This is a genomic window from Clostridium sp. FP1 (genome assembly GCF_011065975.2).
Classification (GTDB): Bacteria; Bacillota; Clostridia; order Clostridiales; family Clostridiaceae; genus Clostridium_AD; species Clostridium_AD tagluense.
Genome location: NZ_JAAMNJ020000001.1, coordinates 947401 through 1062743 on the forward strand (window position 1 = coordinate 947401; position 115343 = coordinate 1062743).

Annotated in this window: 101 protein-coding genes, 3 pseudogenes and 2 riboswitches (2 of these 106 only partly in view); of the genes and pseudogenes, 77 read left to right on the plus strand and 27 right to left on the minus strand. The window is 32.2% G+C overall.

Annotated elements, in window-relative coordinates; genetic code table 11:
- Positions 1-596, minus strand: the 5' portion of a protein-coding gene (locus tag G9F70_RS04725) for a sigma-54 interaction domain-containing protein (RefSeq protein ID WP_411955991.1). Its footprint begins 1495 nt before the window's first position; 596 of the gene's 2091 nt are visible here — the first part of the coding sequence; it begins with the start codon at positions 594-596; its stop codon lies off the left edge, out of view.
- 238 nt (positions 597-834) lie between these two features.
- Between G9F70_RS04725 and G9F70_RS26880 the strand changes: the two genes are divergently transcribed.
- The 3 genes from G9F70_RS26880 to G9F70_RS04735 all read left to right on the plus strand — a co-directional run bounded on the left by G9F70_RS26880 (position 835) and on the right by G9F70_RS04735 (position 2464).
- Positions 835-963, plus strand: a complete 129-nt coding sequence (locus G9F70_RS26880) for a hypothetical protein (protein WP_263484243.1) — start codon at positions 835-837, stop codon at positions 961-963.
- A gap of 71 nt (positions 964-1034) precedes the next feature.
- On the plus strand, positions 1035-1415 hold the full coding sequence (locus G9F70_RS04730; RefSeq protein ID WP_164944764.1) for a RidA family protein: 381 nt from the start codon (positions 1035-1037) through the stop codon (positions 1413-1415).
- Positions 1416-1474: 59 nt separating this feature from the next.
- Positions 1475-2464: a D-cysteine desulfhydrase family protein gene (locus G9F70_RS04735; RefSeq protein ID WP_164944763.1), complete on the plus strand. Its 990-nt coding sequence runs from the start codon at positions 1475-1477 to the stop codon at positions 2462-2464.
- A 224-nt stretch (positions 2465-2688) separates the two neighbouring features.
- Here G9F70_RS04735 and G9F70_RS04740 read toward each other — a convergent pair whose 3' ends face one another.
- A complete protein-coding gene (locus G9F70_RS04740; RefSeq protein WP_164944762.1) occupies positions 2689-4167 on the minus strand; it encodes a sensor histidine kinase in 1479 nt (492 codons plus the stop codon).
- Between the two features lie 269 nt (positions 4168-4436).
- Here G9F70_RS04740 and G9F70_RS04745 point away from each other — a divergent pair, with 269 nt between their 5' ends.
- Both G9F70_RS04745 and preA read left to right on the plus strand, forming a co-directional pair.
- Positions 4437-5744 (plus strand): FAD-dependent oxidoreductase, encoded by a 1308-nt coding sequence (locus G9F70_RS04745; protein ID WP_164944761.1) that lies wholly within the window; start codon positions 4437-4439, stop codon positions 5742-5744.
- A 3-nt stretch (positions 5745-5747) separates the two neighbouring features.
- On the plus strand, positions 5748-6986 hold the full coding sequence (preA, locus tag G9F70_RS04750; RefSeq protein WP_164944760.1) for an NAD-dependent dihydropyrimidine dehydrogenase subunit PreA: 1239 nt from the start codon (positions 5748-5750) through the stop codon (positions 6984-6986).
- 19 nt (positions 6987-7005) lie between these two features.
- Positions 7006-7107, plus strand: a riboswitch (purine riboswitch).
- A gap of 35 nt (positions 7108-7142) precedes the next feature.
- Here the strand turns inward: preA and G9F70_RS04755 are convergent.
- Together G9F70_RS04755 and G9F70_RS04760 are read right to left on the minus strand one after the other, a co-directional pair.
- On the minus strand, positions 7143-8435 hold the full coding sequence (locus tag G9F70_RS04755; protein ID WP_187352975.1) for a nitrate/sulfonate/bicarbonate ABC transporter ATP-binding protein: 1293 nt from the start codon (positions 8433-8435) through the stop codon (positions 7143-7145).
- A 38-nt stretch (positions 8436-8473) separates the two neighbouring features.
- Positions 8474-9775, minus strand: a complete 1302-nt coding sequence (locus G9F70_RS04760; RefSeq protein WP_164944758.1) for an ABC transporter permease subunit — start codon at positions 9773-9775, stop codon at positions 8474-8476.
- Positions 9776-10328: 553 nt separating this feature from the next.
- Between G9F70_RS04760 and G9F70_RS04765 the strand changes: the two genes are divergently transcribed.
- From G9F70_RS04765 to G9F70_RS04825, 13 genes are all read left to right on the plus strand, one after another.
- Complete coding sequence (locus G9F70_RS04765) at positions 10329-11435, plus strand: VanZ family protein (RefSeq protein WP_164944757.1); 1107 nt, start codon at positions 10329-10331, stop codon at positions 11433-11435.
- Between the two features lie 188 nt (positions 11436-11623).
- A complete protein-coding gene (locus tag G9F70_RS04770; protein WP_164944756.1) occupies positions 11624-12277 on the plus strand; it encodes a pentapeptide repeat-containing protein in 654 nt (217 codons plus the stop codon).
- 63 nt (positions 12278-12340) lie between these two features.
- Complete coding sequence (locus tag G9F70_RS04775) at positions 12341-12940, plus strand: helix-turn-helix domain-containing protein (protein WP_164944755.1); 600 nt, start codon at positions 12341-12343, stop codon at positions 12938-12940.
- Between the two features lie 280 nt (positions 12941-13220).
- A complete protein-coding gene (locus tag G9F70_RS04780) occupies positions 13221-14207 on the plus strand; it encodes an ABC transporter permease (protein ID WP_411955992.1) in 987 nt (328 codons plus the stop codon).
- Complete coding sequence (locus tag G9F70_RS04785; RefSeq protein WP_164944754.1) at positions 14198-15103, plus strand: ABC transporter permease; 906 nt, start codon at positions 14198-14200, stop codon at positions 15101-15103. The genes G9F70_RS04780 and G9F70_RS04785 overlap by 10 nt, the downstream gene beginning before the upstream one ends.
- A 73-nt stretch (positions 15104-15176) precedes the next feature.
- A complete protein-coding gene (locus G9F70_RS04790; protein ID WP_164944753.1) occupies positions 15177-16721 on the plus strand; it encodes an ABC transporter substrate-binding protein in 1545 nt (514 codons plus the stop codon).
- A gap of 74 nt (positions 16722-16795) precedes the next feature.
- Entirely contained in the window at positions 16796-17824 is a 1029-nt protein-coding gene (locus G9F70_RS04795; protein WP_164944752.1) for an ABC transporter ATP-binding protein, read from the plus strand.
- Positions 17814-18710, plus strand: coding sequence for an ABC transporter ATP-binding protein (locus G9F70_RS04800; RefSeq protein WP_164944751.1), 897 nt, complete (start codon positions 17814-17816; stop codon positions 18708-18710). The genes G9F70_RS04795 and G9F70_RS04800 overlap by 11 nt, the downstream gene beginning before the upstream one ends.
- A gap of 232 nt (positions 18711-18942) precedes the next feature.
- Positions 18943-20616 carry an ABC transporter substrate-binding protein gene (locus tag G9F70_RS04805; RefSeq protein WP_164944750.1) on the plus strand — a complete coding sequence of 558 codons (1674 nt, stop codon included), beginning with the start codon at positions 18943-18945 and terminating at the stop codon, positions 20614-20616.
- A 108-nt stretch (positions 20617-20724) separates the two neighbouring features.
- A complete protein-coding gene (locus G9F70_RS04810; protein WP_164944749.1) occupies positions 20725-21693 on the plus strand; it encodes an ABC transporter permease in 969 nt (322 codons plus the stop codon).
- A gap of 68 nt (positions 21694-21761) precedes the next feature.
- Positions 21762-22607 (plus strand): oligopeptide ABC transporter permease, encoded by an 846-nt coding sequence (gene opp4C / locus G9F70_RS04815; protein WP_164944748.1) that lies wholly within the window; start codon positions 21762-21764, stop codon positions 22605-22607.
- An 8-nt stretch (positions 22608-22615) separates the two neighbouring features.
- Entirely contained in the window at positions 22616-23605 is a 990-nt protein-coding gene (locus G9F70_RS04820; protein ID WP_164944747.1) for an ABC transporter ATP-binding protein, read from the plus strand.
- On the plus strand, positions 23605-24609 hold the full coding sequence (locus tag G9F70_RS04825) for an ABC transporter ATP-binding protein (RefSeq protein WP_164944859.1): 1005 nt from the start codon (positions 23605-23607) through the stop codon (positions 24607-24609). The genes G9F70_RS04820 and G9F70_RS04825 overlap by 1 nt, the downstream gene beginning before the upstream one ends.
- A 208-nt stretch (positions 24610-24817) precedes the next feature.
- Here G9F70_RS04825 and G9F70_RS04830 read toward each other — a convergent pair whose 3' ends face one another.
- A complete protein-coding gene (locus tag G9F70_RS04830) occupies positions 24818-25318 on the minus strand; it encodes a hypothetical protein (RefSeq protein WP_164944746.1) in 501 nt (166 codons plus the stop codon).
- 42 nt (positions 25319-25360) lie between these two features.
- Positions 25361-25759 (minus strand): hypothetical protein, encoded by a 399-nt coding sequence (locus G9F70_RS04835; protein WP_224617419.1) that lies wholly within the window; start codon positions 25757-25759, stop codon positions 25361-25363.
- A gap of 263 nt (positions 25760-26022) precedes the next feature.
- Here G9F70_RS04835 and G9F70_RS04840 point away from each other — a divergent pair, with 263 nt between their 5' ends.
- From G9F70_RS04840 to G9F70_RS04870, 7 genes are all read left to right on the plus strand, one after another.
- Complete coding sequence (locus G9F70_RS04840) at positions 26023-26400, plus strand: hypothetical protein (protein WP_164944745.1); 378 nt, start codon at positions 26023-26025, stop codon at positions 26398-26400.
- Complete coding sequence (locus G9F70_RS04845) at positions 26372-26755, plus strand: 4-fold beta flower protein (RefSeq protein WP_164944744.1); 384 nt, start codon at positions 26372-26374, stop codon at positions 26753-26755. Before G9F70_RS04840 ends, G9F70_RS04845 begins: the two co-directional genes overlap by 29 nt.
- Positions 26756-26939: 184 nt before the next feature.
- Positions 26940-27278, plus strand: a complete 339-nt coding sequence (locus tag G9F70_RS04850) for a hypothetical protein (protein ID WP_164944743.1) — start codon at positions 26940-26942, stop codon at positions 27276-27278.
- A gap of 456 nt (positions 27279-27734) precedes the next feature.
- Positions 27735-28937 (plus strand): NupC/NupG family nucleoside CNT transporter, encoded by a 1203-nt coding sequence (locus G9F70_RS04855; RefSeq protein ID WP_164944742.1) that lies wholly within the window; start codon positions 27735-27737, stop codon positions 28935-28937.
- Between the two features lie 203 nt (positions 28938-29140).
- Positions 29141-29593: a hypothetical protein gene (locus G9F70_RS04860; protein WP_164944741.1), complete on the plus strand. Its 453-nt coding sequence runs from the start codon at positions 29141-29143 to the stop codon at positions 29591-29593.
- 143 nt (positions 29594-29736) lie between these two features.
- Complete coding sequence (locus G9F70_RS04865) at positions 29737-31143, plus strand: peptidoglycan binding domain-containing protein (RefSeq protein ID WP_164944740.1); 1407 nt, start codon at positions 29737-29739, stop codon at positions 31141-31143.
- Positions 31144-31615: 472 nt separating this feature from the next.
- The gene (locus tag G9F70_RS04870; protein WP_164944736.1) at positions 31616-31768 is read left to right on the plus strand and encodes a hypothetical protein; all 153 of its coding nucleotides are present in this window, start codon (positions 31616-31618) and stop codon (positions 31766-31768) included.
- A gap of 154 nt (positions 31769-31922) precedes the next feature.
- Here G9F70_RS04870 and G9F70_RS04875 read toward each other — a convergent pair whose 3' ends face one another.
- Positions 31923-33008, minus strand: a complete 1086-nt coding sequence (locus G9F70_RS04875; protein ID WP_164944739.1) for a hypothetical protein — start codon at positions 33006-33008, stop codon at positions 31923-31925.
- A 109-nt stretch (positions 33009-33117) separates the two neighbouring features.
- On the minus strand, positions 33118-34191 hold the full coding sequence (locus G9F70_RS04880; RefSeq protein ID WP_164944738.1) for a hypothetical protein: 1074 nt from the start codon (positions 34189-34191) through the stop codon (positions 33118-33120).
- Positions 34192-34670: 479 nt separating this feature from the next.
- Here G9F70_RS04880 and G9F70_RS04885 point away from each other — a divergent pair, with 479 nt between their 5' ends.
- The 6 genes from G9F70_RS04885 (at position 34671) to G9F70_RS04910 (ending at position 38248) form a co-directional block, all read left to right on the plus strand.
- Positions 34671-34811 (plus strand): hypothetical protein, encoded by a 141-nt coding sequence (locus G9F70_RS04885; protein ID WP_164944737.1) that lies wholly within the window; start codon positions 34671-34673, stop codon positions 34809-34811.
- Positions 34812-34829: 18 nt separating this feature from the next.
- Positions 34830-36053, plus strand: coding sequence for a transposase (locus tag G9F70_RS04890; protein WP_224617359.1), 1224 nt, complete (start codon positions 34830-34832; stop codon positions 36051-36053).
- Positions 36022-36276, plus strand: coding sequence for a hypothetical protein (locus G9F70_RS04895; RefSeq protein ID WP_224617360.1), 255 nt, complete (start codon positions 36022-36024; stop codon positions 36274-36276). Before G9F70_RS04890 ends, G9F70_RS04895 begins: the two co-directional genes overlap by 32 nt.
- A gap of 150 nt (positions 36277-36426) precedes the next feature.
- Entirely contained in the window at positions 36427-37650 is a 1224-nt protein-coding gene (locus G9F70_RS04900) for a transposase (RefSeq protein WP_224617359.1), read from the plus strand.
- Positions 37619-37873: a hypothetical protein gene (locus G9F70_RS04905; RefSeq protein ID WP_224617360.1), complete on the plus strand. Its 255-nt coding sequence runs from the start codon at positions 37619-37621 to the stop codon at positions 37871-37873. The genes G9F70_RS04900 and G9F70_RS04905 overlap by 32 nt, the downstream gene beginning before the upstream one ends.
- 51 nt (positions 37874-37924) lie before the next feature.
- Positions 37925-38248, plus strand: a complete 324-nt coding sequence (locus tag G9F70_RS04910; protein WP_224617420.1) for a hypothetical protein — start codon at positions 37925-37927, stop codon at positions 38246-38248.
- Between the two features lie 172 nt (positions 38249-38420).
- On the opposite strand, the gene G9F70_RS04915 is transcribed toward G9F70_RS04910, so the two are convergent.
- Both G9F70_RS04915 and G9F70_RS04920 read right to left on the minus strand, forming a co-directional pair.
- Complete coding sequence (locus tag G9F70_RS04915; protein WP_164948004.1) at positions 38421-38738, minus strand: hypothetical protein; 318 nt, start codon at positions 38736-38738, stop codon at positions 38421-38423.
- Between the two features lie 143 nt (positions 38739-38881).
- Positions 38882-40579, minus strand: coding sequence for a methyl-accepting chemotaxis protein (locus tag G9F70_RS04920; protein WP_164948005.1), 1698 nt, complete (start codon positions 40577-40579; stop codon positions 38882-38884).
- Positions 40580-40873: 294 nt separating this feature from the next.
- Between G9F70_RS04920 and G9F70_RS04925 the strand changes: the two genes are divergently transcribed.
- From G9F70_RS04925 to tnpA (G9F70_RS04940), 4 genes are all read left to right on the plus strand, one after another.
- Positions 40874-41320, plus strand: coding sequence for a MarR family winged helix-turn-helix transcriptional regulator (locus tag G9F70_RS04925; RefSeq protein ID WP_164948006.1), 447 nt, complete (start codon positions 40874-40876; stop codon positions 41318-41320).
- A 94-nt stretch (positions 41321-41414) separates the two neighbouring features.
- Positions 41415-42113, plus strand: a complete 699-nt coding sequence (locus G9F70_RS04930) for a pirin family protein (RefSeq protein WP_164948007.1) — start codon at positions 41415-41417, stop codon at positions 42111-42113.
- Between the two features lie 126 nt (positions 42114-42239).
- Positions 42240-42839, plus strand: coding sequence for a nitroreductase family protein (locus tag G9F70_RS04935; protein ID WP_164948008.1), 600 nt, complete (start codon positions 42240-42242; stop codon positions 42837-42839).
- A 425-nt stretch (positions 42840-43264) separates the two neighbouring features.
- Entirely contained in the window at positions 43265-43738 is a 474-nt protein-coding gene (gene tnpA / locus G9F70_RS04940; protein ID WP_224617364.1) for an IS200/IS605 family transposase, read from the plus strand.
- 332 nt (positions 43739-44070) lie between these two features.
- Here the strand turns inward: tnpA (G9F70_RS04940) and ftsH are convergent, their stop codons facing one another.
- Entirely contained in the window at positions 44071-45870 is a 1800-nt protein-coding gene (ftsH, locus tag G9F70_RS04945) for an ATP-dependent zinc metalloprotease FtsH (RefSeq protein WP_164947658.1), read from the minus strand.
- Positions 45871-46194: 324 nt separating this feature from the next.
- Between ftsH and G9F70_RS04950 the strand changes: the two genes are divergently transcribed.
- The 5 genes from G9F70_RS04950 (at position 46195) to G9F70_RS04970 (ending at position 52397) form a co-directional block, all read left to right on the plus strand.
- Positions 46195-46833: a TetR/AcrR family transcriptional regulator gene (locus G9F70_RS04950; protein WP_164947657.1), complete on the plus strand. Its 639-nt coding sequence runs from the start codon at positions 46195-46197 to the stop codon at positions 46831-46833.
- A gap of 497 nt (positions 46834-47330) precedes the next feature.
- The gene (locus G9F70_RS04955; RefSeq protein WP_224617421.1) at positions 47331-48749 is read left to right on the plus strand and encodes a peptidoglycan binding domain-containing protein; all 1419 of its coding nucleotides are present in this window, start codon (positions 47331-47333) and stop codon (positions 48747-48749) included.
- Between the two features lie 86 nt (positions 48750-48835).
- Positions 48836-50116: a D-alanyl-D-alanine carboxypeptidase family protein gene (locus G9F70_RS04960; RefSeq protein ID WP_224617422.1), complete on the plus strand. Its 1281-nt coding sequence runs from the start codon at positions 48836-48838 to the stop codon at positions 50114-50116.
- Between the two features lie 125 nt (positions 50117-50241).
- On the plus strand, positions 50242-51135 hold the full coding sequence (locus G9F70_RS04965; RefSeq protein ID WP_164947656.1) for an ABC transporter ATP-binding protein: 894 nt from the start codon (positions 50242-50244) through the stop codon (positions 51133-51135).
- Positions 51135-52397 carry an ABC transporter permease gene (locus G9F70_RS04970; protein WP_164947655.1) on the plus strand — a complete coding sequence of 421 codons (1263 nt, stop codon included), beginning with the start codon at positions 51135-51137 and terminating at the stop codon, positions 52395-52397. The genes G9F70_RS04965 and G9F70_RS04970 overlap by 1 nt, the downstream gene beginning before the upstream one ends.
- A gap of 148 nt (positions 52398-52545) precedes the next feature.
- Here G9F70_RS04970 and G9F70_RS04975 read toward each other — a convergent pair whose 3' ends face one another.
- Complete coding sequence (locus G9F70_RS04975; RefSeq protein WP_164947654.1) at positions 52546-55230, minus strand: FAD-dependent oxidoreductase; 2685 nt, start codon at positions 55228-55230, stop codon at positions 52546-52548.
- Positions 55231-55313: 83 nt separating this feature from the next.
- Positions 55314-55994 (minus strand): class I SAM-dependent methyltransferase, encoded by a 681-nt coding sequence (locus G9F70_RS04980; protein WP_164947653.1) that lies wholly within the window; start codon positions 55992-55994, stop codon positions 55314-55316.
- Between the two features lie 534 nt (positions 55995-56528).
- Between G9F70_RS04980 and brnQ the strand changes: the two genes are divergently transcribed.
- Both brnQ and G9F70_RS04990 read left to right on the plus strand, forming a co-directional pair.
- Positions 56529-57827, plus strand: coding sequence for a branched-chain amino acid transport system II carrier protein (brnQ, locus tag G9F70_RS04985; protein ID WP_318011010.1), 1299 nt, complete (start codon positions 56529-56531; stop codon positions 57825-57827).
- 215 nt (positions 57828-58042) lie between these two features.
- The gene (locus G9F70_RS04990) at positions 58043-59284 is read left to right on the plus strand and encodes an IS701 family transposase (protein WP_164947651.1); all 1242 of its coding nucleotides are present in this window, start codon (positions 58043-58045) and stop codon (positions 59282-59284) included.
- A gap of 411 nt (positions 59285-59695) precedes the next feature.
- Here the strand turns inward: G9F70_RS04990 and G9F70_RS04995 are convergent, their stop codons facing one another.
- A complete protein-coding gene (locus tag G9F70_RS04995; RefSeq protein WP_164947650.1) occupies positions 59696-59869 on the minus strand; it encodes a hypothetical protein in 174 nt (57 codons plus the stop codon).
- An 85-nt stretch (positions 59870-59954) separates the two neighbouring features.
- Positions 59955-60245: a hypothetical protein gene (locus G9F70_RS05000; protein ID WP_164947649.1), complete on the minus strand. Its 291-nt coding sequence runs from the start codon at positions 60243-60245 to the stop codon at positions 59955-59957.
- A gap of 433 nt (positions 60246-60678) precedes the next feature.
- On the opposite strand from G9F70_RS05000, the gene tnpA (G9F70_RS05005) reads away from it, so the two are divergent.
- The 3 genes from tnpA (G9F70_RS05005) (at position 60679) to tnpC (ending at position 62799) form a co-directional block, all read left to right on the plus strand.
- The gene (gene tnpA, locus G9F70_RS05005; RefSeq protein ID WP_164947648.1) at positions 60679-61005 is read left to right on the plus strand and encodes an IS66 family insertion sequence element accessory protein TnpA; all 327 of its coding nucleotides are present in this window, start codon (positions 60679-60681) and stop codon (positions 61003-61005) included.
- Positions 60999-61349, plus strand: a complete 351-nt coding sequence (gene tnpB / locus G9F70_RS05010) for an IS66 family insertion sequence element accessory protein TnpB (RefSeq protein ID WP_164947647.1) — start codon at positions 60999-61001, stop codon at positions 61347-61349. Before tnpA (G9F70_RS05005) ends, tnpB begins: the two co-directional genes overlap by 7 nt.
- A gap of 88 nt (positions 61350-61437) precedes the next feature.
- On the plus strand, positions 61438-62799 hold the full coding sequence (gene tnpC / locus G9F70_RS05015) for an IS66 family transposase (protein WP_164947646.1): 1362 nt from the start codon (positions 61438-61440) through the stop codon (positions 62797-62799).
- A 78-nt stretch (positions 62800-62877) separates the two neighbouring features.
- Here tnpC and G9F70_RS05020 read toward each other — a convergent pair whose 3' ends face one another.
- The 3 genes from G9F70_RS05020 to G9F70_RS05030 are packed head-to-tail and all read right to left on the minus strand — an operon-like array spanning position 62878 to position 66786.
- A complete protein-coding gene (locus tag G9F70_RS05020) occupies positions 62878-63903 on the minus strand; it encodes a tyrosine-type recombinase/integrase (RefSeq protein ID WP_164948056.1) in 1026 nt (341 codons plus the stop codon).
- Complete coding sequence (locus G9F70_RS05025; RefSeq protein WP_164948055.1) at positions 63893-64864, minus strand: tyrosine-type recombinase/integrase; 972 nt, start codon at positions 64862-64864, stop codon at positions 63893-63895. The genes G9F70_RS05020 and G9F70_RS05025 overlap by 11 nt, the downstream gene beginning before the upstream one ends.
- Complete coding sequence (locus tag G9F70_RS05030; protein ID WP_164948054.1) at positions 64861-66786, minus strand: tyrosine-type recombinase/integrase; 1926 nt, start codon at positions 66784-66786, stop codon at positions 64861-64863. The genes G9F70_RS05025 and G9F70_RS05030 overlap by 4 nt, the downstream gene beginning before the upstream one ends.
- Positions 66787-66955: 169 nt before the next feature.
- On the opposite strand from G9F70_RS05030, the pseudogene G9F70_RS05035 reads away from it, so the two are divergent.
- Positions 66956-67234 (plus strand): annotated as a pseudogene (locus G9F70_RS05035) (IS66 family transposase); the annotation flags it as partial.
- Between the two features lie 42 nt (positions 67235-67276).
- Here G9F70_RS05035 and G9F70_RS05040 read toward each other — a convergent pair.
- Together G9F70_RS05040 and G9F70_RS05045 are read right to left on the minus strand one after the other, a co-directional pair.
- Entirely contained in the window at positions 67277-67591 is a 315-nt protein-coding gene (locus tag G9F70_RS05040) for a hypothetical protein (protein WP_202882663.1), read from the minus strand.
- Positions 67592-67753: 162 nt separating this feature from the next.
- On the minus strand, positions 67754-68491 hold the full coding sequence (locus G9F70_RS05045; RefSeq protein ID WP_164947589.1) for an alpha/beta fold hydrolase: 738 nt from the start codon (positions 68489-68491) through the stop codon (positions 67754-67756).
- A gap of 359 nt (positions 68492-68850) precedes the next feature.
- On the opposite strand from G9F70_RS05045, the gene G9F70_RS05050 reads away from it, so the two are divergent.
- On the plus strand, positions 68851-69102 hold the full coding sequence (locus G9F70_RS05050) for a kinase to dihydroxyacetone kinase (protein WP_125005823.1): 252 nt from the start codon (positions 68851-68853) through the stop codon (positions 69100-69102).
- A 116-nt stretch (positions 69103-69218) separates the two neighbouring features.
- On the opposite strand, the gene G9F70_RS05055 is transcribed toward G9F70_RS05050, so the two are convergent.
- The gene (locus G9F70_RS05055) at positions 69219-69629 is read right to left on the minus strand and encodes an NUDIX hydrolase (RefSeq protein ID WP_224617791.1); all 411 of its coding nucleotides are present in this window, start codon (positions 69627-69629) and stop codon (positions 69219-69221) included.
- A 797-nt stretch (positions 69630-70426) separates the two neighbouring features.
- Here G9F70_RS05055 and abc-f point away from each other — a divergent pair.
- From abc-f to G9F70_RS05085, 6 genes are all read left to right on the plus strand, one after another.
- A complete protein-coding gene (gene abc-f, locus G9F70_RS05060) occupies positions 70427-72406 on the plus strand; it encodes a ribosomal protection-like ABC-F family protein (RefSeq protein WP_164947591.1) in 1980 nt (659 codons plus the stop codon).
- A gap of 540 nt (positions 72407-72946) precedes the next feature.
- Positions 72947-74041: an NlpC/P60 family protein gene (locus tag G9F70_RS05065; RefSeq protein WP_164947592.1), complete on the plus strand. Its 1095-nt coding sequence runs from the start codon at positions 72947-72949 to the stop codon at positions 74039-74041.
- Positions 74042-74318: 277 nt separating this feature from the next.
- The gene (locus G9F70_RS05070; protein WP_164947593.1) at positions 74319-75035 is read left to right on the plus strand and encodes a hypothetical protein; all 717 of its coding nucleotides are present in this window, start codon (positions 74319-74321) and stop codon (positions 75033-75035) included.
- 246 nt (positions 75036-75281) lie between these two features.
- Positions 75282-76757: a protein adenylyltransferase SelO gene (locus G9F70_RS05075; protein WP_164947594.1), complete on the plus strand. Its 1476-nt coding sequence runs from the start codon at positions 75282-75284 to the stop codon at positions 76755-76757.
- A 316-nt stretch (positions 76758-77073) separates the two neighbouring features.
- Positions 77074-78216 carry an aldo/keto reductase gene (locus tag G9F70_RS05080; RefSeq protein ID WP_164947595.1) on the plus strand — a complete coding sequence of 381 codons (1143 nt, stop codon included), beginning with the start codon at positions 77074-77076 and terminating at the stop codon, positions 78214-78216.
- A gap of 66 nt (positions 78217-78282) precedes the next feature.
- The gene (locus G9F70_RS05085) at positions 78283-78645 is read left to right on the plus strand and encodes a hypothetical protein (RefSeq protein ID WP_164947596.1); all 363 of its coding nucleotides are present in this window, start codon (positions 78283-78285) and stop codon (positions 78643-78645) included.
- Between the two features lie 269 nt (positions 78646-78914).
- Here G9F70_RS05085 and G9F70_RS05090 read toward each other — a convergent pair whose 3' ends face one another.
- Entirely contained in the window at positions 78915-79118 is a 204-nt protein-coding gene (locus tag G9F70_RS05090) for a hypothetical protein (protein WP_224617423.1), read from the minus strand.
- Between the two features lie 1431 nt (positions 79119-80549).
- Between G9F70_RS05090 and G9F70_RS05095 the strand changes: the two genes are divergently transcribed.
- The 4 genes from G9F70_RS05095 (at position 80550) to G9F70_RS05110 (ending at position 84228) form a co-directional block, all read left to right on the plus strand.
- Positions 80550-81299 (plus strand): TatD family hydrolase, encoded by a 750-nt coding sequence (locus tag G9F70_RS05095; RefSeq protein ID WP_164947597.1) that lies wholly within the window; start codon positions 80550-80552, stop codon positions 81297-81299.
- A gap of 160 nt (positions 81300-81459) precedes the next feature.
- Positions 81460-81640, plus strand: a riboswitch (Lysine riboswitch).
- A gap of 175 nt (positions 81641-81815) precedes the next feature.
- Positions 81816-82658, plus strand: a complete 843-nt coding sequence (locus tag G9F70_RS05100) for a transporter substrate-binding domain-containing protein (RefSeq protein ID WP_164947598.1) — start codon at positions 81816-81818, stop codon at positions 82656-82658.
- Positions 82659-82687: 29 nt separating this feature from the next.
- A complete protein-coding gene (locus G9F70_RS05105) occupies positions 82688-83470 on the plus strand; it encodes an amino acid ABC transporter permease (RefSeq protein WP_164947599.1) in 783 nt (260 codons plus the stop codon).
- A gap of 17 nt (positions 83471-83487) precedes the next feature.
- The gene (locus G9F70_RS05110) at positions 83488-84228 is read left to right on the plus strand and encodes an amino acid ABC transporter ATP-binding protein (protein WP_164947600.1); all 741 of its coding nucleotides are present in this window, start codon (positions 83488-83490) and stop codon (positions 84226-84228) included.
- 156 nt (positions 84229-84384) lie between these two features.
- On the opposite strand, the gene G9F70_RS05115 is transcribed toward G9F70_RS05110, so the two are convergent.
- Positions 84385-85188, minus strand: a complete 804-nt coding sequence (locus tag G9F70_RS05115) for an MBL fold metallo-hydrolase (RefSeq protein ID WP_164947601.1) — start codon at positions 85186-85188, stop codon at positions 84385-84387.
- Between the two features lie 252 nt (positions 85189-85440).
- On the opposite strand from G9F70_RS05115, the gene G9F70_RS05120 reads away from it, so the two are divergent.
- Complete coding sequence (locus tag G9F70_RS05120) at positions 85441-86502, plus strand: tRNA-dihydrouridine synthase (protein ID WP_164947602.1); 1062 nt, start codon at positions 85441-85443, stop codon at positions 86500-86502.
- Between the two features lie 365 nt (positions 86503-86867).
- Here G9F70_RS05120 and G9F70_RS05125 read toward each other — a convergent pair whose 3' ends face one another.
- Together G9F70_RS05125 and ltrA are read right to left on the minus strand one after the other, a co-directional pair.
- Positions 86868-87797, minus strand: a complete 930-nt coding sequence (locus G9F70_RS05125; protein ID WP_318011011.1) for an Rpn family recombination-promoting nuclease/putative transposase — start codon at positions 87795-87797, stop codon at positions 86868-86870.
- Between the two features lie 3 nt (positions 87798-87800).
- Complete coding sequence (ltrA, locus tag G9F70_RS05130) at positions 87801-89423, minus strand: group II intron reverse transcriptase/maturase (protein WP_224617424.1); 1623 nt, start codon at positions 89421-89423, stop codon at positions 87801-87803.
- Between the two features lie 945 nt (positions 89424-90368).
- On the opposite strand from ltrA, the gene G9F70_RS05135 reads away from it, so the two are divergent.
- The 11 genes and pseudogenes from G9F70_RS05135 to G9F70_RS05185 form a co-directional block, all read left to right on the plus strand.
- Positions 90369-90839 carry a GreA/GreB family elongation factor gene (locus G9F70_RS05135; protein ID WP_164947713.1) on the plus strand — a complete coding sequence of 157 codons (471 nt, stop codon included), beginning with the start codon at positions 90369-90371 and terminating at the stop codon, positions 90837-90839.
- 29 nt (positions 90840-90868) lie between these two features.
- On the plus strand, positions 90869-91270 hold the full coding sequence (gene rnk / locus G9F70_RS05140; protein ID WP_164947714.1) for a nucleoside diphosphate kinase regulator: 402 nt from the start codon (positions 90869-90871) through the stop codon (positions 91268-91270).
- 224 nt (positions 91271-91494) lie between these two features.
- Positions 91495-91878 carry a BlaI/MecI/CopY family transcriptional regulator gene (locus tag G9F70_RS05145; RefSeq protein ID WP_164947715.1) on the plus strand — a complete coding sequence of 128 codons (384 nt, stop codon included), beginning with the start codon at positions 91495-91497 and terminating at the stop codon, positions 91876-91878.
- Positions 91879-91895: 17 nt separating this feature from the next.
- Positions 91896-93491 carry a M56 family metallopeptidase gene (locus G9F70_RS05150; protein ID WP_164947716.1) on the plus strand — a complete coding sequence of 532 codons (1596 nt, stop codon included), beginning with the start codon at positions 91896-91898 and terminating at the stop codon, positions 93489-93491.
- Between the two features lie 427 nt (positions 93492-93918).
- A complete protein-coding gene (locus tag G9F70_RS05155) occupies positions 93919-95115 on the plus strand; it encodes a TerD family protein (protein ID WP_164947717.1) in 1197 nt (398 codons plus the stop codon).
- A gap of 282 nt (positions 95116-95397) precedes the next feature.
- On the plus strand, positions 95398-96807 hold the full coding sequence (locus G9F70_RS05160; protein WP_164947718.1) for a L,D-transpeptidase family protein: 1410 nt from the start codon (positions 95398-95400) through the stop codon (positions 96805-96807).
- Positions 96808-97183: 376 nt separating this feature from the next.
- A complete protein-coding gene (locus tag G9F70_RS05165) occupies positions 97184-97396 on the plus strand; it encodes a hypothetical protein (protein ID WP_187353025.1) in 213 nt (70 codons plus the stop codon).
- A gap of 424 nt (positions 97397-97820) precedes the next feature.
- On the plus strand, positions 97821-98324 hold the full coding sequence (locus tag G9F70_RS05170; RefSeq protein ID WP_164947720.1) for a hypothetical protein: 504 nt from the start codon (positions 97821-97823) through the stop codon (positions 98322-98324).
- A 20-nt stretch (positions 98325-98344) separates the two neighbouring features.
- A complete protein-coding gene (locus G9F70_RS05175) occupies positions 98345-99052 on the plus strand; it encodes a DNA alkylation repair protein (protein WP_164947721.1) in 708 nt (235 codons plus the stop codon).
- Positions 99053-99188: 136 nt separating this feature from the next.
- The gene (locus tag G9F70_RS05180) at positions 99189-101426 is read left to right on the plus strand and encodes an ATP-binding cassette domain-containing protein (protein WP_164947722.1); all 2238 of its coding nucleotides are present in this window, start codon (positions 99189-99191) and stop codon (positions 101424-101426) included.
- A 163-nt stretch (positions 101427-101589) separates the two neighbouring features.
- Positions 101590-101889 (plus strand): annotated as a pseudogene (locus tag G9F70_RS05185) (Rrf2 family transcriptional regulator); the annotation flags it as partial.
- A gap of 745 nt (positions 101890-102634) precedes the next feature.
- On the opposite strand, the gene G9F70_RS05190 reads toward G9F70_RS05185, so the two are convergent.
- On the minus strand, positions 102635-103453 hold the full coding sequence (locus G9F70_RS05190) for a MerR family transcriptional regulator (RefSeq protein WP_164947724.1): 819 nt from the start codon (positions 103451-103453) through the stop codon (positions 102635-102637).
- A 417-nt stretch (positions 103454-103870) separates the two neighbouring features.
- Between G9F70_RS05190 and G9F70_RS05195 the strand changes: the two genes are divergently transcribed.
- The 7 genes and pseudogenes from G9F70_RS05195 (at position 103871) to G9F70_RS05225 (ending at position 112257) form a co-directional block, all read left to right on the plus strand.
- The gene (locus tag G9F70_RS05195; protein WP_164947725.1) at positions 103871-105142 is read left to right on the plus strand and encodes a RidA family protein; all 1272 of its coding nucleotides are present in this window, start codon (positions 103871-103873) and stop codon (positions 105140-105142) included.
- Between the two features lie 733 nt (positions 105143-105875).
- Complete coding sequence (gene arcA / locus G9F70_RS05200) at positions 105876-107099, plus strand: arginine deiminase (protein ID WP_224617425.1); 1224 nt, start codon at positions 105876-105878, stop codon at positions 107097-107099.
- Positions 107100-107132: 33 nt separating this feature from the next.
- Positions 107133-108134, plus strand: coding sequence for an ornithine carbamoyltransferase (gene argF / locus G9F70_RS05205; RefSeq protein ID WP_224617794.1), 1002 nt, complete (start codon positions 107133-107135; stop codon positions 108132-108134).
- 102 nt (positions 108135-108236) lie between these two features.
- Positions 108237-109649: a basic amino acid/polyamine antiporter gene (locus G9F70_RS05210; RefSeq protein WP_164948039.1), complete on the plus strand. Its 1413-nt coding sequence runs from the start codon at positions 108237-108239 to the stop codon at positions 109647-109649.
- A gap of 84 nt (positions 109650-109733) precedes the next feature.
- Positions 109734-110684, plus strand: coding sequence for a carbamate kinase (gene arcC / locus G9F70_RS05215; RefSeq protein WP_224617426.1), 951 nt, complete (start codon positions 109734-109736; stop codon positions 110682-110684).
- 333 nt (positions 110685-111017) lie between these two features.
- Positions 111018-111698, plus strand: a pseudogene (locus tag G9F70_RS05220) (DUF4317 family protein); the annotation flags it as partial.
- A 148-nt stretch (positions 111699-111846) separates the two neighbouring features.
- A complete protein-coding gene (locus G9F70_RS05225) occupies positions 111847-112257 on the plus strand; it encodes a peptide deformylase (RefSeq protein WP_164948041.1) in 411 nt (136 codons plus the stop codon).
- A gap of 132 nt (positions 112258-112389) precedes the next feature.
- On the opposite strand, the gene fliB is transcribed toward G9F70_RS05225, so the two are convergent.
- The gene (gene fliB / locus G9F70_RS05230; protein WP_224617427.1) at positions 112390-113610 is read right to left on the minus strand and encodes a flagellin lysine-N-methylase; all 1221 of its coding nucleotides are present in this window, start codon (positions 113608-113610) and stop codon (positions 112390-112392) included.
- A 539-nt stretch (positions 113611-114149) separates the two neighbouring features.
- Here fliB and G9F70_RS05235 point away from each other — a divergent pair.
- On the plus strand, positions 114150-115343 hold the 5' portion of the coding sequence (locus G9F70_RS05235) for an ATP-dependent DNA helicase (RefSeq protein ID WP_224617428.1). 765 nt of this gene lie beyond the right edge of the window; 1194 of the gene's 1959 nt are visible here — the first part of the coding sequence; the start codon lies at positions 114150-114152; its stop codon lies off the right edge, out of view.

Here is a 115343-nt window from a genome sequence, read left to right on the forward strand (position 1 = left end):
GCCAGTGACCGAAAATATTCCTTGAATTTTTCCCTCTCTAATAGGTAATCAAATTTTAGCCGCAGTGCTATTTCTACCATGGTGCTGGAATCTAGCACACGTTGCCCAAGATCAATAATGGTATTTACGTCTTTTGGTACATAACGGGATTCACCTGGGGTAACTGCTAACTGGAAACCACAAGCGGGCCTAGCACCAGGATAATAGGGAGTGAAATTTATGTGATTAATGCCCAATTGACTGAGTCTAGTTATAGCCTCACGCACCATTTTTTCACTGAGATTGACAAATAAAGCTTTGCTTCCACTTGGAATGCCCCTTAAAGTATCAAGGGATTTATTGGTAAATGCTACTGCGATTTCTACTTTAGGAATATCAATAGGTATGCATTCCTGAAAATCCGTAATACTTTCAAAGGCGTCGGTTGAAACTACAAACAAATCAGCCTCTTTTATTTTCTTGACGGATCCATTTAATACATTATAAGCACATGTGGATACTAGCTCACCAAAGAGCTCTTTTATCTGATTTTCGTAAAATTTTGCAGCGGTATAATCAAGCGCTACAACAGCAATTCTTTTTTTTATAGGACTCACCCTCTTAAGTTTTAATTAGTATAATGTTAATTCTTTTTGAAAAACATGTCAAGGAAAGCCTCTAATTAACAAATTAAGTTGAAAAAAGCAAGGAAGAGTTATTTATTTTCAATAAAGTAAACGATACCGTGATTGTAAGGCATCATCAATAATCCATATTATTATTTATCCACAGGAGGTGCTGTAACATCTATGGTTGTTACTCGACTGGTGGAAGGTAAAGACTGGATGAAGAAGAATGTTCAAACACTATCATCCGCTATCAAAGGCTAATACCTTAAATATGGTTTCCAAAGGATATTCTAATGACATTGGCATAGTTATTGCTTATAAAATAAGTGTATTTGCAAATATACTTATTTTATAAGAGAAATTTACATCGGCTAATTTTTTAAAAATTAAAATTAAAATATAGTTTCATAAAGAAGGAGAATAATTATGATAAAAGAAATTATTTCAGCTAAAAAAGCACCAGCAGCCATTGGACCATATTCACAGGCGGTTAAGATAGGGAATTTATTATTTACATCTGGTCAACTTCCAATTGTCCCAGAAACCGGAGAAATTATAAACAGCGATGCAAGAAAGGCTACAGAAAGATCTATTGAAAATTTAAAAGCAATATTAGAAGAAGCGGGATCATCTCTTGATAAAGTTATAAAGACAGTAATTTTTCTTAGAGATATGAATGATTTTGCTATAGTAAATGAAGTATATGAAAAATATTTTACTTCAAACCAACCAGCACGTTCATGTGTTCAAGTAGCAAAACTGCCTAAGGATGGAATACTTGAAATAGAAGCTGTAGCGTTTGTATAAAAATTACAGAATAATTTGATTTCACTCAAATATATTAGTAAAAAAGGAGTGTTTATTTAATGATTAAAATTCCCGAAAAAATAATATTTGCAAACCTACCAACAAGGATAGAAAAATTAGAAAGATTGTCACAAAAACTTGGTGGCCCCAATATTTATATAAAAAGAGATGATCAAACAGGAACAGAAGTTTCCGGTAATAAAATAAGGAAACTTGAATTTTCTGTAAAGGAAGCTCTTAATCAAGGCTGTGATGTACTTATTACTTGTGGAGGAATTCAATCTAATCACTGCAGAGCTACGGCAGCAGTGGCTTCAAGGCTTGGAATGAAATCAGTCCTTGTTTTAAGAGGGGACTCAGAAACAGAATTAGATGGCAATTTGTTTATAGATAAGCTTTTGGGGGCGGAGATTCAATTTATTACTCCAGAACAATATAAAAATAGTAAAGCTGAAATTATGCAGCAAATCAAGGCGAAATTAGAGAAGCAGGGCTTTAAACCTTATATTATACCAGAAGGTGCTTCTAATGGAATTGGTGGATTTGGATACTATAATGCCATGGAGGAAATTGTTTGCCAGGAAAAAGAGATGGGTGTACATTTTGATAAAATTGTACTTGCAGTAGGATCTGGTGGAACTCATTCTGGACTATTACTAGCAAGTAAAATACTAGAGTATACTGGCGAAATCTATGGTATCAATGTTTGTGATGATGCCCAGCACTTCAAAAATGAGATTTATAAAATATTGCAGGAAAGTATGAAATACATTGATGTGAATTTACATATTTCAAAAGATGAAATTCATATTATAGATGGATATGTAGGAAGAGGATATGCGCTTAGCAGGCCAGAAGAGCTTAACTTTGTTCATGACTTTGCAAAACTAGAGGGAATAATTCTAGACCCTGTGTATACGGGTAAAGCCATGTATGGATTGGTAGAAGAAATTAAAAAAGGAAGCTTCAAAAATTGTGAAAATATCTTGTTTATTCATACTGGAGGAGCATTTGGATTGTTCCCCCAGAAACACTTATTTAAGCTTTAAAAATCTTTAAAAATAGTAAACTAGTATAAGAAAGTAGCCTTCGCATAAGGCTACTTTTTTTGAAGACCATCTGATTTAACGACATTTCAGAAGGAAAGTCTTCCATGTCTATAAGTGGGGGTCACATATTACAACAAAAATAAAACTTCAGTGGGAGTCTAAATCTCCTTCTGAAGTCGTTAATTACAGCGACCCAGGAGATGATTTAACAACATTAAGTGTGACTAAAAATATATATCTGAAAGTTCTAAATTAATTAATTCTAAATTTTTATTATTTTTAGATGCTTGAAGGTTTTCTGGATTAGGATTAACTGTTTCTACTTGCGCGTTAGGTAATTCGATTATAAATTCGCTACCATTTCCAATAGAAGTAATAAGGTCTATTTTACCATTATGTAATTCAACAAGAGACTTTACAAGAGATAAACCTATACCACTACCTTCTCTATTTCTCGAAGTGGATTTATCGACTTGTATAAATCTTTGGAAAATTAATTTTTCCATATCTTTCTTGATACCAATACCTGTATCTTTAACGGAGATTATTGTTTTATCTTGCCCATCATATATATTTACATATATGTATCCCTTAGAAGGGGTGAATTTAATAGCATTAGAAAGTAAGTTAAGTATTATTCGTTCTATTTTATCTGGATCACAGGCAATGATTTTTTCTTCCGTTTCAGTATCGAAAATCAAGTTGATATTTTTATTTTCAACATACTCTGCCACGGATAAGGTAATGTCTTCAACCACTTTAACAATGTCATTATTTGATAAACTAACCTCAAAGTAACCGGCATCCATTTTGGTTATATCTATCAAGTTATTTATTAACCTAAGCAGCCTATAAGAATTTTGCTTTATTGTATGCAAATACTTGTCTGTTTTTAAATTTTTATTAATTTCTGAATCATTTGTCTTTAAAATCATATCTAACATTTGCTGAGCACAAAAAATCACATTCAAAGGAGTTCTTAGTTCATGTGAAATATTTGCGAAAAATTCTGAACGCAATTTTTCATATTCAATAGCTTTATTATAAATTTCTTTTTTTTGAATATAGTTTTTTACTGAAAAATTATAATTCATAATAGATAGTATAATGGCAAGTATCATTGTCACAAAAGCATTATTAAGTTGAGCATAAAATTTAAATGGATATAAATTAATTGCTTTTAATCCTATGATTAGAATTATAAAATTAGTAAAGTGAATAATTATGTATTCTTTAGGATTTAGGATTATTGGAATTGAAAAACAAAACATGGCGACAATATATGCCGTAATTTCCCCTTGATATAATTGAGCATTTATAGAAGTAATAGTACCTAGTATTATATTTGAAAAAACAAATATAACTAGTATGCTCCGAGAAAACTTTATACTTTTATCATTGAAATAATTAGTATAAAGTCTAAGCAAATATATGGCGCTAAATAGTATAGTTAATAAACAAATATAATTTAAATTTCTATATGCTACTATAACGCTTTGATTATTAATGGTTTTTGCAGTTTGAAATAATAACTGAATAAGGTTTACAAATATTAAAATTAGGCATACAATAGGAGTTCTGTTATTATTTTCTTGTAATATTTTCTTATCAAAGTCTTCTCTATAGATTATAGGTATATCATAAAACACACAATTTTTAATTTTATCAATAAATTTATATATGCTTATATTTCTTAATTCCATAGTGATTACCGCCTTGTTTTTTATTTTTGTATATAATCCATATAGTAATTATATACAAATAATTATAAAATTTCCACATATTATAATTAAATTCATAAAATAATTTGTTAAATAGGTGTAGATTTTGTTGCGGAAATAATGAGGATATAAAGCATATCAATGAAAATCATGCAGAAAAAAATACATTCACTGTTAAAACAATGCCAAACATGTTATGGCATTGACGAATTAGTAAATATATATAGTTTAGAAAGGGGATAAGTACTTAAATGGAAAATAAAAAATACTTGGAACAAACAAAAATTGGGCTAACACCCCTTTTAGCAATGGAAGAGGCAGCAAGATGTCTTTTATGCCATGATGCACCTTGCAGCAAGGCATGTCCTGCTGGTACAGAGCCAGCAAAATTTATTCGCTCACTTCGTTTTAAAAATACAAAGGGTGCTGTCGAAACCATTAGAACAAACAATATTTTAGGTGGAATATGCGCTAGAGTATGTCCTACAGCTCAATATTGTGAAGGGGCTTGTAGTAGATGTGGTATAGACGAGCCAATAAGAATAGGTGATTTGCAGAGATATGTAACTGATTATGAAAAAAGTATAAATATGAAAGTTTTAGATAAAGTAGAAGCTATAAATGAAAAAATAGCAGTTATAGGTTCAGGTCCAAGTGGAATTGCAGCAGCGGCATCACTTGCATCAAAAGGATATAAAGTAACGGTATTCGAAGAAAAAAGTATATTAGGCGGATGGTTAAATTATGGAATACCACCTCAAAGATTACCAAAAGAAGTTGTACAAACAGAAATGAATTATGTAAAGGACTTAGGGGTAGAGTTTAAGACAAATTGTAAAATAGGAAAAGATATTAAGCTAGAAGACCTTAGAACAAAGGGTTATGAAGCATTCCTAGTTTCATGTGGAATGCAAAAGGGAAAAGATATAGACGTTAAAGGGTCGGAACTTAAAGGTGTTTTAAATGGAGTGGATTTTCTTTCAAAGGCTAAAATTAATGAAGGCAACGTTAAGATAGGTAATCATGTGATTGTTATAGGTGGTGGAGATGTTGCTTTAGATTGTGCTTCAACGGCTAAATTGCTTGGATGTGAAGATGTCAAAATAGTATATAGAAGAACTATAGAAAAAATGCCAGCAGATGTAGCCGAAAGAGAATATATACAATCATTAAATATTCCGATATTTACAGGGTTCAAACCATTAGAGATTAAAGGAGAGAATGGATTGGTTTCTGCTTTTAAGGCCGAAGGAATGTTTGATTCATCTCTATTAGAACTTACAGCAGATATGGTCATATTTGCAGTAGGACAAGAATCAGAAGATATAAAAATCATTGCAGATATAGAAGTCGATGGAAAAGGAATAGTTGTTACAAAAAACTGTAGAACAAATATTGAAGATATATTTGCAGCAGGAGATATAGTTTGTGGTGATAAGACGGTTGTGCAAGCTGTTGCATCTGGTAAATTAGCTGCAGAAGAAATTGAAGGATATTTGACTGCAAAAAGAGAGTCTAGGCAAGTAGATAGACAGGTAGCATCACCTAAGGAGGTTTAAGTTATGAAAAAGAAAGATCTTTCAATAGAATTTTGTGGAGTAAAGTGTGAAAATCCGTTTTTCCTGGCATCATCACCAGTTGGAAATAATTATGAAATGTGTGCAAAGGCATTAGAGGCCGGTTGGGGTGGTATAGTATTTAAAACAATCGGAGTTTTTATACCAAATGAAGTATCACCACGTTTTGATGCTCAAAGAAAAGAAGCTACGCCTTTTACAGGATTTAAGAATATGGAACAGATAGCAGAGCACCCACTTGAGTGGAACATTGAGCAGATGAAAAAGTTAAAAGAAAACTACCCAAGTAAGATTCTTATTGCTTCAATAATGGGAAGTAATGAGCAGGAATGGACTATGCTTGCAAAACGTGTTACAGAAATAGGAGCGGATATTATTGAATGTAACTTCTCCTGTCCACAGATGACATCTCATGCTATGGGTTCAGACGTTGGACAAAACCCTGAGCTTGTTAAGTCATATTCAGCAGCAGTAAGAAGAGGAACGCATCTTCCGATAATTGCAAAAATGACGCCTAATATAGGTAATATGGAAGTGCCTGCAATAGCAGCTATTGAAGGTGGAGCAACAGCAATTTCAGCTATAAATACAATAAAGTGTATAACTGGAATAGACTTTGACAAGCAAGTAGCATTGCCAATAGTAAATGGAAAATCATCAATATCCGGATATTCAGGAAAAGCCGTAAAACCTATAGCACTAAGATTTATAGCTCAGCTTTCAAAAGAACCGAAACTTAAAAATGTTCCTATAAGTGGTATTGGAGGTATAGAAACTTGGGAGGATGCATTAGAATTTATAATGCTTGGATCTTCTAATCTTCAAGTGACTACAGCAATTATGCAATATGGTTATAGAATAGTTGAAGATTTAATAAGTGGAATTTCATATTACATGGAAGAAAAAGGAATTGAAAAACTAGAAGATTTAGTAGGAGTAGCTCTTGAAAATACAATCCCAGCAGAGGAATTAGATCGTGGATACATAGTATATCCTAATTTTAAACATGAAAATTGTGTAGGCTGTGGAAGATGTTACGTATCTTGCTTTGATGGAGGTCATCAAGCAATTATATGGGATGAAGAAAATAGAAGACCTTCACTAGACAGGGGAAAATGTGTAGGATGCCACTTATGTTCTTTAGTATGTCTAGTAGATAACTGTATAACTAAAGGTGATATAAAATTTAAAGATGGAGAAAAAGAAAGAAAAATAGATTTATAAAAATTTAAATAAATCTATGAAAATGTAGTAAAAATTTATTTATATAATGCTAAAGATATGGTTTAGTAGTTTCTAATTGAATACCTTAAATATTCTAGCTATAGATAAATTTATGCTACATTTAAAATTTAAAGATATATATTTTTTATAATTTATTTAATCTTCTATATATAATTCTTCCGAATCGCCGTCATAACTAAATAATTCTGCATATCTTCCCCAATCAATAATAGAATCCATGATAACATCGATTTGCTCCTCTGGGAAATGACCTATAAATATTTCTTTGAAAAATTCTTCTTTCATTGTATGATTCTTTTTATTGCCCAAAACATTCATAATCAAACGAAAGGTTGAAATTTCCTCTAATTGTTCTTTGAAGATAGTTTTACTTTCGTCAATGTCTGCTTCTACAAATTTAAGACCTACATCCGTAATGAAAATATCTCCTTCCTTTATTTTAATAAAGTCAAGCAATCCCAGTCCTTCAATATTAGGAAGTAAATCATTTATTTCCATCATTAAATCTCTGCCTAGCTGGTAAATGTCCATTTCTCCGTTGTTATCATCTATCATCTCTAAGAGGCCCGACAATACGCCTATAGGAGCTTTAGGTATTAACACAGGCTTATCTATATTTTTAGTACCATCATTAAGTGGTATTTCTGTTTTGGTTTTTTCTAATTCATTAAACTGACCTTTAGTAATAACTCCATAAATATTATCTACTATATTTTCAAACTCAGGAGATTTACGATTTCTTGGATGAGGCAGTTCGACTTTTATCTCTGTAACTATTCCTGCAGGCTGCTTACTTAAAATTACAATTCTATCTGCCATAAGCACCGCGTCTTCAATAGCGTGAGTAATCATAATAATACTCTTTATAGGCATTCTTTTGTCTGTCCATAAATCTATTAACTCTGTTCTTAGATTTTCTGCTGTAAGAAAGTCTAAGGCTGAAAAAGGTTCATCCATACAAAGAAGTTTTGGTTCTACAGCTAGTGCTCTTGCGAATCCTACTCTTTGCCTCATACCTCCTGAAAGTTCTTTAGGGTAGGCTTCTTCGAAACCATCAAGTCCAATCAGGTCTATTAGTTCTTCTGCTTTTCTTCGTGTATACTCTTTGGGAAAGCCCTTGGCTTTAAGTCCAAGTTCTACATTTTCTAATACAGTTAACCATGGATAAAGAGCAAAAGTCTGAAAAACAATAGAGGCATATGGATTTACTCCGGTTACACTTTCTCCATCAAAAATAATTTCGCCTTCAGAAGGCTCGATTAAGCCAGTAATTGCCCTAAGTATTGTAGACTTACCTGATCCAGATGGACCAAGTATGGCAATAAATTCTCCTTGATTAATGGTTAAGTTTATATTCTCAATAGTTGGAACTTTATTTTCTCCAAAATACTTTGTAAGTCCTGTTACTTTAATAAATTCTTTTTTCATATATAGCACCTCACTTATGTTTAACCTTGTGGTTATATTTATATTTCAATCTTAAACCTTTCTTCTGATAAACTGTAAAGTTTCTTCCATAGGACTTTATTAACGCATACAACTACAATACACATTACAATTGTACTTACTATAAGTAGTGGGAAATTTCCAGTCTCTGTTGCTTCTGAAATTAATGCTCCAAGTCCGATGGTACTTACTGTTTGTCCGCCGAAACTTACATATTCCGAAACAATACTTGCATTCCAACAGCCACCAGTAGCTGTTACCATTCCTGTTAAAAGGTAAGGAAAAATTGAAGGTAAAATAAGTATCTTCCACTTTTTCCATCCTTTTAAACCATAAACTTTAGCAGCTTCTTTTAAATCTTCTGGTATTGACATTGCCCCTGCGATTACATTAAATAAAATGTACCACTGGGTTCCAAGTAGCATGAGGAGAATAGATGCAAAACTTAATCCTCCAAATATATTTATAAAAAATGCTAGTACAACTGGGAATATTGCAGTGGCAGGGATAGATGCTATTACTTGTATAATAGGCTGAAGTATATTTGCGATTTTTTTATTCATTCCAACTGCCACTCCTAAAGGAACGGTCCATGCTAGTGCAATAATTTGTGCCACAGCAACCCTTAAAAAGGAATAGGTAACAGCTGGGGGTATTTTAGCAAGATCCCTTACCGAAATATCTGAAACTATTTTTATAGCTCCATAAGTTGAGTATATAAAAAATCCTATAAAAACCATCCGAATTGACCATTTTATAATTTGACCTATTGTACTTTTTCTGCTGTTTTTGTTACGTTTATTTTTCTCTATTTTATTTACAAAGCTATCTATTTTTTGATTTACCTTTTCAAATAAAGGAGCTAGTGCCTTTTCGGTTACTGTCTCTATAATTACAGAACGCCTAATCATTGTTAATATAAAAGAATGTGGTGCATCTTGTGGGCCTGTAAGTTCCACTTTAAATTTATCTGACCATGCAATGACAGGTCTCCATATGAGCTGATCTAACAGTACAATTACTAAAATCAAAGTTAGAATTCCCCAAAACAAAGCTTTTTTGTCTCCTGCATTGGAAGCAGTTTGCAAATAAGAACCAAGTCCAGGTAATCTGAAATCCTTCCCTTTTAGTCTAAACATCTCACAAGCCATTAGGAAAAACCAGCCTCCGGACCAAGACATCATGCTATTCCAAACTAATCCAATGGCTGAAAATCCTATACTAGGAGAAATAATCAGGAACAGTAACGCACCCAAACTTATAAAAATTACTATATCCATCATTCCAAATTTCCGTCTTATATCTATTTTTTTTAATTTCATGGTATAATCCCCCTTATTTTAGGGAATGAGACTTCAATCTTTTAAAATCACACTCCCTTGTGTTTTTTTTATTCTATATATATTATGCCAACTGGCATACTCATCCATACCATCATCACCTTTCATAAAAAATAAAAGAGTCCTAAAAGGACTCTCCAAATTCAACACGACATACAATGTAAGTGCTACTTACATTGTATGTCTATACTGCTTGATTTGCAAGGTATTAAAGGTTATTATAAGCATATCAGTTTATTTTTGTACACAACCTCATTAAATATATTAAAGAGGAAGAAAATATATGAAATTTAATAAGTGTGTGGATTGCTTTATATACAATATTGTCTAAATATAAAAAAGAAAAAATTTATATCTAAATAATTCGCAAAAATAGTCGATAAGGTAATATAATATTGTATTTTATTAAAATATATTGAAAGAATACTATAAATATTTATAATAATTTACAGTTATGCTAAGGAGGAGATTTTTTTGAAAAATAAATTTACTGTATAAAACCCGAAAATATAGAAAGAAAGAGGAAGGTGATATTATGAATTCATATATGTTTCCTATTAAAGTAGCACTTATAACATTCCCTGTTTTGGCCTTTATTCTTACGGTACCATTTTTAATGCACCAGTATAAAAAATACAGATATATAAACAAATTTAGGGCATTTGTTTTATATTCATTTTTATTGTTCTTAATGGTTTCCTATTATTTGGTTATACTGCCACTTCCCAATACACATGATGTGAAAAGTCTACAGGATATAGGCACTAGGCATTATAATTTAAGGCCTTTTACATTTATACATGATTTCTTAAAAGAAACACATGTTGTATTTAATTCCCCTTCTTCTTATATTAGAATTTTAAAAGAAAGGACATTCTTACAGGTGGCTTTTAATGCAATATTGATTGCACCACTTGGAATCTACTTAAGATACTATTTTAAAAAAAGTCTAAAGCAAACAGTAATAATATGTTTTTTATACTCTTTGTTTTTTGAACTAACTCAATTAACGGGTGTGTATGGTATATATAATGCAGCCTATAGACTTTTTGATATAGATGACTTAATGCTAAATACCTTTGGAGGATTTATAGGATATATAATAGCTCCTGTATTTACTTATTTTTTACCCGAAGTTGATAAGTTAGATGAAAATATTAATCTAGAGTCTATGCCAGTAGGATATATTAGAAGGTTTATAGCATTTCAAATAGATTGGTTTGTCATTGGGATTGCAGTTAGTATATTACCAATAAGTAGAAACATCATAGTAGATGCAGTAATTGTATTTTTATATTTTATTGTATTGGTTTATTTCACAAATGGAAAAACTTTTGGTAGTTGGCTTGTTAAAATTAAAATACAGGGTGAAAAACAAAAAATAACTTTTTTAGAATTAGTCAAAAGGTATGGGATCTTGTATTATGGAGTATTTGGTTTTAACTATATTTTATCAGAAACTTTTAATGCAAACAGATATGACAGCACATATTATGTTCCGGTAGCAATAGTATTATTGATTATGTTATTTATTTTTAACTTAGTAGTTTTTATACATCTTTTACTTCATGTTTTCAGTAAGGATAAGGAATTATTTTATGAAAAAATGAGTAAGACTAAAGTTGTAATAATACCTAAATAGCTATTAATGATGAAGAAACAGGATAAAGATATATTAGTTAGTAGGTGATACTCAAAGGACTATTTATGAGGTATAATAGATTAATAAAATAATAAACTATATTTTGAAAATATTCATTATGAAGATTAATTTAGAAAAAAAATACAATATACAGGGTATTTTTTAGATTAAAATGGGGGTAAGTATACATGGAAAATAATAAAATAAAAACAAAAGTTTTAAGACCTAAATTTGATAGCAATCTAGATATTATAGAGTTGTCTAAAGAAAAAATAGTGGATGAGTCTATATTTTCTTATGGAATAATTAGTGATTGCGATTTAGAAAACCATGAAGCAGACAGGGTTAATTTTAAACAAGTAATATTTAAGAAAGTTATTTTTAGTAAAATAACTTTTAGACGTATAGAACTAGTGGATGTGAGATTTGAAAATTGTGATTTATCAAATGTAGATTTTAATGAGGCTTCATTACATAGAGTAGAATTTGTAAATTGCAAAATTATTGGTATTAATTTAAATGAAGCCACATTTAGAGACGTTATTTTTGAAAATTGTAACGGTGAATTTGCTTTTTTTAGTTATTCTAATTGTAAGCAAGTCGCATTCCTTCAATGTCAATTACGATCTTCTGATTTTCAAAATTCAAAATTTGTAAAAGTAGAATTTCAAGAGTCTAATCTACTTCAGGCTCAAATGAATTTTACAAGTCTTAAAGGAATAGATTTTACAAGTTGCGATATTGAAGGGATAGGAGTAAATATTGCTGATGTTAAAGGTACAAAAGTTACCGCTATGCAAGCAGTTTCTCTATCGAGCATACTAGGTCTCATTATTAAATAAAATCAACTTTATAAAAAAACATTATATATACTGAAAGTAGTAATGTAAAAAGGGGGTGCGGGTTTGTCAAATAATGATGAAAATTTAAAAGAGGAAATTGTTAATCTTATTAGTAAAGGGGATAATGATAGAGTAGGATTTAGGCATCATAGTGGGGGACCCAGTTTATTAGGTAAGATTATTTCATCTTTTGCAAATGCATCAGGCGGCAGATTGATTTTGGGGGTAAATAATAAGGGTAAAATCTTTGGTTGTAAAAAAGAAGATGTAATGGAAACCTTTAATAAATCTAAAGAAAAATTGATACCATGTCCTATTGTTTCAATAGAATTTATTGAAATAAACAAAAAAGTATTGGCTATTATTTCTATAGAAAAAACCGAAAAAATAATTTCGTCTAGTTTAGGAGTATTTAAAAGAGTTAATAATTTTGAAGAAATTATGGTAACAGAAGAAATAAAGAATAAACAATTAAGTGCAGTTATTAATGATGAAGTTAAAGATACCGTTGGAGAAATGGCTCAGCAAATTTCACAGCTTACAATTACATTAGAAGGTACTATACAAAGATACAGAAGGCAAAATAAGCTAAGTAGAAAAATTTTTGAATGGATAGCTTGTGGAATAATTGGAATTATCTTATCAATGATTATTCATTTGTAGGGGACAACTTTTGTTTGTTAATGATACGGAGACGCATGAAAATAAAAATGAGTTTATTTGACAAAAATAGAAATATAGTTTAGAATTCATATGTAAGAGCAACATCAATATTGTGTAAGAATTTAGGAATAAGACTAATTTTTTTTTTTTTTTTTCAAAAATAATTTAATAACTATTTAAGTTAAACCACGAAGGTTCTGCTTTTTTTTATTTTGAAAAAGCATCTGAATTTTCGTGGTTTTTATGTTTTTCATGTCCCTTAAGGAAAGGATAGGATCTAGTGAATGATGTAATTTACATGGGGAAAAAAGTAATGCAGTTTATTTTTGTTATATTTCTGTTGTCTATAATTGCCTTTTATATGGCAAGATTGTCACCTGGTGATCCTCTAATATCTTATTATGGGGAAGGTGCTGAAAGGATGAATACCACAGAAAAATTGGAGGCAATGGAAAAGCTGGGACTAAATGAACCTATATATAAACAATATATCAGCTGGTTTTCAAATGCATCTAATGGACAGTACGGTATATCTTACAAATATAAACAGAACGTTACCACAGTAATTGGAGATGTTTATAAAAATACAATTATACTGGGTGGGCTTGGATATATATTCACATTTTTGTTTGCTCTGCTTTTAGGGATTTTTTGCACATTACATGAAGATAAGCCCATTGATAAAATTATCTGTAAAGTAGGGGTTATAACTACTTGTATTCCAGCATTTTGGTTATCGCTAATACTAATATTGATTTTTGGTATTAATTTAAGGATATTACCTTCAAGTGGTGCCTATGCCATGGGTAAGTCAGGTAGCATTGTAAGTAGAATAGAGCATCTTGTCTTGCCTTTAATAGTGCTCATACTTAGCCACCTGTGGTATTATACCTACATGATTCGAAATAAATTAGTAGAAGAAATCAGACAAGATTACGTGTTATTATGTAAAATTAAGGGTTTAAGTAAAAAGAAAATTGTATATAAACATTGTTTGAAAAATATTATGCCATCCTATATTAATGTTATGGCAATATCCGTTCCTCATATTTTAGGAGAAACTTATGTGGTAGAAAAAGTTTTTTCTTATCCTGGACTTGGCTCATTGTCTTTTGAGAGTGCGAAATATCACGATTATAATATGTTGATGTTGCTTTGCCTTATAACGGGGATACTAGTGGTTTTCGTAAATATGATATCACAAGTAATTAACGATAAAATAGATCCTAGAATGAAACATGATGAGGGGGAGCAAGATTGGAAGTAGAAGGTAGCGACTTTGAAATAGTTGGAGAAAATTATATTTCAGAGGCGATAAAAGTAGCTGAAAAAAAAAGCTTTAAAGAAACCCTGAAAGAAAAACCTTATATCTCAATAGGAGTCTTGCTCATAATAATCCTTGGATGTATCTTTTCCGGGGAAATATTAAAATTAAATCCGGGTTATATGGACTTAAGTAATATTAATGTGGCTCCCAGCAGCACCTTTTATTTCGGTACAGATTCCTTGGGCAGAGACATTTTCACTATGATTTGGTATGGTGGTAAAATCTCTTTATTTATCGGGGTATTTGCTACAATAATATCAACTACAATGGCAGTTGTATATGGAAGCATCAGTGGTGTTGCGTCAGAACTGATAGATGATATGATGATGCGATTTACTGAAATACTACTCAGTATACCATCTATTTTAATCGTCATTTTCATTCAAGCAATGATAGGTAAGGCAAATCCAGTATCCATAGCCATTGTAATTGGTGTTACTAGTTGGATGAATATTTCTAAGATTGTACGAAGTGAGGTAAGGAAAACTAGAAATAGTGGATATATTTTAGCAGCAAAATGTGCAGGGGGTAAATTTTTTTATATTTTAAAGAGACATCTGATACCAAATTTTATTTCGGCAATAATGTTTATGGTGGTAACCAATGTTGGAAGCGCCATTGCAATAGAATCAACTTTGAGCTTTTTAGGAATCGGTCTTCCGCTTGAAATTATATCATGGGGTAGTATGCTCTCACTTTCAGAGAAAGCATTATTATCAAATTATTGGTGGATTATCTTGATTCCAGGTATATTTTTGGTGGTTACATTGGTTTGCATCACAAATATAGGGGATTATGTAAGGAAGAAAAACAATAAAGAATTTAGCAACTTATAAAGATATAAAGTGTCAATAATATTTGCAATATACAATGCAAATATTAAATAACAAACATACGAGGGGGATAATGATGAAATTAAAAAAAATGATTATTTTAGGATTTACACTGGTAATGAGTATGGTTTTATTGGTTGGCTGTGGTGGTGATAAAACAGCATCTAATGAAAAGGTTTTAGTTTATGGAAGTGGGGATTATTCAAGTATTAATCCAGCATTATATGAACATGGAGAAATTAATTCTCTGATTTTCAGCGGACTTACTGCACATGACAAAAACAATAAGGTTATTCCCGGACTTGCAAAAAGCTGGACCATTGATAAAGCTACAAATACATATACTTTTATGTTAAGAAATGATGTTAAATGGCATGATGGTAAAATTTTTACGGCGGAAGATGTGAAGTTTACGCTGGAAACCATTATGAATCCTAAAAATTCTTCGGAAATAGCATCTAACTATGAAGATATTACAAAGATTGAAGTAGTGGACAAGACTACCTTAAAAATAACTCTAAAAGCTCCCAATGTAGCTATGCTGGATTATTTGACAATTGGTATCTTACCTAAGCACCTACTAGAAGGAAAAGATATTGCAACAGATAAATTCAATCAATCACCAACGGGAACGGGTCCATTTAAAATGGAGAGCTGGGATAAAGGACAAAGTATTACACTTGTAAAAAATAAAGATTTCTACAAAAAAGAACCACAAATTGATAAAGTGATTTTTAAAATTGTGCAGGATACCAAAGCAAGGGCCCTGCAATTAAAATCCGGAGAATTAGATTTAGCACAGATTACACCCCAGGATGCAGCGCAATTTGAAAATAATAAGGACATTACTGTCTATGATATGAAAACATCCGATTACAGAGGAATTTTGTATAATTTTAATAGTCCTCTATTTAAAGAAAATAGAGAATTACCTAATGCTTTAAGTTATGCTATTGATCGAAAAGCTGTTTTGGACAGCGTTTTATTAGGTCATGGAAAAGTAGCATATTCACCAATTCAGGTTGGAGAATATAATGATCCTAACATGGAGAAATTTGACTATAACCCGGAAAAAGCAAAAAAAGAGTTGGAAAAAGCGGGTTGGAAGCTTGGCCCGGACGGTATATATATAAAGAATGGTAAAAAATTGTCATTTACTATCAACTGCCAAGAAGGAGACCAAGTCAGAGTAGATATGGCGAATATCTGTTCTCAACAGTTTAAGGCGATTGGCGTAAATATGAAGGTGGCCGTACTGTCAAAAATCGATTGGGAAAATCAAGACGCACATCTGATTGGATGGGGGAGTCCTTTTGACCCGGATGATCACACTTATAAAGTGTTTGTAACTGGTAAAGGTAATAACTACAGTAGCTATTCAAATACTAAAGTTGATGAGTTGTTACGCAAAGCAAGAGAAACTGATGTGAAGGCTGAAAGATTAAAATATTATAAGGAATTCCAAATTGAATTAACCAAGGATATGCCATATACATTTATAGCATATATAGATGCATTATATGGTGCAAAGCCTAATATAAAAGGAATCACCACAGAAACAGTTTTGGGACATCATGGTGTGGGCATATTCTGGAATATTTCAGATTGGACAATTGATTAGAAAATTTAGAAAATAAAGTGAAACCACAATGGTGCCTATGGCTCCTTTGTGGTTTCTAAAGAATAGGAGCGAATATGAAGGATTTGTTAGAAGTAAATAATTTAGTTGTAAGCTTTTTAACTAAAGCAGGTGAGGTGCAAGCGGTTAGAGATGTTTCCTTTTCTCTGAAAAAAGGAGAAGTTTTAGCCATACTTGGAGAATCAGGCTGCGGAAAATCAGTATTATGTAAAAGCATTTTACGAGTACTTCCAGAGAATGCCTGTATAAAAAGTGGAGAAGTTATTCTTAATGGAGAGAACTTAATAAATTTATCAGGTAAATCTATGGATAAGGTTAGAGGCAGGGAGATATCTATGATCCTTCAAGATCCTATGACTTCTTTAAATCCTACTATGTCTATTGGCAAACAGATTATGGAAGCGGTCTTGATTCATCAAAAGATTAGCAAAAGTGAAGCAAAAAAGAAAAGTATAGAGCTTATGGAGCTTGCTAAGATTGACCATGCAGAAAAAAGATTCCATCAGTATCCCCATCAGCTCTCTGGAGGAATGATACAGAGAAGTGTTATTGCAATTGCACTGGCCTGCAAACCCAAAGTATTAATTGCTGACGAACCAACCACTGCTTTAGACGTAACTACTCAAGCACAAATAATAGAGCTTATTCAAGAATTACAAATAAAAACTGGGATATCAATCATATTTATCACACATGATTTAGGAGTTGTTGCCAAATTAGCCCAAAGAATTGCAATCATGTATGCTGGAAAAATCGTTGAAATAGGTACTAGCAAAGATATTTTTTATGATCCACGGCATCCTTATACCTTAGGATTAATGTGTTCTTTACCTAATATGGATTCTGACGCAGAAAATTTAAATTGTATACCAGGAATGCCCCCGAGTTTATTGAATCCGCCAAAAGGTGATGCCTTTGCACAGAGGAATAAATATGCATTGAAGATAGATTATCTAGCTGAGCCACCTATGTTTAAAATCAGCGATACCCATAGTGCTGCAACTTGGCTTTTACACAAAGATGCTCCAAAAATAAAGCCACCCATTAGATTTAAAGAATTTAGGGTGATGCAAAATGAAGACTGAAAAAATATTAGAAGTGAAAAATCTAAAACAATATTTTAAATTAGATAGGAATACTGTAAGTAAAGCAGTTGATAATATATCTTTCGATATTTACAAAGGAGAAATATTGGGACTAGTGGGTGAATCAGGTTCAGGTAAATCAACAACAGGTAGAAGCATTATTAATATCTATAAGCCAACAGGGGGAGAAATCTATTATAGGGGAAAACTTATATCAGATCGTAAAATTTATAGAGCTGAAAAAAAATTTATAAATAGAAATATGCAAATCATATTTCAAGATTCAACTTCAGCTCTAAATTCAAGAATGACAATAAAAGAAATTATTGAGGAGCCTCTTATAATTCAAAAATTGTATAAGAAGAAAGAAGAGCGCAGGGAGAAAGTTTATAAGCTTATGAATTTAGTGGGACTAGATAAGATTTATCAGGATTACTATCCCTTTGAATGTTCAGGTGGACAGAGGCAACGTGTAGGAATTGCACGGGCGCTTAGCGTAGGTCCAGAATTCATCATTGCGGATGAACCCATTGCATCTTTAGATGTTTCGATTCAAGCTCAGATTATCAATTTATTCAAAAAACTTCAAAGAGAGAATGGTCTCACATGTTTATTTATTTCACATGACCTAGCAATGGTGAAATATGTATGTAACCGAGTAGGTGTTATGTATCATGGGAAAATTGTTGAACTGGCTGAAACTAAGGAATTATATCGCAATCCCATTCATCCTTATACCAAAGCATTGTTTTCAGCAATACTTGCTCCGGGTCTAGAGTGCGCGCAAAAGAGAACTCGTATTAAGTATAACCCCATTAATGATGATCTTTTGGAAGAATCAAGTCAGTTGGTAGAAGTATCAGAAGGCCATTTTGTGCTGCAATAATTTAACAAGTCACAGTTACCTTAGTACTATTTATTAGCTATAAATGGATATTAGTTTGATTGTGGCTTGTGTTTGTTATATGCATGTATTGAAAAAAACTATAAGGGACATAAATTGTATTGAAAAACAAAATGCTGAAAAACTTTACAATATATTACCAAAGCTGTATAATAAAACGCGGAATGGGCCAAAATAATTCCAAAAATTACATTTAATTTAAGGGGGATTTTACATGAGAAGAAAACTATGTAAGATTTTAGCTGCTGTAACGGTGATTTCTCTAGTATTTACTGGTTGTGGTAACAAGAATCAAGCAAATGTAAAGGAAAGTGAAAAACAGGAGATTAAAAAAGGAGGGGTTGTTAAGGAAGCTATTACATCAGCTCCAGAAGGTATATTTATGCCAGCCTTTTTTACTTTTAATGATGATGCAAAGGTTAATTTGATGATTTATGAAGGGTTGCTAGGTTTAGATGAGAAAATGGAATTAAAACCAAGACTTGCTGAATCTTATAAGGTTTCAGATGATAAAAAAACTGTAACTTTTAAAATAAGAAAAGGGGTAAAATGGCATGATGGTAAGCCTTTTACTGCTGATGATGTAAAGTTTACTTTTGATTTCGTTTCTAATCCTAAATATAATGGACCTTATACAATGTTTGTTAATAACATAAAAGGTTATGATGAGTTTAAGGCAGGTAAATCTAAGGACCTTGAAGGTGTTAAGAAGATAGATGATAATACTGTATCAATAACTACTAAAAATATATACGGCTCATCTTTAATGAACTTTGGTTATATGATGACAATAATTCCAAAACATGTTTGGGATAAAAGTAATGTAGAAGCTGTACAAAAGGATACTAATTTAATAAGAAATCCAATAGGAACAGGTTCATTTAAATTAGGAAAATTCACTCCAGACCAAGGGGTTGAACTTGTTGCTAATAATGATTATTGGGGTGGAAAGCCTAATATAGATAAATATATACTAAAATTAGTTAGTTCAGATACTGCTGATGCACAGCTTGCTAATAAAGAAGTTGATATAATGGGCGTAGGAGACATTACAAAAGAAGAACAAGAAGCTTATAAAAACAAAGGCTTTAAAGTAGAAGAAATAGTAAATAATGCATATCAATATATGGGACTAAATTTAAGAAAACCTCAATTTAGTAATAAAAAAGTAAGACAGGCATTTACTTATGCTATGAACCGTGAGTCAATTGTAAAAGATGTTTTAAATGGTCATGGAGAAATTGCAAATAATCCATTCCCATCAAACTTCTGGGCTCATCCAGAGGGATTAAATGAATATAAATATAATCCTAAAAAAGCTATGGAGCTTTTAAAAGAAAGTGGATGGCAATACAAGGAAGCAGAAAAGAAAATGTATTATAACGGAAAACCATTTAAGTTTACTTTAAGATATAAATCAGGTGATGACGCAAAGACTAAGTATGCATTAATAGTGCAACAAAATTTCAAGGATATTGGTATAGAAATAGAGCTTAAACCTATGGAATTTGCAGCTATGACTACTGATGTTAAAAGTGCAAACTTTGATGCATTTTTAATGGGAAACGGTAATTTCTATGATGGAGATTTATCACCAAGTTATCTTTCAACTTTAACTCCTCCAAATGGATATAATTATACAGGATTTAATAATAAAAAAGTTGATGAGCTTTTATTAAAAGCGTCTAAGCTTATGACAAAGGATGAGAGAAAACCTATACTTAATCAGGCAGCTTTAGAATTAAACAATGAATTACCAGTTATATATGTTTATCATTGGAGCAGCTTAATGGTTGTAGATACTAAGATTAAGAACTTTAAGAACGCTCAACCGGCATATTATATATATGCTAAAGATTGGTATGTAGATAATAAAAAAATAAAATAGTATTTGTTAAAAAAATAGATTATGTTGCCTTGTTAAGAGAAATTTTTCTGTTAAAAAGGCAACTATTTTATGCAACAGTCCAAATTAAGAATTTAGAGGTTATAGAATATGAGTAAATATTTTTTGAAAAGGATTTTAACAATGATTCCAGTGTTTATTGGGTTATCTATAATTATATTTACCCTTATAAATATTGCTCCAGGAGATCCTTATACTAATATAGTTGAAGGACAAATTAGTATTTCAGCTTCAGATAAGGAAGCAGCACTAAAGGCTATGGGTCAGTATGACCCAATATATGTGAAATATACAAAGTGGATGGGTAAAGTATTAAGAGGAGATATGGGTACTTCTATAAGATATAATGAACCAGTTAAAGATATAATAAAAAGGAGAATAGCAAATACGTTTTTATTAGCTATTATTACTTTAATTTTGAGTACATTAATAGCAGTACCTTTAGGTATAGCATCAGCAGTAAATCAAGATTCAGTTAAAGACAGGATGCTTACAATATTAGCCTTTATAGGCATATCTGTACCAGGATTTTTTATAGCTCTTGTTATAATAAAAGTTTTTGCTATGGATTTAGGATGGTTTCCTATATGTGGAATATCAAATATTGGTGATGATTTATCTGGTTTTGATAAATTTATTGATATAGTTAAACATATGATTCTACCAGTTATATCAATGACTGTTATAGAGGTGGCATCTCTTATGAGATACACTAGGTCATCTATGCTAGATGTTTTAAGTCAAAGCTATATTAGAACTGCTAGAGCCAAGGGATTAAAAGAAAGGATAGTTGTATATAAGCATGCTTTTAGGAATGCACTAATACCAATAGTTACTTTATTAAGTATATCACTTGGATATATATTTTCTGGAACTATATTAATTGAAACTATATTTGTTTGGCCTGGTATGGGAACCTTATTTTATCAGTCCATATCTAATAGGGATTATCCTTTAGTAATGGGATGTGCAATGATGCTTTCAACTTGTATATTAATAGCAAATTTATTTTCAGATGTTGTTTATTGCATTGTAGATCCAAGGATAAGACTTAAGTAGTTTACTGCTATTTATAAAAGCGGAAAGTTTTCATTCTGAAACGTCGTTAAGGAAAATGGTGAAATTTTATGAAGATAAATAATAAAAGGTTTAATTTGTTATTAAAGAATAAGAGGGTAGTATTTGCAGTGATTTTTTTAACAGTAGTTGTTTTAATTTCTGTATTTGCTCCGTTATTAATTACTATAGATAGGGATCAGATAAATACAGCTATATCAAACACACCGCCAAGTTTAGAACACTTACTTGGAACAGATGATTTAGGCAGAGATATTTTTGTGAGATTAATTTATGGGGGAAGAATTTCACTAGCAGTTGGAATGGGGGCAACATTTATATCTGTAACAATAGGCGTTATCTTGGGGGCTACTGCTGGCTACTTTGGAGGCGCCATAGATATGGTGATAATGGTTCTTTTAGATATTTTTATGTGTCTTCCTTTTTTCATAATAGCTATAATACTTGCATCTTTAATAGGCCCTAGTATATGGAATTCTGTTATAATAATAGGTTTCTTGGGGTGGACAACTATTGCTAGAATTGTCAGGGGTGAAGTTCTTGCATTAAAGGAGAGGCAGTTTATAGAGGCTGCAAGGTGTATTGGTATGGACTCTATAGATATAATATTTAAACATATTATTCCTAATATTATTTCGTCTATAATTGTATACGCTACTTTAGGAATTGCAGGAGCTATATTGGCAGAAGCGGGTCTTAGTTATTTAGGAATGGGGGTAAAACAACCTATTCCAAGTTGGGGAAATATGCTTTCTACCGCTAGAAACATGAGATCTCTTATGCTGTATTGGTGGGAATGGGCACCACCAGGTGTAATGGTATTTTTGACTATACTTTCTATCAATTTCATGGGCGATGGATTAAGGAATGTTATCAAGCCTAATGCAAAGGAGTAGTGAACTATATGGAAGACAATATATTAGAGGTAAGAGATTTAAGTACTAGTTTTAAAGTGAGCGGAGGGAGATTTAAAGCTGTAGATGGTGTTAGCTTTAAGCTAAAAAGAGGAAAGGTATTAGGTATAGTTGGTGAGTCAGGATGCGGAAAGAGTGTAACAGCTATGTCTATAATGAGACTTATTGAAAAACAAAATGGATTAATAGAGAATGGTGAAGTTTTATTTGAAGGAATAAATTTGCTGGATTTAAAAGAGTTAGATATGAATAGGGTTAGGGGCAATGAGATTTCAATGATATTTCAAGAACCTATGATATCCTTAAATCCAGTGATTAAAATAGGAAATCAAATTGGTGAGATACTAAAAGTACATAGAAACATAACAGGTGCTCAGAATAAAAAGAGAGTTATAGAGATGTTAAAACTTGTTGGAATAAAAAGAGAAGAGGAGATTATAAATGAGTATCCTCATCAGCTTAGTGGTGGAATGTGTCAAAGAGTTATGATAGCTATGGCTTTATGCTGTACACCAAAACTTTTAATAGCAGATGAACCTACAACAGCACTGGATGTAACAGTGCAAGCTCAAGCACTTGATTTAATTAATGATATTAAAGATAAGTTCAATATGTCTGTGATTGTTATAACTCATGATTTAGGTGTTATATGTGAAGTTAGTGATGAAGTTATGGTAATGTATGCAGGAAACGTAGTTGAAAAGGCTCCTGTAGAAGAAATATTTGATAATCCTATTCACCCATATACCATAGGGTTAATGAATTCTAGACCAGAGAATTTTAAAAGAGGGGAACCACTTAAGTGTATTAAAGGTAAGGTCCCTAAACTTTCGGAGCTATCAGAGGGATGTAAATTTGTTAATAGGTGTGATTATGCTATGGATATATGCAAAAGGTGTAAGCCTCGATTAAAAACCATAAAAAGTGGACATGATGTTAGTTGCTTTAAATATGATTTAGAAGGGGAAGGCAAACTTTGATGGAAAATATAGACTTTAGAAAAAATACATTGTTAGAAGTTAAAAACTTAAAGTGCTATTTTAATGATAGTAATAGGATATTCAAGAAAAATAATAGAGTGATTAAGGCTGTGGATGGGCTATCTTTCAAGATTAATAAAGGTGAAGTATATGGACTTGTGGGAGAATCAGGGTGTGGAAAATCTACAACAGGTAGAGCTATATTAAATTTGATACCTAAAGTAGGAGGGGCTTTAAGTTTTGATGGAAACCTAATTTATGATGTAGAAAATAAATATAGTATAAGTGGGAAAAAAATGCAAAAAACAAGAAAAGATATGCAAATGATATTTCAAGACCCTTATTCATCATTAGATTCTTATATGAATATAGGAAGTATAATTAAACAAGGTATGCTAAAGCATGGACTTCTAGATGGAAAAGAAGTTAGGGTTGAAATTAAGAAGATATTAGAGCTATGTGGTTTAAGTGGTGAATGCATTGATAAGTATCCACATGAGTTTAGTGGAGGGGAAAGACAGAGGATTGTAATAGCAAGAGCATTAGCTCTTAAGCCTAAGTTTTTAGTCTGTGATGAACCTACCTCCGCATTAGATGTATCTATACAAGCACAAATTCTTATGCTTATGGATAGCTTGAAAAAGGAGATGAAATTAACCTATCTTTTTATATCTCATAACTTAAGTTTAGTTAGGTATTTTTGTGACAGGGTGGCAGTTATGTATCTTGGTAATATTGTAGAGGAATCTTATGCAGAGGAGTTATTTTTGAATCCTAAACATCCATATACTAAGTGTTTAATTTCATCAATACCTAAAACTCATCCAAGAGAGAAAAAGTTTAGAATAATAATGAAGGATGAAATACCAAATGGAGATAACCTTATAAAAGGATGTAAATTTAACACAAGGTGTCCATATGCTAGTGAAATTTGTAAATATAAAGTACCAACATTGAAGGAAGTTACAAAAGGTCACTTTGTTGCATGTCATGAAATAGTTTAGAATTGACGGTGGCCTGAGCACCTTGAGAAAAAAAGAAAATATAAGGAAGCTAATAAAATATATAAAGAGATTGTATGATAAAAAAGAATTTGCAGAGCAAACAAATGCGCGAAATACTCAAGTATTTCGCGCAAAATATAGAAATTAATAAAAGCTTAATTGATTTAAATAAGGATAGCTAATCATGAAAAAAAATAAGTAAATTTTTTCAGGACATCGAACACATAACAATAATTTCATAGGGAGTGGTTTGGGCTGGGATACTTTTTGTAGTAGCGCCATAGACAACAATTAGGTTTCGGTTTGCAGGGTTTCGGGTAGTGGCTTGCCCGTTTTCCAATACTATCTGAGTATAGGGGGCAATGTTTAATTTTAAATAATTATCGCTACTCACCAATTGACTGTTAAAATAGTCTACTTTCACATTTTGATATGGTGTATTTATTGCCATCACAATTGCTTGAAATTGTGGAGGAAAAATCATAGGGACAGGTGCATTTGCATCATAAAATCCAGTTATAGTATCTCCTAATCTAACCATTACATGGTCTACGAAATAAGTCACCGGTGTCACCACGAAATTTACTACAGTTCCAAATTCGTCCTCTACAGACATTAATTTATAACATCCTGCACCTTCTCCACTTTCATTTATCCAAAAATCATTAATCATGGTAATGAAACCACTAAAAGATTTAAACTCTATCATTTTCCACCTCCATTCCTATTTAAACTCCTAATCTATAGTATTTTAAAAGCATTGGAAACTACGAATATCCCTTAGATCCATTCCAAAATATCTCCAAGTATTTCTATTAAAGCGAAAGCCTGCTACAGATCTAGGGCCCACGAATACAAGCCATGCCCAAAATCCGTTGCCTCTTCTTGGCCATATATATACAAATCTATATATGCAAGGTCTAATTGCACCTGAGTCTATAGCTAGAGGAGTAGCGCCAAATTGTTGTGATTTAGGTTCAGTTGGTGTAAAGTTTGGAGGTCCAGAAGGTGGTCCACCTTGAGGTGATTGAGGTCCTTGTAGGAATGGACCTATTTGTCTGTATTGATACGACAGTGGAAGATATTCAGTATCTGGTTCATACATATATCTTTGATTATAAGATCTAATAGAATCTTCATCAATATACATTAAATTAACTCCTAAAAGTATTTACAATTACAGTATATGATGCACTATAGTTTTTTGTTATTTAAATTTAGTACTTATTTATTAATAATATGGTTAATATTGCAGCGACCCAGAAGATGATTTAATTCAATAAAAGTTAAAAATTCGTATCCAATATATTAAAGAACATAGGCACCTTATACATAATATGCATATTATATATAAGGTGCCTTGGGAAAAATAACTAGGAATATACCTAAATACATAATTGTATGAGGTGTTTTATGGATTTATTAATATTTGAAAAACGTAGATTGCTTAGGTATAACTTATTATTTCAATTATATAGGGACTTCTTTACTTATGGATATGAAGTGTGCAGTAATATTGATTATGAGATTCCTAATGACTGTAGAATTGAAATAATTGCAGCTCTTTATTTCATATACTATAGAAGATGGATTTTTTTTAACATAGAAAGAGACAAAACAGTTTCTGCTTATGTTTTAGGTCGAGGTATGGAGGAAGTGGAAAATTATCTTATTGAAACTGGTAAATTTGCAGTTTCGAATATATTTGAAGATTTGCTAATACCTGTTATAAACAAAGAAGAAAAGAGGGGAGGTACATTTAATGCCGATTATAATGGAGCCTTTATATGATAAAAGGGCTAACTTTGTTGGGTGGTTATTAGAGTATAGTAATGTATTTGATAAACATTTAAAATGGGTAGCATATGTATATAACAATTATGTTTGGGCAACAAAATCTAGAATATGGATTGGTGGGCTCAGGGGTACTAACCTTTTAGATAGAGATGGTAGGATTGTAGCTTGGAGTACTAGCGGACCTGTAGTGGGCGGTATAGGGTTCACAAAGGCGCCACTTGATATTGGACCTCAAATTATTCCAGTTGAACCAATTATTCCTGGACTTCCATTGAATCCTGGGTATGCGCCTGAGCCAGCAGGTGAATGGTCTAAACTAACTTTCACTCAGTGGATTAATCAAAGGTAGGTGTTTAATGACATTTCAGAAGGAAAGTCGCCTACTTCTATAAGTGGGAGTTACACGCTGTAACAAAGAGAAAGCTTCAGTGGGAGGATAACAATTGAGAATTGTTATCCTCCAGAGGTCTACAAGGGGGTAAATCTCCTTATGAAGTCATTAATATGCAGCTCCGCAGGAGATGATTTAATTTATGCTACAGATAGAAAGAGATTTAATTAGAATTCAAATTTTATTTGAGTTATATGAATATTTATTTTGTATTTGCAATTACAAAGATATTACAAGGCAAGAATATAAAATAGTAGGTGCAAACAAGTGTGAGATAATTGCAGCTCTCTATTATTTAAGTGACAGGGGGTTTATTACTATAAGGAGTACAAATAAAGATGATGTTCTTATTATATTTATTAGAGCCAGAGGTATTGATGAAATTGAACTTAAGATAAAAAAAGCTACCACAGTTGCTCTAACTTGTAGCGTAAGTAAGCTACTTACTCCAAATTTTGATGATGTACCTAATGACAGCTAAAAACAAGCGTAGGCTGATCATAGAGCAACAGCTATTGGAATTATATTTACAGAAGTTGTAGAAAATTTCATTACAAGCTAATTCTAATAGAAAATTAACACAGTTGTATTAGTAAATAAAGAAATATATATAATAACATAAGCTTATTTCATAGAGTAATCTATGGGTAGGCTTTTTTTAAATTTTCAAAAAACAATACAATAAAATAAAATGTAATATTTTTTTTAGAAACTTAGTTTTTAATATTAAATTCGACAGATTATTCAAAAAAAACACTGATATCGATAAACCTAAGGTATAATAATATTATAAGATTATAAAAATAGGTGTATAAAATAATCTAATAAGACATTTAAAAAAATGGACTAGCGTATTGACTTGTTATTTTTTTTTGGAGAATTCTAAAGGGAAAAGAATAAGTATCTAAAGATACGCATTAAAAAGAGGAGGAAATTTATGATAATAACAAGAAATTTATTAGGAATTATAATTTTACTGGGTATTTTATATTTAGTATCAAATAATAAGGGCCTTATTAATAAGAAACTAATTATTAAGGCATTTGTTATACAATTTGTAGTGGCATTCTTATTAGTTAAAGTTCCATTGGGAAGAATAGTTATACAAAATGTATCAGATGGGGTTAGTAATGTCTTAAACTATGGTAGCCAGGGTTTGAAATTTGTATTTGGATCATTAGCAGATGCTGCGGCACCAACGGGAATGGTATTTGGTATACAAGTATTAGGTAACATAATATTCGTATCAGCATTGGTTGGAGCTTTATTTTATCTAGGAGTTATAGGCTTTGTTGTTAAAATAATAGGTGGAGCAATACAAAAAGTTATTGGGACAAGCAAAGTAGAAAGTTTTGTTGCAGTAGCAAACATGTTTTTAGGGCAAACAGATTCACCATTACTTGTAAGCAAGTATTTACCTAAAATGACTGAAAGTGAAATAATGCTAGTGCTTATATCAGGTATGGGGAGTATGTCTGTTAGTGTAATAATGGGATATGTTGGTCTTGGAATACCTATGGAATATCTTTTAATTGGTAGTACATTAGTGCCACTTGGAAGTATAATTATTTCTAAAATATTAGTTCCAGAGGTAGGAGGAGTTAATGAAATAGATAATTTGAAAATAGATAACAAAGGTAATAATGAAAACTTAATATCAGCTATTTCAGAAGGAGCATCTGCAGGACTTAATATGGCTCTTGGAATTGGTGCAGTGCTTATAGCAATAGTAGCACTAGTTGCAATGGTTAATGGGTTTCTTGGAATCTTTGGAGCATCACTGGAAGGGATACTTGGATATGCATTTGCACCAATAGGTTATTTAATGGGTGTACCGAGTGGACAAATATTACTTGCAGGGCAATTGCTTGGAAGTAAGATGGCGTTAAATGAGTTTGTAGCATTTGGACAACTTGGTAAAGTAATGAGTACATTAGATTATAGAACAGGTCTTATGCTTGCAGTGTCATTAACAGGTTTTGCAAATATATCAAGTATGGGAATCTGTGTATCAGGAATATCAGTATTCTGTCCAGATAAGAGAGGCCAACTATCAAAACTTGCTTTTAGAGGAATGATAGGTGGCTTCTGTGTAAGTATATTAAGTGCATTAATCGTAGGTTTAATTATTGCAATTTAGAATATCATAAAAATTAAATAGCTTTGTTAATTACACTTTTTTATCTTTAATCAGTTAACAATTTGAATTTTTTAACAAGTCACAGTTACCTTCTATTGATAATAGTTGAAACGAATATATTTTAGAAACGTATTATATATATAAGTAGCTTTTAAATTTTAGTTTTATTAATCTAATAATTTATTAGAAAGGTGAGGATTAAAATGAAAGAAGAAGAATTGTTATATAATGTAATTTTCCCGCAAGATGAGGATCCTAATTATATTAATTATGGTTATTTTATAGGGAGGAACAAAAAAAGCATATATAAATTGAAAGCTACTATTAATGAAGGTCCACTAAACCCAATATTAATTTGCGATGGCAATAATGAAAGTGCTTTTTTTGCTAAAGTTTTTCAAAATGAAGTAGATAGATTTTTGAAAATTGTCAATGATTTTAATTTCAAACAAATTAATATTAATAAGCATTATATGAATGAAGTAAAGCAGATGTTTGGTGAAGAGGTAATAGAACACCAAAAAAAAGTGTACAAGGCACATAGATATCAATATCCACACAAATTCACAAATGGAATTAAAAATTGGGAGATACCATATATAAAAGCATTAGATCCAATAAAGGAACATAAGGCAACCTTAAAAAGAGCAATATAATATTTTGCAATTGATTATCCCTTTACAAACAAAATTTATAATAAGTGTTTTAAGTAGGTAGGTTCGAACATAAAATGAAATGTAGATTAAAAAGGACGCGTACTTATTATAAATTTTGTTTTGATTTAAAGGGGTGTGATATTATGGAAAATGAAGTAGAAAAGCAAATAATAAGATTAATTAAACAGCACAAGAAAATTGTTATAGGTATTATAATTTCTATTTTTACTTTACTTGTTATATATTTTGGAATGGCAATATATTTCATGAATCATTTTTATTTTGGTTCTACAATAAATTGCATTAATGTTTCAGGTAAAAATGTGGAGGTAGTAAATAAGCAAATGGCATCTAAGCTTCAGACTTATGCGTTAAATCTAAAAGAACGAGGCGGTAAAAATGAACAAATTAGAGCCAATGAAATTGGTTTAAAATATAATTCGGATGGGCAATTTAAAGAATTAAAAGATAGACAGAATCCTTATAAATGGATTTTAGCATTTTTTAATACAGATGCATCTAAAATGATAGAAGGAATTAAATATGATAAGCAACTATTAAAAAAACGAGTGGACACTCTCTCTTGTTTTTTTAATAGTAATTTAATTGAGCCTAAAAATCCTAGCTTTAAGTATATAGATAAGAGCTATGTGATTGTAGGTGAGGTCCATGGAAATAAGGTTAATAAAGACATTTTATATGATCATATATTAGATGCAATACTTAAGGAACAAACTACAATAGATTTGGAGTTTGTTAATTGCTACGTTAAACCACAATATACTTCAAATTCCCCCAAAATTATGGACACAAAAAACATGCTTAATAAATATGTATTTTCAAAAATTACCTATACTTTTGGAAACCATAAAGAAATTTTAGATGCTTCTACAATAAATAAGTGGCTTACAGTCGATGAGAACCTTGAGGTCATATTTGATGAAAAAGAAGTCAAAAATTATATAGAGTCACTTTCTAAAAATTACAATACAGTTGGTAAGAATAGAGATTTTGTTTCATCATCAGGAAAGACAATAAATATTGGAGGGGGCGATTACGGCTGGTCAATTAATAGAGTAAAAGAGGCGCAAGCTTTAATTACAGCCATAAAAGAAGGGCAAACCATAGCAAAAGAGCCGGCATATATTCAAACTGCCCTTTCCTATGGTGTAAATGATATTGGGAATACCTATGTAGAAATAGACCTGACAAAACAGCATCTATGGTTTTATAAAAACGGTGATCTAATAGCAGAGGGAGATGTTGTTACAGGTAATGCAAGCTATAATCATATAACGCCAAGGGGCATTTATAAGTTAAAATATAAACAAAGTGATGCAGTCCTTAGAGGTCCAGGGTACGTTTCTCCTGTTAACTTTTGGATGCCCTTTAATGGAGGCATAGGAATTCATGATGCAAGCTGGCGAAGTGTGTTTGGAGGAAAGATATACAAGACAGATGGTTCCCATGGGTGTATAAATTCACCATACTATTTAGCAAAAGCAATATTTGATAATATTGAGGCAGGTATTCCAGTTGTTTGTTATTAGCAAATATGGTTCACAAAACATATTATTTTGTGGATTATTAGTAGAGAGCAGTTTTTTTCTTGCTAATTTTTATACAATAAAAAAGAACTGATTATATTAACCAGTTCCTTTAAGTGGTAATGTTAAATATATTTAATTAAAGGGGGACTTTAATTAAAAAATTAATTACTTTCTATGTACTTATAATAACAATTATATATGTCAGTATAGTGACAAAATTAATAATTAATTGTAAATTAAAAATGATTTTAAAAAAATACATTTCATAAGATAAACTGGAAGTTTATCTTTGCTGATAATGTTTTAGATATATGTATTTTGAGTAAAATATATATTATCACCCAAAGGACTGTTTTTGGGGTATAATAGATTAATAAAATAACAAACCATACCTTGCAAATATTCATTTGGAAGGTATCAGTTATTTTTTTAATGTAAAGATGTAAAAAATAAAAAAAAGAAGGTAAAAAATATGAAAAATGATATGAATAAAAGCATGGAACTAATGAAAAAAATTATTGAAGAAAAAAAATTAAAGTCTTCACAGCAAAAAAATACTAAGAGAGCAAAGATTTACGGATCACAAAGCCCAGCATCAGGTGGTCAAGGCTTATATGGCAAATAATCTATATGTATAGAATAAAAATTATCATAATTAACAAGGGAAATTACTGCAAAAGCCTGACATTATAAAATTCCATAAAAAAAGTATCAAGATTGGTAATATTCTTGATACTTTTTTGATTTTATTATAAAGTTTCTTTAACTATATTACATTATTACTTGATTAATCCTTCCGCTACGTTAACTATAAAGTCTTGGATATTTGTAACTAATGTCTTAACTTCTAATGTTCCTCTATCAGATAATTTGTTAACAGAGAACTCTTGTATATCTATAGAATATATATATACGGGTCTAACAGTCCCATCTTTTACAGTGTACGATGGAGTCATATTTCCGGCAGCTATGGTATGAAGTACTGATGATAAACATATAAGCATAGTTGCCTTTCTAGTATGTTTTCTCATAGCATTTTGCGATTCATACACATTATCATAAACACCTGGCAATGCATATCGATCTCTTATACTACCAGCAAGTACTACAGGAACATCATTTTCTACGCAAGCTTTTATTATACCATCTTTAACTTCACCTGAATTTATAAGCTCTGCAAGGGACCCTGCGCGTCTAGCCTCATTTATAGTTGCAATATAGTTATAATGAGCATTTTCACGAGACTCAAAAATTTCCTGACCTGAAACTGTTTTGAACATTCCGTTTTCTAAATCATAAGTAGCAAGATTATTTCCAGATAAAACAGCTTGAGCATACCCATTTTCCACGAGGGATGCAAAGGCAGCTCTTGATTTGTCATCTAATGCGATTGAGGGTCCTAAAACCCAAACTATTTTCCCATCATGTTCTTTTTCATATTGCATAATTTCATATAATTCATCGTAATCTTTTGAGAAGGCTGTTTCTCTTGATCTCCCACTTCTGAATGCAAATGTATCAACATCTCCATCATCAGTAACAAACCCTTTAGTATACATATATATACCTTCACTTCCATCTTCAGTTCTTCCTACGACAACTTTATCGTGGGCTTTTAAATTTCTAAATTCCACAACTTTTATGTCATCATCTGCAGTAACAACTGCAACACTATCCATACGGCTTTCACTCGCTATTACCCATTTCCCTTTAATCTTAAAATATTCAGGATATATTGATAATGCATGATAACATTTATGAGTAACTCCGTCTTTAAGTACTTCTTCGATTGTGCAGTCTGGAGCATTAACAAGGAAATCTTGCGAGAAATCCGGCGGTGTAAACTTTGGTAATTCAAAACTCATTTAAAATCTCCTCCTACTAATATAATAATGTATGTTAGTGCGTTTAGAAGTAAATAGGGTAAATTATCTTTTTCGAAGCTATTAAATCATCTTCTTCAAAGCTGTTATATTAACTCAAGTTTTTTTGAAGATTAACCACAAAATCTTGAACGTTAGTAACTATTGTTTTAACACCTACGTATTCTCTAGCAACTGATACTTGGTTAACTGCATATTCGGCAATATCTACGGAATAAAAATATACTGGTCTTACTTTTCCGTCTACAACTCTATAAGATGAAGCTAAGTTTGCAGTTGCCACTGAGTGAAGAACTGTAGCAAGACAAATTACTACTGTTGCTTTATCTGTTTGTGCTTTCATAGCATCCAGGGCACAGGATACATTATGATAAACAGATGGAAGTGGCCCATCATCCCTTATAGATCCAGCAAGAACTATAGGTATATTCTTTTCTATGCAGGTTTTCACAAATCCATCTTTTATATTGCCTTCACTCAGTAATGCTTCTATTGAACCTGCGCGTCTAGCCTCATTTATTAGATCTAGGTGGTTATAATGACCCATTGGAACAGATTCTTGAGTATATATATTTTGACCCAATGCTGTTCCCAGGAGCCCTCCTTCTAGATCATGGGTTGCCATAGCATTTCCAGCCATAAGAGCGTTTACATACCCATTTTCAGCAAGTGCGGATAGTGCAGCTCTAGTATCATAATCAAAAACCACAGCTGGTCCTAGAACCCAAACTATATATCCATTATTTTCTTTTTCATATTCTAGTAATTCATATAATTCACTATAATCTCTTGAAAATGAAGATTCAACAGATCTCCCTAGTCCTACATTGGGTAAGTTATCAAATCCACCAGTATATTGGTATATACCTTCACTTCCGTCTTTAGATTTTCCTAAAACAACTTTATCGCCAACTTTAAGGTTTCTAAATTCCACAATTTCTATAGTGTTGTTATCGCGAACTACAGCAGTACATTCTATAGATGTTTGGCTTGGAAGCACCCACTGTCCCTTAACTTTAAAATATTCAGGCAATATAGAAGTTATTAAAAAACCTTTGGGAGCAACTCCATCTTTTTTAACTTCACTTATTCTAGCATCTGGTGCATTAACAAAAAAACTCTGTGAGAAATCTGCTGATGCGAACGTTGGTAATTGAAAACTCATTTGAGAGTTCCTCCTTTAGTCTAATGTATTTAAAATAATGTTTAAATTATTTTATAAAATATAACTCATTATAACTAATAATCATATAAAAATAAAGTATAACTAAGATTTTAAATTGTTATTATGCATTATTCTATATATTTAGTGTTGTTTTTGTCAAAAATGGTACAATTTTGTTATAAGACTAAGAGAACTAGAATTTATAATAAAGCCATAAAGAGATTTAGTAGATGTAGAAATTAATGATGAAAATCAAAGAAAGTACTTATGGCTTCTCAAAAGAAAGCAGCTTTAGATGTAATCTATAATCGCTGAGCTAGAATTAATTCAAAGATAATAATTCAATAAAGATGTGAATAAAAGCAATCTTGATATTTATTTAATTTTATGTTAAATATTTGAAATTTTTATTGATATTCTATATAATAGAATAAGAACACAATAGAAAAACATTATAAACTTATAGGAAGTGAGTATGTATGAATGAAAAAAGACCTATATTAATAACATATGTTGGAGATTTAAATTTTTTAAGTGCTTTTTTATTATATAGGAAACAGCTTGCGGAAGCCGCTGTGGATAACATTCTAGCTAAAAGATATATAGAAAAAATCAGATAAATATGAGATGATTAAATCATGAGAAAAAATAAGATTACCATAAAACAAATATTTGAAGATAATTATTCAAAGTTTTGGAAATTGAATAAAGAAAAGTATCCTGAAAAGATGAGAGAACATATGAATATCGAAGTAATGAAAATGATAGGATGTGGAGATATTTCATTAGGTTTTGTTGCGTACATATGTTTAAAATGTCTGGAAGTATTTAAAATAGGATTTACATGTAAAAGTAGGTTTTGTAGTAAATGTGGTAAAAAATACATAAGCGAATGGGTAGAGAAACAAGTAAGTAAAATCTTGGATGTTCCACATAGGCATTGTGTTTTTACGATACCGACTGAGTACAGAAAATATTTTTTTTGGAATAGAGAGAGTCTGAAAGACCTGCAAGACATGGTATATGAGGTTATAAATGAGTTTGCAAATGGTGTAAACTATAAAAATAGAGAAGAATATAAAAAGAAGAAAAGAAGCAAAAAAGGTGGAGTGCTTTGGCAAAGTGGAATGATTGGCGTAGTGCATACTTTTGGAAGGAATATAGGGTTTAACCCACATGTGCATGCATTGGTTCCAGAAATAAAAACAAGGGATAATGAAGTTAAGGATATGGAATTCTTTGACTATAAATATTTTAGAAAAGTTTGGCAGTACAAATTAATAAATTATATGGTTAGTAAAAACCCAGATAAAAAAGCAGAGTACTTAAAAATGTTCAAAGATTATCCTAACGGATTTTACATAAATGCCAAATCAAGAATGAAAAGTGCAAGAGGTGCAGCAAGATATATCGGTAGATATTTAGCAAGACCTGCGATAGCAGAATATAGAATACTTAGCTATGATGGGAAAAATGTAACGTTTTGGTATAAGAGTCATGAAACTAATGAGAGAGTAGAAGAAACAGTTACGGCACAAGTGTTTATAGGCAGGTTACTAATGCATATATCGCCTAAATATTTTAAAATGGTTAGATTATATGGAGTATATGCTGGAAGTATAAGTATAAAGATTAGAAAATGTTTTGGTTTATTGCAATACATAAAAAGTGGGCTTAAAGCAATTCAGTACACATTAAAAATAAATTGGAAAAAGGAAATAAGAAAAATGAAGTATAGAGAATTAATGATTATTAATTTTTCTAAAGATCCAGGGAAATGTTCAAAATGCGGTCAGCTAATGGAGTTATTCCAAATTTGGCACAGAAAGTATGGGTATATTTATGATATGGGAACGTATTAAAAGGATTTTTAAAATTAAAATGGATGAAAGGGAGATACCATTTCAAACAGAGGGGCCCGATAAGATGATACTTTTTAAATGTAAGAAATGTGGGTATGAAGAAGAGGTACCAGAATTTGTTGCGTTTGAATGTTATACACCTGAGGAATTTGACAAGAAGAGTGGTAGTCCTATTGTTCTATGCCCAGAATGTGATGCAAATATGATAATTAAAGGACGATGAAATTATCATATTTGCTTGGCATAAGGGTTTTTACTCGACCGTAGGGAGATTTTGTTCTTATATAGGAAACAGCTTGCGGAAGCCGCTGTGGATAACATTCTAGCTAAAAGATATATAGAAAAAATCAGATAAATATGAGATGATTAAATCATGAGAAAAAATAAGATTACCATAAAACAAATATTTGAAGATAATTATTCAAAGTTTTGGAAATTGAATAAAGAAAAGTATCCTGAAAAGATGAGAGAACATATGAATATCGAAGTAATGAAAATGATAGGATGTGGAGATATTTCATTAGGTTTTGTTGCGTACATATGTTTAAAATGTCTGGAAGTATTTAAAATAGGATTTACATGTAAAAGTAGGTTTTGTAGTAAATGTGGTAAAAAATACATAAGCGAATGGGTAGAGAAACAAGTAAGTAAAATCTTGGATGTTCCACATAGGCATTGTGTTTTTACGATACCGACTGAGTACAGAAAATATTTTTTTTGGAATAGAGAGAGTCTGAAAGACCTGCAAGACATGGTATATGAGGTTATAAATGAGTTTGCAAATGGTGTAAACTATAAAAATAGAGAAGAATATAAAAAGAAGAAAAGAAGCAAAAAAGGTGGAGTGCTTTGGCAAAGTGGAATGATTGGCGTAGTGCATACTTTTGGAAGGAATATAGGGTTTAACCCACATGTGCATGCATTGGTTCCAGAAATAAAAACAAGGGATAATGAAGTTAAGGATATGGAATTCTTTGACTATAAATATTTTAGAAAAGTTTGGCAGTACAAATTAATAAATTATATGGTTAGTAAAAACCCAGATAAAAAAGCAGAGTACTTAAAAATGTTCAAAGATTATCCTAACGGATTTTACATAAATGCCAAATCAAGAATGAAAAGTGCAAGAGGTGCAGCAAGATATATCGGTAGATATTTAGCAAGACCTGCGATAGCAGAATATAGAATACTTAGCTATGATGGGAAAAATGTAACGTTTTGGTATAAGAGTCATGAAACTAATGAGAGAGTAGAAGAAACAGTTACGGCACAAGTGTTTATAGGCAGGTTACTAATGCATATATCGCCTAAATATTTTAAAATGGTTAGATTATATGGAGTATATGCTGGAAGTATAAGTATAAAGATTAGAAAATGTTTTGGTTTATTGCAATACATAAAAAGTGGGCTTAAAGCAATTCAGTACACATTAAAAATAAATTGGAAAAAGGAAATAAGAAAAATGAAGTATAGAGAATTAATGATTATTAATTTTTCTAAAGATCCAGGGAAATGTTCAAAATGCGGTCAGCTAATGGAGTTATTCCAAATTTGGCACAGAAAGTATGGGTATATTTATGATATGGGAACGTATTAAAAGGATTTTTAAAATTAAAATGGATGAAAGGGAGATACCATTTCAAACAGAGGGGCCCGATAAGATGATACTTTTTAAATGTAAGAAATGTGGGTATGAAGAAGAGGTACCAGAATTTGTTGCGTTTGAATGTTATACACCTGAGGAATTTGACAAGAAGAGTGGTAGTCCTATTGTTCTATGCCCAGAATGTGATGCAAATATGATAATTAAAGGACGATGAAATTATCATATTTGCTTGGCATAAGGGTTTTTACTCGACCGTAGGGAGATTTTGTTCTTGATAATATCATTGTTTCCAAAATTTACTGAACGATTTGGAATCTATTCTATACCGACACCTACTTTTTTAGATGGTATAATTAAAGTATTAATGGTTATAATTCTCTTAATAATATCTTATGGATTTTTGAGGCTCAAAAGATGGGGTTTTTGGTTAATGATAACTTACGATGTATTTTTTTTAATATTACCTATTATTCTTTTGTTAAAACACAATGGAGAATCAATTTATGCTCAAGGACTTATATCATCAGCTTTAGGACTAATAATCACTTTACCAACAAAACAATACTTTGACCAAAAGATTGAGTCTTAATAAATAAAAATTCAATTGTGCCAAATGTTAGGTGTAAAGGAAACTTTCTTAACTGCTCAGGAATATATAGATTATAAGAAAAACTATAAGGATAAACTTTAAGATAACTTGAAAAAAGCCAGTATGATTGTACTGGTTTTTTATTTTAATGTGATTAAGTTACGTAATTTATCTATAAAATATCATAAACTTCTTCTTGCTCATATTTCATAATTATATCAAAAACCATAGTTGCCACATCATCTGGCATAGCATTATTTAAAAATAATAATCCAATATCGTTATATCTAGTACCAATAACATCTTTTACAATTACTTTCCCACTATATCCTTGCAAAATATCTGTAATATGTTTTCCAGGTTTATCAGGAAATTCTTTTTGGTTCCATGATGTAAATCCAATCAATGATTTTGCCATTTCTGGATTAATTCCTTTCTTTATCAAGATTTCATGCCAGGTTAAGCAGATTGAATCAGCTTTTATTATCATAGGGAACACTCCTCACAAATTTAAATTTATTATATATTGTATAGAGTTAAGTTTATTAATTAAAAATATTCATTTTTTTAATATAAATAAGTAATAGGAGCAGGTACCTAACCAGAAATTGGTTGTGTATCTGCTCCTTAGGACTATAGTTTAAATTTATTTACTTCTTCTATAGTTCTTGTTGCAATTGACGATAGCTTTTCTGCGCTAAATGCCACGTCCTCTGAGGATGCACTCATTTCCTGTGCAGAAGCTGCTATCTCCTCTGAAGCTGCTGAATTTTCTTCTGATACTGCAGAAGCGTTTTCAATTTTAGATATTATGGAATTTTTGTCACTATTTATTTTATTCACTTCTAAATTTGTATTTTCAATTAAAGGTAGCATTTTTTCGATAGCAGTAATAATATCCTTAAATACAGATATTGAACTATCAATTATATCAACTTGATCCACAAGGTCAGAATCCACTTTACTAGTAGTAACTATGACCCCTTCTGTTTCCAATGAAATAGTTTTCAGCAAAGTATCTATCTCTGTAGAAGAATTTTTACTTTGCTCTGCAAGCTTTCTAATTTCATCAGCAACAACGGCGAAGCCTTTTCCAGATTCTCCAGCCCTAGCTGCCTCGATAGCTGCATTAAGTGCTAATAGATTTGTCTGATTTGCAATGTTGTTTATTAAAGTAGTGATTTCATTTATTTTATTAATACTTGTACCTAGCTTAGCAAATTTTGTACTTACATCTTTAAATGCACCACTAATATTAGCAACAGACTTCACTAAGTCCTCTAGCTTCGTATTACTATTTGTAGCCATATTATTAACATTCTTAGCATTAACTTCAACCTCTTCAACAGATAATACTATATTATTTATGGCAATACCAAAAGCACTTAAATTAGAAGCCATTTCAATTAAGTCCGTTGATTGAGAAGTTGACCCCTCTGCAACTTCATGTATAGCATTTGCAACCTCTTGGGTTGAAGATGTCATTTCCTCTGATATAGCAGACAAGGATAGCGATTGTTCACTAATAGTATCTGTATTTTCTTTTATTGTCTTTAGTATCTGACATATAGCACCGATAGTCATTGCTAATTCTCTTTTCATTTTACCAAATTCATTTTTACCAGTTTTATCTAACTCAATAGTAAAATCTCCAGTTGAAATAACAGCTAATGCATTTGAAAACTCTTTAATAGAAGATTTAACTAAGGATATTACTATTAAGGATATTGATGTTAAAATTATGAAAAGAATTATACCCATTGCAATAAATATATTTCTACTGCTATTATATTGCTGCAACGACTTATTATATATATCTTCTGCTGATTTTTGATTTAATTTAGTAAGTTCAAGCATACTTTTAGATAAGTTAGTTCCTGATATACCATATTGTGCAACTTCTTCATTTGTAGCATTTTGACCCTGCTTTTTCTTTTCTTTTACTACATTTATACCGGCAAAGTAATCTTCATAATTTTTCTTAAGAGAATTGAAAGATTCCTTTCCTGTTGATGTAGTGCAGTATTTTTCGATTTTAGCTGTATTTTCTTTAAACAATTTGTCGTTTTCATCCAGAATGTTTATAATAGCTGAATTAAAGGGTCTATCAATTAGCTTAGTGAAATTTTGTCTTATTAGCCCTAATTCCCCATTAAGTTCTGCTAATATGGAGATAGACGTAAGCTGCTGTGAATATATTGTTTCTACATTTCCATTTAATTTTTTCATGTTGATAAATCCATTTATCCCTATCACTAATGAACAAATAAGTGATATAATCCACATTGCAATTACGCTATTAACAATTTTTAGGTTTTTAAGATTTTTCAAAGTCATTCCCCCTATAATTTAGTTCAATAGTTTATTTTATGTACTTATTTATCGACTAATTTAAGCCTATCTTTAGTGAGATTTTAATTGAATTTTATATTTTATAAAAATAAAGTAATAGACGCGTTGCAAAAATAGTCATAAATTCATTGAAAAATCAGTAAATTGTCATAAGCACTGTAATTAGCATAGGCTCAGGTTTAAGCTTCTCAGGTTATAATCTTAATAGAGACGACGTTTTAGAAATTCAAAAAAAAGCTTGAGGATATTACTAATTAGTGATATATTATAGGCATGGATAAAGAAAAAAACACTTATGGAGAAGTAGTAGATTTAAATTTAAAGACATTAATAGCATTGAGTAGATGTACTCAAAATGTTCATAAAAGAGAATATAAAACTATTAAAGAGGGAGGGTTAACAGTTTCTCAGTTTGCAGTACTTGAGATATTATATCATAAAGGAGATTTAAGGGTCTGTGAAATAATAGATAAAATCCTTTCTACCGGTGGCAATATGACTGTTGTTATAGATAATTTAGTTAAGGCAAATCTTGTTAAGAGACTTACTGATCCAAAGGATAGACGAGTTAATTTGATAAGTATTACTGAAGAAGGAAAAAGCTTCATAAGTGATATATTTCCAAAACATTTAGAAAATATAAATGAAATCTTTAGTTCATTAACAATAGAAGAAAAGAAAAATTTAATAAGTTTACTTAAAAAATTATCAGGTGTATAAATATGTACACCATATATTTTGATTATATATAACTAGTTAGTTATAAACTAGTTAGTTATATATAATAACTTATTCAATGAAAGGAGATTTTAAAATGTTAAGAAAAATAGAAAGTGAAGAAATGGGAGGGAGTGATCTTGGATGGCTAAAAAGCAAATTTCATTTTTCATTTGCTGAGTATTATAACCCGAATAACATGGGATTTGGAGTATTAAGGGTGATAAATGATGATTTAGTTAATTCTCATACAGGATTTGACACTCACCCTCATCAAGATATGGAGATTATATCTTATGTGGTTTACGGTGAGTTAACGCATGGTGATAGTATGGGTAATAAAAGTACATTGAAGCGTGGGAATGTTCAATATATGAGCGCTGGTACAGGTGTTTATCACAGTGAGCATAATTTAGGAGAAAAGACAGCGAGATTCCTTCAAATATGGATAATTCCTGATGAAAGTGGACATAAACCCAATTATGGTGAGTATAGATTTGGATGGAACGAAAGAAAAAATAAATGGCTCAATATGGTATCAAGTAATCAAGGAGACGCAACTATAAAAGTCAATCAGGATGTAAATATATTTGCATTAGAATTAGAAGAAAGCAATGAAATGGATTATTCAGTTAAAGCAGATAGGCAAGCGTATTTAGTTCAAATAGAAGGAAGATCAAATATTAATGGAATTACTTTAAATGAAAGAGATGCTATGGAGATTGTTGAAGAAGATATAAAAATAAAGACAGAGGTACTTTCTCATTTTATTGTTGTAGAGATGAGAAAATCTTAAGAATAATATTAGATTATTCTTAAAAGATTTGTCTTATGATTTAGAGTGATATAAATAGGGATAGATTAGCTCATATTTGTTAATAATGAAAAAATAATAGTTAATAAAAATTGGAGGAATAATAATATGAAAAAAGATTTTTACACTGCTGTAGCAGACAGACGTTCATTTTATGGAATTAGTAAAGACCAGGTAACAACAGATGAAGTAATTAAAGAAGTTATTGAACAAGCCGTAAAGAATACACCATCATCATTTAATTCTCAAAGTGCGAGAGTAGTTTTATTGCTAGAAAAGCATCACGATAAATTATGGGATATTACAAAAGAAACCCTAAAAAAGATAGTTCCTGTTGATAAGTTCAGTGAAACTGAGGATAAAATAAATTCATTCCGTAATGGATATGGCACAGTTTTATTCTTTGAGGATGCTACTGTAATTGAATCTCTTCAGAGTCAATTTGCTCTCTACAAGAACAATTTTCCGGTTTGGTCTCAGCAATCAAGTGGAATGCACCAATACGTTATATGGACTGCCTTAGAAATTGAGGGTTTTGGTGCATCACTACAACACTATAACGAACTCATTGAGGAAGATGTAAAAAAAGAATGGAGCGTGCCAAGTAACTGGAAACTCATTGCACAAATGCCGTTTGGAAAACCAACAGCACAGCCTGATGAAAAACAGTTTCAACCATTAGAAGATCGCATTAAGGTGTTTAAATAATTTGCACATTAAGTAACCAATAAAAAAGAAAATGCTCAATTAGAAATAGCATAAAATTAATAATAGTATATTCATTAATCCCTTACATCAATAAAAGATGTAGGGGATTTTTATATAACTAACTACTATGATAAGTGAACATGCCACTTGCCATGTGGGTGGAACTCACTTAGTATATTTAAGATTGAAAAATTCAACGGGTATATTATGCAGTGCTACAATCTGTTCTAAGTAGATACTAGACAAAATCAAAGGAATGCACATGGTTGTGTCATTCCTTTGATTTTTATTATTAATGAAAGAATACCACGGGCTATGCCTGTGGTTCTAAAAAGCTTATAGCTATACGTAGAAAAAAACAACCCCCTTTGATAAAATGGAAGTAGGTTTGCCAACCACAACCAAGTCAAAGGGGGAAAATCCAAATGGACAATCAAAGTTTAGCACATAGTAAATGGAATTGTAAATACCATATTGTCTTTGCACCCAAATATAGAAGACAAATAATATATGGGAAAATAAAATCAGACATAGGACAAATATTGAGAAAGCTATGTGAATATAAGGGTGTAGAAATATTAGAAGCAAACGCATGCAAGGATCATATACATATGCTTGTAAGTATACCACCCAAATTAAGTGTGTCACAATTTATGGGATATTTAAAAGGTAAAAGTTCATTGATGATATTTGATAGACATGCAAATTTGAAGTATAAGTATGGGAATAGACAATTTTGGTGTAAAGGATATTATGTAGATACAGTAGGAAGAAACAAAAATGCAATAGAAGAATATATAAAAAACCAACTTCAAGAAGATATTGTATGTGAGCAGATAAGTTTAAAAGAATATATGGACCCGTTTACGGGTGAGCCAGTAAATAAATACAAAAAATAATACCCCTTTAGGGGTTGTATGTAAAGGTATGCGGTTGGCAGAACTTTCAGTATGTCTTTAGACGTAGCCAGTAACATGCCCTTATAGGGCTAGAACAAGCCACCCGTTATACGGGTGGTCCTGACTTATTATATTTTTTAAGGGGTAATGTTAAGTTTATATTTAATTAAAGGGGGACTTTAATTAAAAAATCAATTGCTTTCTATGTATTTATAATAACAATTATATGTGTCATTAATGTGACAAAATTGAGAATTGTTTGTAAACTAAAGATTTCAATTTTGATCAAAAAAATAAAAGCACAGCTATGGTAGCCTGTGACATATTATTAATTAGCTTTTTGAAAATATTTCTTGGAAATCCACTGCTTCAAGCTTTTCTCGTACTAAAAGCTCTTCCGCAACAGCATTAAGTTTACTTCTATTATCAGTTAGTAGTTTTAATGCTTTTCTATATGCTTCATCTATAAGTCTTTTTATCTCTCCATCAATTTTGTTTAGAGTTTCTTCACTAAAGCTTTTACCTTTACCCATGTCTCTTCCAAGGAATACCTCATCACTGCCTGAACCAAAAGCAATTGTTCCAAGAGTATCACTCATTCCGTAGTCCATTATCATTTTTCTTGCAATTGAAGTTGCTCTTTCAATATCATTGCTTGCGCCAGTACTTATATCTCCAATAACTAGTTTTTCTGCAACTCTGCCGCCTAATAGTCCTACAATTTCCTCTTCAAGTCTTGATTTAGACATATATGATCTGTCCTCATCTGGAAGACTCATAGTATATCCGCCAGCCCTTCCTCTTGGAACTATACTTATCTGGTGAACAGGGTCTGACATTGGAAGTAAATTCATTACAATTGCATGGCCTGCTTCATGATACGCTGTAAGCCTTCGATCGGCTTCGCTTATCACTCTACTTTTCTTTTCAGGTCCAGCAATTATTCTTGTAACTGCTTCTTCAAGTTCATCCATTCCTATAAGTTTTTTATCTTTTCGTACAGCTAAAAGTGCTGATTCATTCATTAAGTTTTCAATGTCTGCACCTGTAAATCCAGGTGTTCTTTTTGCAAGTACGCTAAGCTTAACTTCAGGTTCAAGATGCTTATTTTTAGAATGAACTGCCAAAATTGCTTCACGACCCTTCGTATCAGGAACTCCAACAAATATTTGTCTGTCAAATCTACCTGGTCTTAGTAGTGCTGGGTCAAGTACATCTGATCTATTTGTAGCTGCAATCATTATTATTCCTTCATTTTCTCCAAAGCCATCCATCTCGACTAACAGTTGGTTTAATGTCTGCTCTCGCTCATCATTTCCTCCACCAACGCCTGCACCTCTTTGTCTTCCTACAGCGTCAATTTCATCTATAAAAATTATACAAGGCGAGTTCTTTTTTGCCTGATCGAATAAATCGCGCACTCTGGAAGCTCCAACGCCTACAAACATTTCTACAAAATCTGAACCTGAGATGCTGAAAAATGGGACTCCAGCCTCTCCTGAAATAGCTCTTGCAAGAAGTGTCTTACCAGTTCCTGGCGGGCCGACAAGTAAAACTCCCTTTGGTATACGGGCACCCATTTCCATGTATATTTTAGGTTGCTTTAGAAAATCCACTATTTCGGAAAGTTCAGCTTTTTCTTCATCTGCTCCTGCAACATCATTAAAACTAACTTTTTTCGCAGTAGGGTCAGCAAGTTTTGCTTTGCTTTTACCAAACTTCATTACACCGCCGCTTCCACCGGCGCCCTTGGATTGTTTCATGAATATAAATCCAAAGCCTACAAGCATTAATATGAATAGTAAATTAGGCAAAAACTGTAACCACATTAACATACCGGATGGTGCTAGGTACGTTTCGGAAACAGCTGGATTTTTTGGATGATCTTTAATAAACTGAAATAATCTAGCAGATGGAACAATGGTTTTATATGTAGTTCCATCTTTTAAAGTTCCAGAGACTGACATCTGATCATCTTCCACCACGAAGCTTTTTATAGTATTATTTGTCCAATTGGTTTGAAACTGATTAAAATTAATAATTGTTGAATTCTGATTTGTTTTAGAAAACATAAATATTGCGATAATAGCAAGGATTATAGCCCAAACAGCAATACTTGATTTCTTTTTCATCAGAGATCACCTCTCTTTCTCAATATATACTTAACTTTTTTAGGTTCTTAGTCTTTCACTTATTATATACTTAAGCCTACTAAAATTCTATTAATTTTATAATAGGCGCTATAATCTCATTGTATGAAAGAAATAATAGTTTCCATCAAAGGCATTTTTAAAATATCATAAATCTACAACTCCTCAATTCTTATCCTTTATAAATGAGAGTATATCATAGCAAATAATAAAACACAACAGTTTCAAAACTATTATGTTCAGTTATGTTGAAAAGATGTTTACAGTGTGATATATTTATGGAAAGCAGAAAATGGAGGCTAGGGGATGGATATAATAAATAAATCCGATTTCATTGAAAATTTTGAAGGAAAAGTCCCAAGTAAGATTGGAAGGCCTGTAGATAAACGGCGTGATATCGCTATTCTAAAAGCCGCTTTGGAGCTGGTAGCGGAGCAGGGGTATGAGTGCGTCACCATGGATTCTATTGCATTAAGGGCCCATGCAGGAAAAGCTACATTATACCGCAGATGGAAATCTAAACCGTATCTTATAGCAGAAGCCATAAGATTCATGATGCCTTGTGAGCAGAAGGTTGATATGCAGCGCTGCGGAGACAAATTAAGAGATTATTTGTGTGAATCACTTAGCATATATTTCGGGATAAAAGACGAGGTCAGGCAAAAGGTAATGCTGTCCATTGCAACAGCAATAAGCAGAGATAAATTATTATCCGAAGCTATTAACTTGGATTGCATAACGGATCAAACATGTATATTTAGTGATGCCATAGAGTGTGCTATAAATAAGAAGTTAAACAAGGAACAATTGAAACTTCTTGCAGATGTGGGCCCAGCATTATTATTTTATCAACTCATAATTACTGGCAAACCCATTAAAATGAGCTATGTAGAACATATTGTTGATAATTTAATAATTCCGCTTATAGAACTGAATAAAAAATAAAAAACTCATGTTGCTTTTCTATAATTCATTCAAATTTATCGGTTGTATGATAATAGAAGAAGAATTTGAGGGAATAGAAATAAAATAAAATTAATAATAGTATATTTATTAATCCTCTACATTAATAAAAGATGTAGGGGATTTTTATATATCAACCTTACCTGAGTTTATAAAGGAAGGGCTAGTGTTTTTGTCATGGGAAAGTTAAGATATTTGATGTTTTTTTGAAGTCACAGGTACCTTAGAAGAAATTTTTCTACAAACCATGTAATTGTGGACACGTTTACAACCTTGATTTTATTGGATTTTATATGTTCTACTTTATTTCTAATTTTAGGGTGGCACATAATTTAAAAAAAATACCTCTTTCATAATTTATTTAAAAGATGTATTATTATATTTGCGTTGTTATTTGTAGTAGAAGGTTAGTACATAAAATGAAATGTAGACTTAGGAAGGACACGTATTAAGTCGGCATTTTATTGTAATTAGAAGGGGTGGGAATTACGGAAAATGAATTAGAAAAGTCAATAATAAGGCCAATAAAAAAGCGCAAGAAAATTGTTACAGGTATTATAATTTCTATTTGCACTTTACTTGTTATATATTTTGGAATGGCAATGTATTTCATGAATCATTTTTATTTTGGTTCAGAAATAAATGGCATTAGTGTTTCAGGTGAAATTGTTGAGAATGTAAATAAACAAATGGCATCTGAAATTCAAAAATATAAGTTGAATATAAAAGAGCGAGGCGGTAAAAGTGAGCAAATTAATGGTAAAGATGTTGGTTTAAAGTATAATTCAGATGGGCAATTTAAGGATTTTAAAGATAGACAGAATCCTTATAAATGGGTTTCAGCAGTTTTTAACAAAAAAGATTCTAAGATGGTAGAAGGAATTAAATATGATAAGAATCTATTAAAAGAACGAGTGGACAAGCTCTCTTGTTTTGATAGCAGTAATGTAATTGAGCCTAAAAATGCTAGCTTTAAGTATACAGATAATGGTTATATGATTGTAGGTGAAGTTCTTGGAAATAAGGTTAATAAAGATATTTTATACGAGCATGTGTCAGCGGCAGTAAGTAAGGGGGAAGGTACAATTGATTTGGAATCAATCAATTATTATGTTAACCCACAATATACTTCGAAATCTAAAAAAGTCGTCGACACCAGGAACATGCTTAACAAATATGTATCTTCAAAAATCACCTATACTTTTGGAGAAGATAAAGAACTTTTAGATAGTTCTACAATAAATAAGTGGCTTGTAGTTGATGAGAATATTAAAGTCACATTTGATGAAAAAGAAGTTGAAAATTATATGGACGAACTTTCTAGCAAATATAATACAATTGGTAAGAGCAGAAATTTTGTTTCATCATCAAAAAAGGCAATGAATATTAACACTGGTGATTATGGATGGTCAATTAATAAAGCTAAGGAAACAGAAGATTTAATTTCGACTATAAAAGAAGGGAAAACTATAGCAAAAGAACCAGCATATACTCAAACTGCCTTATATCATGGCAACAATGATATGGGGAATACCTATGTAGAAATAGATCTGACAACGCAGCACTTATGGTTTTATAAAGATGGTTCGCTGATAGTACAAGGGGATGTTGTCACAGGTACTGAAGGGTCGGTGAATGCAACACCACCAGGTATTTATAAGTTGAAATATAAAGAAAAAAATGCAACCCTTAAAGGTGAAGGTTACGCTGCTCCTGTTAACTTTTGGATGCCTTTTAATGGAGGCATAGGAATTCATGATGCAAGCTGGAGAGATAAGTTTGGAGGAGTGCTATATAAGACAGCTGGGTCCCATGGTTGTATAAATTCACCATACGATTTAGCAAAAACAGTATTTGATAATATTGAGTCAGGTACTCCAGTTGTTTGTTATAATTAGTAAAAAGAAATCGCTAAATAAGGCGATTTCTTTTTATTAGTATCAAATTAGGTGCACAATAAATTAAAGTAATGGAGAGATGAAAGTTGAAAAATAAAAGATTTTTAATTTTAATTGTATTATTTCTAGTGGTTTCTATGAGTTCAAATATTTTCGCTGCGGGTATCGATGGCACTATTAATTTGCCGACAATATATGGGAAAGCAGCCATAACTGTAGATGTTGCAACTGGCGAAATGATTTATGCGAAAAGTGTAGATAAACAAATGTATCCAGCAAGTACAACAAAGCTAATGACAGCACTATTGCTGGCTGAGAACATGGGGAAAAATGATGAATTAAAATATACTCAAAGTGCAAAATCTCAGCCCGCGGATTCATTAAATGTTAATTTTCATCCAATCGGGATTGATGAAACCATGTCAGGTGCGGACGTAATGGATGGACTGTTACTGTATTCAGCAAATGACCTAGCATATATGATTGCAGACAATGTTTCAGGAAATTCTACAAATTTCATGAAAATGATGAATGATAAGGCAGCAAAATTGAATATGACAGGAACTCACTTTGTAACTTCTAATGGTCTTCATAGTCCAGATCATTATACAACGCCTTATGATATGAGTATATTGGCTAGAACCTCATTTTTAAACCCCTGGGTAAAAGAGTCAATGAATAAAAAGAAAAATACTTTATCAACATCAAATGGTACAACATTTGTTATTGAAAATAGTAATAAACTTCTTGGCAGCGATGGTTGTATTGCTGGGAAAACAGGGTATACTTCAAAAGCTGGGAGATGTCTTGTAGCCTTTTATGAAAGAAATGGAAGAGAAATTATGGGAGTTGTTATGGGATCAGTTTATGATGCCAATGACACTTATGTTTTCAATGATATGAAAAAAATAATTGACTATAGCTATAATTTACAGCAGACAGTATTACATGCAAAGAATGACATTATAAAAACCGAAACATTAAAATACAAACCGCTTGGCTCCTTTGGCCCAGAGAAAACTGTTAGTGTACCACTTGTGGCTAAAGAAGACATTAGCTATTTCAACAACGAAGCGAATAAAAAAGAGTTGCAGGAGAATATAAACTTAACAAGTACTGACCTTTCTAGTCTTAAAGGACATAAGAGCATTGGAACTTTGTCATTAACTGAAAAAGGAAAAGTCAAAACTTATAAGCTTTATTCAATTGCTTCCAATGGAACTTTAACAAAAAATATTATAATTATATATCTTATGGTTGCTGGAATATTTATCCTATTCTTAATAGGAATAGTTGTTATAATAAGAAAAATTAATTTAAGTAAGAAGAAAAAAAGAAAAAGTAAATTTAAAAGGAATTCAAGATAAAACAGACAATTCTTAACTAGATATTTCAAATTTTGACAAGTTAATGTTATAATATCAATGTATGAAAATTTATGGTTATATAAGGTGCATCAAAATAAATGCGTCTTATGCAAGGGGGAAGTAATATGGCACTAGAGATATCATCCGTATTAAAGAAGTTTGGAGAAAAAACTGTAGTAGACAATCTTTCTTTTGAAATTGAAAATCCAGGTGTGTTTGGTTTGCTTGGAACAAATGGAGCAGGCAAAACCACAACAATAAGAATGATTTTGGGGATTCTTGAAAAAAATAGCGGAACAATTGAATGGAATGGAAAGGCTGTTACAAGAGAAACTGTGAAATTTGGATACCTACCAGAGGAAAGAGGTTTATATCCTAAGGCTAAGGTAGTAGATCAACTTTCATATTTCGGAAAACTTCGAGGTATGGATGGAAAGTCAGTAAAAAAAGCTATAAACTATTGGTTTGATAGGCTTAAGGTATCTGAATACTCAAACTTTACTGCAGAGCAATTGTCTAAGGGGAATCAACAAAAAATACAATTGATAACAGCACTCTTGCATGATCCAGAATTGATTATTCTAGATGAACCACTAAGTGGTCTTGACCCAGTAAACGCTGATTTGTTCAAAAGTGTAATTAACGAATTAGTTGAAAAGGATAAATTTATTATAATGTCCAGTCATCAAATGCAATCTATTGAAGAGTATTGCAAAGATCTTGTAATATTAAAAGATGGACAAACTATCCTAAAGGGTAATTTAAAACAAATAAAGGCTGGCTATGGAAGAACAAATCTTACTGTGAACTGCCAAGAAGGAATTGAGGATCTCATAAAAGAGCAAGGCATGAATATTTTATCAAAAACCGCTACTGGGTACGAATTTAAAATTAAATCAGACCAGCAGGCATATAGCCTTCTTGAAAAAATCATAACATCAAAAATAAGACTTGATAAATTTGAAATTCGTGAACCCTCTCTTCATGAAATATTTATTGAAAAGGTTGGTGAACAATAATGAAAGAGTTTCTTGCGGTTTTAGTCTATACATTTAAAGAAAACTCCAGAAAAAAAGCATTTATTATTTCAACTGTAATCACACTACTTTTAACTGTTTTAATAATTAGTTTGCCATCTATAATAAAGACCTTCCACAATGATGGAAATAATAAAACAGAGCAACAATCAAAAGGTGGCAAAGCTAAGGGAGTTATTTATGTAGTTGATGCTAAGGGTATTCTAAAGGGAGATTTAAGTAATCTCGGCAAAGCCTTTTCAGAATATGAAGTTAAGTCTCAGCCTTATGGTAGTGTTGATATGCTTAAAAGTAAAGTTAAGGATGGAGATAATAATACGCTAATAATTCTAGATGAGAAAAACGGTGTACCCACCTTTGATTATTTAGTTAAACAAGCTGGCGATGGACCAGATTCTACGGGAGTAAGTCATATAATAAAAAGTACTTTTGTAACTAACCTATTAAAAGATGCTAAGGTATCAGATGACGTATCTAAAATGGTACAAAGCGATATTTCCTTTAAGGTTAATGAGCTTGGAAAACCAAAAATGAATAGCTACATTTCAAGTATGGTTATAAGTATGTTGTTGTTCTTTGTAATTTATTTTTATGGATATGGAGTAGCCATGTCTGTGGCTTCTGAAAAGACTTCAAGGGTAATGGAACTCCTTGTAACCTCCACGAAACCATCAAAAATAATTCTTGGAAAGAGTGCCGCTATGGGACTGCTTGGGTTAATTCAACTGTCTTTGGTTGTATTTACTGCTGCGTTAACTTACAAATTAACTTTTCCAGAGGACTTTGCAATAGCAGGTCAAATGCTTGATTTTTCTAACTTCACGCTCTTTAGTATTGCAATGATAGTTGTATACTTTATACTGGGTTATTCATTGTATGCTATGATGAATGCTGTTGCTGGGGCTACTGTAAGCAAGGCAGAGGATGTCAATTCAGCCCTTATGCCTATAAATATGATAACCCTGGTAGCATTTTATGCAGGATATTTTTCGCTGTCTGCGCCAAAGGGTAGTGTGTCAATTATAGCATCTATTGTTCCATTTTCTGCGCCATTTTCTATGCCTTGTAGGATTTTAGCTACAGAAGTTCCTACCTTACAAATTGTAGCTTCATTATTTTCTTTGGGAATAACAATTGCTATTATAGCTTGGATGTCAATAAAAATATACTCTTCCGCTATACTTCATTACGGCAGACGTTTAAAACTAAAAGATTTAGTGAGAATTTCAAATAGAAATAAATAATAAAGCAGAACATTATGAAAATATAGTATCCATTGATAGTAATATAATTGAAGTAAATTACTTGTGATATACTACTAAAAAAACCTCCTCAGAATAAATATTATTTATTCTGAGGAGGTTTTGCTTTGAGATAGGCAAGCAATATTTTCTATTTGCGTAAGGATTTTTTAACCTTATGGACAAAGATTCTACCTTTACGCTTAATCATGTTTTTAACAATTATCGGTTTAAGCTTTTCTAGCGGTACGCTTGAAGCGTCATATTTTCTGACAAGTGAAATAGCATCGAATTTACATCTGGTTGTACATGCACCGCATCCTATACACATGTATTCATCTCTAGTTGTAGCACCGCAGCCAAGGCAACGTTCTGCTTCCTTCTTCACTTGATTTTCTGTAAATGTACTACGTAAATCTTTAAAGGTTTCTTTTGATTTTTTTCCATCCACAGGAAGTGCTCTTTGCCTTGGCATACGGTCATAGCTTTCAAGAGTCAAGTTTTCTTTATCAAGTGAATGATACTCCCTCCTGTCACGACCAATAATTAAGCTCTGTCCTGGGTGAACATAACGATGGATTGAAATTGCACCTTCTTTACCCATAGCAATAGCATCGATAGCAAACTTTGGACCTGTCATTGCATCTCCACCAGCAAATACATCTGGCTCTCCTGTCTGAAGTGTAAAAGAATCTGCTTTGATTGTCTTGTTTGGATTTAATTCTATGTTGCTGTTTTCCAGCAGGTTGCCCCAGTCTATTCCTTGACCTACTGAAATCAAAACATTATTTGTCTTAACAATCACAGTTTCTTTTTCATCAAATATAGGACTAAACTTTCCATTCTTATCGAAAACTGAAACACATTTTTTGAATTCTATGCCGGAAACACGTCCATTTTGTTGAAGAATTCGTTTTGGACCCCAAGAATTGTTGATACCAATATCTTCTGATAATGCTTCTTCAATTTCTTGTTCAAGGGCCGGCATTTCTTTTCGACTCTCAAGGCAATACATATCAACTTTTGAGGCTCCAAGTCTTGCAGCTGTTCCTGCAACATCAATAGCAACGTTACCGCCACCGATTACAACTACGTTTCCTTCAAGTTTTATGTCATTACTAAGGTTTACAGCACGGAGGAAATCAACACCTGTAATAGCGCCTTCTGCATCTTCACCCTCTAACCCTAAGTTTCTACCTGCCTGAGCACCAATTGCAACATAGAATGCTTCATATCCCTCATTTCTAAGTTCGCGAAGGCTAACATCATTGCCCACTTCAATACCTGTCTTGAACTCAACGCCGAGTTCCCTTAAAATATCAATTTCTGAATTAATTACTTCTTTTTCTAATCTATAAGCTGGAATTCCAAGTGTAAGCATACCACCAAGTGCTCTTTGCTTTTCAAACACAGTTACCTTATAACCGTCAATAGCTAAGTAGAAAGCACAAGACAGACCTGATGGGCCAGCACCAATAATGGCAATTTTTTTTTCATATTTATGTCTCAATTTTGGTACATAGCGATTATCCACATTTAACTCTTGATCTGCAATGAATTTTTTGATTTCATCTACAGCAACAGGATCGTCGATATCGCCTCTTGTACAGGCGGATTCACATTTTCTTGGACAGATACGTCCGCATACTGCTGGAAATGGATTTTCGTGCTTGATAAGTTCAAGGGCTTCTTTATATTTTCCCTTAGAAGCAAGCTTAATGTATCCTTGAACAGATATGTGAGCTGGGCACTCTGTTTTACAAGGACTTGTACCGGTTTCAACAACATTTTGCCTATTAGTACGATAATCCACATTCCATTTCTCTGGACCCCACTTTGTATTAGATGGGAAATCCTCTCTTTTTTCTGGAGTAATTGGTGTTTTAGTACATAAATTTTGACCTAGTTTCAATGCATTAACAGGACAAACAGTAGCACATTCTCCGCAAGCAACACATTTATCTTTATCGATTTTTGAAACATAATTTGAACGTACAAAATCATTGTTAAGGAACATTGAGGCATTTCTCGTAGATAAACAGGAACAACCGCAGCAGTTACAAATGGCGTGGGTTTTTCCAGGGCCATCTGTATTGGGTATTTGATGCATCAAACCATTTTCTTCGGCTTTTTTAATAATTTCAAAAGCTTCCTCGCGGGTAATCTTTCGGCCACGGCTTGTACGGATATAGAACTGGGCAGCATCGCCTAGCTGAATACACATATCTTCCTTCAAGTGACCACAACCTTCTCCCATAGCTTCTCTTGCTGTACGGCAAGAACAATTGGAAACTGAGAAAATAGTATTTTCATTGAGATATTTGGAAATTTCCTCATAGGATGCTCTTCTAGTTTCTCCTTCAATGGATTTTTCGATAGGGATTACACGCATCACGCCTGTTCCTACAGGAAAAAGACCTGCCGCTATAGGAGCTCTTCTTTTCCCGTACCCATCAAAAGCCTGGCCAATTTGCTTAAAGTTTTTAATGTTTTCCCTATGTGGGTGGTTAACTATCAGTTCCATGTGCCCCGGAACCCAAATCTCAAGCCAGTATTTATCAACACCTTCTTTTTCACCAACGAGGCAAGCACCGGCAACGGCTAATTCCCATAGGAGTCTTTCTGTTTCCTCTACAGATTTACCGCAGATTGCTGCAACTTCCTTCGCACTTTTTGGTTTATGTAATTCAAGACAAAGTGCTACTTCTGCCATTTCTTCTGTAACAACAGGTTCCAAAATTTTATATTCCGGATGTTCCCGCGTAATTTCTGATTTTGAACCACGATTTGTCTTACTAATCTTATTTGCAAGGTCCAATACTTTTTCATTTACCATATATAGTCCCTCCCCCATATTTAGTTTCAACTTTATTTTTCTACAAAAAAATCATTTATTTAACTTGATCATCTTGCAGTATCCTATTTTTTATTTTCCCAGATAACTTGCATTTGATAAGCATTTCTGGAAATTTTACATCCTGGCAAATTAGTAGTAAATAAATCTTTAAATTTCTCCTCTGATAAATACCTATCTGAAGCTAAATGCTTTAGCCAATCCTTTGAAATATTAAATTTAAATATTCTAAATCCAATCTTTACACCAAACATTTTACAATTTGGCATAAGTCTTGCAAATGCTTCAATAATACTAAATATTGTTGGCTCTCTTTCAAAGTTAGATATAACATCTACAATTACAATTTTACCGCCAGGGTTAACCATATCCTTAATTTTTGTGAGTAATAATGGAATATTATTTATGTGATGAAAAGTTGTCCGACTTGTTATAAAATCAAATTTTTCATATAACTTCAACTCATTAGCATCCATATTTATATATTTTATATTTGGTGATTGTCTTTTATTCGAAGCAATATGTAACATTTCTTCTGATATATCAATACCTATTACTTTATCGTAATGATTTGACAACTTGTATGCCAAAATACCTGACCCACAACCTATATCCAATACTGAGCCTTTGTTATCTGACATTTCTAAAACGAAAAATTTACTATTATCAAATAATGATTCCATAAAATCATATTCTTCTGCTACTTTATTAAATTGCATTTTAGTTTTGTTTATAGAATTATTCATATTTGGTCCCCTTTAATAAGTTTGATAGTCTTAACACTATCTTTGTTGGTTACTTCTATTAGGAATTTTAAATAGTTCGTCACATTATACCCGCAGGACACAAATCATTTATTTAATTATACCATTATTACCGTAAATTGGGTAAAAAAATGAATATATGATTTTATGTAAAATTGTACATTTGTTTATGCTATAATTTACATTAAACCTTAAAATTATGTATGAAGTGGTGTATTCATAAAAGGAGAGATGGAAATTTTATAAATTATATTATTAATAGATAAATTATGATGCAAATAGTTCGTGTAGTGGTACAATCACTATGGAATGTGATTTTTTAAAAAAGTCACATTAAGGTCGCATTGACAGATACCTAAAAAAAATGATAAAATGAAATATTGTTATAATTTTGGGTAAGAGCATATTAGAGTTAAAGTTGTAAGGGTAATATGTATAAAGTAAATCGTTTTTTAAAGAAGTACTGATTTATTTGTTATAAAACTACAAAGATAAATTAAGATGGAGGTTATATAAATCAAAAATTCAACAAAACATTCAATAGTTATAGGTTTTGCATTATTTGCAATGTTCTTCGGTGCAGGAAACCTGATTTTTCCACCAACATTAGGAAAAGTAGCAGGGGATAAAGTTTTATCATCAATTATGGGCTTTCTTATTACAGGAGTTGGTCTCCCTCTATGTGCTGTAATTGCCTGTGCTAAAATTAATGGTACTTTTGAAAAAATGGCAGATAGAGTAGGACGAGTATTTTCTGTAATAGTCTCTATAGCTTTAATTCTTGTTATAGGACCTTTATTTGCAATTCCAAGAACAGCTGCAACAACCTTCGAACTGGGAATTCAGCCTTTATTTCCATCAATTGGACAAAATATATCGATTATAGTGTATTTTGCAATAGTGCTTGCATTTGCGCTTAAACCTTCTTCAATAATTGATAATATAGGTAAAATACTTACACCAGCACTTTTATTAATGTTAGCTGTAATTATAGTTAAAGGAATAATAGATCCTATTGGACCAATTGTAGCTACATCTTACCAAGGTGGATTCTCAAAAGCTTTAATAGAAGGATATCAAACAACGGATGCTATGACTGGTGTTATATTTTCATCAATAATTCTTGCATCTATTAGAGCAAAAGGTTATAAAAGCTCAAAAGATATAATGAGGATAACTATGAAATCGGCTGTAGTGTCTTTAATAGGTTTATCCTTTGTATATACGGGACTTATGTACCTTGGTACTCAAACAACTACTTTATTTCCTGGAAAGATATCTAGAACTAGTCTGGTTACAGAAATTGTTAGATTAGACCTAGGTAGTATTGGTAGTTGTATACTTAGTTTATGTGTTGCTATTGCATGTTTAACCACCGCTATAGGAATACTTTCAGCTGGATCACAATTCTTTGTTAAACTTTCTAAGGGTAAATTATCTTACAAAGCTATTGCTATTAGTATGGCTTTAGTAAGTGGAGTAATGGCTACAAAGGATGTTGATAGTTTAATTAAAATGGCAGGTCCAGTTTTACAAATTATATATCCAATTGTAATTGTTCTAATAGTTACTACTTTGCTTGGTGATATAGTGAAAAATAATAAGGTAGTTGCTATAACTACATACACAGTTTTAATAGTAAGTGTTTTAAATACTATAAATAATTTAACAGCAAATAGCATTGGATTCTTTAAATATGTTCCTCTATCCAGTGTAGGATTTGGATGGGTCATACCAGCTACACTTGCTTTTGTAATTTCTAACAGGTTAGTAAAATCAAATAAAATCACTAAAAATAGAGAATTAGAAAATTAATTCACTAGAGTCTATAAATTAGTAAATATAAACTTCCGGTTATTGCATGGCATTAGAAGCTGTAGTAAAAACTGGAAGTTTTTACTTCGTATCTATAAATGAGCAAATTTCATAACATATTTTGGAAATAAGAAAAAAGGGCGCAAAAATAGACATTTTGACCATCATAAGGTATTATATTACTGCGAAGAAATATAACTAAAGGATGGATAAAAATGCCTACAGAAAACAATATACCATATGATAAGTCAATTAACAACTTTATTATAGAAATTAGAATATTACTTTATTTAACACTACCACAATTTAAACATATTTGTGCTTTTGTTTTTGGGACCGTAGGTCGTGGTTGCAATGGTAAGGTTAGTCGTATAACTGAAAACTGTTATAGCTCCAGGCATAGAACTTCCGTAGGAAATTTTTTATCCAACAGCCCATGGAATGAAGGGTATATTTTACGAGCATTACAAAAATTTGCAATAAAAAAAATATGGCAGTTATCAAAAGATACAGGTAAGCCTATTTATGTGATTATTGATGATACTATCTGTAAGAAAACAAAGCCTTCGTCACAGGCTAAAAATCCTATAGAGAAATGCCAATTTCATTTTTCTCACTTAGAAGGTAAACAAGTTTATGGACATCAAGTTGTAAGTATTTTACTACAGTGTGGTGATGTAACAATACCGTATCAGCTAACGCCTTATGATAAAACTAGAATGAATGAATTTAATAAAAAAGTTACTAAAATTGAAATTGCTATAACCGCAATTTCTTCATTGCCCGTGCCACCTAATAAAGGATTTATTTTAGGTGGTAGCTGGTACAGTGCTGAGAAGATTCTAAAAGCAGCTAAATTAAGAGGTTTTGATTATATAGGAGCATTAAAAACTAATAGAGTTATATATCCAAAATGCTGCCGCATGAACCAGAAAATAAGTGGTTTTGCTAAAATGATAAACAAAGAAGATTTTCACTTAGTTACAGTGAATAAAAACTCTTACTATGTTTACCGATATGAAGGCAAGATAAATGGATTTAAAAAAGTAGTTATATTAATAAGCTATCCGAAAAATGCTTTATATAATCAAAATGCATTAAGATCTTTTATCTCAACAGATACTAGCCTTACGGCAGAAGAACTGCTTTTTCAGTATACTCAACGCTGGACAATTGAAGTGTTTTTCCGCCAAAATAAAATGGAATTAGGATTAGATACTTATCAAGTACGCAGCGAAAAAGCAGTAAAAAGATTTTGGATTTTGACCCAATTATCATACTTTTATTGTACTTTTGGTGTATCTGAAACTCACTGCAAATTTGGAGAAGGTTTAAAAATAGCTCGCAAAAATTCTGTGCAAAATTTAATTGATTGGATATATATACAATCTCAAAATGGAGTAAGCAAAGAAGCCATTTTTGATCTTCTTAAACTATCACAGAGTAAGTGTGCCTAGCCGCTGTAAAATATTGTGAGTATTTTTGCTCGTTTATAGTTCGTATTTTCAAACTTAAAGGATTTTTACTGGAATATGCAAATGGAACCCAAAAACAGGAACAGCAAATGTTGCAGACTATTAAAAATAATAGTAGGTAAATAGGTATATTCTATTTTTTAGGCGGATGAGATGACCCTGTTACAGGAATTAGTAATGTAGTGGAAAACTCATGGTTGATATAAATTTTAAGGTGAAATGGAATAGAAAAGAAGAATTGTTAATATTGAAAGGAGTTAAATAAGAGTTGAATTATGAGGGGATAGTTTTGAAGTACGACGTAAAAATACCATAAAATTCAGAAATGAATCATACGGTATTTTAATAAATTATTCGTTTTTTAGTTAAGTCGTTAATTAAGAAGTTTATGAGTTAATTTTTATTATCCAATAGTTTCTGGCATAAGTACATTAAACATCCATTTATTATTGCAAGTATAATATAATTAATTAAATTATTTTTTAGTTTGATAACTTCAAATCCTATAAAAAATGTTAAGACAATACTCAAAAAATTTATTAATGCAAATAATTTATTCTTTTTCATATTTTATCCCCTTCATTCGTTAGGATAGTGTTTGCTCCGTCTTAAATTACTAATTCGAATAAACCTGTAGTAGAAGATCTTAAGGCTAGTACAGATAATTCAATATTAGCTCCGCGACAATAAACACTGAACACATACACACCTGCGTAATATTCGCCCAATTATTTTTCCAACTGAAATTTTCTTTAAAATATTTGGCATTAATAATGCTCAATGCACTATTAATGCCAATGCCACCCCACATAATAAGCAACCCTATTCCTTTAGATATATCTTTACTGATAAAAAAATAGTAAATACCCATACCTATCACCGCAATGCTAACAATCCACTGAATTATATCAATGATTTTCTTTAATGAAGCTTTGTAAACCATATTTTCTCACCTTTCTAATCTATTAAATTTTACAACTTCGACCTAACTCTACAGAAATTATAGCATATTATACATATTTTCACATAAATATATTTCTATAATAGTAAATATTCTTATTTTTTAATACCGTATTATACAATTTTCAAAGACCGTTGTTCGTACTTTGAATTTCAATAGTTACGTCGACCTTTTTTCAAATTGCCTAACAATATTACTGAACTGCGACATAAAAACACCATAAAATTCAATTGAATAATACGGTGTTTTTCGGGTTTGTTAGTTGTGACGTTTTATAAGAAAATTATTCAGTTTCTATATTTTTTTATAATGTCCACTTATTTTGTTATACGGTAAGCGTAAAAGAATTGACGCCTAGATAGTTAAAGTTACCTTTGCTAAAATTACAGATAGTAAGAATAGGAGGGTATCTGTAATGACAAAGAAATTTAATGATGTAACATGGAGAGGATTTTTAGAAAAGTTTTCTTCTTATGAAGGAACTGTAACCAGTTTTTGTAAAAAAAATAATATTAGTAAGAGCCAGTTCTACTATTATAAAAGTAAACTTGAACAATCAAGTAAACCAACATTTCATGCTATAGCAATTAGTAATAAAGAATCTAATCCCCAAACAGTAAACAATAGCGTAAAAGGATATAACGATATAAGAATAGAGATTGGTAAAGCTAATATATATATACCCGCAAATGAAATAGCACTATTATCAAATATACTTAAGGAACTAAGTAAATCATGCTAAATATTGATAAGGTTAATACTGTATATTTAGCTTGCGGCGTAACGGATTTAAGAAGAAGTATAGATGGATTAGCGATGGTAGTACAAACAGAATTAAAATTAGATCCATTTGAAAAAGCACTATTTGTATTTTGCAATAAACAGATGAATAAGCTTAAAATATTACATTTTGATAATGGATTTTGGTTATATTATTATAGATTAGAAAAAAGTAGGTTTAAATGGCCAATGACAAAGGCGGAAGCCTTAAAAGTAAATATAGAAGAACTAGGTTGGCTACTAAAAGGTTATGAGGTAAGAACAACCTCAAAATTCAAGCCAATTAAAGAAAAAAACTACTATTAAAATTACATAAAAAAGCCTCTTAACCCTTGATAAATCAAGGTTTTTCTGCTATAATATAAGTATAAAAACTTTAGAAGAGGTAATTAAAATGAATGACTTAAATATTGAAGAACAATTAGATTATAAAACAAAAAACATAATTTCTAAGATGGAAAAAGAGATAGAATTAAAGGATAACGAAATTAGAGATCTTAAAAATGAACTTTTATTTTTAAGAAATCAAGTTCTTAATAATAATAAAAAAATATTCGGTAAGTCCAGCGAGCAGATGGATACCAACCAAATATCTCTTTTTGACGAAGCAGAAAAATTTTGTGATTCAAAAGTGGCGGAGCCAACCATTGAAGAAATAACATATAAGAGAAAAAAGGCCTCTTCTTATGTAGGAAAGAAAGACAATCTAGCTAATTTAGAAAGAGTAATTATCGAACATAAATTAGATGAAGATAAAACTAATTGTGATAAGTGCAATGGACAATTAGTTGTTATAGGCACAAAGTCAAAGGAAAATCTAAAATATAAACCAGCGGAGCTATATATAGAGGAGCATATAACCTATAGCTACGCTTGTAAAACATGTGAAGAAGCTGAAGGCAAAGCAAATATAATTACTACAAAATCACCTAACAGCTTTCTATATAAAAGCATGGCATCTAACGAATTAATAAGCCATGTGATAAATCTTAAATATCAATATGCGCTACCGCTTTATAGACAGGAAACCTATTTTGATATGCTTGGTGCAAATCTTTCTAGGCAAACTTTGTCCAATTGGATAATCGGTGCTGCAAAAGAGTTTGAACCTGTCTACGACATGATGAAGGAAGAACTATTAGAAAGCCATTATGTCCAGGCAGATGAAACAACGGTAGTAGTTGTAGATTCTAAGGGCCAAGATTCCAAGGCTAAAAAATATATGTGGTTATACAAAACTGGCGAGTATAAGGAACCAATTATTTTGTATGACTATCAAAAGACAAGATCAAGCTCTTGCCCTAAAGCGTTTTTAAAGGGATTTTCTGGAATACTCCAAACAGACGGTTATGCCGGCTATAATTATGTAGAAAATGCAGAAAGGCTATACTGTTTGGCTCATATAAGGAGAAAATATTTTGATATAGTTACAAAGCTAGATAAAGAAGCCCTAAAAAATTCTCGTGCAATAATAGGGTTTAATTTTTGTGAGCAACTTTATAAAATCGAAAAAGATTTAAGAGATAAATATGCTGGTGAAGATGATTACTATGAAAAACGCTATGTAACAAGACTTGAAAAATCAGCACATATTATTGAAGAATTTATAAAGTATGTGGGTACAGAAATAAAAAGTGCATTGCCAAGAAGTCCATTGGGCGCAGCCTTAGAATATAGCCGAAAGCTATTACCTAGTTTTAGAATTTTTTTAACAGATGGCTCCTTAGAAATTGATAATAATGGATCCTTATGCTAAGGAATATATTATCCTCAGGATTTGCATAAAACCCTTGCTGTTAGAGGATTTTATGCATAAATCCTAAGGATTATATTTTTACCTAAGGCCACACAGTTTAGCCATTTTCTCTTCGGAGTCAACCCAAAGTGGTTTTTCATCTTTCGTCTGCGGGGATTCAACAGAATCCATTGCTTTACGCATCATGGCTAAAGAAGGCCTTGCATAGATCCGAGTAGTATCAAGAAAAGCGTGACCCAAAATCCTGGAAACAAGAGCAAGTTCAACTCCGTTTTGATACAAATTTGTTGCCCTTGTTCGCCGCAACATATGTGGATATACACGTGGCGGTATATCATGACAGAATTCTCTGGCCTTGGCAGCATACTGCTGTATGAACCGTTCCACATTACCCTCCGACATTTTCCCGGCTTTCCCTTTAATGATTGTATAGAAAAGCAGATTAGTGTCTAGGTTATGTTTTGAGTGATAACCATCAAGGTATTGCTTAATATGTTTTACGGTTTTGACGTTAATTGCAACAACACGTTCCTTGCTGCCCTTACCCATAACACGGATGTAGGGATTTTCTTCGCTCAAGCAGATATCATTTACCCGAAGGTTCAGTATCTCCGCAAGCCTGACAGCGCTATCGTATAACAGAATCATGATAGTTCGGTCCCGTAATCCCATGCGGGTATTGGCTGGTTGAGTGAAAATGGCATTTAGGGCATCCTCGGAAAGCACAAATTTCTCATTAGCAGGATTTTTAGATTGGGGAACACGGCTCACCTCAAGAGCGATGGATTGCAGTGTCACATCTTTGTCTGCTGCAAACCACAGATATGATTTGAGCGCAGCTAGCCGCTGGTTACGTGTGCCAGGCTTGTTCCCTTGAGCTTTTAAATATTCAAGAAACTCGAAGATGCAGTTTCTGGTACACTGGACAAATGTAAATTTAGCTATGGATATATTGAGCTCGTTTAGGATATATCTGCGAAAAAGAGTAAGAGCATCTCTGTAGGACTCTATCGTGTCAGGGCTCCGCCCCAACTGTTTTGCCATATATATGTCAAGAAACTCATATGTCATTGAGAAAAATAAATTACTGTTGCTATTCTTCATAGGGACCCACCTCCGGGATAATCCTGTCAGCGACGCTGTCGTGCTTTCTGACTATCTCAAATGCGGATATACTCTGATGATAATAATACTGCGTTTCATCGATTGAGGTATGTCCAAGATACCGGCTCAAATACGGCATCATGGCCTCGAAATCCTTGCCTTCGTTCATCCAGTCGTTCATTTTTGTTACCACAAATGTATGTCGGAGGGAATGAACTGTAGGTTTTTTATCGACTTTTCCTGCATAAGAGGTCATATTCCAAAATTCTTTGAACTTTTTATCAATGCTTGTTTTCGGTAATGGTTTGGATTCATCCCGTGCCGGGAAGAACCACTCCCTATCAGGCACCAGCTTCTGCATAAGCATGTCATATCTTTTGCACATTTTCAGTATGTCTTCATACATGAAAACCACACGGTCCTTACGCCCTTTTGATTGGTAGATGCAAAGACAACCATTTTCAAGATCGACTGCAGATTTTTTCAGATAACAGCCTTCGGACAACCGCAGCCCACAGCAGTAGAACAGCCTGAACAACACACTATATGATAATGATAAACGCAGAAAACTTGACTGGCAAGGCAAGAATCTGTCAACTGCTTTGTAAAACTCATGCATTTCATCGGGTGATAGAATGTGCGGGACTGAAATTGAGTTAGACTCAAAAGCCCGGGGAATGTAGGCCTCTATATTCAATGAGATCATATACATAGCCAACTGCCTTACGAAAGAAACCCTTTGGTTGCGATAATTTTTGCTTTCTGTCGACCTTTGCTCAGCCCATGCCATTACTAGATCTCTTGTCAGGCTGCCGTTATTATATCCGTTTTCGGTGCAAAACCGATCAAAGTGTTCCAGCATATACGCTTCGAACTCGTATCTATAGCCATCGGCTCTTTTTTGACTGATCAAGCCCGAAATATATGGAGCTAATTGGCTGTGATACTCATAATGTTTCATAGACTGAATCCTCCGGAATATTCAATACCTTTTAAGCCAATGGCACATAAGCGCATTTGATCTTCATTAGTAGCAAGATACTCATCAACAGTATGGACGCCAACATGTCCCAGTGCTGCAGCGATTGACGGAACAGAACTGCCGGCTGCCAGGAGCTTTGAAGCGAATGTTTTTCTGGTCACGTGGAAACCATGTATTACCTCACTATCATACTGAGCCGTTACTACCGCTCTCAATAATCTCCCAAAGGTACTACCAAGTTTGCAATAGGGTGCCCGATGATGGACAAAGACGTAGCAGGAATTGCTTTGAGGCCTACCTTCAAATATGTAACGATACAGGCTGTTGCCTGCATCAACAAGTAATGGTAATTTCAAATACACACCTGTTTTCTGCTGAATAAAAGAAATTGAATTCTCTTTCCATGAGATGTCAGTCAGTTTGAGATTTGCAATATCAGATGCCCTTAAACCCATTCTGAGACCCAACATAACAATCGCAATATTTCTCAACTTAATTGGGCGATCAACATTTTGCCGGAAAGTATAGATAGCATCAATTTGTTTATCTGACAGAGTAGTTACAATAGAATTGTGTGGTGCCATTTCTGTTGACACAGCAAGCTCGAGGGTATCAGGTATCAGTCCCTTTCGGGCAAGAAATCTGAGAAAACCTCGGATTTTAACAGCGTAAGCGTTCTTTCCTTCAATCGTGCTGTGATTATCGTGAACCTGAAAATCCTTAATAACTTCACCCGTAATCCCTTTCTCACTAACAATGCCGCGCTTATCTAAAAAAACAATGAACCTGGAACAAGAACTACCTATCATACACATGGTGGAGTCGGCACAACCTTCATGTTTTCTCTCTAAGAGATACTGAGACTGCAAGTTATCGCCCCACACAGGAAGACAATATTTTGGCTCATGAGTGGAAAAGCAACTAGTTGTCAAAGCTCCCGTGCATAAAATCTCATTAATGCTTAAAAGAACCCTTCGAAAAGCCAAGTACTTAGCTCGGGACCATTTTGATTTCTGAAACTCAAGCCAATCCAGTGCTAAATCATTAGAATACGAGAAGGAATTTGCATCCATAAAAACTCTAAAATCTCTTGATGCTTGTGCATCCATTTTGCGAATAAAAGACGAATATTTCCGATTTTTGTGTATGTCAGCAAGTTGCTTAGCAGCTGTGTCATATTCTACCATTGAATGCGGAATATCTTTCTCTAAAGAATTGAAAAACTTCAAGAACCTATTACGCTCTGGTTCCGGTAATTCTGCAACAATAATTAGGTCGGGAATGACAAATTTATTGAGTGCAAGTCCTACAGTTTTGAAAACCAGTCCATGGTCAGCCATGTACATAAGACAATGGCTAATTTCATTATTGCACCGATTCTTGACCTTCGATGAAATATGGATGTCTTTGGTAAAAAATGATTTCACAATTCCATGGGTAATCTCAGAAGGCTGACTTATACCTTCGAACTTTAAAAATAAAAAAAAACGAGAGCAAGCGTTTCTTATCTGAGTTAGGTATGAAGCCTTATGGCTGCAAGTTAATCTTGCAAGATAGTTATCCAAGATTGTTCTGCTCCAATTTGGAAGCTGATTATAGGGGGGCGTACGTTCAATTTTAGTTTGCAGACTCATAGTTACACCACCATGTTCCATGATATCTTCCAATACGCTCATCGCTTTTCTTGATTCTTTGACTTTGTGAGTTTTCCAGTGTTCCTTACTGTTATTAATCCATTGATTTGTAAGTTCGGTTGAATATGAAAGTCCCCTATATTCCATATATTCTTTGAACTCTCTGGCGGCAACTCGGAAAGCAGAACAGCAGCTATCTGAATATTCGAGCCTGCTGTAGTCATTTAGTCCGACTTTAACTGCTTCATCATAACATTGATAATACATGATAAAACCTCCTAGTAGTTTTACCATAAGTATGTCCTGAGCTGCTGCTGTTTAAACATAATCCTCAGGATTTATGCAGAAACTCTGCTGATATCAATGGTTTTCTTCAAATCCTTAGGATTATATTTTTCTTGGCATAAGGATCCTAATCCTAAGCTAAGGATTAGGATCCGAAAGAGCAATAAAACCATTTGTTATTGGACGCAAGAACTGGCTCATGTGCAATACTCCTAAAGGAGCTAGAGCAAGTGCAACAATATATAGCATAGTAGAAACGGCTAAAGCGAATGGTTTAATTGTAGAAAAATACTTAGTATACTTAATGGATGTGATGTCCAATTTAGAAAATAAGGATAAGAATACGCTATTAAAACACATGCCTTGGTCCAAGGAACTACCTGAACATATTAAGCTTCAAAATAAGAATCTTCATGGTAAAAAAGATTAAAATAAAATCCAGTAGAAAAGCACTTGCTGCTTACTACTGGATTTAGTTTATCAAAATAGTTCCTAAAAATAAATACGGAGAATTTTTGACGCTTACGTTATACGGAATTAGAATGATTGTTTGATCGGCAGGTGTAAACAAATCTATTCCCTCTTGGTTTTCGTCAGGTCTAAAATATTTTCTTCCAAACTTTTGTACCACCCATCCTTCAATTCCATTAGGGATTGAACCATAATTGCCATTTTTCTCAACTGATTCAAATGATGGCATTGCATTACCTGTAGCACCAATCAGTGTGCAGTAACATCTTTCTGTAATTTCAATTCTGTATAAATTCTTTGTTTCTAAAAGACTCATAAAAATCTTCTCCTTTCTTTATTTGAAAGTTACATCGTATAATGTTACAAATTCTACCTAACTCTACAGGAATTATAGCATAGTATACATATTTCTACATTAGTACATTCCTATACTAGTAAATATTCTCATTTTTAAATACCGTATTATTCACTTCGGAATCTATTTACTTATTCCATTAACTATCCCTTTTACTGCATCAATCACCACCTGGGGCTTATCCTTCTGTATATAATGACCGCTATCCTCAACAATAATGTGTTTACTATAATCTGATAATGATACTAAGTCATTTTGATAGTTTAACCAGGTTTCTTCTGTAATGCTAGAAGGTTCTTCACCTTTATGGTCAGCGGTAAGGACAATTATTGGAATATTCCTTAATGCATCCTTTTCTCTTATTTCTTTTACTTGTTTAGCACTAATTAGTAATTCATCAAAGGTTTGTTCTGAACCAATGGATTGGATTTTCACGATTTCTATTTCTTTTGAAGAAGAACGTTTCACCCTATCTTCAAATTGATTTTCATGTGAACAATCAACAAATACAATACCAGACACTTCTTTAGGATATGTACCTGCAAATAATCTTGCATTATAGCCTCCAATTGAATGCGCAACTATAATATAGGGGGCTTTAACCTTTGATTTATTTAAAACAGTATGTAACTCATGAACTTGGTCTAAGCTGCTTCTTGGTAAATCACTTGTATCACTATTTCCGAGACCTGCTCTATCATAAGAAAATGTTCTTGTATTTTTTGAAATTTCATTTTGAACTACCTCCCAGTCAAAATGAGTACACCCTAGCCCTGATTCAAATACGACAGTTGGATTCCCTTTTCCATAACAATTCACATATAGCCTCGGCAATTTTGTTTCTTTTATTTTTATAAACATACAATCCCCCTCTGGATATTATATTTTATCCATGTAATGCGTTAGTATTAATTTATGTGTATTATTAGTAGGCCTCTTATAAGGGTATATAAAATTGCCACATTGCCATACTACCATTTTTATATAAAATAGTATATATTTGTTTTAAAATCCATATTATTTAGTTGTCAAAGAACATTGTTCATACTTTTAAATTCATTAGTTAAGACGTACTTTTCTCAGTAGTCTATACATATTTGCATTACGTAGCAACTAATAAAAAATGTTCTTTGAAAATTGAATAGTGTGATATTAAAAAAGCATGTTATAATTAACCAAAGTATAAATCAGAATTTGTAAAACAGAAAAGGAGAATAATTATGCTTGAATACAGATTTGATACGCAGTTATTAATTGAAGGAGAAAAACTTTCAGAAGATAAAATAAACGAGTATATTACAAAAAACATTGAAGGAGATTGCTTACTTGCGGTTGGTGATGAGGAACTGATTAAAATTCATTTTCACACAAATACTCCATGGAAAGTACTTGAGTATTGTGCTTCATTAGGTGATATTCATGATGTTGTTGTAGAAAATATGGAACGACAGACCAATGGTCTTAAAGGTTAAATAATAAATATAAAATCCAATTGAATAATACGGTGTTTTTAAGGGAGTATTCAATTTTATTAGTTGTGACGCTTAATAAGAAAATTGAGACTTAACTCATTAACAAGTGAAAGTAATCATGATTGACCTTGAAAACAGTAGATAGAAGAATTATGAATTAATTTACTAATACCACACTTATGATATGGCATTAACTCATCTGCTCTTGAAATATCTACCCATGTTATTTCAGATATTTCTTCAGGATTGTCAATTGAAATATTGCCTACAGTAATTACTACTCTAAATGTAATAAAAATAGCATGTTCTTCCTTTTTCTCAAAAAAACATTCATTAACTGCAATTATATCTTTAATCTTAACTAAAAGACCTGTTTCTTCTTTTACCTCTCTTATAGCCGCTTGCTCTAATGTTTCACCTTCTTCAACTTTACCTCCTGGCATAGACCAAGAGTTAACATCTTTATTATGTACCAGTAACACCTGTTCAGTTTCTTTATTGTATATTAAACAATATGCTACATTCACTCCTTTCAATTATAAACACCCCTTTATAAATAATATCTTACAACTTCGACCTAGCTCTATAGAAATTATAGCATATTATACATATGTTCACACTATTATATTACCATAATAGTTAATTATTTCATTTCATTTTTAAATACCGTATTATTCAATTTTCAAAGAACGTTGTTCGTACTTTCAATTTCAACAGTTACGTCGCCCTTTTTTCAAAGTTATTCATAAGAATTACTAAAGAAATTATGTAATTAAGATCCAAGTCTAATATATAAAAAATACATTATTTCAACTTATTTACATTGCATGCAAAAGGTGATATAATAAGAAAAAATGTTGAAAGGGGATAGTAAATTATGACACCAGCTAATTGCTAATATTAATTTAAAATTAATATATATTTTATAATGAGTTTTAATTTGCCTAATTATATTTAGGTTTTATTGTTATGCTCTTTATGGAATAAGGCATTTAGAAGGTAACTTACTTTACTGGAATTCAACATTATAATTTATAAGATATTTCAAGAATTTATTTTGAAATATTAAGCCAAAGTTTTTTAAAATTTTGGTGCAAGATATATCAGAATAATTAGATGGCTTTATTAACGTCATAAATTTTTTGCTTATATCTGATTTTAATAAATTATAGTAGTAATAGAGTGTTTCAGACTGTAAGAAGAGATGATCTTCTTATGGTCTTTTTATTTTTCATATTACTTTAAAAGATTATAGTAGATAAGAACTTTTTCTGCCTGTCCATAGAGTTCTAAATTTAAAATATGGATGAAAGAAGGAATTTTTATGTTTGAATTATCATTAAATGGTGTAAAAAAATATATGGATGCCACACTTGTTGTCAAGAATATAAGCTTTCAAGTTTATTCAGGAGAAAAAGTTGGTATAGTAGGTGTAAATGGAAGTGGAAAGAGCACTATCCTTAAGCTAATTGCGGGAATAGAACCTATGAATTACTATCCAGGTTACCCACAAACCTCAAGCTATGGATATGATGAAGGGATTATTAACATGCCCAGAGGAGCCAGCAGTGCTTACCTTGAGCAAATACCAGAGTATCATGAGAGTTTAAAGGTTATTGATGTTTTAAATTTAGCTTTTGAGGAAATTCATAATATAGAGAATAAAATGCGTAAATTAGAAGAAGAAATGAAATTTTTAGAAAATACTGTCTTGGAAAAAGCATTAAAACAGTACAGTGAATTGGTTCAATTATATGAAGTTAAAGGCGGATACGATGTAGAAGAAAAATTAAGTAAGATTTGCACGGGCCTGAAGCTTAATGATAGTTTTTTAGACAAAGACTTTACTTTATTAAGCGGTGGTGAAAAAACTACGGTAGTACTTGGGAAGCTCTTGATTGATAATCCGGATATATTACTACTGGACGAACCTACAAATCATTTGGATATGGATTCAATTGAATGGCTTGAAGGTTATCTTAAGGCTTATAAGGGAATTGTAATTATTGTATCTCATGATAGATATTTTCTTGATAATGTAGTAACAAAGATTGTAGAAGTAGAGGATATGGAATCTATAACCTACAAGGGTAACTATTCTTCTTATGTTGATCAAAAGGAAGAAAATATGCTTGAACAATTTCATCAATATAAGGAACAGCAAAAGCAGATTAAGACTATACAGAAGAATGTAAAGGAATTAAGAGATTGGGCAACTAGGGTAGATAATAATAAATTCTTTAAAAGAGCTGTCAGCCTGCAAAAAAAACTTGATAAAATGAAAAGTAGTGACACTGAAAGTAACAAGTCTTACCGATCCAGAGGTCAATATATAAGAACTGAAAAACCGAAGTTTGAAAGAAAGAATATGAAGCTTAACTTTAAAGAAACTGAAAGATCTGGTAATGAGACAATTAAGGCTGAAGGACTTTCTAAATCTTTTGAAGATAAGCTTATTTTAAAAGATGCAGATTTAATGATTAATTTCGGTGAAAGAGTGGCACTAATCGGACCAAATGGAAGCGGGAAAACCACCTTCTTAAAACTGCTCTTAGGTGAAGAGTGTCCAGATGCCGGTGTAGTGGAATTAGGTGCCAATGTAATGGCGGCGTATTTGCCACAGAAAATTACTTTTAAAAACGAGGAACTCACTGTGCTGGATTGTTTCAGGGAAGATGTTTTCCTGCCAGAGGGGAAAGCACGGGAATACCTGGCCAAATTCATGTTTTATGGGAGCAGTGTCTTTAAGAAAGTAAAGCACTTATCCGGAGGAGAGAAAATAAGGCTTAGCTTAAGCAAACTGTTATATGAAGATGTGAATTTATTGATACTAGATGAGCCCACCAATCATCTTGATATTGATTCCATAGAAACCTTTGAGGAAGCGCTGGAAGAGTTTAAAGGAACTATATGTTTCATTTCTCACGACAGATACTTTATAAATAAAATCGGTGAAAGAGTTATTGCTATTGAGGACAATGCTTTTAAAAGTTATCCTGGTAATTATAATTATTATAAAAGTGTAAAAGATGAGCTGACCCAACAGGCCATTAAAGAGCCGGTGGTGAAGAGTGGAAAAGTTAAGAAATCAAGAAACGTTGATCAAAGAAAAAATATGGAATATGAAAAGGATAGAGCTGGAGCCAAGGTTACAAGTCTTGAAAATGAAATAAGAGAGATTGATTTAGCTATGGCTGACTCAAGGGTACATTATGAGGAGCTTAATAAGCTGTACTGTAGGAAAGAGGAGTTAAGTAAAGCGATGGATGGAGCTATGGAATTGTGGTTAAATTTTAATAATTAAAGGCAAGAATAAGTTTTACGACCCTCTATATTAGTTATAGTAGCCAAGGAAGCGGGCATACCAATAGAAAAAATAATTGAAATAAAAAAGAAAATGCTCCATTAGAAATAGCATAAAATTAATAATAGTATATTCATTAATCTCTTACATCAGTAAAAGATGTAGGGGATTTTTATATTACTAACTATTATGCAGTGCTGCAATCGGTTCTACGCTATATTAAGGATATTCTTTCAGACCAGTCTCTGGGAGAAATAGCTTGTGATAGTGATAAAAGCTACCATCAATTTGCAAGAATAAAAAGGAAAGCCCTAGAAAAACTGAAAACATTAATATAAATTTATATATTAAAAAAATCGCACAAAACTTCGTAGTGGCGCACTTGCTAACTAACTATGTATACCAAAAATATCCTTCATTTATAATTAATTCCTTTACATTTTTTTTGTTTTTGTGTATTATAGTAATTAGATTTAAGCAATAAAAGTATTTGATGAATAATTTGTCGAAAGATTAAATTATATATAGGAGGATTGAAAATTGAATAAAAAATTTATTTTAGCCATAATGGTACTTGGTGTAACTATGAGCACTGGTTTTACTAGTGTATACGCAGATACTGCGTCGGATAAGGCGAAAATTCAACAGGTTCAAACTCAAAGGAACAGCCTTGAAAGTAAAGTACAGATGATGGACAATCAGATTGAAAAAATCATGTCTAAAATCAATAGTAATGAAAATAATATAACTAATATACAAGAACATATTAAACAAACTCAAATAAATATTGTAAAAGCAGAGGCTGATATTAAAGCAGAACAGATTCTTTTTGATAAAAGAATGAGAGCAATGTATATGAATGGGACGTCAAGCTATATAGACGTTATACTAAGCTCAAATGGTGTGGAGGATTTAATATCTAGAGTAGAAGATCTCAAAACGATAATAACCTTTGACCAAAATGTTATTAGTGATTTAGAAACAAAAAAGGTAGCGATTAACTTAAAGAAAGTAGAGCTAGATACAGAAAATACAAAGTTGATGTCTTTAAGAGTTGACAATAAAAAGAAATTGGATACTTTAACCAAACAAAAATCAGAACAAACTGTATTGGTAACACAATTAAATGCTCAAGAAAATCAATATAAGGCACAACTGGCAACAGACCAAGCTGCGGAAGCAAGACAAGCTAATGAAGCAAGACAAGCTGCAGCAGATAAAATAGCAAATGCGGCTCTTAGTGCAGTAAATCCGGCTCCTAGTGTAACACCTTCAAGAGGTGGAGCTACATTTTCTTCTAATTCACTCTTAGCATATGCTTCAAATTTTCTTGGGGTTAATTATGTATGGGGTGGGACAAGCCCTTCAGGCTTTGATTGCTCAGGCTTTACACAATATGTATTTGCACATTTTGGAGTAGACATACCAAGGGTTTCAGAAGATCAACAAAATGTAGGAACACTTATATCTAGAGATAATCTTCAACCAGGAGATTTGGTGTTTTTCGGAACTCCAGCTCATCATGTAGGTATATATGTTGGGAATGGTGACATGATAAATGCACCTCACTCAGGTGCTGTAATTAGAATTCAACCGCTAAATAGCGATTTTACATATGGACGTAGAGTTAATTAAATAAAAATTCATTTAGACAAAGCATCTATATTAATTTATAGATGCTTTTTGTATTTATAAAAAATTACAACTTCAAGAATAACTGATGATTTAAGTGAAGATATTATCAATTTTAAGAGGGAACGCAAACATAAATAATTTCTTAAAACAAAAATAAACTTCAAGTAAAATGAAAAAACCCTCTAAAAAATCATATCATGTATCGTATATAAGGGTGAAATGATAAAACGTGTGATAACAGTTAATAATTGTTATATACATAAGAGGAGGAATTAACATGAAAAACACAAAATTAAGTTTATTTGTACTCGCTTTAACATTATCAATTGGTGTATCATCTGGGGTTTATGCATGTGAACAAAATAAAACCACGAAGGATGTAAAACCAACTTCTGTAGCACAAAAAATAGATGTCAAAGATGCAAAAACTCAGCAATGGGAAGCAAAATTCCTTAAAAATCATGAAGAAAAGAAAAATTTTAATAAATGTCATAAAGACTTTGAAAAGGTAAATGAGCATAAATACGACAAAGTTAAGCCAGTTATTAGTGTAGCAGATAAAGCCGCTTTAAAAGTTAAAACAGATAAAATAGCAACAGTTAAAGACGCTAATAAAGTTTTGAAAACTACAATTATTAAAAATGCACAAGCAGTCAAGGTAGAATTAAAAAGAATTGAAGGTAGTAAGATAGTATTAGATCCAGTAGTAAAAACTGAAGCTGATTCAGTTTTGTTAGCTGTAAAAGATGTAACTACTAAGAAAACTTGTGTAAATTCAGTAGTTTCAACAGTTATACCAGTTAGTGTTGTAGCGCCTGTATTACCCATAGTTGAGCCTATAGTACCAGTAGTACCTGTAGAGAAAACTTATCTAGAAAAATCAAATGAAAGATTAGACAATGTGTTTCAAAAGTATACAGAAAAAAACACACAGTTAACGACTTTAGGAACTAGACTTTTAAATCTTTTAAATGCTTTAACACTTATAAAATAGAATAGTTGTAAAAAAATAAAAGTCTTGAATTTAATTCAGGACTTTTTTTGATTTGTAAGTATTATAAATACAAGAGTTCTCATATATTACAATGTAAAAAAGGGTATAATAAATTGACAGAAGTAGAAACTAAAAGTGGCTGACTTGTGTTGGTATAGAAAGTAGATAACTAAAAATATAATAGAATGCATTATTTTTGATTTATGTAAAATAAAAGGATATAAGAAGAAAAGGAGTGGAGATAGGATGGCAGAGAGAAAAAGAGTAATAGAAACAGGATGGAACTTAGAAAACAGTTATGCTCGTCTACCAAAATCATTTTTCAACATAATCAAACCAAACCTGGTATCTTCACCGAAGTTGATCATTCTCAATTATTCCTTGGCAACATCCCTTGGGCTTAACGACCAGGCGCTGCAAAGCAATGATGGCATAGCGGTGCTTGCTGGCAACCAGGTTCCAAAAGGAACTTTACCTCTTGCGCAGGCTTACGCAGGGCATCAATTCGGGCATTTTACGATGCTTGGGGATGGCAGGGCTATGCTTATTGGTGAACAGATTACGCCTTCAGGCGAAAGATTTGATATTCAGCTCAAGGGTTCAGGGAAAACGCCATACTCCCGAGGGGGTGATGGTCGAGCGGCACTTGGACCGATGCTACGCGAATACATCATTAGCGAAGCAATGCATGCGCTTGGTATTGACACCACCCGCAGCCTGGCAGTGGTGACAACCGGTGAGCTTGTAGTCCGCGAAACCCAGCAACTTGGTGCAATTATGACTCGCGTGGCTGCAAGTCATCTCAGAGTCGGCACCTTTCAATACGTTTCAAAATGGGGCACAGCTTTGGATCTTCGGGCCCTTGCTGATTACACATTGCAAAGACATTTTCCAGAGGTTGATGCGGGTGGGAACCAATATCTTTTTCTACTTCGGGAAGTAATTAAGCGTCAAGCCGCGCTGATTGCCAAATGGCAACTGGTTGGCTTTATTCACGGGGTGATGAATACGGACAATATGGCCATTAGTGGAGAAACCATTGATTATGGTCCTTGTGCCTTCATGGATAGCTATGACCTGGCAACAGTATTCAGTTCCATTGACATTCAAGGCCGCTATGCCTATGGCAATCAGCCACATATTGCCGAGTGGAATCTTGCGCGATTTGCGGAAACCCTATTGCCACTGCTACATGTTAATCAGGAGCAGGCTGTCAAGCTAGCTCAGGAAGCGATTTCAGATTTTACTAAGTTGTATCACTACAACTGGCTCACGGGAATGAGAGCAAAACTGGGAATATTTAACGAGGAGATACAGGATGAAGCCCTTATTGAAGAACTCCTCAGTTTGATGCAGAAGTATCATTCGGACTATACTAATACCTTCATTTCATTAACTTTTGATACACGGTGGGATGCTGCACTATTTGGCAGCACAGAATTTGCTCATTGGCATGAGCTGTGGCAGGAGAGACTAGGTAGGCAGAAAGAACCGAAAGCCTCCTCCCATAAGTTGATGCGGAGTTCAAATCCAGCTCTAATCCCTCGTAACCACCAGGTAGAAGCGGCACTAGAAGCAGCAGTAAAACAAGGAGACTACAGTGTGATGGAGCGTCTTCTAGATGTTCTGAAAGACCCCTACGCGCATTCCACAGAGCAGGCTGATTACGCTACACTGCCTGCGATATCAAACCGTCCTTATCGAACATTTTGCGGTACTTAATTTAGAAGCATAAAGAGTTATCTTTAATTCAATTTTAAATTTGAATATAGTTGAGAGTTTTGATATAATTCACTTGTTAAACATTTATGTTTTCTCCTTAGTTATTTTTTTTGTCATAACTTAATTATAACAGGAGATTTCATAGATGTTTTTATTTTTTAGAAGATTATTGGAATCGTTTTCTATAATTTATAGTTTATAATAAATTGAAGATAATGTATTTACTATATATAATCGAAATAAACAAATTGAGAGTAATATTTTATAATGAATATTGTTCTCAATTATGTTTTATATTTAAAAAGGAGATAGGTCTATGAATTATACTGAATATGGAAAAACTGAGAAAAAAGTTTCTGTAGTGGGATTTGGAGGCTTAAGATTTGACTTAAGCAAAAGTAATGAGGAAAATGCAGAATTAATTAAATATGCCTATAGTAAAGGAATAAACTATTTTGATACTGCTCCCGGATATTGTGATGATAGAAGCGAGGATATATTTGGTGTTGCTTTTAGAGAAATGATAAAAGAAGGAAAATTAGATTTTATTGTTTCTACTAAGGGAAAACCTAAGGTGTATGATACCGCAGAAAAAGCAGTTAATGCTGTAAAGACCTCTTTAAAGAGATTAGGAGTTCCTAAAATTCATTTTTATCATGTTTGGTGTATAAGAAAGATGGAGCACTATGAATTGTGCATGAAAAAAGGAGGTCAATACGAGGGATTACTTAAATGTAAAGAGGATGGTTTGATAGATCATATTGTTTTTTCCTCCCACCAACCAGGTGAAGAAGTAATAAAGGTGCTAGATGAAAATAAGTTTGAAGGAGTTACCATGGGAATTAATTTACTCAACTTCCCGTATAGATGGAAGGGGGTAACTCATGCTTATAAAAATGAATATGGTGTTGTGGCAATGAATCCATTAAGTGGAGGGTCTATTCCGAGTCATGAAAAAGAATTGGATTTTTTAACAAAAAACGGAGAAACAGCCACACAATTAGCCTTGAGATTTAATATATCTAGTCCTGAAATTACTATAACTTTAGTTGGGTTTGGAAGCAATCACGATATTGATGAAGCTTGCAGGATAGCTGATGAATCAAAGCCTTTTATAAAAGAAGATATTAATAATCTAAGAAATTTAGTAGGCGAAAACATGAATGAGATTTGTACAGGCTGTGGATATTGTAAAGTTTGTCCAAAAGGAATTAATATACCAGGATACATGTTGTTTTACAATGAAAAACAAATGTTTAAGAAAAGCGATGACGAAATGATTCAGTCTGTTTATGGCTTAGAATATTGGAATTACTCTATGAGTAATAAGAAATTTGCTGCTGAATGTGTTAAGTGTGGCAAGTGCCTAGAAGAATGCACCCAACACCTCCCTATAATAGATAGGTTAAAACAAATTGCTGAATGGGAAGAAAAAGGAACTAATGATGTAACTGTATAAGGTGCCTCTCAAAATTTGTAAAGTCAATTAAAAATCATAAAGCGCAATTTAATGGAGGGAATGAAAGTGTATATTATTATCTTTGTTTTAAAACTATTGGAGTTTTTCTTTTACAAAGAAATTGAAAATGGATATCCTAATATTGTTGAGATCATAATGGATTCGGATTGTATACGTGCATCTGCATTTTCATTAGTAATTTTTATAATAATATATTTTTACTTTGGAAATAAAAGGATAAACAAACATAAAGCATTAATAATATTAATAATAGTTTTGATATTTACTGCTTCTTTATTATATTTAGTTGTATTTACATTCTCATACAGTTTCCCAACTAATATCAGAATATCTAGAATTGTAGGATTAATATTATCAATAATTACATGTATATTTATTATTTATAAAGGAATAATTGTAAAACATTAACAATGTTTGTAACATAGTGAATTTACAATAGAACTTTCTACAAATATTGTAATGATAGGCCAAGATATAAATACTACTTTAGTGGCAGAAAATTTATCAATGAAAAACTACCGAAATAATAAACTTCGGTAGTTCGATATACTGGCTAAATGCCTTTAATATTTAACTTATTTTATAACTATAAGAGGAACTAGTTAGTTATAAGAATTAATGGCTTGTGTATTAATTTTTTATAATGGTTACAATTTTAATATTATTGACCATGATGATCACTCACAGTCATCAAACCAATCATCAAACCAATCACTAGAGTTATTATTACATCTTTGATTAGATCTATCATTACACGAATCATTAGAGTCATTATTATGTCTTCGATGAGATCTATCATTAGCACTATTATTACAAAGAATTTGTGCGGAAAGCCCACTCTCTTTAGGTGTGGGATGGATAGCACTACTAAAATATACCATTAGACATGGTTATTTTAGTACGATATAATATACTTAGGTTTTGAAACGAGCCATATACTATCGTTAATGTGTCAATTGTGATGCTTGATAGTGAAATTCTTGAAGAAAATAATTAGTTTTTATATGTTGTAATTTATAGGTTTTATTATAAATGAGAGTATAAAAGAAGTTATTTAGTATTCAAGAACCTCATTCATTTATGTGTGGGAGTTTCAGTAGAGTGAGATTTATGAGACATAGAAAAACCTCCTTTATTGTTTTCAATTTATATTATGAGGCTTGTCTAAAAATGTGCATAGTAACCATTTATATGGTGATTAAACTTATTGTAAGAAAGTTAAAAAGCAAGTTGATCAGTTAATGGTGACTTAACTGGTAAGAAAGAGGCTAAAATAATTACTACTGATACTATTGCAGTTGATGTAGCTTAGAAAAATAGTGCCTGTGAAAAGGCACTATTTTTTGTTGCACAAATATTCTCAAATCTAAATCTCTAATTGTGTTACTAAGTTCTCAGGTCAAAATAGAGAAGTGGGTCAGTAGCATATAAAGCTATCAATATTATCTAAAATCATTATATAATACGTCCATTTAACTTTGTTCCAAATCCATATATGGATATAATTATTCCTTACTAATATAGGTACGGACCAAAATTCAGTACCGTTATTCAACCAAGTATACGTATGTTTTTTCATGCAGTGGTCAATTGTTGATTGGCTAAGAATATTTGTACCAGGTGTTTTTGTGAAACCAAGAGCTTTTGCTTTATATATACTAGGAATAAAACCAGGTGGTTTCCAATATAAAGGTCCTTTTTCTGAAGGTCCACTGACCTTTGGACTGCAACCTCATCGATAACCATAATTGAAATAGGGTAACCCTTCACTAATCTTATATTTATATACATAGCTATTTCCTCCATAAAATATAATATTATAGATTAATATATGAATGGTTTTTTCTATGTTTACACTATATAAGCTAGAGTATATATACTCTTTATGGAAACAAATTATTGCTGTGAACTGCTACTGAAAGTGGTTTATTAATATCTCTGCTAGCTACTTATGGTTACAACCTCGGTGGGGACAAAATTTCTATATACTTTAAAGATAAACATTATTGTTCAAGTAATCATTGACAATACCTTCCTGCGTGATTATACTACCCCTAGCCTAAGGGAAATGGTTATTTGATTAACTAAATAGTTAATCAAAAGCCAAAGGGGAAGGCTAAGGTTTTATAATATCAATTAAAATTATGCATGAAGCGGGGGTGCTTCGTAAAAGGAGAGATGGTAATTTTATAAATTATATTATTGAGAGAGAAGTCATTGATAGGATTCCAATGGATATGTATCAGTATTTGGATAACTAACATTACGACTTTTCATTCAAAATAGAATATTTAAAGGAAGTGGAGAAAGTAATGTATATTGATGCACATAGTCATTTAGACTTCTTTAATAACAAGATAGAGTATGCTATTAATGAAATTAATAACCTTAAAATCCTAACTATTGCGAGTGGTATGGATATGGAGAGTTACTTAAAAAATAAGGAATATAGCAAAAGGAGTCAATATATTAAAGCTACCTTTGGAATACATCCATGGAAGGCAGCGGAATATAAGGGGGAGCTTGAAGATTTAATCCCTTATATTGAAGAAAGCAAGATTATAGGGGAAATAGGCTTAGATTTCTTTTGGGCAGAGGATAACGGTACCTATGAGGCACAAAGAAGGATTTTCAATTTTATATTAGAGGAAAGTATTAAAAGAGATAAAGTTATATGTATACATACAAAAGGTGCAGAGGAAGAAATATATAATATTCTTAAGCATTATAGCTATAGTAAAGTAATTATTCATTGGTATAGTGGTGATATTAAAACCTTAGATAAATTTATAGAGCTAGGTTGCTATTTCACTATAAGTGTTGATATAGACTACTCTAAATTAACAGAAGAAATATTAGCTAGGATTCCAATAGATAGATTACTTGTGGAGACTGATGGACCAACAGCTTTAGAATGGGTAAATGGTGATTATGGCTATCCTAGAGTAATAATTAATGTTATAAAAAGCGTTTCAAAGAGAAAAGCAATTTCCACTGAGAGATTATTAAAAGTATTAGAAGATAATTTCTTTGAATTAACTGGAATTAAAATCCAGGGTTAAGAGTTAATGAAATAATAGAGAGCATAATCTTCATAACTATTTGAAAATATTGCAATTGAGTAGAAAAATAACGATCAATAAAAAAGAGGTAAGGCAGGTTGACAAATTTAATATATTGTTATACACTAAACAATATAATTTTATAAGACCTCACTTTTATATGTGGGGTAGAGGCGCGACATTTAACAGTCTTTAGTGGAGTTTGAGAAGCATTGATACTAGAGAGAAGGAAAGGTCGCCGAAGCAAATAAAATCTCAATATTATTTGCTGGGTCTGCAGTTAAGAGTTGCAGGACTGTCTCAATAAACTTCCCGGTTTATTGAGTTGTGCTATCTCATTTGGGAAAAGAAGAGGTTTAGGGACAACTATGCATGTTGAGACCTGAGTTTATCTCAGGTCTTTTTTTGTTTGGGGAAATTCCTAAGAGGATTAAATAGTGCCACCTAATGTAAGGGTGGCATTTTTAATTTAAATATATTATATGAATCTAGTACAAAAGAAGGAGAGAAGTAGTTATGAAAAAGAAATTATCATTATTAATAGTAGCATATCTATCAGTAGTTATGCTTTTAACAGGATGTGGGTCAAGCAGTAGTTCAAAAGAGGCAAAAGCAGAAGAGGCGGGTGGAAAATTTAAAGTAGGTCTTGAAGCCGGATATGCACCATTTAACTGGACTCAAATGGATGATTCTAATGGTGGGGTTAAAATTGAAGGCGGCTCAGAATATGCAGGCGGATATGATGTAGAAATCGCTAAAAAGATTGCCAAAGATTTAGGAAAAGAATTGGTTATTACTAAAACTGAGTGGGATGGTCTTGTACCAGCATTAGCTTCGGGTAAAGTAGATGCAATTATTGCAGGTATGTCACCCACAGCAAAACGTAGAGAGGTTATTGATTTCTCGGATAACTACTATAAATCAGATTTAGTTATGCTTGTTAAAAAGGGTGGAAAATATGATGCAGCCACTTCTATTAAGGATTTTAAGGGAGCAAAAATAACTGCCCAATTAAATACATTCCACTATTCAGTAATAGATCAAATTCAAGGCGTAAACAAGGAACCAGCTATGGACAACTTTCCTGCCATGAGAGTTGCTCTTGAATCAGGAATGATTGATGGGTACGTATCAGAACGTCCTGAAGGCGTTAGTTCGGAGGCTGCAAATAAAAGATTTAAAATGGTAGAATTTAAAAGTGGATTTACTACAACAGACGCGGATACGTCAATTGCTGTAGGGATTGCAAAAGGTAGTGATTTAACTGTGAAAATCAATAAAACATTAGCTGGTATTTCAAAAGCAGATCGTAAAAACATTATGGATGCTGCAATAAAGAACCAACCATCAGCTAAATAGTATTTATTTATGATATAAGGAGGAGAAAGATGAGCTTTGAATGGGTAGTAAAAATCATTTCAAATAACTGGCCAATGTTCATACGTGGAGCAGGTACGACACTCTTAATTTCCATGGTGGGTACTATTATAGGTTCCATAATCGGTTTATTAATAGGGGTTGTACGTACTATTCCAATGCCCCAGCGAGGAATAAAAAGAGTCATGCTTAAAATTGTTAATGCTATTCTTTTTGTTTATATAGAGATATTCCGTGGAACGCCTATGATTGTACAAGCAATGGTAATTTATTACGGATCTGCTTTAGCATTTGGTATAAATATGAATAGGTTATATGCAGCAATTTTTATCGTTTCAATTAATACAGGGGCTTACATGTCAGAAATTATCCGTGGTGGTATTGTTTCTATCGATAAAGGACAATTTGAAGCAGCTCATGCTATAGGTATGAATCATATTCAAACTATGACGAGTGTAATAATACCACAAGTAATTCGTAATATCTTACCAGCAACGGGTAATGAATTTGTAATCAATATAAAAGATACATCAGTACTTAATGTAATTTCGGTAACAGAATTATATTTCCAAACAAAATCAATTTCAGGAAATAATTTTAGATATTTTGAAACATTTTTTGTTGCATGTATTTTGTATTTTATAATGACCTTCACAATAACAAGGATTTTGCGCTACATTGAAAGGAAATTAGATGGTCCGGACAATTATATTATGTATGCTAATCAAATGCAGGTAGAAACTCCGGAAGATATGTGTCGTAGAACAAGAAATAGTGACGAGAATAAATATTAGGCGAAGGAGTAGGAAGTATGGAAAAAATAATTAATATACAGCATTTAAGCAAATCATTTGGAAATCATGAAGTGTTAAAAGACATTGATTTTTCAGTAAATAAAGGCGAAGTAGTCTGCGTCATAGGTTCTTCTGGATCTGGTAAATCTACTCTTCTTCGGTGCGTTAACCTTCTAGAAAAACCTAGTGGTGGTGAAATCATCTATAAAGGAGAAAACATTTTAGATGATAAACATGATATCTACGCCTACCGTACAAAGCTTGGTATGGTGTTTCAACAATTCAACTTATTTAATAATCATAATGTTTTAAGCAACTGCGTGGTTGGACAAATAAAAGTGTTAAAGCGTTCCAAAGAGGAAGCAGAAAAAGTAGCTATGAAATATTTGAAAGTGGTTGGAATGGAGCAATATGTTAATGCAAAACCAAAACAATTATCAGGTGGCCAAAAACAACGTGTGGCTATCGCAAGAGCACTTTCTATGGAACCAGATGTGATGCTCTTTGATGAACCAACATCAGCCCTTGATCCTGAGATGGTAGGTGAAGTTCTTAAAGTTATGAAGGAACTTGCGCAAATTGGTCTTACTATGTTAATAGTAACTCATGAAATGGAGTTTGCAAAAGAAGTATCTGACCGTGTAGTATTTATGGACAAAGGGGTCATAGCAGAAGAAGGAAGTCCAGCGCAAATTTTCAATAATCCAAGGGAGGAACGTACCAAGGAATTCTTAAAGCGTACATTAAAGCAGATGTAATATAATTTGTGAAGGATGATAAATATATGTATTTGCAAAAAGGAAATTAAAAGCAATCCATGCCTTTGAAAAAGAATATTTAGGTTAAGGGAGAAATCTCTTAGCCCTTTTTTTTCACTGAAAGCAACTAGTTATTGTTTGCTAAGTTCATAGTATCTACAGTTGAATAATATCTAAATCATCAGGAACAATAATATTCCCTGAAAAAAATTCCTTACCTTCATCAATATATAGTTTTTTTCTGCTTAATATATTTTTATCTTCAGTATGAAACATAACTAAGGTTTTTACATTTAATTTAGAGGCGGTTTCACATGCGTCCCTTACTGTAGCATGATGTTTTTCATAAGGTTTGAAGATATCCTTTTCTGAATACAAACAAAAAGCTTCATGAAAGAGGTAATCTACATTATTGGCATATTTAAGTAAAGCTTCCTTATAAGGCTCGTCTCCTAAAAATGCTAATTTTTTTCCGTTTTTAAGGATTGTGGTAAAGCCAAACTGAAGTTGTTTAGTGCTTTTAATATCAAAAAACTCTACATTCCAATCTAATATAGTACACGTACAGTTATTATGAATTTTATTAAATAGTATTCTATTTCCAATGTGCTTTGTAAATTTTTCATCTAAAAGTATGCTGGTTAATGTATTTATTGCGTCAATATTATCCTTATGACAATAAATAATTAGATTACCTTCATACTTTCCATTAATAATTTGCTGAGCCACAGCCCTAATAATCCAAACAATGCCAGAAATATGATCGTTATGTCTATGGGATATAAAAACATGATGGATTTCATTGATACCTATATCTAATTTTTCTAGGTTTGAAAGTATGGTATTTCCACCACCAGTGTCCACCAATAAATGTTCTTTACCCTTTGAAATCGTAAAACATGTGTTATAACATTTTGTAACCATAGCATTTCCAGTACCTAAAATATTAACTAATTCCATATATATTCATTCCTCTCTATATTAGGTTGATTTTCTGACCTAATCTCTTATTATAATATCACTTATCATTATTATTACAGGAAAAAAGATCTTTTTCAATATCCTATAATCTTTTAGCAACTCCCTATTCTATTAGTATTATTTTTGAAACTATGAATAAAAAAAGTGCGTACTTGCATTAAGTTCATATTAAACTTAAAATAATACTATTGGCCAATAACAAATCAAATAGTGAAATAGGAGTGTGGAATTTTGAAAAAATTATTTACAGAGTTTAGTATTAAAAATGTAAAAATGAAGAATCGTATTTGTGTTCCTCCAATTGTTATTGGATTTAGAGATGATGGATATGTAGCATTTGAAAATGTAGAACGTTATAAAGAATTGGCTAAAGGTGGAGCAGGACTCATAATTCAAGAAGCTACCTGTGTTAATGGTGATGGGAAACTACTAGAAAAGCAGCTTGGAATATGGAAAGATGATCAAATTGAAGGACTAAAAAGTATAGTTGATGCAGTTCACGAAGAAAGCTGTCCAATATTTATTCAAATTCATCATGCAGGAGTTGTTGGAATATCAGAAAATCCAATATGTCCAAGTCCCTATGAATATAAAAAATATGCTGGAAGCGTCGCTTCACATGAAATGACTAGGGAAGATATAAAATCTATACAAAATGATTATATTGAAGCTACAAGAAGGGCCTATGAAGCAGGCTATGATGGGGTTGAACTTCATGGATGCCACGCATATTTAATAAGTCAGTTTTTAAACAAAAAAGTAAATAAGAGAACTGATGAATATGGCAAAAATCCTGAAAAATTTGTTGTAGAAGTAATAGATGGGATTAGAAAAGTAACACCAAAAGAATTCATTGTTGGAATCCGTTTGGGAGGATTTGAACCAACAATAGAAGACGGAATACATTATGCTAAAGTATTAGAAAAAAATGGAATAGATTTCCTTGATATTTCTTATGGATTTATGAGTGAACAGGAAATGCATGTAAATGAAGGGTATAAATACTCTAATGCTGTTTATGCAGCTGAAAGAATTAAAGAACAAGTTTCAATTCCAGTATTTGCAGTTAATGGAATTAATTCCGCGGAGATTGCAGAAGGAATATTAAATGAAACAAATGTAGACATTGTAGACATTGCTAGAGGATTTCTTATAAATCCTAATTGGGCAAATGATGCCAAAGAAGGCAAAGATACTGGAAAATGCTTGAATTGTGCAAAATGTATGTGGTTTGGTAAGTCTAAGGTTTGTGCAGGGAAAGTTATATTTGAGAGAGATAATAAACAAAATTAATATTAATAAGTACAAAAATCTAATTATAAAAGTTGGGCATAAACTCCCAGTTTCTGTTATGATCTCTGAGGTCGTAGTAAAAACTGGGAGTTTACTTTCTGTAAATACAGTTTAAGAAAGACTATAGCAGAGCATCCTTTTCGAACAATAATAGCAACAAAAATTGAAAATTCATTTCCAATTTTTGAAAGGTGCCTGTCACCTTTTAGTCAGTACAGGAAAAACGAGGCAGTGAAAAAAATTAGAAACATGATAACTTGGCTGTTGCTAGTGAGAGATTTATAAGTTATAAATCTAAAATGCCATTTGGGTTTTGCTATAAGAAAGGTGCCACCTACATGACATGTGGGTGGCACCTTAGGGTTCTAATTTAACTCTTTCTTAATCTTTTCAACTTCTTCAACACTTAATCCAGTTCCCTTAGCGACTATATCAACACCTAATCCCATTAGTAAAAAATTCTTAGCATTTTTTATTGTTGCTTCTCTTATGCCTTCTTCTCTTGCACTTTTTAATCTTGTCATTTGATCATGAAGTTCTGCTTCTCTTGATTCATAAGCAGCCCTTGCATTATCATCTTTACTTATGATCTCAAGAATATTATAGGCTTTTCTTATTTTTTCATTTTTCTCAGCTAACATCAAAAACGCCTCCTTATTTCTTGCTTGTAAAAACATCATCCATTGAACTACTGGTTCATCCTCATCTTTAGGAACATTATCATCAAATAACTTTGGTAGTTCTAGGTAATGAATCTCTAATACATCAGTTAATTTTTGATTAGTTTCATCTTCTGTTATATGAAACCTTGTATGAAGTTTATTTATTTCCATGCATTTAAAGTCAACTATGTTTATAGTTATACATTTTTCAAGTTTATCATAAGTATCCCCTGACTTTATCTGCCCATTGTACATCTTGCTCCAATAAAATAAAGTTCTTTCAGCCATATACTTTGTATATAGAACTTGAATTTCTATATCTATATGCTCACCATTCTTGGTTTTAGCCCTAACATCTAATATTCCTTTTCTATCTTCTGCAAACTCTCTTAATAATTCTGTGTTAATGAGTTCTATATCTTCTAATTCATCATGTGGCATTTTAAGTATTGCATTTAATAATTCTATTAATAAATCTTTATTCTTTTCATCTCCAAATAATAATTTGCTGACTAGGTAGGTGGAATTACTTCCACTTTCCCGTCTAAGAACCGTACTTGAAAGTTTCCCTTCATACGGCTCAAGCCCCTGAAAGCATTCTTTAGCATGAAAATGCCGGTTTCTATTAATAATTGGTCAATTGGTTAAAGTACAAGCCCTATGTGCTAATAATACTTTATCCTTTTGTTTATTTCCAATAGGATTATTATTATTATTATATGTTATACTTCTTTCTTCAGCAGTGTCCATTGATAATCCACATATAGTACATTTTCCATTCTGTTTTACCCATAATTTTTTAAATATTCCGGTTAGCTTCTTTGCTCCCAATTTGTACTTTCGCTCTTCAAAATATTGAGTATCAGTATATGGATTTTTATTAAGCTTTAGTGGTATATGTCTGATTATTTTCTTATCACTCATTAAAATCAGCTTCTTATTATCCTTGAATACCCAATTTCTAGCACCGTGTACTTTCCAGTATTTTGATTTTATCCATCTTTTGCCTTTGTTAGGATGTCTCCTTTTTGCCCATTTCCATAGCATTTGAAATGTAATATGGTCTATCTTTTGAAATATATCATTTGATACAGCACATTGATGGTAATTACTCCATCCAGTTATTATTTGATTTAACTTTATTATTAATATATCCTGTTCTACTGATTTATTCCCCTTTATAATCGCACTAATTTTACTTATTACCCTTTTAATTGATTTTTGAGATGGCTTAATCAGCAACTTACCTTTATATTTCTTTATATTCCATCCAATAAAATCAAAGCCTTCATCTATATGAGTTATTATTGTCTTTTCATCTGACAATTCTAGCCCTCTTTGGATTAAAAAACTTTTTATTATTTCTTTTGCTTTTATAGCAGTTTCACTGTCGGGAGCTGTAACAATAAAGTCATCCGCATAGCGGATTAGATTAACCTTGGGTCTTTCATTATTTCGGATTTTTGTACTTCTTTTAAATGTGCTTTTCAATAATTCGTCTATACCATCAAGAGTAAAATTAGCTAAACAAGGACTAATTGGAGAACCTTGTGCGGTTCCGCTTTTTGTAGAGAATAGTTTCCCCTTATATACATATCCAGATTTAATAAGCTTATTTAATACATTAGTATCCATAGGAGAGTTATCTGTTAGCCATTTATGTGATATATTATTAAAACAGCCTTTGATGTCTCCTTCTAGAACCCATGTTGGGGATGACTTGCGACTAAAGTTTATAAATATTTGTGACATAGCGTCTACACAACTTCTGTTTTTTCGAAATCCAAATGATGTTTTGTCACTCATGCTTTCTACAACAGGATCCAATCCCATCATATATAATGTTTGCATAGCTCTATCATGCATTGTAGCTATTCCAAGCGGTCTCAATTTCCCATTTTGTTTTCGTATATTTACTCTTTTTAATGGTTTAGGTTTATAGTTCTTACTGTTAAGCAACTTTACTGCTTCACATTTTTTCTTTGCTGAATTCCAGAGTATATTATCTATGCCCGGTGTTTTCTTACCTTTGTTTGTTGTTATACGTTTTACTGACATTAGTTTAGCATAGTGGGAATGAACCAGCATTCGCTGTAATTCTTTTACAAGTTTCCAATTTTTATTAATAGTCGCCTTTACAATCCTAGCTTGAATCTTATTAACGAATTTTTCAATGTTTTTCCAATCAATGCTTTTCCAATAAAAGCTTGCTTGTTTTTCGTCTAAGTTTGCAGTCTGTTTAATTAACAGTATACACATCTCCCTTATTCGTAAGATTCATTCCTTTAATGTAATCAAGCACCATAGTATAAGTCAGCATCCTTTCGGATCACTCCAAATATTGAAGAGTTATACCTTCCATTACAGAAGATCTTTCGCTTTTTATACTTTCCTATACCCTCTACTTCCCATAAAAAAAGGGCCTGTATAGGGCTTACCGAGTTCCAGTTTAAAACCAATTCAATGTGCCTTAGAACCTGTCTATAGCCCGGAGATACTGACCATCTTGCATACTGCATTTTCAGACATTATGCCCTTATCTCTCACCTTTTTTGTCCAAGCGTGTCAACCTTTTTTCGCTTGTTTGACTTAACGAGCCTTGCAACAGTTTGTTTATCCTGTTCATAACACATCATTTATGCTTGCAGTAGATAGGATAAGGTTTCCCATTTTTCCCGCTTTGTCCCAACAGCTTAGTACATTTCTGTTGCCAAAAATGCACCTGTGGTAGCATTACCCCAAATGGTAGGGATAGCCCAAAAGTTTAGTTAATACTTAGGCAGCTTTTAAACCGACCTCTCGTCACAGAAAAGCAAAATCATTCTTAGGGGACACTATAAATCCATCATTTAAAACCTTTTTTCTTACCAATTTAACCACCACACCTTAAATATATTTATACTTTTATTATATACCATATTGCGTTTTTCTTAAACATAGAACTCCTTTTGTTTCACTACAGAAATTTGTAACGTAGTGGACAAGTTTTGTTTGCTAGTAATTCATAATTTTAAGCCAAATTATCGGTTGAAAAAAAACCATGCTTAAGCTCTAGAGATATGCTACCATTATTGACAAGGATTGTAAAGTGAGCTATGATATTATTATGTATTCTAGGCATCTCCCTTATGCATTTGTGGGAAGTGTCTTTTATGTTGTTTGATAGAATTTCATTTAATGTATTATAAAGGAGATATAATTATTATGCATTCAAGTAATGAGCTAACATCATATGCTTTTAGAGCTATTTTAAGTCATTTGGTTGATATGGAGGAAAGAAAAAATGAAATAGCAAATGAAATTTTTAGTGATTTTTCAACTTTGCGTGGCGGTTTTGACTGCTTCAGAGATAACTATTTAAAAAAGCTTGAGGAACTGATAAAAACGGTGAAAATTGTTGATAAACCAAGCCGTGAAAAATTAAAGTCCCTAAACTATTTACCCTATGTGATTATTGGAAGTACAGTTGACCTGGAGAATATAAACAACCTTAATAACCATTTTTTTAAGATTGTTAACCCTTATCATACTTCCAATTCGAAAGACAACTTATCTTGTTTATCAGCGTTAGGTAAATCCTTAATGCTTAACAAACCTGGAGATATTATCAAAACTAAACTTAACGAAGATGAAGATGAATGTCTCTATAAAATTAAATCAATACGGTATAATTAAATAATTCTACGTGGGAGGAGCACTTACAAATGTCTCGAAAAATATTTATAACTAAATCAGACAAGCATAAATTATTGGAAATAATTAATAAATATGAAGATTTAAAAAACAAACAAAATCTAAAAGACCTTGAAGCAGAACTAAATAGAGCTGACGTCACTAGTCCTGAACAACTGCCTAGCGATGTTATCACGATGAATACAAAGGTCATCTTATTAGTTGGAGATACTGAAGAAGAAATTAATCTCGTATACCCAAGTGAAGCTGATATTTCAAAAAATAAGATTTCTGTATTATCCCCTATTGGGACAGCTATTCTCGGTTATTGTGAAGGTAGTATCATAGAATGGGAAGTGCCAGACGGAACAGTGCAGATTGAGGTAAAAAAAGTCCTTTTTCAACCCGAGGCTCAGGAGCTTTATAAGTTATAACCGTTAGCAAAACAAAATTGTGATTACAATTTGTTCACGTCCCTCGGCAGGTTGTGCGATAATTAGTTTTTAAATATAATCCACAGTTGAATTAGAAGCTTCAAAAGGTTAAGGGAGAAATCTCTTAGCCTTTTTTCACTGTCAATAAATAAAATACTTGACAATTTCTTCCTACAAGTGTAATCTGTATTTAAAGACTACACTTGTAGGAAGGAGATTGTTATATGTATGAAATAAACTTAAATATATCAGATGCGGAGTGGATTGTTATAAAAAAATTATGGGAAAAGTCTCCACTGACATCTACTAATATAATTGAGGCTTTAAGTCCTGAAACTAATTGGAGTCCTAAAACTATTCATTCATTAATTAGTAGATTAGTTAAGAAAGGAGCTGTAGGTGTTAATAAGGACTGTTCTCAGTTTGAATTTTATCCTCTCGTAGAAAAAAAAGATTGTGTAATGAAAGAGACTAGATCATTTATAAAAAAGGTTTATGACGGCTCACTTAAGCTTATGGTAACTAATTTTATTAAGGATGAAAAACTATCAAAGGATGAAATTGAGGACTTACAAAGGTTACTTAATGAAAAGATGAAGAAGAAATGAAAGGTAGGTAAAAGCTAATGAATTGGGCCAACTTGTTTGAACAAATTCTATTACTATCTATAATGGGCAGTATAGTATCAATGGCTATACTGGTTATAAAAGCTGTTTTTAGACAAAAGCTCAGTGCAAAGGTTCATTACTATATTTGGTTTTTGCTTGTACTCAAAATTATAATACCACTGAACATTCAAAGTCACTTAAATCCATTTAATTTTATTAATGGTGAATCACAAAGATACGATGTATATTCAATGGTAAAGCAAAATCTTGCAAGCAGTACAACTTTAAATATAAATAATAGTACTAACATTAATAAAATACAAGAAAGCAGTGTAGTTAAGGATAATTATGAAAATACCAGGGTGGTAGATAATAATAGACTGGGATTTAACTATAAAACTGGAGCTTTAATTTGGTTGATTGGAGCTTTATCAATTCTATTATATATAATCATTATAAATATAATGTTATGGATTAGTATAAAGAAAAGTCCTCATTGTGAAAGACAGGATATAGATAAAATATTACAAGTAGCTAAATTAAGACTAAAAGTACATTCTAAAATATCTGTTATTTATGAAAAGCATCTAAAATCACCTGCGGTTTATGGAATTATAAGGCCTAAAATATTAATTTCAGAAAATATCATTAATAGATTAACCCCAGAAGAACTTAGATTTGTGATTTTACACGAGGTAACTCATATAAAAAGGAAAGACTTAGTAATAAATGTAATTATAATGCTTCTTCAAGTTATTTATTGGTTTAATCCACTAATTTTGTATTCACTTTATCAATTTAAGCAGGATTGTGAAGCAGCCTGCGACGCAACAGCACTTACTGTTCTAAGTTCTAAAGAGGTTATAGAATATGGGCAGACTATTATAAATATGCTTAAAATACTTTCGAAATCCGATTTGGCTATGGGTACTCTTGGTTTTTCTAATAAATATAGTAAAAGGAGAATAACTATGATAACATCATTTAGTAAAAAATCTATAACATGGACTATTGTAGCTTTGCCTTTGGTCCTAATGGTAGGGTGTTCAAGTATAACTAAACCATCAAATGATAATAAAGGTAAGGAAGAAGTTACAACTATATATAGTATTAAGTCAGATGCAGAGGGGAATACGTCTTCTTCAAATAATGATTCTCAAAAGGCTAAAGACACTGATAGTGATAGTGCTGAGAGTAGTATAACTAAGTATATTAACACGTATTACACAATAACAAAAGAAGACATAGAATTGTACAAAAAAATAGTAGGTGGTAATAAAGATATAAATGTACTTTTAAGTGATAATAATAAGGCTAATGAAAAGTTTAAGAATTTAATGACTGAGACTGCATATGCAGCCATTATAACTGATAGAATGTCTTATTTAAGATGTAAAGAAGCAAATGAAAGCAACTATTATGTAGCTGTAAAAAGTATAAAACTTGAAAAATATTCAGAGGAGATGCAGACCAAAGTATATTATTATGATGTAGAATTAACACAAAGGTCTATATCAGGAAATGAAGTAAAAGTTATTAAGGATAGAAAGCAAATAGCTGTATCTAAGATTAAAGGCAATTGGAAAGTTAGTAAGTATACGTATGGTTATTAAAAGAAAACCTTTAATGAATTTTCTATTTGCGACAAATCAATTTAAGTTGCCTCCTATGATGTCTGAACAGTAGCCTAAAAACAGGTAGGGTGCAAAATTTAAATATAAAAGTTGAACATAAACTCCCAGTTTCTGTTATGATCTCTGAGGTCATAGTAAAAACCGGGAGTTTATACTTTCTAGTTAAAAAAAGCATGAAAAATATCTAATAAACAGTTATAAGATCCAGTTTATTAATCCCCTTGCTTAAATTTATTATTCTAACTTTCTTATCCTTGTCTATGTATGATTTTAACACAGTGTATTTAAATATCTGTTTACAAGGCTTTACTACTTGTTTGGGAGCAACAGTTCATAGTAGAATGTAATATAAGGCATTATTATAAGTTTCAATTATCAAGACTTATCAAAAGAAAGGTGGATATATATGAATCAAGAGTTAAAAACAGGGGGTAACACATCTCTTAGTTCTTCAAAAGGCTCTGTTATTGTAACACATGATATAGACAAAAATATAGATGTATCTTTAACAGCTTTTCTTGTGACAGATGCAGGAAAAGTTTTAGGCGATAGTGGAATAGTATTCTACAACCAGATGGAAGGACCAAATGGCATAGCTACATTTATTCCTTCTGTTGACAGCGGAAGTACAAAAACACATAAAATTGATTTTGATTTAAGCAAGTCATCAGGAGGTATAACTAAAATAGCTGTAACTTTGACAGAGGGAAACAACACTGGATTTGCAAGTGTGAAAAACTTAAAAGCTGAAATACAGGTAGGCAGTGACGTTATTCAGCTAATACCCTCAAGTTTCACAACTGAAAATGGTATAGTTGTCACGGAGTTGTATCTAAGAAGCGGAAGTGCAAAAGCTAAGGCAGTATGGAAGGGCTTTGCAGCAGGTCTAGATGGATTATGTTTAAATTATGGAGTAGAAGTGGAAGCAGAAGAAAAACAACCTGTACAACCTGTGAAGTCAGTTGTTAACCTTAAGAAGACCAGTGGTAAAGTGAATTTATCTAAAGGCGAGAAGCCTATTTTAATTGAAAAAACTACCCAAATAACAGCATCAGTTTCTTGGGATTCTGGTACAGACTATGATATTTATGCACTAGTATACACTAAATCTGGTAAACAAATTGATGTAGCTATGTTCGGTGCTAAAGGTGTACCAGTATTGCAAAATTTCGATAACGGTACTGTAGAGCATATGGGAGATGTAGGAAGAGGTAAAAAACTAGGTTGGGGTAAGTCAAAAAAAGAAGTCAGCAAAACAGAGACAATTAAAATGCGTTTTAATGAGGACATTATTGCAGTAGTTCCTGTAGCTTACTCTGCACAGTCAAATGGCTCTGGTTCTTTCCATAAGTATAAAGTATCTATGTGCATAGATAATAACGCAGGTACAGAAGTTACGATTTCCGCAGAAAATGCAAATAATAATAATGGAATATACACCTGTGTACCAGGCATGTTATTAAACACACCAGATGGGGTAATAATAAAACCTATTGAAATGTACAGTACGCCAGGTTCGGAGAATAGACCAAAGTTAGAGGAGGGTGCTGACGGTAACATAGAGATAGTTATGGATAAAGGACCGAAAAATAACTATAAATAAGGATAAATTATTATTTACTAAGGCGTTGGTCTAAAGCTTGTGGCGGTAAAGTTATATCTTCCATTACCCCTATCCTAGTGCTTAGTTGTAATAAGCTTGATTTGCACAAGTATTCACCAGTAAATAGGCATATATAGACTGATACACTATTGTAGTAGTGTTAATAAAAATGTTAAAGGCACACCAACGACTTACGCTTTAATTACTATATATTTAGTTAATAGATGTTACTTAAATGATTGTTTTGAGGTATAATTGATTAATAAAAGAGGGGGTGAAATTATGGAAACTGAGGTAGAAAAGTCAACAATAAGGTCAATAAAAAAGCGTAAGAAAATTGTTTTAGGTATTATAATTTCTATTTGTACTTTACTTATAATATACTTTGGGATGGCAATATATTTTATGAATCATTTTTATTTTGGTTCTACAATAAATAAAATTAGTGTTTCAGGTAAAAGTGTAGAGGCTGTAAATGAACAAATGGCATCTGAGATTCAAAAATATAAGTTAAACATAAAAGAACGAGGCGGTACAAATGAACAAATTAGCGGGAAAGAAATTGGCTTAAAGTATGATATGAATGTGGAGTTTAAGGAGTTTAAAGACAAACAGAACCCTTATAAATGGGTTTCAGGAGTTTTTAATACAAAAGATTCTAAAATGATAGTAGGAGTTAAATATGATAAAGATTTATTAAAAGAACAATTCGATAAGCTTTCTTGTTTTGATAGTAGTAAGGTAATTGAACCTAAAAATGCAGGATATAAGTATATAAATAATAGTTATGTGATTGTGGATGAAGTCATTGGAAACAAGGGCAATAAAGACATTTTATATAAGTATGTGATAGATGCAGTTAGTAAGGGTGAAACAACAATAGATTTGGAGTCAAGTAATTACTACGTTAAGCCGCAATATACTTCAAAATCCCCAAAGGTCGTTGCTACAAGGGACATGCTTAACAAATATGTATCTTCAAAGATTACTTATACTTTTGGGAAAGATAAAGAAATTTTAGATGGTTCTAAAATAAATAAGTGGGTTACAGTTGATGAAAATAGTGAAGTAACATTTAATGAAGAACAAGTTGAAATCTATATGGACGTACTTGCTAGTGAATATAACACAGTTGCAAAGACGAGAAATTTTGTTTCATCATCAGGAAAGGTAATTAATATTGGTGGCGGTAGTTATGGATGGGCCATTAATAAGGTTAAAGAAATCCAAGATTTAATTTCAATCATAAAGGAAGGGAAATCTATAGAAAAAGAACCTGCATATTATCAAACCGCATTATATCATGGCAAGGATGATATTGGAAAAACATATGTAGAAATAGATCTTTCAGGGCAACACTTATGGTTTTATAAAAACGGAGTGCTGATAACACAAGGGGATGTTGTTACAGGTAATGATGGATCTGATAAGACTAGAACACCCAGCGGCATTTATATGATCAATTATAAAGAAAGAAATGCAACGCTTAAAGGTGAAGGCTACGCTTCGCCTGTGAATTATTGGCTACCTTTTAATGGAGGAATAGGAATTCATGATGCAGGCTGGCGAGATAAGTTTGGGGGAGTGCTATATAAGACAGGCGGATCCCATGGTTGTATAAATTCACCATACGATGTAGCAAAAACAGTATTTGATAATATAGAGACAGGTACTCCAGTTGTTTGTTATTAGTAGCAGATAAATTCACTTAATTTTAAAATAGTAGCTTATTTCATAGAGAAATCTATGGGGTAGGCTTTCTCTAATTGATTGAGAGAATGAAATAGTACTTATTTACATAAATGGTATACTATATAAAGTGAATTGGAAACTAATGCAAAATTATAGTATGAGGAAACTTAAATAATAGAGTATTATATTTATGAGGGGAGTGTAGGTAGTTTAATAGCACCAGCAGTAGCCGGAGTTTTATTCGGGATTTATGGTATGCTTGTAATATTAATTATAAACTCAATAAGCTTTATTTTATCTTCAATGAGTGAGCTGTTTATACATGTGACAAATTACTCCTGAAGGCAGAGAATATCCACAAGAAAAATTGAGAGAAATGGAGAATGTTACTAACTTAGGTTTTAAGAGGTTAGGTATATTTTTTGAATTATCTCCTAAAATGGTTCTTCTAATTGGAACTTTCTTAGGGCTTTTTATAGGTTATGTAGCTGGAGTGGTAAGAGGAATCATTCGTGTCATAAAAGTAATACAAAACGAAGATGTGTTCTTGCCAACTGGTGAATTAAAGTTTGATAAAATAGAAAGGTGATGGTAAATTTGAAACAAATAAGGATATTTAATAATACCAATAAATTTTGTTTAGTAACAGAAGTAAATGATTTTATCAAAAATAATAAAGTGAAAATTAATGACATTCAATATAGTTCAAATGGAGGCAGTCTTATGTTTTCAACTCAATATTCTGTTATGATTATTATTGAAGAAGATGTCTTATAAAGTTAAGACAGAGTTTGAATAGGAGGGCATTCTGAAGTTGAGCAAAAAAAGTCTACGCTTATATATTAACACAAAGTGTCATTAATGATTGAAGATAAGACAATTAGAAAAATGAGTTCTTAAATGGAGTTATATCAAATGTAGTGCATTTTAAATCTTTATCTATTGTTGCATAATTAACTTATTGGTTGAGGGAAACTAATAAAATAAATTACCTAAACTCAGGAGGGATTAAAATGAATAAAAAAATAATAGTTTTAACATTAACGGCTTTATATGCTATAGGATCAACTACCAGTGCATATGCAACTAAGAGCATACAACCTGAAAATAGTAAAAACATTGAACAAAATGTAAAAGTTAAAAACAGATATGAAGTTATAGGAATTACTAATGTGAAAGAATTCGAAAAGTCTTTTAATATTATAAAATCTTTAGTTCAGAATAACGAAATATCAAAAGTTGCTAATTATGTTAGCTATCCTTTAAATGTTAACAAGAAAGATAAAAAAATAAAAATAAAATCCAAAGAAGATTTTATAAAAAGCTACAATACAATTATTACTGAAGATGTAAAAAAAGCATTATTAAATCAAGATGTTACAAAAACTTTTGTAAATTATCAAGGAGTTATGGTTGGTGATGGTGAGATGTGGTTCACTCATATTAAGAATAAAGCCATGATTTACGCTATTAATATATTTGAAATTAATGAAAAACACGGGGTTAAAGACAGATAAATTTCAAGGAGATGTTACAAATGGAACTAAACGAAATCATGGATGAACTGAAGTCCCTTGGTAAAGAACGTATGAAAAAAATTTACATGAGCAATGGAGCGAAAGAACCTGTTTTTGGCGTAACCATAAACGATATGAAGCCGATTTTCAAGAAAATAAAATACAATCAGTCTTTGGCAGAGAAGCTATATGCAACAGGAAATTACGATGCCATGTATTTAGCCGGTATGATAGCTGAGCCAAAGAAAATGGTGGAAAAAGATTTTAACAGATGGATAGATGGCGCTTATTTTTATATGATTTCGGAATTCATTGTAGCAGTAACCCTTGCCGAAACAGATATTGCTTTTTCCGTTGCCGACCGCTGGATTGATAGCGGAAAAGAATTAGAAGTGGCGGCTGGCTGGAGTTGCTACGATTGGTTGTTAGGCACTCGTAAAGACAGTGAGTTCGACAAGGATAAGCTTTTGGCAATGCTTAATAGGGTGCGTGACACGATACACAACCAGCCAAACCGTGCTAAATTTGCTATGAACAATTTTATTATGTCTGTTGGCGTTTCATATTTGCCGCTTCATGAAGAAGCAAAGAAAATTGCGCGTGAGGTAGGAAAGGTAGATGTCTTTATAGGCAAAAAACTCTGCCTTACGAATATTGCAATAGAATATATTCAAAATGGAGTTGATAAAGGAAAAATAGGATTTAAACGTAAACATGTAAGATGTTAAAGTATGGTGACAAGCACCGAAGTTATCCAGTTATTAGTACCAACAGAAAAACCGTGGGATACCACAAAAAAGAGATGCTATGAATTAGTTGAAATTTATATGAAGTAGTTTGGATGTATTTGAACAGGAGGATAATATGGGATATGAATATATTGAAATTATAGGGGCAAGGGAAAACAACCTGAAAAACATCAATTTAAATGTACCAAAAGGGCAGATAACAATTTTTACAGGGGTATCAGGTTCTGGTAAATCATCCATCGTTTTTGATACGATTGCGCAGGAAGCTGGAAGGCAGTTAAATGAAACCTTCAGTAAATTCGTTCAAGTGTTTATGCCCAAATATAGACATCCTGATGTTGATGCTATTAAAAACTTATCATTGGCGATTATTGTTGAGCAAAAGAGAATTGGCGGAAATTCCCGTTCAACATTGGGTACAATTACAGATATTGATCCAATAATACGATTATTATTTTCACGCATCGGGCAGCCTCATATAGGTTCTTCCAGTTATTTTTCTTTTAATGATCCAAATGGAATGTGTAAGACCTGCGAAGGCATTGGAAAGATAGTTACATTGGATCTTGACAAGGCCTTGGATAAAGAAAAATCATTAAACCAGGGTGCAATTTTACTTCCAGGTTTTAAAGTAGGAAATTGGATTTGGAAATCCTATGCAGCAACAGGCTTTTTTGATTGTGATAAAAAAATTAAGGATTATACAAAAGAGGAATACGACAAGCTCGTATTTTGCAAAGAAGAAAAAATAAAATCCCCATTAATGGAGGACATTAATACTACATATTTAGGACTAGTTGAGCGATTTATCAGGTCAAACATTAAAACTGAATTTGAGAAATCAGAGGCAGCCAAAAAGAAAATTGCGCCTTTTACAACGGAAGGACAATGCGATGATTGTTGTGGAAAAAGATATAATAAAACGGTATTATCATCAAAGATAATGGGTTATACAATCGCAGATTTTACTGCAATGCAAGTAGATTCACTTTTAGAGCAGGTACAAAAGATTGAGGACAAAAAAGCAAAACCTATAATTGACAACTTGTCAGAGCGATTGAATGATTTGATTCAGATTGGGCTGGATTATGTAAGTTTGAACAGAGAAACATCCACTTTATCGGGTGGTGAGTCACAACGTGTTAAAATGGTTAAGCACCTTACCGGCAGCCTGATCAATGTTATGTATATATTTGATGAACCAAGCATAGGCTTACATGCTAGAGATGTCCATAGGTTGAATGAATTATTAGTTAAGTTAAGGGATAAAGACAATACAGTGATTGTAGTTGAGCATGACCCAGACGTTATAAAGATAGCAGATCATATTGTAGATGTTGGTCCAAAGGCAGGTATTAACGGTGGAAGGGTTATGTTTGAAGGTTCATACAATGAACTTTTGAGTTCAAATACATTAACGGGTGAATACATCGGAAGAAGCTTGCAGATTAAGAGTAAGCCAAGAATTAGTACTGATTTTTATGAAACAAAAAAGAGTAACCTACACAATTTGAAAAACGTTAGTCTAAGAATACCTAAAGGGATATTCTCGGTTGTATCAGGTGTTGCAGGTTCTGGCAAATCAACACTGGTTAATGGTGTCTTTGCGAATGAATATAAAGATGCGATTATTGTTGATCAGTCAGCAGTAAGCGCTAACCTACGTTCTAATCCAGCCACTTTCACAGGAATTATGGATATGATTCGTAAATCATTTGCTGATGAAAACAAAGTTAGTGCGGGATTGTTTAGTTATAATTCGGAAGGTGCTTGTGAGGCATGTAAAGGACGCGGTTTTATCGAAACAGATCTTTCATTTATGAATTCAGTGGAAACTATTTGTGAAGAATGCGGTGGCAAAAGGTTTAAGAGAGAGATTTTAGACTACAAGTGTAATAAAAAGTCCATAGTTGAGGTTCTTGACATGACAATAGCAGAAGCCGTAGAATTCTTTACGCAAAAAGAAGTCATCAATAAGCTGAAGCATATCGCAGATGTTGGTCTTCACTATATGACATTGGGTCAGCCATTGGATACGCTGTCAGGTGGCGAATCTCAACGCTTAAAGCTTGCTAGAGAGTTGAGTAAAAAGGGTAATATTTATATAATGGATGAGCCTACAACGGGTCTCCATATGTCTGATATTACGAGTATTTTGAAAATCATTGACCGTCTAGTGGATAAGGGTAACACGGTTATTGTTGTTGAGCACAACCTTGATGTCATCCGGAACGCCGATTGGGTCGTTGATATGGGTGTTGAGGGAGGCAGCCGTGGTGGTCAAATTATATTTGAAGGGACACCAGCTGACTTGAAGAACTGTAAAGAATCCATTACTGCAAGGTACTTGTAAATGGAAGCTAATGGTAACTTAATTGGCAAGAAAGATCCTAAAATAATTACTACTGATACTAGTACAGTTGATGTAGAACACTTGAAATTTCAAATGGGTTAAATTAGTTAAGGATATACAAAAATTAAAGCATTTGCTTTGCTGATTTAACTGTTATCTCGAGATAGGAGTAGAGTATGCGTTACATTGTTTATTATATATGGTAGATATCCCATCAGGAAGAGCTGTTGGGATTAAAGATTTAGCGGCATTTCAAGGAGTCTCAGAAACTTATTTATCAAAAGTATATACAAAATTAAGGAAATCAGGGATTGTGAAGTCAATTCCAGGTGTTAATGGGGGATATGAGTTAGCACGTATTCCAGAAAGCATAACCTTTTGGAATATAGTTGAAGCAGTAGAAGGGAAGACCCCATTATTTCAATGTGCGGAGATTAGGCAAACTGAGATATTGCTTGATAAAACAATATATAGAAAATCAAGGTAATTACTGAAAAGTTATGTAATATAATAAATAATTCAATTATCGTTAGCAAAACAAATTTGCTGCTGATTTGTATATACCACAGAACTTAATTGGAATTGATATTTTTTCCAAGTCACAGTTACCTTAGTGGGTCACGAAGTGGCCCGCTTGCTAATAAGATATATTTAATTGCAAAAGCTTATTTCATAGAGAAATCTATGAGGTAGGCTTTCTCTAATTAGAAATGAATTTCCGATTTTGTTGCTATTATTCTAATAAAAAAAGTCTGAAGCAACAGATATTGTACGCTTCACTACCAATATCTGATATCTGAAAGGTACCTGTCACCTTTCAAAAATTGGAAATGAATTTTCGATTTTTGTTGCTCTTTCGAACTAAAGTGAATGAAGATAGCATACCATTTCAACCACAAGAACGTGATAAAATGATACTTTTTAAATGTAAAAAATGTGGGTATGAAGAAGAAGTGCCTGATTTTGTTCTTTTCAAGAAATATTTATTTTCCATTTTGTGTATTTTTAGCTTAATGACATTGGCCTCGGGGGTCTTTGTAAATAAATGGGCGAAGCATAGCGGAGAACATTTTTTTACTTGCTAAAAGATATAAATTATAAGGGATGGTTAACATACTCTAGAATAAGAGTTGTTGTCCACCCCTGAATTTATTAGCGAGACTATGAGCATTTAAATCCTATGTTATTAGCAAGAATGTAACTTCTAGTTATAACAGTTTTCTAATAGGTATTTGTATTTCAGATATATATTCATTTTCAGAATCTGAAAAGTCATAATCTACTATATTTTTTTCGATAGAGTCTCCCAATATTTCGTATCCATTTTCTTCAATCCATTCAATAAGAACAGTATAGTGATTTCCGATATCTTTATAGGGTCCTAAAAAAACAACATAAGCAAACTCATTTTCTGGAATCGTTATCAAATCCAACTCTATTATATTTTCAGTTGACAAGATTTCGATGAAATATTTAAATTTATTAAAATTTCCACTTGTCATGTTTTCTCTTGAAAGAGAAGTGTATATTTGACCTTCAATAAGCCAGGAACTGAGCTTTAAATATTTTTCGTTTTTTTTAACGCATTCTTTAAGTTCGTATTCGTTTTTACTATCTTTAATGTCTAAAACAACTCCAATTCTTTGAGGCAAGCGCTTTATCTTTACAATATTCAGCTCATGTTTTATATTTCCAAGTAGCTCAAGTTTTGTATTTATTTTGTTTTTTAAATTGACTAACTTATTTATTTTTACATCAATTTCCTCTTCCTTATTTTTTAGTAAGGTCATTAAATTATTTGTATTTTTATTATTCATATATTTTTTAATATCCTTTAATGAAATATCAAGATTTTTAAAAAATAGGATTCTGCTTAGTTTGAAAAAATTCCGAACACTATAGAATCTGTATTTATTTTCAACATCACAATTAGGTTTTAAAAGATCGATTTTGTCATAATGCCTTAAGGTATCTGTGCTTATATTAAAAAGCTTGGCTAATTCTCCAATTAAAAAAGTATCCTTCACAATTATGTCACTTCCATTCGATAAATATTAAACTATTTATCACTATTATTATAAACCACTAAGTAACATTAAAGCTATTAAAAAATATGAATGTAACATATTGACATTAGACCAGCTCTAAGGTTTATGCTCTATTTTATAGAGTTTTAATTTTATTGTCGCAGTCATTAAAAAAAATCTGTATGTTTAGCATAAAATTCATTGTAGTTTTTCAATTCTTTTTTTATAAGACTTTGAGTATATATCATTTATCAAAATCAAATTTCTTAATGTATCTTTAAGTTTTCCTCGTGATTTCTCTTTATTTTTAAAATAATAATAATACCTATTGACATTAGAGCTAGTCTAAGGTTTATGATTTACTTAGATGAATTTTAATGATTCTATCAATAAATATTACAAAAGGGGAATACTATTATGAGCGACTATAACGCAGTATTAGCAAGAAATACGGAAAATGCTCCAAAAGGTATCGGTCCATATTCACAAACTGTAGCTTACTCTCATTACAATAATCTTTCAGCTCAATTACCTATCGATCCAAAATCTGGTGAATTGGTAGCTGGTGGTGTAAAAGAACAGGCGAAGCAGTGCTTTGAAAATATCAAGGCAATTGTAGACAGCATCGACCATGTTATGAGCGATGTTGTTAGAATCACTGTATTCGTTAAGAATATTAAAGATATTGACGCTGTAGACGAAGTTTATAAAACATTCTTCCTAAGCTATCTTCCTACACGGACTATAGTCGCAGTTGCAGCTTTGCCTATGGATGCTTTGGTGCAAATTGAAGCACTTCTTTCAAACGGTGAAGGTACAATTCCAAACGCACCACAAGCAGGCGACCTCATAAAGCTTACAAATAACACGGCAAATGCGCCAACAAGCCCTCTATCTACGCAAGCTGTAGCTTTTTCTCATTACAATAATCTTTCAGCTCAATTACCAATCGATCCAAAATCTGGTAGAGTGGTAGCTGGTGGTGTAAAAGAGCAGGCGAAGCAGTGCTTAAAGAATATCAAGGCAATTTTAGAAAGTATCGACGTTCCTTTTGACGATATTGTTAAAATTAATATATTCCTTAAAAACCTTTCGGATATTGAAGCCGTAAACGAAGTTTATACAACGTTTTTCCCAGATTCCGCTATCGCCAGGGCCGTAGCCTATGTCCCTGCACTGACAACGGTTGCAGCTTCAGATTTACTTATGGATGCTTTGGTACAAATTGAAGCAGTGGTGTCACACGGAGATGGTACACCTCCACAACTTGTTGAAGACAGGCATGGACTCATCATAGAAGCAAACAATACGGAAAATGCACCAAAAAGTTCTCTATATACACAAACTGTAGCTTTTTCTCATTACAATCATATTTCAGCTCAATTACCTTTAGACCCAAAAACTGGTGAAATGGTAGCTGGTGGTGTAAAAGAGCAGGCGAAGCAGTGCTTAAAAAATATCAAGGCAATTGTAGAAAGTGTGGATCACGTTATGGAGGATGTGGTTAAAGTAAATATCTTCCTTAAAAATATCGCAGATATTGATGCTGTAGACGAAGTTTACACAACATTCTTCCCAGGCGGTGTTCCTGCACGAAGAACAGTTGGAGTATCAGCTTTACTTAAAGATGCTTTAGTACAAATCGATGTAGTTGTATCAAACGCTGAAGGAACACCTCCAAAAGCATAACAGGCATTTGTTTGTAAATACAGGAACTATCAAAGTTACTTGTTAATGCCCACAGTGAATGCGAAATTGCATATCCTAATCATAAAAAGAGGCTGTCTCAAATGAAAATTGAGACAGCCTCTTTTTAATGACATTTCAGAAAGAAGTCTCCCACTTCTATAAGAGGGGGTCACATACTACAACAAAAATACTTCTTTGTTCAAGGTAAATATTCAGTTAGTTTGTATTTCATTTAAAGTTTATTTTATGAGTAGCTCTCATAGAGACTTTTTAAGTGGCGAAACTATGAACGAATTGTTAATAATAAAATATCATCAATGATTTTAATGCAATATAATGGATAAAAATGAGTTAATATGTACAATAATGGGCAATAAAATCACAAACATACAAGCTATGTCACTTTTTGATAGATAATAATATACATTTATAGGTATAAACATTCAAAAAAAAGTTTATTGAATATTTATACCTTGTTTTTTTCATTATACACAGTAAATTAAAAGATTGTGAATATATATGCAAACAATTTAACATTCCTAATTGTCAAATGTAAACATACATAGCATTATTGCGTAAAATAGAGCTTAGGATAAGGAATGCGGTGTTAAATTAATAGAAATGATAATAGGCATGATATATATGCAATTACAGTAAAATATTCAGTTTTCCTTATGAAATCGTATACTCCATAATGATAACATCAACAAGAAACAACAGGGAGGCAAATTAAATGAAGTCATTTATAAATGTAACTTCTGAAATAGGAAAACTTAATAAAGTAATGCTACATAGACCTGGGAGAGAAATAGAAAATTTAGTGCCAGAGCTTCTTGAAAGATTACTTTTTGATGATATTCCTTATTTAGAAGTAGCAAGAAAAGAGCATGATATATTTGCAAAAATATTAAAAGAAAATGATGTGGAGGTTCTTTATTTAGAAGAACTTGCTACTGAGGCCTTAAATGATGATAAAGTAAAAAAAATATTTATACAACAGTTTTTACAAGAAAGCCATATTAGTAATAAAGAGATATACGAATCCCTTTATACATATTTAATATCAAAGCCTACAAGCGAAATGATTGATATACTTATGGCTGGAGTTAGAAAAAATGAGATAGATGTTAAGGGAATGCATTCGCTTAGAGGATTAATATCAAATCAATATCCTTTCTACTTAGACCCTATGCCTAATCTTTACTTTACAAGAGATCCAGGTGCTTCAATTGGAAATGGTATTACAATAAATACTATGCAAACTGAAGCTAGAAGGCGCGAGACATTGTTCCTTAAATTTATTCATGAATATCATAAATCTTTTAAACAATATGAAGTACCACTTTGGTACGACAGAAACCTTCCTAATAATATTGAAGGTGGGGACGAGCTTGTATTATCTGCCACAACTCTTGCAGTAGGATGTAGTCAAAGAACTTCACCTGAGGCTATAGAAGTGGTAGCAAAGAATTTGTTTGCGAAACATGCTTCTTTCGAAAAAGTATTAGTGTTGGAGATTCCAGCTTGTAGAGCATTTATGCATCTTGATACTGTATTTACTATGGTTGACTATGATAAATTTACAATACATCCAGCTATAGAAGGACCCCTTAATGTTTTTGAAATTACAAAAGGTGTTAATGGAGAATTGCATATTAAACAATCGAAAGATGTACTGGGAAATATATTAAAATCTGCATTAAAGGTACCTTCAGTTGAATTAATAAGATGCGGTGGTGGTGACTCTATTATAGCAGCAAGAGAACAATGGAATGATGGATCAAACACTCTCGCTATTGCACCAGGGAAGGTTATAACTTATGAACGAAATTATGTTACAAATGAAATTTTATCAAAACGTGGTATAACGGTCTTAACAATGCCAAGTGCTGAACTTTCGAGAGGAAGAGGCGGTCCAAGATGTATGAGTATGCCTCTAAATAGAGATAACTTATAAAAACAAAAAATAACAAAATATTAGGAGGAATTTATTATGTTTAACTTAAGAAACAGAAACTTTTTAACTTTGATGGACTTTACTCCAAAGGAAATAAACTACTTTTTAGATTTAGCTAGAGATTTAAAAAGAGCTAAGTATGCAGGTACAGAACAGCAGACATTAAAAGGTAAAAACATTGCGCTAATATTTGAAAAAACTTCTACAAGAACAAGATGTGCTTTTGAAGTAGGTGCACTAGACCAAGGGGCACATGTAACTTATCTTGGACCTACAGGAACTCAAATTGGTAAAAAGGAATCTGTAGCAGATACAGCAAGAGTTCTTGGAAGAATGTATGATGGAATAGAATATAGAGGATATGGACAAGAAGTAGTAGAAGAATTAGCTAAATATGCAGGAGTGCCAGTTTGGAATGGGCTGACTACTGAAGATCACCCTACTCAAATTCTTGCTGACTTTTTAACTATTAAAGAACATTTTTCTAAACCATTAAATGAAATCAAATTTGTTTATGCTGGTGATGGAAGAAATAATATGGCAAATGCCCTTATGATAGGAGCTGCCAAGATGGGTATGGACTTTAGAATAGTTGCTCCAAATTCATTGTTTCCTGAAGATGCACTAGTTAATAAATGTAGAGAAGTAGCCAGTGGTACAGGAGCAAAAATCACTATTACGAGTGATGTAGCGCAGGGAGTAAAAGATGCAGATGTTATATACACTGACGTTTGGGTATCAATGGGAGAAGCAGATGAAGTTTGGGAACAAAGGATTAGTATATTAAAACCATATCAAGTTAATAAAGAAATGATGAAATTAACCGGTAATAAAGATACTAAATTTATGCACTGTCTGCCAGCATATCATGATTTAAAAACTGGAGTTGGTAGAGAGGTATTTAAAAAATTTGGAATGAATGGTGTTGAAGTTACAGATGAAGTATTTGAAAGTGAGGCTTCAATGGTATTTGATGAAGCAGAAAACAGAATGCATACAATCAAAGCAGTTATGGTTGCTACACTTGGAAACTAGCCTAAAATAATTTATAAATATAAAGTTAATTGGTGAGGGTAATATTATTGCCCTCACCAATTTAAAATATAGCTACTGTAGTAAGCGAAAGGAGATTACAAAATGGAAAAGGATAATGATAAAAAATTAGGCTTGTCTCTACTAGTCGCTCTTGGAGTTGGATCCATGATTGGTGGAGGAATATTTAATAGTCCAACTGATCTTATAGGTAAGGCAAACCCTCAAGCAACAATTATTGCTTGGATAATTGGTGGACTTGGTGTAGCATTTTTAGCACTAGTATTTCAATTGCTTGCAAATAAAAGACCAGAGCTTACAGGTGGAATATTTACTTATGCAAAAGAAGGCTTTGGAGAATTTGTTGGGTTCAATTCAGCCTGGGGATATTGGTTAAGTGCTTGGCTTGGAAATGTTGCATTTTTTATTCTTATATTTAAAACTTTTAATAGTTTAGTCGGTGACGTGAAACCTATAGTATCATTTATATTAGCATCAGCACTATTATGGGTAATTCATTATGTACAAATGCGTGGAGTTAAAAGCGCTGGAATAATAAACGCAATTGCCACAGTTGCAAAACTCATTCCATTATTAATGGTAATTGTATTTGGGCTGGCAATATTCAAATCTGGAACTTTCAATGTAGAAAATTGGAAAACAGTGTTAGCGGCCACTGGAAATTCTACTACATTGTTCTTGCAAGTTAAAGGCGCAATGGGTACAATTTTGTGGTGTTTTATTGGTATTGAAGCTGCAACAGTACTATCTGAGAGGGCAAAATCTCAAAAGATTGTTGGAACGGCTACAATAATAAGTTTAATTATAACTTTAGTTCTTTACATACTGGTTTCAACAACAGCTATGGGAGTAATTCCAGCTGAAACTCTTATTAATTCAGCCACACCTTTAGCAGATATGCTATCCCTTACTGTACTTGGCAGTTTTGGAGCTATAATTGTTAAAGTTGGTTTAATAATTTCACTTGTAGGCTGCTTAATTAGCTGGGTTATGCTTGCAGCGGAAATTCCTTATGTTGCGGCAAAAGGTGGCACAATGCCGAAATGGTTTATGAAACAAAATGACAATGGTGCTGCAATAAATTCATTACTACTAACTGATGCATTAACTCAAATATTTTTACTTTCGCTACTTTTACCAGTACTTCAGTCTGCCTATGGTAATGTATTTTTAATTTCTACAACCTGTATTTTAATTCCATATTTACTTTCATCATTATATGCAGTTAAGGTTTCATTAGCAGATGGTCTAGGAGCTAAAGATAAGATAGTTTCTATATTAGCTTGTGTCTATTCGATATATGTGATTTATGCAGTAGGAATAAATTATCTAGGAGCAGCAGTAATACTGTATGCAGTTGGTATATTTGTATTTATAAAGGCTAAGAAAGAAAAGAACGAACCTATTAGTTCAAATGAGAAAATAGCAATGGCTGCGATTATTGTAGTGGCAATCTTAATGATTATACTGCTATCAATTGGTAAAATTAAACTTTAGGTGTAATTTCAATAAAATCTTATAAAATATAAAAGCTGTTAAATAAAATATATTTACTAGCTTAACATAAAAGGAGAGATAAATATGGCAAGAATAGTAATAGCACTTGGTGGAAATGCCCTTCAAGCAAATCCTAAGGATACTACAGCAGAAGCGCAGTTAGTAACTGCAAGACAAACTTCTGGAGCTATTGTAGATTTAATTGAAGAGGGGCATGAGGTAATTGTTGCTCATGGTAATGGACCTCAAGTAGGTCAACTTATAGCTACTTATGAAGCAGCCGCTTCAATGAATGAAAATAGCCCAATAATGCCTTTTCCTGAATGTGGAGCTATGAGTCAAGGTTATATAGGTTATCATCTACAACAAAGCATTAGGGCAGAGATGAGAAAAAGAGGGATAAATAAGGAAGTCGCAACAGTAGTTACTCAAGTAATAGTAGACCCTAATGATCAAGGATTTAAGAATCCAACTAAACCAGTAGGTTCTTTCTTTACAGAGCAGCAAGCGAAGAAACTAATGACTGAAAAAGGATATATAATGAAGGAAGATTCAAATAGAGGCTGGAGACGTGTAGTGGCTTCACCACTTCCAATGGCCATAGTTGAAGAACCTATTATAAAAACATTAGTTGAAGCTGGACATGTTGTTATAACTGTTGGTGGAGGTGGTATACCTGTAATTGACACAGGAAATGGAACACTTGAAGGAGTACCAGCAGTAATAGATAAGGATTTTGCTTCTTGTAAAATAGCAGAATTATTAAATGCTGATGCATTGGTTGTACTTACAGCAGTTGAACAGGTTGCTATTAACTTTGGAAGGCCTAATCAAAAGAATCTTTCAAGTATAACAGTAAAAGAAGCTAAAACTTATATCGAAGAAGGACATTTTGCTCCTGGTTCAATGCTTCCTAAAATAAAAGCAGCTCTTAGCTTTGTTGAAGCAAAAGAAGGTAGAAAAGCAATTATAACATCCCTTGAGAAAGCTAGGGAAGCTATAGGTGGAACAGCTGGAACTGTGATAACAAACTAATTAAATTAAGATGTAAGTCCTAAGAAGAAAATTCTTATGACTGGTATTACTCACTTCATCCATAAGTTGATGTAGCTTAGAAAAATAGTGCCTGTGAAAAGGCACTATTTTTTATTGCAAAAATGTTCTCAAATCTAAATCTCTAATAGTGTTACTAAGTTCTCAGGTCAAAATAATATAGACAAACAGCCTGCTTGCATAATGAGCAGGCTGTTTGTCTTGCAGGTATTTTGAAAGTTAACACAATAATGTCGAATGATAGGGATACATATGACTTTATTAATTTTGCTAAGACTAAGTTAGGTAGTGATAATCTTTCTCTATTTAACTTAAATAGTGGATTGGCATGATGCTTATGATGTTATTAGCAAAACCAAAGATAATATGCGGATAGATGAATCTGAAGAAGTATATGAATATGTGTTATGTGCAATATGTCCAGTTTCACTTTCAGAGCCTGGTCTTAGATACTTTGAACAGCAAAACGAAATAAAAGCACGTATTAGAGATTGGGTAGTGGAGTCCCCAACTAATGGCTTTGTGTTTCCTGCTTTTATTGATCGTAGCTGCGATGTTAACTCTATTATGTACTATACAAAAAATGCAAAGGATACACATACTGAATTAATGGAAAATGTGCTAGGTTGTCATTCAAAACAAACGGCTACGGTGCAAAAGGAAATATTCCAATCAATTATTAAAGATTCTTTTAGCTTAGATGAAAATAAAGCTGATAAAATTTTTATGGATATACAAGAAAACCTAAGCACTATGATAGAAGAATACAATGCTCTAAATGATGATATCACTTTAGCTAAGAATTTAATTGACGCAAAGGCTCTTAAGGCAAATGTGCAAAGAAAAAAGGAGGAACGCCTTCACAAACAAGTGGAAATACTTAAGGCAGGACTTGATCAAGTTAAACAAGAGAATACTATAGATAATGAAACTCACCTGCCTACAGAAGTTAACGATGATAATGTGGTTTTAGAAGAAGCCTACGCAACTGATTTAGAACAACTTTATTAACTTTTATCCGGAGGCAATTTTTGTTATATAGTAGAAAGTAAAAACTTATAGCTTTTACTACGACCACGTATTGATATGTCGGCAGTTATAGAATAGAACATAATAAAAAAACAAATATTAAAGGAGATAACATATGGTTAGATCAATTATGAAAGACATATTCTTTCTAAATCAAAAATCAGAACTTGCTACAAAAGCAGATGCTCAGGTGATACAGGATTTGCTTGATACGCTTAAAGCAAATAAAGAAGGCTGTGTAGGAATGGCAGCTAATATGATTGGCGTCAAAAAAAGAATTATTGTGATCAGTATGGGCGATATGAACGTTCCGATGATTAATCCTATGATAGTGAATAAAAGGGGTCAATATGAAACAGAAGAAGGATGTCTTTCACTTATAGGTGTTAGAAAAACTAATAGATTCAAAGAGATAGAAGTAGAGTATTTTGATTCGGGATTTAAGAAGCGAAGGGGAAAATACTCAGGATGGATTGCTCAAATTATTCAACATGAAGTAGACCATTGTGATGGGATAGTCATATAGAAAAAAGGTAGATAGCTGTTTATAATGGTACCTATAGACGGAACATTTTTAAAAAAGTGTTTAGCTATAGGTATTTTTTGTATAATAGAATTAACATCAGGAGGGATAGGGGTAGCTGTTCACTAGTCTTTTTTATAGAAGTTTTTTAGCAAATTCCATATTATCCAATTTATTTTCTTTTATATAATTTAGCGAATCAACTAAATATGTTCTATGATGTTCTATGGTCTTTGAGAAAGACTGGACAAATTCAACCATATCTTTTTTGTTATCTTCCTTATTATATAGATATTTCCCAACTAAATAAAATCTAATAAATGAGTATCTTACTAAAAGCAAAATATATCCATCAAATATTGATTCCGATTCATTAAATGGGAACATATAGTTATACATAAAATTTACTAAATAATTTTCGAAAATATAGCTATTATTATTTATAAAATTTTCAGTATAATATTCAAATGCGTTTACATGTAATTCAGAGTATTTGCTAATGTCTTCTCCTTCATCAAACTTGAATCCACTTATAATTTGCTTAGTATATTCCTTAAAAGAAGGACTTTCAACTTCTTTAGATACATTTAAGAAACCCATCATCTTTTTGAAAAGATCCATCTGCATAATATAATTTGATTGATCTTTTTCATAAGAATCATTAACTGAATTCATATTATATTGTTTAATAAATCTAGGTACATCATTATACTTATTTTTAAGTTCTTTTTCTAATGTATTTACAGAATCACCTAATATGTACAGTCTTTCACTTAAATTAAATTCTCTGTTTTGTATTATTTTAATACTCAAATCTCTAATTTCTTTAAAATATTTAAGGGGTGAGTTATTATATTCTGTAGATGTAGTTTCAATATCACTCGATAATATATGTTTTTCTAAAGGTCCTTCACTTTCCGTAAATTCAATTCCTTCTTCTTTTAATAAAAGAATTCTTGCAGCTTCGGGACATGCTACATCAAGGGATATTTCATAATACCTATCTACTTTATTTGTTATTCTAGGAAAAGATGTGCAAACACTTGAAAGATATTTCTCTCCAATTTTAGAATGAATTATACAGTAATTTTCTTCATCTAAAAAGGCACAGCGTTTACCACTTTTTAATTTTATTTTTGCATAATCTATATCAGGGCTTAGGTAATAATCATTAATATGTACATTTTTCTGTAACATGAGCTTCATTTCTTTGTCTTGAACTTTATAATACTGCCTGAAGGTGACCTCATCAATATCTATATCCCATCCAATACAACAGCTATCTGTGCATTTTCCACCTATACATTTAAATTCTTTAAGATATCTTGGATATCGCATTTTTACATTTTCTCTCATTGTATACTTCCTTTGCATATAAATTATTTCAATTTTAAGTCTACATCACTTTTATATATAATGCTAGTTGATTTTCCGGCAAGGTATTCACCTGCATCATAATATCAAACAATAACTTCCAGTTATTGTAACGTACCCCGAGGTCGAAGTAAAAACTTGAAGTTTTTACTTTCTAATATTGCAACCTGTTAATATTGAAAAGGTATCTGACCTTATTTCTAGTGAATCAAAAGATTTAATCACTTATGTAACAAAAATTATCAGTTGAAAAAATACTATTCTTCATGGGCTTATGACCATTGATGGTGAGCATATGTCCATAGAATATATTTACTGTTTTTACCAAGTCACAGTTACCTTATTAAAAGATGTAATTTTTTTCTCCATTGTTAATGTTATAATACTTATTGAAAAAGTTTAGAATGTAAGGGTGTTTATGCTTAGTATATAAAGAAAAAATATGTGCATGTACATAACTGACAGTAACTTTTCAAATAATATTTTCTATGGTATTCCATAGTTAACAGGAGGATAAAATTTTGCATAAGAAAATAGGGCTCCCTTTTGATTATAAAACAAAAAAAGAGTTTCCAAGTAAGTTGATGGATTGGATTGGTGATGTTTTTTACGATATTCTTCCGAAACATGGATATGAGATACGTGATGAGCAAATATATACTGCTTTTCAGCTTGCTGATGCAGTTTGTAATAAAAAAGTTCATCTGGCTGAGGCTGAGGTCGGTACCGGAAAGACCTTCGCCTACTTACTCACTGCAATTGCCTACGCTGGTTTTAGCGGAAAACCTGTAGTAATTGCATGTGCCCAAGCAGCACTTCAGGAACAGCTGGCAGGGCCAAAGGGAGATATTCAAACACTTTCCCGAATACTGGGATTAGAAATAGATGCGCCAATGGCAAAGGATCCTCGTCAGTATGTTTGTGATGAGAGAGTTAGTGGAATAGGGGGAGTGTTTGGCGATGCGACAGCCTCTGATGAGATTAATCAATGGTTAGCCAGGACTACAAAAGGTGAACGCTCAGAAATGCCGAATATATCCGATAGTGAATGGAGACAGATTGGATGGGATGAGACTATGCCCTGTGATGCCTGTCCCAGAAGAGGATTTTGTAAACTTGTTAAGGTAAGGGAACATTACAGATCTTCCAAGGATTTAATTATCGCAGATCATAGTATCTTTTTTCAGGACCTGTGGACAAGGGATGAAAGAATTGCAGATGGTAAAATGCCTATACTTCCAGATTACTCGCTGGTGATTTTTGATGAAGGGCATAAAGTCATACTGCCGGCAGCCATGGGTGCTGGAAGACAAATTCATAAAGAGGATATTGATAATATTATCCTTTCCATAGAGGAAATCCAGGGAGCAAGAACTTCACTGGGTGTAAGTGTAATTGCCTTGGAACAGGCCACTTCTAACTTTTTCGAAAAACTTAATCAAAACGTAATAGATGATGAGCAATCAGAGCGTCTGGCGGTTCGCACCGATGATATACTTCTCAAAGCAGCTGATACTTTTCATAAGGCACTAGATCGGTTGCTCTTAGAGATACAAATCGAGGAAGAGCTATACATAGACGGGCTACCGGAAAGCACGTTACATACCTTTGAAATTCAAATAGAACTATCAATTACAGCCTTAGCTAGGTTTGGTAGGAATAAAGGTAGAGAGGTTATTACTTGGGTAGATAGGGCAGACGGCAGCTTTTGGGTA

What these genes read in the sequence shown, in the direction of transcription:
- G9F70_RS26880 (WP_263484243.1), top strand. Translation starts at nt 835, where the DNA reads ATGTTCAAACACTATCATCCGCTATCAAAGGCTAATACCTTAAATATG.
- G9F70_RS04730 (WP_164944764.1), top strand. Translation starts at nt 1,035, where the DNA reads ATGATAAAAGAAATTATTTCAGCTAAAAAAGCACCAGCAGCCATTGGA.
- G9F70_RS04735 (WP_164944763.1), top strand. Translation starts at nt 1,475, where the DNA reads ATGATTAAAATTCCCGAAAAAATAATATTTGCAAACCTACCAACAAGG.
- G9F70_RS04740 (WP_164944762.1), bottom strand. Translation starts at nt 4,167, where the DNA reads ATGGAATTAAGAAATATAAGCATATATAAATTTATTGATAAAATTAAA.
- G9F70_RS04745 (WP_164944761.1), top strand. Translation starts at nt 4,437, where the DNA reads ATGGAAAATAAAAAATACTTGGAACAAACAAAAATTGGGCTAACACCC.
- preA (WP_164944760.1), top strand. Translation starts at nt 5,748, where the DNA reads ATGAAAAAGAAAGATCTTTCAATAGAATTTTGTGGAGTAAAGTGTGAA.
- G9F70_RS04755 (WP_187352975.1), bottom strand. Translation starts at nt 8,435, where the DNA reads ATGAAAAAAGAATTTATTAAAGTAACAGGACTTACAAAGTATTTTGGA.
- G9F70_RS04760 (WP_164944758.1), bottom strand. Translation starts at nt 9,775, where the DNA reads ATGAAATTAAAAAAAATAGATATAAGACGGAAATTTGGAATGATGGAT.
- G9F70_RS04765 (WP_164944757.1), top strand. Translation starts at nt 10,329, where the DNA reads ATGAATTCATATATGTTTCCTATTAAAGTAGCACTTATAACATTCCCT.
- G9F70_RS04770 (WP_164944756.1), top strand. Translation starts at nt 11,624, where the DNA reads ATGGAAAATAATAAAATAAAAACAAAAGTTTTAAGACCTAAATTTGAT.
- G9F70_RS04790 (WP_164944753.1), top strand. Translation starts at nt 15,177, where the DNA reads ATGAAATTAAAAAAAATGATTATTTTAGGATTTACACTGGTAATGAGT.
- G9F70_RS04795 (WP_164944752.1), top strand. Translation starts at nt 16,796, where the DNA reads ATGAAGGATTTGTTAGAAGTAAATAATTTAGTTGTAAGCTTTTTAACT.
- G9F70_RS04800 (WP_164944751.1), top strand. Translation starts at nt 17,814, where the DNA reads ATGAAGACTGAAAAAATATTAGAAGTGAAAAATCTAAAACAATATTTT.
- G9F70_RS04805 (WP_164944750.1), top strand. Translation starts at nt 18,943, where the DNA reads ATGAGAAGAAAACTATGTAAGATTTTAGCTGCTGTAACGGTGATTTCT.
- G9F70_RS04810 (WP_164944749.1), top strand. Translation starts at nt 20,725, where the DNA reads ATGAGTAAATATTTTTTGAAAAGGATTTTAACAATGATTCCAGTGTTT.
- opp4C (WP_164944748.1), top strand. Translation starts at nt 21,762, where the DNA reads ATGAAGATAAATAATAAAAGGTTTAATTTGTTATTAAAGAATAAGAGG.
- G9F70_RS04820 (WP_164944747.1), top strand. Translation starts at nt 22,616, where the DNA reads ATGGAAGACAATATATTAGAGGTAAGAGATTTAAGTACTAGTTTTAAA.
- G9F70_RS04825 (WP_164944859.1), top strand. Translation starts at nt 23,605, where the DNA reads ATGGAAAATATAGACTTTAGAAAAAATACATTGTTAGAAGTTAAAAAC.
- G9F70_RS04830 (WP_164944746.1), bottom strand. Translation starts at nt 25,318, where the DNA reads ATGATAGAGTTTAAATCTTTTAGTGGTTTCATTACCATGATTAATGAT.
- G9F70_RS04835 (WP_224617419.1), bottom strand. Translation starts at nt 25,759, where the DNA reads ATGTATATTGATGAAGATTCTATTAGATCTTATAATCAAAGATATATG.
- G9F70_RS04840 (WP_164944745.1), top strand. Translation starts at nt 26,023, where the DNA reads ATGGATTTATTAATATTTGAAAAACGTAGATTGCTTAGGTATAACTTA.
- G9F70_RS04845 (WP_164944744.1), top strand. Translation starts at nt 26,372, where the DNA reads ATGCCGATTATAATGGAGCCTTTATATGATAAAAGGGCTAACTTTGTT.
- G9F70_RS04850 (WP_164944743.1), top strand. Translation starts at nt 26,940, where the DNA reads ATGCTACAGATAGAAAGAGATTTAATTAGAATTCAAATTTTATTTGAG.
- G9F70_RS04855 (WP_164944742.1), top strand. Translation starts at nt 27,735, where the DNA reads ATGATAATAACAAGAAATTTATTAGGAATTATAATTTTACTGGGTATT.
- G9F70_RS04860 (WP_164944741.1), top strand. Translation starts at nt 29,141, where the DNA reads ATGAAAGAAGAAGAATTGTTATATAATGTAATTTTCCCGCAAGATGAG.
- G9F70_RS04865 (WP_164944740.1), top strand. Translation starts at nt 29,737, where the DNA reads ATGGAAAATGAAGTAGAAAAGCAAATAATAAGATTAATTAAACAGCAC.
- G9F70_RS04870 (WP_164944736.1), top strand. Translation starts at nt 31,616, where the DNA reads ATGAAAAATGATATGAATAAAAGCATGGAACTAATGAAAAAAATTATT.
- G9F70_RS04875 (WP_164944739.1), bottom strand. Translation starts at nt 33,008, where the DNA reads ATGAGTTTTGAATTACCAAAGTTTACACCGCCGGATTTCTCGCAAGAT.
- G9F70_RS04880 (WP_164944738.1), bottom strand. Translation starts at nt 34,191, where the DNA reads ATGAGTTTTCAATTACCAACGTTCGCATCAGCAGATTTCTCACAGAGT.
- G9F70_RS04885 (WP_164944737.1), top strand. Translation starts at nt 34,671, where the DNA reads ATGAATGAAAAAAGACCTATATTAATAACATATGTTGGAGATTTAAAT.
- G9F70_RS04890 (WP_224617359.1), top strand. Translation starts at nt 34,830, where the DNA reads ATGAGAAAAAATAAGATTACCATAAAACAAATATTTGAAGATAATTAT.
- G9F70_RS04895 (WP_224617360.1), top strand. Translation starts at nt 36,022, where the DNA reads ATGGGTATATTTATGATATGGGAACGTATTAAAAGGATTTTTAAAATT.
- G9F70_RS04900 (WP_224617359.1), top strand. Translation starts at nt 36,427, where the DNA reads ATGAGAAAAAATAAGATTACCATAAAACAAATATTTGAAGATAATTAT.
- G9F70_RS04905 (WP_224617360.1), top strand. Translation starts at nt 37,619, where the DNA reads ATGGGTATATTTATGATATGGGAACGTATTAAAAGGATTTTTAAAATT.
- G9F70_RS04915 (WP_164948004.1), bottom strand. Translation starts at nt 38,738, where the DNA reads ATGATAATAAAAGCTGATTCAATCTGCTTAACCTGGCATGAAATCTTG.
- G9F70_RS04925 (WP_164948006.1), top strand. Translation starts at nt 40,874, where the DNA reads ATGGATAAAGAAAAAAACACTTATGGAGAAGTAGTAGATTTAAATTTA.
- G9F70_RS04930 (WP_164948007.1), top strand. Translation starts at nt 41,415, where the DNA reads ATGTTAAGAAAAATAGAAAGTGAAGAAATGGGAGGGAGTGATCTTGGA.
- G9F70_RS04935 (WP_164948008.1), top strand. Translation starts at nt 42,240, where the DNA reads ATGAAAAAAGATTTTTACACTGCTGTAGCAGACAGACGTTCATTTTAT.
- tnpA (WP_224617364.1), top strand. Translation starts at nt 43,265, where the DNA reads ATGGACAATCAAAGTTTAGCACATAGTAAATGGAATTGTAAATACCAT.
- ftsH (WP_164947658.1), bottom strand. Translation starts at nt 45,870, where the DNA reads ATGAAAAAGAAATCAAGTATTGCTGTTTGGGCTATAATCCTTGCTATT.
- G9F70_RS04950 (WP_164947657.1), top strand. Translation starts at nt 46,195, where the DNA reads ATGGATATAATAAATAAATCCGATTTCATTGAAAATTTTGAAGGAAAA.
- G9F70_RS04965 (WP_164947656.1), top strand. Translation starts at nt 50,242, where the DNA reads ATGGCACTAGAGATATCATCCGTATTAAAGAAGTTTGGAGAAAAAACT.
- G9F70_RS04970 (WP_164947655.1), top strand. Translation starts at nt 51,135, where the DNA reads ATGAAAGAGTTTCTTGCGGTTTTAGTCTATACATTTAAAGAAAACTCC.
- G9F70_RS04975 (WP_164947654.1), bottom strand. Translation starts at nt 55,230, where the DNA reads ATGGTAAATGAAAAAGTATTGGACCTTGCAAATAAGATTAGTAAGACA.
- G9F70_RS04980 (WP_164947653.1), bottom strand. Translation starts at nt 55,994, where the DNA reads ATGAATAATTCTATAAACAAAACTAAAATGCAATTTAATAAAGTAGCA.
- G9F70_RS04990 (WP_164947651.1), top strand. Translation starts at nt 58,043, where the DNA reads ATGCCTACAGAAAACAATATACCATATGATAAGTCAATTAACAACTTT.
- G9F70_RS04995 (WP_164947650.1), bottom strand. Translation starts at nt 59,869, where the DNA reads ATGAAAAAGAATAAATTATTTGCATTAATAAATTTTTTGAGTATTGTC.
- G9F70_RS05000 (WP_164947649.1), bottom strand. Translation starts at nt 60,245, where the DNA reads ATGGTTTACAAAGCTTCATTAAAGAAAATCATTGATATAATTCAGTGG.
- tnpA (WP_164947648.1), top strand. Translation starts at nt 60,679, where the DNA reads ATGACAAAGAAATTTAATGATGTAACATGGAGAGGATTTTTAGAAAAG.
- tnpB (WP_164947647.1), top strand. Translation starts at nt 60,999, where the DNA reads ATGCTAAATATTGATAAGGTTAATACTGTATATTTAGCTTGCGGCGTA.
- tnpC (WP_164947646.1), top strand. Translation starts at nt 61,438, where the DNA reads ATGAATGACTTAAATATTGAAGAACAATTAGATTATAAAACAAAAAAC.
- G9F70_RS05020 (WP_164948056.1), bottom strand. Translation starts at nt 63,903, where the DNA reads ATGAAGAATAGCAACAGTAATTTATTTTTCTCAATGACATATGAGTTT.
- G9F70_RS05025 (WP_164948055.1), bottom strand. Translation starts at nt 64,864, where the DNA reads ATGAAACATTATGAGTATCACAGCCAATTAGCTCCATATATTTCGGGC.
- G9F70_RS05030 (WP_164948054.1), bottom strand. Translation starts at nt 66,786, where the DNA reads ATGTATTATCAATGTTATGATGAAGCAGTTAAAGTCGGACTAAATGAC.
- G9F70_RS05040 (WP_202882663.1), bottom strand. Translation starts at nt 67,591, where the DNA reads ATGAGTCTTTTAGAAACAAAGAATTTATACAGAATTGAAATTACAGAA.
- G9F70_RS05045 (WP_164947589.1), bottom strand. Translation starts at nt 68,491, where the DNA reads ATGTTTATAAAAATAAAAGAAACAAAATTGCCGAGGCTATATGTGAAT.
- G9F70_RS05050 (WP_125005823.1), top strand. Translation starts at nt 68,851, where the DNA reads ATGCTTGAATACAGATTTGATACGCAGTTATTAATTGAAGGAGAAAAA.
- abc-f (WP_164947591.1), top strand. Translation starts at nt 70,427, where the DNA reads ATGTTTGAATTATCATTAAATGGTGTAAAAAAATATATGGATGCCACA.
- G9F70_RS05070 (WP_164947593.1), top strand. Translation starts at nt 74,319, where the DNA reads ATGAAAAACACAAAATTAAGTTTATTTGTACTCGCTTTAACATTATCA.
- G9F70_RS05075 (WP_164947594.1), top strand. Translation starts at nt 75,282, where the DNA reads ATGGCAGAGAGAAAAAGAGTAATAGAAACAGGATGGAACTTAGAAAAC.
- G9F70_RS05080 (WP_164947595.1), top strand. Translation starts at nt 77,074, where the DNA reads ATGAATTATACTGAATATGGAAAAACTGAGAAAAAAGTTTCTGTAGTG.
- G9F70_RS05090 (WP_224617423.1), bottom strand. Translation starts at nt 79,118, where the DNA reads ATGGTATATTTTAGTAGTGCTATCCATCCCACACCTAAAGAGAGTGGG.
- G9F70_RS05095 (WP_164947597.1), top strand. Translation starts at nt 80,550, where the DNA reads ATGTATATTGATGCACATAGTCATTTAGACTTCTTTAATAACAAGATA.
- G9F70_RS05100 (WP_164947598.1), top strand. Translation starts at nt 81,816, where the DNA reads ATGAAAAAGAAATTATCATTATTAATAGTAGCATATCTATCAGTAGTT.
- G9F70_RS05105 (WP_164947599.1), top strand. Translation starts at nt 82,688, where the DNA reads ATGAGCTTTGAATGGGTAGTAAAAATCATTTCAAATAACTGGCCAATG.
- G9F70_RS05110 (WP_164947600.1), top strand. Translation starts at nt 83,488, where the DNA reads ATGGAAAAAATAATTAATATACAGCATTTAAGCAAATCATTTGGAAAT.
- G9F70_RS05115 (WP_164947601.1), bottom strand. Translation starts at nt 85,188, where the DNA reads ATGGAATTAGTTAATATTTTAGGTACTGGAAATGCTATGGTTACAAAA.
- ltrA (WP_224617424.1), bottom strand. Translation starts at nt 89,423, where the DNA reads ATGTGTATACTGTTAATTAAACAGACTGCAAACTTAGACGAAAAACAA.
- G9F70_RS05135 (WP_164947713.1), top strand. Translation starts at nt 90,369, where the DNA reads ATGCATTCAAGTAATGAGCTAACATCATATGCTTTTAGAGCTATTTTA.
- rnk (WP_164947714.1), top strand. Translation starts at nt 90,869, where the DNA reads ATGTCTCGAAAAATATTTATAACTAAATCAGACAAGCATAAATTATTG.
- G9F70_RS05145 (WP_164947715.1), top strand. Translation starts at nt 91,495, where the DNA reads ATGTATGAAATAAACTTAAATATATCAGATGCGGAGTGGATTGTTATA.
- G9F70_RS05150 (WP_164947716.1), top strand. Translation starts at nt 91,896, where the DNA reads ATGAATTGGGCCAACTTGTTTGAACAAATTCTATTACTATCTATAATG.
- G9F70_RS05155 (WP_164947717.1), top strand. Translation starts at nt 93,919, where the DNA reads ATGAATCAAGAGTTAAAAACAGGGGGTAACACATCTCTTAGTTCTTCA.
- G9F70_RS05160 (WP_164947718.1), top strand. Translation starts at nt 95,398, where the DNA reads ATGGAAACTGAGGTAGAAAAGTCAACAATAAGGTCAATAAAAAAGCGT.
- G9F70_RS05165 (WP_187353025.1), top strand. Translation starts at nt 97,184, where the DNA reads ATGGAGAATGTTACTAACTTAGGTTTTAAGAGGTTAGGTATATTTTTT.
- G9F70_RS05170 (WP_164947720.1), top strand. Translation starts at nt 97,821, where the DNA reads ATGAATAAAAAAATAATAGTTTTAACATTAACGGCTTTATATGCTATA.
- G9F70_RS05175 (WP_164947721.1), top strand. Translation starts at nt 98,345, where the DNA reads ATGGAACTAAACGAAATCATGGATGAACTGAAGTCCCTTGGTAAAGAA.
- G9F70_RS05180 (WP_164947722.1), top strand. Translation starts at nt 99,189, where the DNA reads ATGGGATATGAATATATTGAAATTATAGGGGCAAGGGAAAACAACCTG.
- G9F70_RS05195 (WP_164947725.1), top strand. Translation starts at nt 103,871, where the DNA reads ATGAGCGACTATAACGCAGTATTAGCAAGAAATACGGAAAATGCTCCA.
- arcA (WP_224617425.1), top strand. Translation starts at nt 105,876, where the DNA reads ATGAAGTCATTTATAAATGTAACTTCTGAAATAGGAAAACTTAATAAA.
- G9F70_RS05210 (WP_164948039.1), top strand. Translation starts at nt 108,237, where the DNA reads ATGGAAAAGGATAATGATAAAAAATTAGGCTTGTCTCTACTAGTCGCT.
- arcC (WP_224617426.1), top strand. Translation starts at nt 109,734, where the DNA reads ATGGCAAGAATAGTAATAGCACTTGGTGGAAATGCCCTTCAAGCAAAT.
- G9F70_RS05225 (WP_164948041.1), top strand. Translation starts at nt 111,847, where the DNA reads ATGGTTAGATCAATTATGAAAGACATATTCTTTCTAAATCAAAAATCA.
- fliB (WP_224617427.1), bottom strand. Translation starts at nt 113,610, where the DNA reads ATGAGAGAAAATGTAAAAATGCGATATCCAAGATATCTTAAAGAATTT.